121 protein-coding genes and 1 riboswitch (2 of these 122 cut by a window edge) are annotated in these 115343 nt (G+C 35.8%); of the genes, 95 read left to right on the forward strand and 26 right to left on the reverse strand.

Annotated features, from left to right (window positions below; genetic code table 11):
• From BCR21_RS00560 to BCR21_RS00590, 7 genes are all read left to right on the forward strand, one after another.
• On the forward strand, window positions 1-292 hold the 3' portion of the coding sequence (locus BCR21_RS00560; protein ID WP_069644583.1) for a PTS galactitol transporter subunit IIC. Its footprint begins 1052 nt before the window's first position; only the last 292 of its 1344 coding nucleotides appear in the window; its start codon lies beyond the left edge, outside the window; its stop codon occupies window positions 290-292.
• Window positions 293-311: 19 nt separating this feature from the next.
• Window positions 312-596: a PTS sugar transporter subunit IIB gene (locus BCR21_RS00565; RefSeq protein ID WP_069644584.1), complete on the forward strand. Its 285-nt coding sequence runs from the start codon at window positions 312-314 to the stop codon at window positions 594-596.
• Between the two features lie 11 nt (window positions 597-607).
• A complete protein-coding gene (locus tag BCR21_RS00570) occupies window positions 608-1435 on the forward strand; it encodes a class II fructose-bisphosphate aldolase (RefSeq protein ID WP_069644585.1) in 828 nt (275 codons plus the stop codon).
• Between the two features lie 14 nt (window positions 1436-1449).
• Window positions 1450-2148 (forward strand): triose-phosphate isomerase, encoded by a 699-nt coding sequence (locus tag BCR21_RS00575; protein ID WP_069644586.1) that lies wholly within the window; start codon window positions 1450-1452, stop codon window positions 2146-2148.
• 6 nt (window positions 2149-2154) lie between these two features.
• Entirely contained in the window at window positions 2155-2670 is a 516-nt protein-coding gene (locus BCR21_RS00580; RefSeq protein WP_069644587.1) for a YjbQ family protein, read from the forward strand.
• 179 nt (window positions 2671-2849) lie between these two features.
• Complete coding sequence (locus BCR21_RS00585; RefSeq protein ID WP_069644588.1) at window positions 2850-3833, forward strand: aldo/keto reductase; 984 nt, start codon at window positions 2850-2852, stop codon at window positions 3831-3833.
• Window positions 3834-4163: 330 nt separating this feature from the next.
• Window positions 4164-6407, forward strand: a complete 2244-nt coding sequence (locus BCR21_RS00590; RefSeq protein ID WP_069644589.1) for an ATP-binding cassette domain-containing protein — start codon at window positions 4164-4166, stop codon at window positions 6405-6407.
• Window positions 6408-6578: 171 nt separating this feature from the next.
• Here the strand turns inward: BCR21_RS00590 and BCR21_RS00595 are convergent, their stop codons facing one another.
• Entirely contained in the window at window positions 6579-7217 is a 639-nt protein-coding gene (locus tag BCR21_RS00595) for a DUF998 domain-containing protein (protein ID WP_069644590.1), read from the reverse strand.
• A gap of 268 nt (window positions 7218-7485) precedes the next feature.
• On the opposite strand from BCR21_RS00595, the gene BCR21_RS00600 reads away from it, so the two are divergent.
• The gene (locus BCR21_RS00600; RefSeq protein WP_069644591.1) at window positions 7486-8934 is read left to right on the forward strand and encodes a DEAD/DEAH box helicase; all 1449 of its coding nucleotides are present in this window, start codon (window positions 7486-7488) and stop codon (window positions 8932-8934) included.
• Between the two features lie 69 nt (window positions 8935-9003).
• Here the strand turns inward: BCR21_RS00600 and BCR21_RS00605 are convergent, their stop codons facing one another.
• Window positions 9004-9840: an oxidoreductase gene (locus BCR21_RS00605; RefSeq protein WP_069644592.1), complete on the reverse strand. Its 837-nt coding sequence runs from the start codon at window positions 9838-9840 to the stop codon at window positions 9004-9006.
• Window positions 9841-9958: 118 nt separating this feature from the next.
• Here BCR21_RS00605 and BCR21_RS00610 point away from each other — a divergent pair, with 118 nt between their 5' ends.
• Together BCR21_RS00610 and BCR21_RS00615 are read left to right on the forward strand one after the other, a co-directional pair.
• A complete protein-coding gene (locus BCR21_RS00610) occupies window positions 9959-10354 on the forward strand; it encodes a MerR family transcriptional regulator (protein WP_069644593.1) in 396 nt (131 codons plus the stop codon).
• A gap of 167 nt (window positions 10355-10521) precedes the next feature.
• Complete coding sequence (locus BCR21_RS00615; RefSeq protein ID WP_069644594.1) at window positions 10522-12336, forward strand: penicillin-binding transpeptidase domain-containing protein; 1815 nt, start codon at window positions 10522-10524, stop codon at window positions 12334-12336.
• Window positions 12337-12353: 17 nt separating this feature from the next.
• On the opposite strand, the gene efbA is transcribed toward BCR21_RS00615, so the two are convergent.
• The gene (gene efbA / locus BCR21_RS00620; RefSeq protein ID WP_069644595.1) at window positions 12354-14060 is read right to left on the reverse strand and encodes a fibronectin-binding protein EfbA; all 1707 of its coding nucleotides are present in this window, start codon (window positions 14058-14060) and stop codon (window positions 12354-12356) included.
• A gap of 180 nt (window positions 14061-14240) precedes the next feature.
• On the opposite strand from efbA, the gene BCR21_RS00625 reads away from it, so the two are divergent.
• Window positions 14241-15185: a DUF7916 family protein gene (locus BCR21_RS00625; protein ID WP_069644596.1), complete on the forward strand. Its 945-nt coding sequence runs from the start codon at window positions 14241-14243 to the stop codon at window positions 15183-15185.
• 44 nt (window positions 15186-15229) lie between these two features.
• Here BCR21_RS00625 and BCR21_RS00630 read toward each other — a convergent pair whose 3' ends face one another.
• Together BCR21_RS00630 and BCR21_RS00635 are read right to left on the reverse strand one after the other, a co-directional pair.
• Complete coding sequence (locus BCR21_RS00630; RefSeq protein ID WP_069644597.1) at window positions 15230-16351, reverse strand: 5-methyltetrahydropteroyltriglutamate--homocysteine S-methyltransferase; 1122 nt, start codon at window positions 16349-16351, stop codon at window positions 15230-15232.
• 20 nt (window positions 16352-16371) lie between these two features.
• Window positions 16372-17490, reverse strand: coding sequence for a 5-methyltetrahydropteroyltriglutamate--homocysteine S-methyltransferase (locus BCR21_RS00635; protein ID WP_069644598.1), 1119 nt, complete (start codon window positions 17488-17490; stop codon window positions 16372-16374).
• Between the two features lie 506 nt (window positions 17491-17996).
• Here BCR21_RS00635 and BCR21_RS00640 point away from each other — a divergent pair.
• From BCR21_RS00640 to BCR21_RS00660, 5 genes are all read left to right on the forward strand, one after another.
• Window positions 17997-18680 (forward strand): hypothetical protein, encoded by a 684-nt coding sequence (locus BCR21_RS00640; protein ID WP_069644599.1) that lies wholly within the window; start codon window positions 17997-17999, stop codon window positions 18678-18680.
• 113 nt (window positions 18681-18793) lie between these two features.
• Window positions 18794-19369, forward strand: coding sequence for a GNAT family N-acetyltransferase (locus BCR21_RS00645; protein ID WP_069644600.1), 576 nt, complete (start codon window positions 18794-18796; stop codon window positions 19367-19369).
• Window positions 19370-19737: 368 nt separating this feature from the next.
• A complete protein-coding gene (gene trpX, locus BCR21_RS00650; RefSeq protein ID WP_069644601.1) occupies window positions 19738-20727 on the forward strand; it encodes a tryptophan ABC transporter substrate-binding protein in 990 nt (329 codons plus the stop codon).
• A gap of 18 nt (window positions 20728-20745) precedes the next feature.
• Window positions 20746-21633, forward strand: coding sequence for an ABC transporter permease (locus tag BCR21_RS00655; protein ID WP_069644602.1), 888 nt, complete (start codon window positions 20746-20748; stop codon window positions 21631-21633).
• A complete protein-coding gene (locus tag BCR21_RS00660; protein ID WP_069644603.1) occupies window positions 21630-22415 on the forward strand; it encodes an ABC transporter ATP-binding protein in 786 nt (261 codons plus the stop codon). The genes BCR21_RS00655 and BCR21_RS00660 overlap by 4 nt, the downstream gene beginning before the upstream one ends.
• Window positions 22416-22458: 43 nt before the next feature.
• On the opposite strand, the gene BCR21_RS00665 is transcribed toward BCR21_RS00660, so the two are convergent.
• Together BCR21_RS00665 and BCR21_RS00670 are read right to left on the reverse strand one after the other, a co-directional pair.
• Window positions 22459-22920: a threonine/serine exporter family protein gene (locus tag BCR21_RS00665; protein ID WP_139125564.1), complete on the reverse strand. Its 462-nt coding sequence runs from the start codon at window positions 22918-22920 to the stop codon at window positions 22459-22461.
• 12 nt (window positions 22921-22932) lie between these two features.
• Window positions 22933-23694 (reverse strand): threonine/serine exporter family protein, encoded by a 762-nt coding sequence (locus BCR21_RS00670; RefSeq protein ID WP_069644605.1) that lies wholly within the window; start codon window positions 23692-23694, stop codon window positions 22933-22935.
• Window positions 23695-23936: 242 nt separating this feature from the next.
• Here BCR21_RS00670 and BCR21_RS00675 point away from each other — a divergent pair, with 242 nt between their 5' ends.
• Window positions 23937-24125 (forward strand): hypothetical protein, encoded by a 189-nt coding sequence (locus BCR21_RS00675; RefSeq protein ID WP_025869055.1) that lies wholly within the window; start codon window positions 23937-23939, stop codon window positions 24123-24125.
• A gap of 39 nt (window positions 24126-24164) precedes the next feature.
• Here the strand turns inward: BCR21_RS00675 and BCR21_RS00680 are convergent, their stop codons facing one another.
• Window positions 24165-24938, reverse strand: a complete 774-nt coding sequence (locus BCR21_RS00680; RefSeq protein WP_069644606.1) for a Cof-type HAD-IIB family hydrolase — start codon at window positions 24936-24938, stop codon at window positions 24165-24167.
• A 150-nt stretch (window positions 24939-25088) separates the two neighbouring features.
• Here BCR21_RS00680 and BCR21_RS00685 point away from each other — a divergent pair, with 150 nt between their 5' ends.
• The gene (locus tag BCR21_RS00685; protein ID WP_069644607.1) at window positions 25089-25808 is read left to right on the forward strand and encodes a response regulator transcription factor; all 720 of its coding nucleotides are present in this window, start codon (window positions 25089-25091) and stop codon (window positions 25806-25808) included.
• On the forward strand, window positions 25809-27278 hold the full coding sequence (locus BCR21_RS00690) for a sensor histidine kinase (RefSeq protein ID WP_069644608.1): 1470 nt from the start codon (window positions 25809-25811) through the stop codon (window positions 27276-27278).
• 40 nt (window positions 27279-27318) lie between these two features.
• On the opposite strand, the gene BCR21_RS00695 is transcribed toward BCR21_RS00690, so the two are convergent.
• The 3 genes from BCR21_RS00695 to BCR21_RS00705 all read right to left on the reverse strand — a co-directional run bounded on the left by BCR21_RS00695 (window position 27319) and on the right by BCR21_RS00705 (window position 30801).
• Window positions 27319-27870, reverse strand: a complete 552-nt coding sequence (locus tag BCR21_RS00695) for a hypothetical protein (RefSeq protein WP_069644609.1) — start codon at window positions 27868-27870, stop codon at window positions 27319-27321.
• A gap of 4 nt (window positions 27871-27874) precedes the next feature.
• Complete coding sequence (locus tag BCR21_RS00700; protein ID WP_069644610.1) at window positions 27875-28585, reverse strand: FtsX-like permease family protein; 711 nt, start codon at window positions 28583-28585, stop codon at window positions 27875-27877.
• Between the two features lie 107 nt (window positions 28586-28692).
• Window positions 28693-30801, reverse strand: coding sequence for an LTA synthase family protein (locus tag BCR21_RS00705; RefSeq protein WP_069645524.1), 2109 nt, complete (start codon window positions 30799-30801; stop codon window positions 28693-28695).
• A gap of 304 nt (window positions 30802-31105) precedes the next feature.
• Here BCR21_RS00705 and BCR21_RS00710 point away from each other — a divergent pair, with 304 nt between their 5' ends.
• Window positions 31106-32278, forward strand: a complete 1173-nt coding sequence (locus tag BCR21_RS00710; RefSeq protein ID WP_069644611.1) for a class I SAM-dependent rRNA methyltransferase — start codon at window positions 31106-31108, stop codon at window positions 32276-32278.
• Window positions 32279-32332: 54 nt separating this feature from the next.
• Here BCR21_RS00710 and BCR21_RS00715 read toward each other — a convergent pair whose 3' ends face one another.
• Window positions 32333-33229, reverse strand: a complete 897-nt coding sequence (locus BCR21_RS00715) for a LysR family transcriptional regulator (protein WP_069644612.1) — start codon at window positions 33227-33229, stop codon at window positions 32333-32335.
• 554 nt (window positions 33230-33783) lie between these two features.
• Between BCR21_RS00715 and BCR21_RS00720 the strand changes: the two genes are divergently transcribed.
• The 5 genes from BCR21_RS00720 (at window position 33784) to ybaK (ending at window position 39314) form a co-directional block, all read left to right on the forward strand.
• Complete coding sequence (locus BCR21_RS00720) at window positions 33784-35841, forward strand: oxidoreductase (RefSeq protein WP_069644613.1); 2058 nt, start codon at window positions 33784-33786, stop codon at window positions 35839-35841.
• Window positions 35842-35857: 16 nt separating this feature from the next.
• Window positions 35858-36736: a shikimate dehydrogenase gene (locus BCR21_RS00725; RefSeq protein ID WP_069644614.1), complete on the forward strand. Its 879-nt coding sequence runs from the start codon at window positions 35858-35860 to the stop codon at window positions 36734-36736.
• Between the two features lie 16 nt (window positions 36737-36752).
• Window positions 36753-37955: an MFS transporter gene (locus BCR21_RS00730; RefSeq protein WP_069644615.1), complete on the forward strand. Its 1203-nt coding sequence runs from the start codon at window positions 36753-36755 to the stop codon at window positions 37953-37955.
• A 15-nt stretch (window positions 37956-37970) separates the two neighbouring features.
• Entirely contained in the window at window positions 37971-38726 is a 756-nt protein-coding gene (gene aroD / locus BCR21_RS00735; RefSeq protein ID WP_069644616.1) for a type I 3-dehydroquinate dehydratase, read from the forward strand.
• Between the two features lie 135 nt (window positions 38727-38861).
• On the forward strand, window positions 38862-39314 hold the full coding sequence (ybaK, locus tag BCR21_RS00740) for a Cys-tRNA(Pro) deacylase (RefSeq protein ID WP_069645525.1): 453 nt from the start codon (window positions 38862-38864) through the stop codon (window positions 39312-39314).
• A 28-nt stretch (window positions 39315-39342) separates the two neighbouring features.
• On the opposite strand, the gene BCR21_RS00745 is transcribed toward ybaK, so the two are convergent.
• Complete coding sequence (locus BCR21_RS00745; protein WP_069644617.1) at window positions 39343-39738, reverse strand: ribonuclease HI family protein; 396 nt, start codon at window positions 39736-39738, stop codon at window positions 39343-39345.
• 84 nt (window positions 39739-39822) lie between these two features.
• Between BCR21_RS00745 and BCR21_RS00750 the strand changes: the two genes are divergently transcribed.
• A complete protein-coding gene (locus BCR21_RS00750; protein WP_069644618.1) occupies window positions 39823-40266 on the forward strand; it encodes an EbsA family protein in 444 nt (147 codons plus the stop codon).
• 35 nt (window positions 40267-40301) lie between these two features.
• On the opposite strand, the gene BCR21_RS00755 is transcribed toward BCR21_RS00750, so the two are convergent.
• The gene (locus BCR21_RS00755; protein ID WP_025869040.1) at window positions 40302-40502 is read right to left on the reverse strand and encodes a cold-shock protein; all 201 of its coding nucleotides are present in this window, start codon (window positions 40500-40502) and stop codon (window positions 40302-40304) included.
• Window positions 40503-40780: 278 nt separating this feature from the next.
• Between BCR21_RS00755 and BCR21_RS16935 the strand changes: the two genes are divergently transcribed.
• A complete protein-coding gene (locus BCR21_RS16935; protein ID WP_069644619.1) occupies window positions 40781-41020 on the forward strand; it encodes a hypothetical protein in 240 nt (79 codons plus the stop codon).
• A 90-nt stretch (window positions 41021-41110) separates the two neighbouring features.
• On the opposite strand, the gene BCR21_RS00765 is transcribed toward BCR21_RS16935, so the two are convergent.
• Entirely contained in the window at window positions 41111-41296 is a 186-nt protein-coding gene (locus tag BCR21_RS00765; protein ID WP_069644620.1) for a hypothetical protein, read from the reverse strand.
• 227 nt (window positions 41297-41523) lie between these two features.
• Here BCR21_RS00765 and BCR21_RS00770 point away from each other — a divergent pair, with 227 nt between their 5' ends.
• The 16 genes from BCR21_RS00770 (at window position 41524) to BCR21_RS00845 (ending at window position 57814) form a co-directional block, all read left to right on the forward strand.
• Entirely contained in the window at window positions 41524-41907 is a 384-nt protein-coding gene (locus tag BCR21_RS00770; RefSeq protein WP_069644621.1) for a hypothetical protein, read from the forward strand.
• The gene (locus tag BCR21_RS00775; protein ID WP_069644622.1) at window positions 41907-42608 is read left to right on the forward strand and encodes a CBS domain-containing protein; all 702 of its coding nucleotides are present in this window, start codon (window positions 41907-41909) and stop codon (window positions 42606-42608) included. Before BCR21_RS00770 ends, BCR21_RS00775 begins: the two co-directional genes overlap by 1 nt.
• A gap of 6 nt (window positions 42609-42614) precedes the next feature.
• The gene (gene lspA, locus BCR21_RS00780; protein WP_069644623.1) at window positions 42615-43091 is read left to right on the forward strand and encodes a signal peptidase II; all 477 of its coding nucleotides are present in this window, start codon (window positions 42615-42617) and stop codon (window positions 43089-43091) included.
• Window positions 43078-43983: an RluA family pseudouridine synthase gene (locus BCR21_RS00785; RefSeq protein ID WP_069644624.1), complete on the forward strand. Its 906-nt coding sequence runs from the start codon at window positions 43078-43080 to the stop codon at window positions 43981-43983. The genes lspA and BCR21_RS00785 overlap by 14 nt, the downstream gene beginning before the upstream one ends.
• A 377-nt stretch (window positions 43984-44360) precedes the next feature.
• Entirely contained in the window at window positions 44361-44918 is a 558-nt protein-coding gene (pyrR, locus tag BCR21_RS00790) for a bifunctional pyr operon transcriptional regulator/uracil phosphoribosyltransferase PyrR (RefSeq protein ID WP_069644625.1), read from the forward strand.
• 33 nt (window positions 44919-44951) lie between these two features.
• The gene (locus BCR21_RS00795; RefSeq protein ID WP_069644626.1) at window positions 44952-46238 is read left to right on the forward strand and encodes a solute carrier family 23 protein; all 1287 of its coding nucleotides are present in this window, start codon (window positions 44952-44954) and stop codon (window positions 46236-46238) included.
• A 163-nt stretch (window positions 46239-46401) separates the two neighbouring features.
• Entirely contained in the window at window positions 46402-47328 is a 927-nt protein-coding gene (locus tag BCR21_RS00800) for an aspartate carbamoyltransferase catalytic subunit (RefSeq protein ID WP_069644627.1), read from the forward strand.
• A 9-nt stretch (window positions 47329-47337) separates the two neighbouring features.
• Window positions 47338-48621: a dihydroorotase gene (locus tag BCR21_RS00805; protein WP_069645526.1), complete on the forward strand. Its 1284-nt coding sequence runs from the start codon at window positions 47338-47340 to the stop codon at window positions 48619-48621.
• Between the two features lie 2 nt (window positions 48622-48623).
• Window positions 48624-49703 carry a carbamoyl phosphate synthase small subunit gene (locus BCR21_RS00810; RefSeq protein WP_069644628.1) on the forward strand — a complete coding sequence of 360 codons (1080 nt, stop codon included), beginning with the start codon at window positions 48624-48626 and terminating at the stop codon, window positions 49701-49703.
• The gene (gene carB, locus BCR21_RS00815; RefSeq protein ID WP_069644629.1) at window positions 49703-52882 is read left to right on the forward strand and encodes a carbamoyl-phosphate synthase large subunit; all 3180 of its coding nucleotides are present in this window, start codon (window positions 49703-49705) and stop codon (window positions 52880-52882) included. The genes BCR21_RS00810 and carB overlap by 1 nt, the downstream gene beginning before the upstream one ends.
• Window positions 52883-52964: 82 nt before the next feature.
• Window positions 52965-53747: a dihydroorotate dehydrogenase electron transfer subunit gene (locus BCR21_RS00820; protein ID WP_069644630.1), complete on the forward strand. Its 783-nt coding sequence runs from the start codon at window positions 52965-52967 to the stop codon at window positions 53745-53747.
• On the forward strand, window positions 53744-54673 hold the full coding sequence (locus BCR21_RS00825; RefSeq protein WP_069644631.1) for a dihydroorotate dehydrogenase: 930 nt from the start codon (window positions 53744-53746) through the stop codon (window positions 54671-54673). Before BCR21_RS00820 ends, BCR21_RS00825 begins: the two co-directional genes overlap by 4 nt.
• Window positions 54670-55389, forward strand: coding sequence for an orotidine-5'-phosphate decarboxylase (gene pyrF, locus BCR21_RS00830; RefSeq protein ID WP_069644632.1), 720 nt, complete (start codon window positions 54670-54672; stop codon window positions 55387-55389). The genes BCR21_RS00825 and pyrF overlap by 4 nt, the downstream gene beginning before the upstream one ends.
• Window positions 55386-56021, forward strand: a complete 636-nt coding sequence (pyrE, locus tag BCR21_RS00835) for an orotate phosphoribosyltransferase (protein WP_069644633.1) — start codon at window positions 55386-55388, stop codon at window positions 56019-56021. The genes pyrF and pyrE overlap by 4 nt, the downstream gene beginning before the upstream one ends.
• Before the next feature lie 186 nt (window positions 56022-56207).
• Entirely contained in the window at window positions 56208-56909 is a 702-nt protein-coding gene (locus tag BCR21_RS00840) for a carbonic anhydrase family protein (protein WP_069644634.1), read from the forward strand.
• 14 nt (window positions 56910-56923) lie between these two features.
• Complete coding sequence (locus BCR21_RS00845; protein WP_069644635.1) at window positions 56924-57814, forward strand: LysR family transcriptional regulator; 891 nt, start codon at window positions 56924-56926, stop codon at window positions 57812-57814.
• A 113-nt stretch (window positions 57815-57927) separates the two neighbouring features.
• Here the strand turns inward: BCR21_RS00845 and hisC are convergent, their stop codons facing one another.
• Window positions 57928-58986, reverse strand: coding sequence for a histidinol-phosphate transaminase (hisC, locus tag BCR21_RS00850; RefSeq protein ID WP_069644636.1), 1059 nt, complete (start codon window positions 58984-58986; stop codon window positions 57928-57930).
• A 238-nt stretch (window positions 58987-59224) separates the two neighbouring features.
• Here hisC and BCR21_RS00855 point away from each other — a divergent pair, with 238 nt between their 5' ends.
• Window positions 59225-60394 (forward strand): pyridoxal phosphate-dependent aminotransferase, encoded by a 1170-nt coding sequence (locus BCR21_RS00855; RefSeq protein ID WP_069644637.1) that lies wholly within the window; start codon window positions 59225-59227, stop codon window positions 60392-60394.
• Between the two features lie 137 nt (window positions 60395-60531).
• On the forward strand, window positions 60532-61440 hold the full coding sequence (locus BCR21_RS00860) for a phosphate ABC transporter substrate-binding protein PstS family protein (RefSeq protein ID WP_069644638.1): 909 nt from the start codon (window positions 60532-60534) through the stop codon (window positions 61438-61440).
• A 66-nt stretch (window positions 61441-61506) separates the two neighbouring features.
• On the opposite strand, the gene BCR21_RS00865 is transcribed toward BCR21_RS00860, so the two are convergent.
• Window positions 61507-63264 (reverse strand): sensor histidine kinase, encoded by a 1758-nt coding sequence (locus BCR21_RS00865; protein ID WP_069644639.1) that lies wholly within the window; start codon window positions 63262-63264, stop codon window positions 61507-61509.
• Window positions 63261-63974, reverse strand: a complete 714-nt coding sequence (locus BCR21_RS00870) for a response regulator transcription factor (RefSeq protein WP_069644640.1) — start codon at window positions 63972-63974, stop codon at window positions 63261-63263. The genes BCR21_RS00865 and BCR21_RS00870 overlap by 4 nt, the downstream gene beginning before the upstream one ends.
• A 145-nt stretch (window positions 63975-64119) precedes the next feature.
• Between BCR21_RS00870 and BCR21_RS00875 the strand changes: the two genes are divergently transcribed.
• The 4 genes from BCR21_RS00875 to BCR21_RS00890 all read left to right on the forward strand — a co-directional run bounded on the left by BCR21_RS00875 (window position 64120) and on the right by BCR21_RS00890 (window position 67259).
• Complete coding sequence (locus tag BCR21_RS00875) at window positions 64120-64587, forward strand: 2-thiouracil desulfurase family protein (protein ID WP_069644641.1); 468 nt, start codon at window positions 64120-64122, stop codon at window positions 64585-64587.
• A 165-nt stretch (window positions 64588-64752) separates the two neighbouring features.
• Window positions 64753-65091: a putative DNA-binding protein gene (locus tag BCR21_RS00880; protein WP_069644642.1), complete on the forward strand. Its 339-nt coding sequence runs from the start codon at window positions 64753-64755 to the stop codon at window positions 65089-65091.
• Window positions 65092-65095: 4 nt separating this feature from the next.
• A complete protein-coding gene (gene ffh / locus BCR21_RS00885) occupies window positions 65096-66514 on the forward strand; it encodes a signal recognition particle protein (RefSeq protein ID WP_069644643.1) in 1419 nt (472 codons plus the stop codon).
• Window positions 66515-66695: 181 nt separating this feature from the next.
• Complete coding sequence (locus BCR21_RS00890; RefSeq protein ID WP_084013183.1) at window positions 66696-67259, forward strand: DNA-3-methyladenine glycosylase I; 564 nt, start codon at window positions 66696-66698, stop codon at window positions 67257-67259.
• A gap of 55 nt (window positions 67260-67314) precedes the next feature.
• Here BCR21_RS00890 and BCR21_RS00895 read toward each other — a convergent pair whose 3' ends face one another.
• Window positions 67315-67866 carry an NADPH-dependent FMN reductase gene (locus BCR21_RS00895; RefSeq protein WP_069644644.1) on the reverse strand — a complete coding sequence of 184 codons (552 nt, stop codon included), beginning with the start codon at window positions 67864-67866 and terminating at the stop codon, window positions 67315-67317.
• Window positions 67867-68050: 184 nt separating this feature from the next.
• Here BCR21_RS00895 and BCR21_RS00900 point away from each other — a divergent pair, with 184 nt between their 5' ends.
• From BCR21_RS00900 to BCR21_RS00910, 3 genes are all read left to right on the forward strand, one after another.
• Complete coding sequence (locus tag BCR21_RS00900; RefSeq protein WP_069644645.1) at window positions 68051-69865, forward strand: Ig-like domain-containing protein; 1815 nt, start codon at window positions 68051-68053, stop codon at window positions 69863-69865.
• Window positions 69866-70195: 330 nt separating this feature from the next.
• Entirely contained in the window at window positions 70196-70471 is a 276-nt protein-coding gene (rpsP, locus tag BCR21_RS00905) for a 30S ribosomal protein S16 (protein WP_010761445.1), read from the forward strand.
• An 11-nt stretch (window positions 70472-70482) separates the two neighbouring features.
• On the forward strand, window positions 70483-70728 hold the full coding sequence (locus BCR21_RS00910; protein WP_069644646.1) for a KH domain-containing protein: 246 nt from the start codon (window positions 70483-70485) through the stop codon (window positions 70726-70728).
• A gap of 135 nt (window positions 70729-70863) precedes the next feature.
• Here BCR21_RS00910 and BCR21_RS00915 read toward each other — a convergent pair whose 3' ends face one another.
• Together BCR21_RS00915 and BCR21_RS00920 are read right to left on the reverse strand one after the other, a co-directional pair.
• Entirely contained in the window at window positions 70864-71202 is a 339-nt protein-coding gene (locus BCR21_RS00915; RefSeq protein ID WP_069644647.1) for a hypothetical protein, read from the reverse strand.
• Window positions 71186-72508, reverse strand: coding sequence for a DUF1576 domain-containing protein (locus BCR21_RS00920; protein ID WP_069644648.1), 1323 nt, complete (start codon window positions 72506-72508; stop codon window positions 71186-71188). The genes BCR21_RS00915 and BCR21_RS00920 overlap by 17 nt, the downstream gene beginning before the upstream one ends.
• Before the next feature lie 405 nt (window positions 72509-72913).
• Here BCR21_RS00920 and BCR21_RS00925 point away from each other — a divergent pair, with 405 nt between their 5' ends.
• Window positions 72914-73462, forward strand: a complete 549-nt coding sequence (locus tag BCR21_RS00925; RefSeq protein WP_069644649.1) for a TetR/AcrR family transcriptional regulator — start codon at window positions 72914-72916, stop codon at window positions 73460-73462.
• A 186-nt stretch (window positions 73463-73648) separates the two neighbouring features.
• Window positions 73649-74023 carry a YxeA family protein gene (locus BCR21_RS00930; RefSeq protein ID WP_069644650.1) on the forward strand — a complete coding sequence of 125 codons (375 nt, stop codon included), beginning with the start codon at window positions 73649-73651 and terminating at the stop codon, window positions 74021-74023.
• Between the two features lie 124 nt (window positions 74024-74147).
• Here BCR21_RS00930 and BCR21_RS00935 read toward each other — a convergent pair whose 3' ends face one another.
• Window positions 74148-74363, reverse strand: a complete 216-nt coding sequence (locus tag BCR21_RS00935; protein WP_069644651.1) for a hypothetical protein — start codon at window positions 74361-74363, stop codon at window positions 74148-74150.
• A gap of 150 nt (window positions 74364-74513) precedes the next feature.
• On the reverse strand, window positions 74514-75272 hold the full coding sequence (locus BCR21_RS00940; protein ID WP_069644652.1) for a peptidylprolyl isomerase: 759 nt from the start codon (window positions 75270-75272) through the stop codon (window positions 74514-74516).
• 177 nt (window positions 75273-75449) lie between these two features.
• Between BCR21_RS00940 and BCR21_RS00945 the strand changes: the two genes are divergently transcribed.
• The 10 genes from BCR21_RS00945 (at window position 75450) to BCR21_RS00990 (ending at window position 84288) form a co-directional block, all read left to right on the forward strand.
• Window positions 75450-76544, forward strand: coding sequence for a DUF871 domain-containing protein (locus BCR21_RS00945; RefSeq protein WP_069644653.1), 1095 nt, complete (start codon window positions 75450-75452; stop codon window positions 76542-76544).
• 120 nt (window positions 76545-76664) lie between these two features.
• Window positions 76665-77294, forward strand: a complete 630-nt coding sequence (locus BCR21_RS00950; protein ID WP_069644654.1) for an NUDIX hydrolase N-terminal domain-containing protein — start codon at window positions 76665-76667, stop codon at window positions 77292-77294.
• Window positions 77295-77412: 118 nt separating this feature from the next.
• Window positions 77413-78345, forward strand: coding sequence for an alpha/beta hydrolase (locus BCR21_RS00955; RefSeq protein WP_069644655.1), 933 nt, complete (start codon window positions 77413-77415; stop codon window positions 78343-78345).
• Window positions 78346-78507: 162 nt separating this feature from the next.
• Window positions 78508-79398, forward strand: coding sequence for a site-specific tyrosine recombinase XerD (xerD, locus tag BCR21_RS00960; protein WP_069644656.1), 891 nt, complete (start codon window positions 78508-78510; stop codon window positions 79396-79398).
• A 27-nt stretch (window positions 79399-79425) separates the two neighbouring features.
• A complete protein-coding gene (locus tag BCR21_RS00965; protein ID WP_069644657.1) occupies window positions 79426-79788 on the forward strand; it encodes a GNAT family N-acetyltransferase in 363 nt (120 codons plus the stop codon).
• 44 nt (window positions 79789-79832) lie between these two features.
• Window positions 79833-80612, forward strand: a complete 780-nt coding sequence (locus tag BCR21_RS00970) for a segregation/condensation protein A (RefSeq protein WP_069645528.1) — start codon at window positions 79833-79835, stop codon at window positions 80610-80612.
• Complete coding sequence (scpB, locus tag BCR21_RS00975; RefSeq protein WP_069644658.1) at window positions 80609-81226, forward strand: SMC-Scp complex subunit ScpB; 618 nt, start codon at window positions 80609-80611, stop codon at window positions 81224-81226. Before BCR21_RS00970 ends, scpB begins: the two co-directional genes overlap by 4 nt.
• Complete coding sequence (locus BCR21_RS00980; RefSeq protein WP_069644659.1) at window positions 81227-81943, forward strand: pseudouridine synthase; 717 nt, start codon at window positions 81227-81229, stop codon at window positions 81941-81943.
• Window positions 81944-82082: 139 nt separating this feature from the next.
• Window positions 82083-82207, forward strand: a riboswitch (FMN riboswitch).
• A 611-nt stretch (window positions 82208-82818) separates the two neighbouring features.
• Window positions 82819-83427 (forward strand): ECF transporter S component, encoded by a 609-nt coding sequence (locus BCR21_RS00985; protein ID WP_069644660.1) that lies wholly within the window; start codon window positions 82819-82821, stop codon window positions 83425-83427.
• Between the two features lie 138 nt (window positions 83428-83565).
• A complete protein-coding gene (locus tag BCR21_RS00990; protein ID WP_069644661.1) occupies window positions 83566-84288 on the forward strand; it encodes an alpha/beta hydrolase in 723 nt (240 codons plus the stop codon).
• A gap of 76 nt (window positions 84289-84364) precedes the next feature.
• Here the strand turns inward: BCR21_RS00990 and BCR21_RS00995 are convergent, their stop codons facing one another.
• Window positions 84365-84580 carry a ferredoxin gene (locus BCR21_RS00995; protein WP_069644662.1) on the reverse strand — a complete coding sequence of 72 codons (216 nt, stop codon included), beginning with the start codon at window positions 84578-84580 and terminating at the stop codon, window positions 84365-84367.
• 39 nt (window positions 84581-84619) lie between these two features.
• On the opposite strand from BCR21_RS00995, the gene BCR21_RS01000 reads away from it, so the two are divergent.
• From BCR21_RS01000 to rpsA, 5 genes are all read left to right on the forward strand, one after another.
• On the forward strand, window positions 84620-85651 hold the full coding sequence (locus tag BCR21_RS01000; protein WP_069644663.1) for a YpbB family protein: 1032 nt from the start codon (window positions 84620-84622) through the stop codon (window positions 85649-85651).
• Window positions 85648-87090: a RecQ family ATP-dependent DNA helicase gene (locus tag BCR21_RS01005; protein ID WP_069644664.1), complete on the forward strand. Its 1443-nt coding sequence runs from the start codon at window positions 85648-85650 to the stop codon at window positions 87088-87090. The genes BCR21_RS01000 and BCR21_RS01005 overlap by 4 nt, the downstream gene beginning before the upstream one ends.
• A 79-nt stretch (window positions 87091-87169) precedes the next feature.
• On the forward strand, window positions 87170-87709 hold the full coding sequence (locus tag BCR21_RS01010; protein WP_069644665.1) for an SAG1386/EF1546 family surface-associated protein: 540 nt from the start codon (window positions 87170-87172) through the stop codon (window positions 87707-87709).
• Window positions 87710-87837: 128 nt separating this feature from the next.
• Window positions 87838-88506: a (d)CMP kinase gene (gene cmk, locus BCR21_RS01015; RefSeq protein ID WP_069644666.1), complete on the forward strand. Its 669-nt coding sequence runs from the start codon at window positions 87838-87840 to the stop codon at window positions 88504-88506.
• Window positions 88507-88718: 212 nt separating this feature from the next.
• Entirely contained in the window at window positions 88719-89930 is a 1212-nt protein-coding gene (gene rpsA, locus BCR21_RS01020; protein ID WP_069644667.1) for a 30S ribosomal protein S1, read from the forward strand.
• Between the two features lie 118 nt (window positions 89931-90048).
• On the opposite strand, the gene BCR21_RS01025 is transcribed toward rpsA, so the two are convergent.
• Entirely contained in the window at window positions 90049-90825 is a 777-nt protein-coding gene (locus BCR21_RS01025) for a response regulator transcription factor (protein WP_069644668.1), read from the reverse strand.
• 229 nt (window positions 90826-91054) lie between these two features.
• On the opposite strand from BCR21_RS01025, the gene BCR21_RS01030 reads away from it, so the two are divergent.
• From BCR21_RS01030 to BCR21_RS01060, 7 genes are all read left to right on the forward strand, one after another.
• Window positions 91055-92395: an acetaldehyde dehydrogenase (acetylating) gene (locus BCR21_RS01030; RefSeq protein WP_069644669.1), complete on the forward strand. Its 1341-nt coding sequence runs from the start codon at window positions 91055-91057 to the stop codon at window positions 92393-92395.
• 178 nt (window positions 92396-92573) lie between these two features.
• Window positions 92574-93884: a ribosome biogenesis GTPase Der gene (der, locus tag BCR21_RS01035; RefSeq protein WP_069644670.1), complete on the forward strand. Its 1311-nt coding sequence runs from the start codon at window positions 92574-92576 to the stop codon at window positions 93882-93884.
• 247 nt (window positions 93885-94131) lie between these two features.
• The gene (locus tag BCR21_RS01040) at window positions 94132-94407 is read left to right on the forward strand and encodes an HU family DNA-binding protein (RefSeq protein WP_010761417.1); all 276 of its coding nucleotides are present in this window, start codon (window positions 94132-94134) and stop codon (window positions 94405-94407) included.
• A gap of 132 nt (window positions 94408-94539) precedes the next feature.
• On the forward strand, window positions 94540-94836 hold the full coding sequence (locus tag BCR21_RS01045) for a hypothetical protein (RefSeq protein ID WP_084013184.1): 297 nt from the start codon (window positions 94540-94542) through the stop codon (window positions 94834-94836).
• Between the two features lie 454 nt (window positions 94837-95290).
• The gene (locus BCR21_RS01050; protein WP_069644671.1) at window positions 95291-96337 is read left to right on the forward strand and encodes a hypothetical protein; all 1047 of its coding nucleotides are present in this window, start codon (window positions 95291-95293) and stop codon (window positions 96335-96337) included.
• A gap of 3 nt (window positions 96338-96340) precedes the next feature.
• Window positions 96341-97600, forward strand: coding sequence for a tetratricopeptide repeat protein (locus tag BCR21_RS01055; RefSeq protein ID WP_069644672.1), 1260 nt, complete (start codon window positions 96341-96343; stop codon window positions 97598-97600).
• Window positions 97601-97608: 8 nt separating this feature from the next.
• The gene (locus tag BCR21_RS01060) at window positions 97609-98145 is read left to right on the forward strand and encodes a ReoY family proteolytic degradation factor (protein WP_069644673.1); all 537 of its coding nucleotides are present in this window, start codon (window positions 97609-97611) and stop codon (window positions 98143-98145) included.
• A 51-nt stretch (window positions 98146-98196) separates the two neighbouring features.
• Here BCR21_RS01060 and BCR21_RS01065 read toward each other — a convergent pair whose 3' ends face one another.
• Window positions 98197-99087: a YitT family protein gene (locus BCR21_RS01065; RefSeq protein ID WP_139125593.1), complete on the reverse strand. Its 891-nt coding sequence runs from the start codon at window positions 99085-99087 to the stop codon at window positions 98197-98199.
• 163 nt (window positions 99088-99250) lie between these two features.
• Here BCR21_RS01065 and BCR21_RS01070 point away from each other — a divergent pair, with 163 nt between their 5' ends.
• The 19 genes from BCR21_RS01070 to BCR21_RS01160 form a co-directional block, all read left to right on the forward strand.
• The gene (locus tag BCR21_RS01070) at window positions 99251-99598 is read left to right on the forward strand and encodes a nucleotide pyrophosphohydrolase (RefSeq protein ID WP_069644675.1); all 348 of its coding nucleotides are present in this window, start codon (window positions 99251-99253) and stop codon (window positions 99596-99598) included.
• Complete coding sequence (dapB, locus tag BCR21_RS01075) at window positions 99591-100379, forward strand: 4-hydroxy-tetrahydrodipicolinate reductase (RefSeq protein ID WP_069644676.1); 789 nt, start codon at window positions 99591-99593, stop codon at window positions 100377-100379. The genes BCR21_RS01070 and dapB overlap by 8 nt, the downstream gene beginning before the upstream one ends.
• Window positions 100376-101587 (forward strand): CCA tRNA nucleotidyltransferase, encoded by a 1212-nt coding sequence (locus tag BCR21_RS01080; protein WP_069644677.1) that lies wholly within the window; start codon window positions 100376-100378, stop codon window positions 101585-101587. The genes dapB and BCR21_RS01080 overlap by 4 nt, the downstream gene beginning before the upstream one ends.
• 5 nt (window positions 101588-101592) lie before the next feature.
• Complete coding sequence (locus BCR21_RS01085) at window positions 101593-101964, forward strand: thioesterase family protein (RefSeq protein WP_084013185.1); 372 nt, start codon at window positions 101593-101595, stop codon at window positions 101962-101964.
• 82 nt (window positions 101965-102046) lie between these two features.
• Complete coding sequence (locus BCR21_RS01090) at window positions 102047-102499, forward strand: hypothetical protein (RefSeq protein WP_010772458.1); 453 nt, start codon at window positions 102047-102049, stop codon at window positions 102497-102499.
• A gap of 76 nt (window positions 102500-102575) precedes the next feature.
• On the forward strand, window positions 102576-103556 hold the full coding sequence (locus BCR21_RS01095) for an NAD(P)H-quinone oxidoreductase (RefSeq protein WP_069644678.1): 981 nt from the start codon (window positions 102576-102578) through the stop codon (window positions 103554-103556).
• 18 nt (window positions 103557-103574) lie between these two features.
• Window positions 103575-103910, forward strand: a complete 336-nt coding sequence (locus BCR21_RS01100) for a nitrous oxide-stimulated promoter family protein (RefSeq protein WP_276204463.1) — start codon at window positions 103575-103577, stop codon at window positions 103908-103910.
• A 401-nt stretch (window positions 103911-104311) separates the two neighbouring features.
• A complete protein-coding gene (aroE, locus tag BCR21_RS01105; RefSeq protein WP_069644679.1) occupies window positions 104312-105181 on the forward strand; it encodes a shikimate dehydrogenase in 870 nt (289 codons plus the stop codon).
• 28 nt (window positions 105182-105209) lie between these two features.
• On the forward strand, window positions 105210-106232 hold the full coding sequence (gene aroF / locus BCR21_RS01110; protein WP_069644680.1) for a 3-deoxy-7-phosphoheptulonate synthase: 1023 nt from the start codon (window positions 105210-105212) through the stop codon (window positions 106230-106232).
• A 60-nt stretch (window positions 106233-106292) separates the two neighbouring features.
• The gene (gene aroB, locus BCR21_RS01115; protein WP_069644681.1) at window positions 106293-107354 is read left to right on the forward strand and encodes a 3-dehydroquinate synthase; all 1062 of its coding nucleotides are present in this window, start codon (window positions 106293-106295) and stop codon (window positions 107352-107354) included.
• A gap of 172 nt (window positions 107355-107526) precedes the next feature.
• Complete coding sequence (gene aroC, locus BCR21_RS01120; RefSeq protein ID WP_069644682.1) at window positions 107527-108693, forward strand: chorismate synthase; 1167 nt, start codon at window positions 107527-107529, stop codon at window positions 108691-108693.
• 29 nt (window positions 108694-108722) lie between these two features.
• A complete protein-coding gene (locus BCR21_RS01125) occupies window positions 108723-109820 on the forward strand; it encodes a prephenate dehydrogenase (RefSeq protein ID WP_069644683.1) in 1098 nt (365 codons plus the stop codon).
• Between the two features lie 90 nt (window positions 109821-109910).
• On the forward strand, window positions 109911-111158 hold the full coding sequence (aroA, locus tag BCR21_RS01130; protein WP_139125595.1) for a 3-phosphoshikimate 1-carboxyvinyltransferase: 1248 nt from the start codon (window positions 109911-109913) through the stop codon (window positions 111156-111158).
• A 14-nt stretch (window positions 111159-111172) separates the two neighbouring features.
• The gene (locus tag BCR21_RS01135) at window positions 111173-111673 is read left to right on the forward strand and encodes a shikimate kinase (RefSeq protein ID WP_069644685.1); all 501 of its coding nucleotides are present in this window, start codon (window positions 111173-111175) and stop codon (window positions 111671-111673) included.
• Between the two features lie 12 nt (window positions 111674-111685).
• A complete protein-coding gene (pheA, locus tag BCR21_RS01140) occupies window positions 111686-112534 on the forward strand; it encodes a prephenate dehydratase (protein WP_069644686.1) in 849 nt (282 codons plus the stop codon).
• A 110-nt stretch (window positions 112535-112644) separates the two neighbouring features.
• Complete coding sequence (locus BCR21_RS01145; RefSeq protein WP_069644687.1) at window positions 112645-113772, forward strand: LCP family protein; 1128 nt, start codon at window positions 112645-112647, stop codon at window positions 113770-113772.
• A 75-nt stretch (window positions 113773-113847) separates the two neighbouring features.
• A complete protein-coding gene (locus BCR21_RS01150) occupies window positions 113848-114696 on the forward strand; it encodes a DegV family protein (protein ID WP_069644688.1) in 849 nt (282 codons plus the stop codon).
• Between the two features lie 271 nt (window positions 114697-114967).
• Window positions 114968-115159, forward strand: coding sequence for a hypothetical protein (locus BCR21_RS01155; RefSeq protein ID WP_069644689.1), 192 nt, complete (start codon window positions 114968-114970; stop codon window positions 115157-115159).
• Between the two features lie 28 nt (window positions 115160-115187).
• Window positions 115188-115343, forward strand: the beginning of a protein-coding gene (locus BCR21_RS01160) for a hypothetical protein (protein ID WP_084013186.1). Its footprint extends 327 nt past the window's final position; only the first 156 of its 483 coding nucleotides appear in the window; its start codon is at window positions 115188-115190; the stop codon falls past the right edge of the window.

Raw genomic sequence — 115343 nt, forward strand, 5'->3', positions numbered from 1 at the left:
TATTGTTCGAACTGTTATAGCGGGCTCCATTTACATGGTAAGTATTTTGTATATCACATCATGGGTTGCGCCATTAGTAACAATGTCAGCAAAAGCTGCTAACTTTGATTTACAAGGTAACTCTAGTATTACAGCCCTCGCTGAAGGCGGATTATGGACTACTTGGATGTATGTAGGGCTTACAAAAATATTAAGTTGGGGTGGATTGGCAATTATCGGAATCGTAGTTTTAGTAGGAATGATTTATGTGAATAAGGTATTACCAAAAAAACAAGCAACGCAAAATAAATAAGTTGAAGGGAAGAAGAAAAATGAAAAAAATGTTGATTATGTGTGGTACAGGTGTTGCTACATCAACGATTGTAACGAATAAAGTCAAGGAATGGTTGAAGAACAAAGGCTATGAAAATGACGTCCGATTATACCAGTCAAAAGTTGCCGATGAAATGAATAGAATTGATGATTACGATATTATTGTTAGTACAACGGTGGTTCCAGATAAAATAAAAGACAAAATCATCATGGGCTTACCCTTGCTTACAGGAATCGGCATGGAAGAAATGTATCAAGAAATTGAAGCTAAAATCAATGAATAGGGGGAATCAAGTTGTTAGTTACATCAAAAGAATTATTTAAACAGACTCAAGCAGGGAAATTTGCGATTCCAGCTGCTAATTTCTTTGACTTAGATTCTGCAAGAGCCTATGTATCGGTTGCTGAACGGATGAACAAACCGTTGATTCTTGCTTTTGCTCAAGCGCATATGGACATGATGTCGTTAGAAGAAGCAGCTTTGATCGGAAACTTTCTAGCAAAGAAAGCAACAGTACCAGTGGTCTTACATTTAGATCACGGTCAAGATGAAAAGATTATAAAACAAGCGATAGATTTAGGATTTACCTCAGTTATGATCGATGCGTCACTTGATTCATTTAAAGAAAATGTACGTCGATCTAAAGCAATTGCTGATTATGCGCATGAACGAGGCGTAGTAGTTGAAGCAGAAATTGGTTTTGTAGGTTCAGGTGTTAATTATGAAAATCATGATCACAGTGATTCTATTTATACAGAAGTTGTGGATGCAGTGAATTTTGTTGAGCAGACAAATGTAGACTCTTTAGCCGTGTCGATTGGAACAGCACATGGTTTTTATAAAGGTGTACCTAAAATTAGTTTTGAACAGTTGTCAGAACTTCGAAAAACGTTGAAAACACCACTCGTATTGCATGGTGGGTCTTCTTCAGGTGATGATAACTTGCATCGATGTGCGACTGAAGGTATTAGTAAAATCAACATTTTTACTGATTTTATTACTGCAGCAATGAAAAGGATAGAGCAAAAAAATCCTACTGATTATTTTCAATTAAAGAAATATGCTAATCAGGCAATAGAAGAAACACTCGAACATTACTACAAAGTATTTTCTACTAAATAAAAGAGGTGACTAAATTGAAAAAAAGAGTGATTCGATCCCCATTTTTCTGTGTGAATCCAAAAGCATATTTATATGGAGAAAAAGCGCTGAAAATGGCAAAAAAGGCGGATGAACTTGCTGAAAAATACGATATCGATATTTTTTTCACGGTTCAGTATGTAGACGTTTATCGGATAGCCAAAGAAACAAGTCGTTTGATCATTACGGTTCAACATATGGACAGTTTAACAGTGGGACCAGGAATGGGTTACATTTTACCAGAAGGACTTGTTGAAGCTGGTGTTCAAGCAACATTTTTAAATCATGCTGAACATCCAGTTAGTATCAATCAACTTGTAACTATCATGAAACGAGCAGAAGAATTAGGGATTTCGGTGATCGCTTGCGCTGATTCAATAGCCGAAGCCCAAGCGATTGCCACACTGAAACCAGATGTAATGGTTTGTGAACCAACTGAATTGATCGGTACTGGAAAAGTCAGTGATCTTACCTATATGGAGGAAACGAATCAGGCGGTAAAATCTGTTTCACCAAATACATTCGTTTTACAAGCGGCAGGTATTAGCACTGTCAAAGATGTCCGCAAAGCAATTAAGTCTGGAGCTGATGGCACAGGGGGGACAAGCGGCATTGTGTGTGCAGCAGACCCGATACAAACCTTAGAAGAAATGGTGGAAGAAGTTGTCAAAGTCAGAGCAGAGCTAAAGGAGTAAAATTCTATGAAGACCTATACGATGGATTTAGCGTTACTATCTAATGGACAGCGCGTAAGCTATCACAATATTACAGAAGAAGTGAAGCAAGCTGTTAAAGAAAGTAAAATAACAAACGGGATATGCGTGGTTCAGTCGCCTCATACGACTTGTTCAGTGATATTTGAAGAATTTGTCCACGATTTGGATTTCAACGGAGATGAGTTTTTACAAGTAGATCTAAATCGAATACTAGATAAAATTATACCAAGAGAACTATCTGAAGAAACGAATTATCGTTATCCTGGTCCCAAACATCTTGAATTTTTAATGGGACTAAAAGATCCTAATTACCCAAGCGATCCCGGTACGATTTTAAATGGAGATGCTCATATTCGTGCTTCTTTATTTGGATCAAGTGAAACCTTTATCGTTAAAGATACAGCACTTCAAATCGGATCTGTTGGGTATGTTTATTTTATTGACTTCGATCAAAATCGTAAGCGAAATAGAAAATGTCAGTTGATAGTAATGGGTGACTAAATGTTTGTAGATAAATTAGTTCGATTAAGAGGCCAATAGAACATGTTGCCTAGTTTTTTCTCTGTATCATTTTTTAGAAAAGATAATACTTGACTTATAGTGGACTCTAATAAGTAAAATCAATCATATAGAATAAGAGTTTCTTTAATAATGAATGATTTGAAAGGATGGGACACAAGATGGAACAAAGAAAACTTGGTAAAAATGGTTTAGAAACGTCAGCTATTGGTTTTGGATGTATGGGATTAAATTATCACCGAGGGCCAGCACAAGATAAAAATAAAATGATTGAAGTTGTTCACGCAGCAGTAGATGCAGGAATCAAAATGTTTGATACGGCAGAGGTATATGGTCCATATACTAATGAAGAATTGGTTGGAGAAGCTTTAACTGGAAGAAGAAACCAGGTACAGATCGCTACAAAAGGTGGATTCAAAATAGATGGGTTAAACAATCGAGCAGATAGCAGTCCACAATCAATTATCTCCTCTGTAGAGGGCTCCTTAAAACGTTTAAAAACAGATTATATCGATTTTTATTATATTCATCGAATCGATCCAAACACGCCAATCGAAGAAGTGGCGTTAACGATCCAAACACTCAAACAGGAAGGGAAAATTCTACATTGGGGATTATCTGAAGCAGGAGCACAAACGATTCGTAAAGCGCATGCGGTAGAACCAATAGCAGCAGTTGAAAGTGAATATTCTATTTGGTGGCGAGAAGTTGAAGAAGAGATTTTTCCTATTTTGACAGAACTGGAAATCGGTTTTGTTTCATATAGCCCTCTGGGAAGAGGGTATCTCACTGGAAAGTTAGATAAAAATACCAATTTCAGTGAAAATGACAATCGAGGAGAATTACCGAGATTCACCCAAGCAGCGATGAAAGCCAATCAAGTATTGCTTGATTTTATGAAGGAAATCGCAGATGCAAAAAGTGTCACGACAGCACAACTTGCGATTGCCTGGATACTTGATCAAAAACCGCGGATCGTTCCAATTCCAGGAACAACAAAAAAAGAACGGATTTTGGAAAATATTGCAGCATCCGATATAGTATTTAGTCCGGATGAAAGAGCAATGATTACCCAAGCATTAGAGCAAATTCGAATTGTTGGTGATCGCTACCCAGAGTCTGAGAAAAAACGTACAGGGCGTTAAAAATCAAATATACTTGAATAAAAACTTTAAAAATAAGAAGATAAAAAATAACTTTGTAAAAGTTTTTTAAACAGATTTTATTGAATGCGGCGAAACAAGAAAAGTCTTTTCAGGCGAACCTTCTGATTCCATCGTTTATCTGGATTCCAAGTGACCGGGTTGTGACTCATAGAGTTATGTCCCGGTTCCTTTTTTGATTTCACAACAAATAAAAAAATTTATCAGTTTTTATTAGTCATACACCATACATAGTTCTATAATAAGTTATAAAAGCTACAATCAATATTCGAATAGTTGTATTCTATACATCACTCTAATAGGAGGAACGATATGGAAAAAGAATGGATCAACATAAAAAACGCTACACAAAATAACTTGAAAAACGTAACAACTCAAATACCTAAACATAAATTAACCGTGGTTACAGGAGTCTCTGGTTCTGGAAAGTCTTCTTTGATTTTTGATACATTGGCTGCAGAGTCTCGTAGAGAATTGAATGATACATTTCCAAGCTTTTTGCAAAAATATCTACCAAAATATGGCAGGCCAGTTGTTGAAAACATTGAAAATTTACCTGTTGCGATTGTGATCGAACAAAAGAAATTGTCTTCAAATTCTCGATCAACAGTAGGGACATACACCGATATATATACCTTTTTACGTCTGCTTTTTTCAAGAGTAGGGAAACCATTTGTTGGCTATTCAGATACTTTTTCCTTCAATCATCCTGACGGCAAATGTCCTGAGTGCGATGGTATTGGAACCGTGACAACTATTGATGTTCATAAATTAGTTGATTTCAATAAATCTTTAAACGAAGGTCCGATAGACTTCCCGACTTTTCATGCGGGATTTTGGCGTTGGAAGCGTTACGCAGATAGCGGCCTATTTGATTTGAATAAGAAAATAAAAGACTATTCGAAAGAGGAGTTAGAATTATTTTTATATGCACCACAACAAAAATTAAAAAGTCCACCAGAAAAATGGCCTCATACTGCACTATTTGAAGGAGTGATCCCTCGGATGAGAAGGAGTATCCTACAATCAGATGAAGGAAAAAGACATCAAAAGCAATTAGATCGATTTGTAACCGTTGAAACTTGTCCTGCATGTTTGGGAGCTCGGGTAAATGAGCGAGTACGAAGCTGTAAAATTTCAGGTAAAAGTATCGCGGATGTAGTGATGTTTTCACTGGATGAATTAACTTCTTTTATTGAAAAAATCAATGAGCCATTAGCTGTAGATGTCAAACCTGAAATTCAAAAACGTCTAAAGGCTTTAATTGATATTGGCTTAAGTTATTTGACTTTAGCTCGATCTACTGGCAGTCTCTCTGGTGGTGAAGCACAACGCATCAGAATCTCTAAGTATATCAATAGCGCACTCAATGACATGATGTATATTTTGGATGAGCCAAGCGCAGGCCTACATCCTAAAGATATCGATCGAATCAATAACGCTTTGCTTTCTTTGAAAAATAAAGGAAATACAGTGGTTTTGGTGGAACATAACCCTCAATTGATCCGATCAGCAGAATATATACTTGATATGGGGCCTGGGGCAGGTGAAGGCGGTGGTGAGCTTCAGTTTGCTGGAGATTATTCTGAATTTCTTCAAACCAAAACAATTACAAGTGAGGCTCTTCAGACTACTATTCAAATTAAAACGAAAACACGTAAACCAAAAAACTTTTTGGATATAAAAAATGCCAATCGCCATAATCTAAAAGATTTTTCCGCGAAGATACCATTGGATGTCATGACGGTTATTTGCGGTGTTGCAGGTTCAGGAAAATCTTCATTGGGTGAGGTCATCCGTCAAACAGCTATTGAAGACAATCAAGAGATCGTAGCCATTTCGCAAAAAAGTATTGGAATCAATTTACGTTCTACTCCTTTAACTTATTTAGATATTTTTGGGAAAATCCGTGAACTGTTTGCTAAAGAAAATAGCGTGAGTGCTGCTTTATTTAGTTATAATTCAAAAGGAGCTTGTCCAAGATGTCGCGGCAAAGGTGTAATTATTTCGGATATGGCTTTTATGGAAGACATCGTGACAACTTGTGAAGTTTGTCATGGTACACGTTATAATCCAGAGGTACTGAAGTACACATACAATGGCAAAACCATTGTCGATGTTTTAGAAATGACAGTTAACGAGAGTGGCCACTTCTTTTCTAAACTGCCTTTCAAAAATGAATTATTAACGTTAATGGAAGTTGGCTTAGGTTATTTAAGATTGAACCAGTCTTTGACCACACTTTCTGGTGGTGAATTGCAGCGTTTGAAATTAGCGAATCAGCTTCATAAGAAGGGAACGATTTATTTGTTAGATGAACCAACAGATGGGTTACATTTAGCGGATATCGATCAATTGTTGAGGCTGTTTAATCAAATGGTCGATGAAGGAAGTAGCTTGATTCTTTTAGAACATCATTTGAGTATCATCAAGCAAGCAGACTGGATCATCGAAATGGGACCAGAAGGCGGTGCAAAAGGTGGTCAATTAATGTTTAGCGGAACACCTAAAAAATTATCAGTTTCAGATGATTTGATTACTAAACCTTATTTGTAGATACTTTTTAAACTAAGAGTCAAGTAGAGAGTTACAGAGGAGTTAAAATAAAAATGAGGTTGGGACAGAAGGGTTTAACTCCGAGAAATAAGCTGCTTTTGCTCCCACCGTTTATCCGGATTCCTTGAGACTGAGAGGTGACTCGTAGAGTTATGTCTCAGCCTCATTTTTTCATTTTCTCCAATGCAGATTTTTTAAAGCTACAAGAAAGAAAGGTAAATAGAGAAACAATAGACTTAGTCGTTGCCAAAGCCCACGATATGGGATATTTACTTGATTGACTATAGGAATTTTAGGCGCAGCAAATAAAAATATAAAGCAAACGGACAGGATAAAAATAATGATAAGTGTTTGAACAAATAAAGGCTTTTTTTCTATTCTGTAGAGCTTGATCAAAAGATATATAGCAATAAGAAGCGATACAAACCCTGCTCCTGATAAATAGTCATGAATGATTGATTCAACATTTATTTTGCTTGCATTGGTTGAGCGATCAAAAATTCCAGTAATAAGACAATCACCAATAGCAAAACCAGCCATCACAATACTAAGCCATTTAGCAAGTGGTTTGGATGTATGCTTGAATCGTTCATAAAAACTAGGGATAGCCAAAAGAAATAAGCCTCCATCAATGATCTGCCAAATTTTAAAGGCGGATTTGACAGGGCTACCATCTTCGCCAAAATCACTGATTAACATCGTGATGTGATTATAATCAGGATAAAAATTTGCGAAAATCCAAGGTAAAGTCAATTCGCTGATAATAACCAAAATCATAATAAGAAATCCATAATTTTTTATAACTTTCATGAAAAAACCTTCTTTGCTCTCAATCGTTTGTGTTCACTATAGTAGTATACTATACAACTTGTTTTTTTTAGAAAAATAATGATTCACTAAATAAAGCCTGATTTATGAGAATGAACTAGCCTCTTGCAGTTCAATGAGTTTTCATGGATAATAAGGAATTGAGTCTAAAAAAGTTTTGATAACTAAGACTACAAATCAATTCACACAAAAAGATATCTTAACCGTGTGTAAAATGTTTTGATCGATAAAATAGAAGAATGGGGAAACAATGAATAAAACAAACTTCAATACCTATCCAATAAGTGATGTTATCCTAGATGCCATTTCAGATTTAGGCTATGAAACACCAACACCAGTCCAACAAGCTGTGATTCCAGCTGTTTTGGATGGAAAAGATGTCTTAGTTCAGTCACAGACGGGTAGTGGGAAAACAGCTAGTTTTGGTATCCCGCTTTGCGAAAAAGTTGACTGGGCAGAAAATAAACCACAAGTCCTTGTTTTAGAACCAACAAGAGAGTTAGCACAACAAGTGCAAGAAGATCTAATCAATATCGGCCGGTATAAACGGATAAAAGCAACGGCAGTTTATGGAAAAGCTTCGTACGTTAAACAAAAATCGGAATTAAAGCAAAAAAGTCATATCGTTGTGGGAACGCCTGGTCGAGTACTAGATCATATAATAAAAGGAACGCTCCCGCTTGAAAAAATCAACTGTTTAGTGATTGATGAAGCTGATGAAATGCTGAATATGGGGTTTATTGAGCAAGTAAAAGAGATTATCGCAGCATTGCCTGAAGCTAAAAACACAATGCTGTTTTCTGCGACGATGCCAAAAACAATTGAAAAAATGAGCAGCTCATATCTGCGTGAACCTGTTGTTGTAAAAATCGAAGCGACAGAAAAAACAACACCTAAAATCCAGCATGCTTTTTTAGATGTAACAGAAGAAAATAAATTTGCTGCGTTAGAGGCAGTAACGATCGTTGAAAACCCCGATACATGTATTATCTTCGGGAACACACAAGAAAAAGTCAATGACACATATGATTTCTTGGTAAAAGCTGGATATCCAGTTGGTAAATTACATGGTGGTATGATGCAAGAAGACCGTTTTGAAGTAATGGATGCTTTTAGAAAAGGTAAGTTTCGTTATCTCGTGGCAACAGATGTTGCAGCCCGTGGTATTGATATCGAAAATATCACGCATGTCATTAATTTAGATGTACCTTTTGAAAAAGAAAGCTATATTCACCGTGTAGGAAGAACAGGACGTGCTGGCAAAGAAGGGTTTGCGCTAACATTTGTAACGTCAAAAGAAGAGTCATTAAAAAAAGAAATCGAATCATTTGGTGAGTTGACAATGACACGGATCACTTTACCAAATGCTAAGCAAGTAGCAAGAAATAAATCTGAGTTTGAAAAGAAAATAACAACAAAGCAAAAACCAAAGCAGCAAAAGGCTAAGCGTGTAAATGAAGAAATCACAAAAGTTTATTTCAATGGCGGTAAGAAAAAGAAATTAAGAGCACTTGATTTTGTAGGAACTATTTCAAAAATTGAAGGCATCACATCAGAAGATATAGGGATTATTACCATTCAAGAAAATGTGACATACGTTGATATTTTAAATGGAAAAGGCCAACTGGTTATTCAAGCAATGAAAGAACGAACGATCAAAGGCAAGCAATTGAAAGTCCACGTGGCAAGAAAAAAATAAAATAATAAAGAACATAACTCAGGGGAAGGTTGAGTTATGTTCTTATTTTTTAGTTTAATAGTTAAATCATCAGTGATCCGTCGTCAGAGTCAATTGTTTCCAAGTTTCAATACTTGTTTTAGAGGCATCAATCTTTTGGGTTGCATGTTTATACGCATCACTTCCTAATAGTAATCTAAGAGGTGGCTCCATTGAACTTTCAGTCATTTTAATCATTGCTTCAGCAGCTAATTCTGGATTACCTGGCTGGTGTCCACTCAATTGCCTAAGCCCACGGATACTTTTTCCCGCAGATTGATTATAATCTGAAATCGTTGTTGTATTTTCTTTGGCAGAACGTCCAGCAAAATCAGTTGTAAAATCGCCAGGTTCAATTAACGTTACATGGACTCCAAGAGGCATTACTTCTTGATAAAGTGATTCTGAGTAGCCTTCAACAGCAAACTTACTGGCATGATAATAACCGAAACCAGGGAACGCAACAAGACCGCCAACCGAAGAGATATTTAAAATATGTCCAGTATTCGCTTTTCTCATTAAAGGTAAAACTTCACTTGTAACGCTAGCTAACCCAAAGAAATTAATATCAAAAAGATTCCTCGTTTCTTGTTCATCCGCTTCTTCAATTGAAGAAAAATAACCTATTCCAGCATTGTTTACTAGAACATCGATTTGACCGAAATATTCAATTGCGCGACTTACTGCTTGTTTGACTTGTTCTTTTTTCGTTACGTCCAAAGGGATTATCAACACATCCGTTTCATTTGTCAAATAACTTTCAACATCTTGAGGATTGCGTGCAGTAGCGACCACGCGATAATGGTGTTCTAGTAATTTTAACGTGAGTGCTTTTCCAAATCCTGTCGAGGCTCCAGTTACGAACCAGACTTTTTCATTGTTTGTCATATTTTTTCCTCCTAAAAATTTTGTTAAAGACACCTAATTTATAAGTGCCTTCTCATGGTACAATGAAACTATAAACCTTGAGAGTTACACTCAGTCAAATAGAAAGAAGAGGATTCTATTGTATACAGTTAAAGAAGTAGCACAAAAAATGGATATTTCTCCACACACTTTACGCTTTTATGAAAATCAAGGACTATTTCCTCATGTGATAAGAAATGAGTACAATGTACGTCAATTTTCAAATGAAGATTTGGATTGGGTAAGAATTGTACAAGCTTTAAGAACAACTGGAATGAGATTATCTGAAGTTAAACGTTATGTAGACCTTTGTGAAGTTGGGAATTCTACTATGGAAGAACGTTCAAAACTAATTACAAATCAACGAGAAAATGCAGAGATGGAACTCGCGAAAATGAAGAAAAAAATCCGAATTTTGAAAGAAAAAGAATATTATTATGAAGACTTATTTTTAAAAGAGGGGCTCGACTATAGAAACCCTAAATTGAAAGGTTAAATGTGTTATTTCAATACTCTAATTTTTTTTTAAGAAGCGAATCAGAAGCAGAAAGTCAGTGCACAAAAGAGGTAAAATAAAAGGAGATCATTCTCTAAAAGACTGTGCATCAATCCAGAATTTTAAACAGAGATGAATATAAAAACTCAATTTGGAGATAAGCTAGAATGAAAAAATTAAAAGATATAATTAGTAGTCGTAACCTATCAACAACTAAAAATCGGAAACGAGTTGGCGTCATTGTTTTATTTTTGGCTATTTTGATTTTTTTGCTGTTTACAATCCGATTTTCATATATTTTGCTTACAGGTAAAGTTGCCGGAACTTCTCTTGCTGAAAAGACAAAAGAGCTGTATGAAGTTCATGAGACTCTGGAAGCGAAACGAGGATCAATTTTTGATAAAGATGGCAATGTATTAGTCGAGGATTCGAGCGCATTTTCGCTATATGCTATTTTAGATGAAAACTATACTGATTTAGAAGGTAAAAAACTTTATGTACAGGAAAAAGATTGGGCGACAATTGCCGAAATCTTTGAAAAGCATGTAAAAATAGATAAAGAGATGACATTAAAGCAATTAAAACCTAGTGTAAATGAAGCAGGAGAGCCTGTTACAACAGTTGAATTTGGAACAAATGGAAAAAATTTGAGTTTTGAAACGAAACGAAATATACAAGAAGAACTAGATAAGAAAAAGATTTCAGGGATTTATTTTAGAGAAGAAAAAAAACGTGCCTATCAAGTTGGCAATTTTGCCTCTTACTTTATTGGTTATACTAATCAAGACGACAAAGGCAATGAACAGGGTGTAATGGGAATCGAAGAGGCTTATGATGATACATTATCTGGTAAAAATGGTTCTCGTAGTTATGAGAAAAACTCGGCATTTGGTGATGTAAAACCTGGAAGTGTGAAGGAAAAAAAACGTGTTGATGGAAGTGATGTCTATACAACATTAGATAGTAATCTACAATCATATCTAGAAGAACTATTAGACAATGCAACGCAAAAATATCAGCCAGAACATATCACTGCCACTTTGATGGAAGCAAAAACGGGGAATATCTTAGCAACTTCTCAACGTCCATCTTTTGCATTAGATACAAAAAAAGGGTTAGATGACCCTAACACTGCACGCTGGAGTAATATTCTTGTAGAAGATGTCTATGAACCAGGTTCAACAATGAAAAGTATGATGGTAGCAAGTGCGATCGAAGAAAATAAATTCAACGAAAGTGAACAGTTTGCCTCAGGGAGTATCAAGGTTGATGATACAAAGATCAATGATTGGAACAACGGCGTAGGTGACGGGAATATGACGTTTAGACAGGGTCTGGCATGGTCAAGTAATGTTGGAATGGTGACACTGCAAGAACGAATGCCTGATTTGTGGCAAGAATATCTTAAAAAATTTGGTTTTGGTCAAAGTACAAATTTTGGTTTAGCTGGTGAAGCTGCCGGAGAAATCCAGAATAAAACAACAGTCGACAGAGCAATGACGTCTTATGGTCAAGGGATCTCTGTGACTCACTTACAAATGTTACAAGCTTATACAGCTATTGCCAACGGTGGAAAGATGTTAAAACCTAATATCATCAGTAAAGTTGTTTCTTCAACTGGCGAAGAAACAATTACTGAACCAGAAATAGTAGGAACACCAATTTCAAGTGAAACAGCTAAGAAAGTCTTGGAATATATGAAAGATGTCACAGTAGATACTAGATATGGCATGGGGAAAGAATATGCAATTGAAGGATTGAATGTTTCTGCTAAAACGGGGACAGCAGAATTCTTTGAAAATGGTATTTATCAAACGCAAGAATATTTGCATTCGGTTGTTACAATCACACCAACGGAAGACCCTAAATATATTTTTTATATGACGCTTAAAAAACCTTTGTTGGAAGGTGTTTCAGCAAATGACATTATTTCTGATGTATCGAACAAATTAGTAAAACGAGCGATGGTTGCTCGTGATTAAAAAAACGAACATACCTCCTAATGAGGCGTGTTCGTTTTTAGCGTTTCAATTAATTGCTCATCTGGTGTAACATAAATCGTTTTTTGATTTTCATAAATGACATATCCTGGTTTAGCGCCATTGGGTTTATGAACGTGTTTTACTTGAACATAATCAACTGGAACTTGGGCAGATAAGCGATATTTAGAATAATAAGCGGCAAGATTAGCGGCTTCCAATAATGTTTCGTTAGACGGATCGGTATTTTTGATGATCACATGAGAGCCAGGGATATCTTTTGCATGAAGCCAAATATCTGTCTTTTTAGCTGTTTTAAGCGTCAGCTGATCATTTTGTAGATTATTACGGCCGACAAGGATCAGGCTACCGTCTGTTGAGTAGAATTCTTCTGGTTTGCTTTTTTTGGGTTGTTTCTGTTTTTTAGCACCGCGATTTTTGACATATCCTTGTTCGATCAATTCCTCACGAATCATCTGGATATCCATCGGACCTGCGATTTCTAATTGTGATAGAACAGATTCTAAATAGCTGATTTCCTGATTAGCTTGTTCAATTTGACCATGAACAACCTTGACCGCATTTTTTAGTTTTTGATATTTTTGAAAATATTTTTGCGCGTTTTGATTTGGTGTAAGAGCTGGATTTAATTTTATTTTTAATAACTGATCTTCTTCGTAATAATTTGGCAGTTCAACGAATTCAGCCCCTTTTGGAACTTGAGCCATAAATGTTGTTAAAAGTTCACCGTCGCGACGATAGTTTTCTGCATGTTCTGTGTCTGCTAATGTTTGTTGGAGTTTTACAACTTTACTTTGATTTCGTTTTAGTTCGTTTTCAATTTTATGGATTAGCTCGCCACCTTGTTGTTTAACGCGGTCTTTTTCAGCTTTTCCACCATAAAAGGCATCTAGTAATTCGCTAAGATTCACAAAGTTTTCTTGTTTTCCTTCAAGAGACGCAAAGGGAAGAGGGGTAAAGAATTCTTTCTTCTCTGTTAATGTTAAAGTTGGTGCAATTTCATGTTCAATAGAAGTCCAAAATGACTGCCAAACGAGCATTTTTTCGTTAGGACGTTCATTCAAACGAAAAGCTATCTCGTCAGCTGTATCTTTTCCTAAACCCTGAAATTGACTTTGTAAATACTTCCCGTTGATTTCATTTGTTTTTGAAAGGATTTCAAAGACTTTTTCTTTAGTGGATAAGAATGGATTTTGCTGATCTTGTTTTGGTGGATCGATATATTCAACACCAGGTAGTAAAGAGCGGTAACTGTTTTGAGAGCTACCGATATGTTTGATCGCATCTAAAATTTTCCCGTTTTCTTTATTTACCAAAACAATCGTACTGTGTCTGCCCATCAATTCAACGATAAGAACGATATTTTGTAGATCCCCAAGTTCATCTCTTTTAGTGAAAGTAAAGTGGATCACTCGATCATTATCAATTTGATGAATCTGTTCTAAAATGGCACCTTCTAAAAACTTTCGCAACATCATAACAAAATTTGGCGGTGTATCAGGATTAGCATAAGCGATTTCGGTCAGTTGAACCCGAGCGTAACTTGGGTGAGCCGATAAAAGTAATTTATGATTTTTCCCTTTAGTGCGGATAACTAAAATAATTTCATTTTCATAAGGCTGATGAATTTTTGAAATTCGGCCTGTGGCTAAAGTCTCGGACAATTCAGAGACCATTGCATGAGTAAATACGCCATCAAATGACATAAACATCCCTCAATTCTATATACATAATAATACTATTATAACGGAGTTCTTTTTATTTATAAAGGAAGTGGGAAATAAAAGCTTGAGAATGTGAAATTGATGAATCTATTTAGCAAATGACTGCGCTTTCCTATGTTTTTTAGTATAATAAGAGTAGCTTTTCAACAAGGGGGAACGGATATGGTAAAAAGATTAATCAGTGCGAGTTACAGTGAAGTAGCAAAAATGACAGCGGAGGAATTGAAACAGTCGATTAAGGCGAGTGAAGGTCGGACGATTTTGTCTGAAAATGTCGTTATAGCATCACCTCAAGCTGGCGATATCAGTAATGCAGAAGTGGCTGCGGCATTTGGAGCAGATTTGATTTTATTAAATGTTTTTGACTGTTTTAATCCAATCGTACAAGGGATTCCAGGTATGTCAATGGAAGAGGTTATGTCGTATTGGCAGAATCCAGAAAAAAATAAAATCAATCCAATCCCTATTTTAAAAGAGTTAGTTGGACGTCCGATTGGGGTAAATTTAGAACCAGTGGATGAATCATCGGCCATGTTTAGTGACAAGTTAGCCATAAGTCGTGGCCGTACAAGTTCTAAAGAAACGATTCAAAAAGCAGAAGAAATGGGCATCGATTTTATTTGTTTAACTGGAAATCCAGGGACAGGTGTAACCAATTTAGAAATTGCCAAAGCAGTTAAAATCGCAAAAGAAAATTTCTCTGGCCTGATTATTGCTGGAAAAATGCACAGTGCAGGATCAGATGAGCCGGTAGTGTCGAATGAAGCAGTCGAAGCGTATGCAAAAGCGGGTGCAGATATTCTATTATTGCCAGCAGTTGGAACGGTCCAAGGATTTGCAGAAGAAGATATGAAAGGAGCTGTGGCAATTGCAAAAAAATATAATTTATTAACAATGTCAGCAATTGGTACTAGTCAAGAAAGTGCAAACAAAGAAACGATTCGCCAAATTGCATTGATCAATAAAATTTGCGGAGTAGACATTCAACATATCGGTGATGCTGGTTATGGTGGACTTGCGCCAGTTGAGAATATTTATGAAATGTCCGTAGCGATTCGTGGAATGCGTCATACGATCAATCGAATGGCACGTTCAGTCAATCGATAAAATAAAAACAAGAAGCGAGAGTATACTCCGCTTCTTGTTTTTATTTAAGCATCTTTCCAGACTACTTTAGCTGTATCAACCACTAGTCTTACTTTGGCCCATTGTTCCTCTTCTGTTAAGTAATTGCCTTCTTCAGTAGAAGCGAATCCGCATTGAGGAGAAAGACATAGATTTTCTAAAGGGATGAAGGACGTAGCCTCAGTAATTCGTTTTATTAAACTATCTTCTGATTCCAATTTAGGAAACTTAGAAGTTACTAAACCAAGAACTACTTTTTTAGCAGGACCGTTTTTATAGATTTGTGCTAATGGCTCAAATCCACCCGAACGATCATCATCATATTCTAAGAAATAGCCATCAATGTTCAATTGCGCTAAATAAGCGGCAACATGATCGTAAGGACCAGCAATCGCCCAGTCAGATTTATAATTCCCTCGACAAACATGCATTGTGATAGTTAGATCCTCAGGTAAATCTTTAAGCAATTGATTTACTACAGTTACGCCAGCCTCGCATTGTTGTTGCCAATGTTTGATTTCTTCTTCGGTTTTAGCATTTTCGATAAAACCCGTATACATTCCCCAAGAAGTATCATCCAGTTGGAGATAGCGACAACCCAAATCGTAGAATTTTAGAATCGTTTGATGGTAGGCCTTAGCCAAATCATCGATAAAGACATTCTCATCTGTGTAACTTTCATAGGTAAAAGTATCACTTTTACGGTTAAAAAGTAGCGTGGGAGAAGGGATCGTTGTTTTAGCTAAAATTCCTTCTGGAGTATGCTCATTCAGAAAAGTAAAAGCCTCAAAAAATGGATGATTTGGATTGAACGTAACCTTATCTGAAATTTGATAAGAAGCAGCTCTTGTTTCCACTTCATTAAATTGATAGCCGTGCTCAGGAATTACTTGCTCAACACCGTTTAAGCCCCAGAGAAAATCTAAATGCCACCAACTGCGACGAAATTCACCATCCGTTACGGCTTTTAAGCCATTTTCCACTTGCTTATTGATTAATTCAATAATGGCTTGATCTTCAACATATTTTAATTTTTCTGCGGATATTGTGTTATTTCCAAATTGCTCTCTAGTTTTTTTTAATGCTTCAGGTCGTAGAAAACTACCTACCTGATCATAGCGAAATGGAATCTCTTTAATTTTTGTCATGTTGTTGCCTCCTTTTTATTTTATGCATCTTGCCAAATATTTTTAGCAATCGTTTTTACAAGATTAATTTTCTTCCATTGATCGTCCTCAGTCAAGTGATTTCCTTCATGTGTTGATGCAAAACCGCATTGAGGGGACAAACAAATCTGATCTAAAGGAACAAATTTGCACGCTTCTTTGATTCGTTTTTCAATGATTGATGACTCTTCAAGTAGCCCATTTTTAGTCGTAACCAATCCTAGGACGATACGTTGATCCTTCAAGTCTGCCAAGGGTTCAAAACCTCCAGATCGTTCATCATCGTATTCTAAAAAGAAACCATCAAATGCGTCAATAGAAAATAAATTTTTTGCAATTGTTTCATATGAGCCGTTATAAAGCCAATGTGATTGAAAATTACCTTTACAAAAATGGAAAGTAACTGCAAGGTCAGTAGGTTTGTTTGCTAAAGCTTTTTCGGTTACTTCTTGGAAATCATCTAGTAATTGATCAGCATCCAACCCATTATTCTTGATCATCTCACGGAATCGGTCATCAAACAATCCACCCCAGCTTGTGTCATCTAATTGTAAGTAACGACAACCGGCATCATAGAAGGCTTGAATTGCATCTTGATATGTCTTGACTAAATCTTCTTTGAATGCTTCTAAAGAAGTATAAACAGGATTCTCGTTGTATTCTTTTGATAAAATCAGTGAATCTAGAAAAATCATATTGGGTCCAGGAATTGTTTGTTTAGCTAAAATAGGTGCCGCGTGTTTTTGAGTAAAACGAAAATGTTCAAGAAAAGGATGTTCTTTTGAAAAAGATAAAGGTCCACTAACATTGGTCCCTTGAGCATCTGTAGTAAGACCAAAAGCAGTTGTTTGAAAATCATAAACAGTGATACCGTTTAACCCTGCAATAAAGTCTAAATGCCACCAGCGACGACGAAATTCACCATCAGTCACAGCATGAAGCCCAGCCTTTTTTTGTTTTTCGATCAACTCAATGATTGCTTGATCTTCAGCTGTTGTAAGTTCTTCCTTAGAAATATCCCCATTAGTGAAAGCAGCACGTGCTTTTTTCAAAGATTCCGGTCTTAAAAAACTACCTACGATATCATATCGGAAAGGGATCTTTTGCTTGTTGTTTGGCATATTCATTCCTCCATTTTTTAGTCAGATTTGTAAAAAAATACAAAAAAAGTCCAATACTTTTTTGCAAAAGTAAAGGACGACTGATCGCGTTACCACCTTTAATTCAAAAATCTCTCACAAGATTTTCCTCAATAGGTATAAATCATTTTGACTGATACCTAGACGCTATAATGGGCGCACCCTAACATTTACGAAAAGACCATCTTCCTGCTTTTTCAAATTATCTCTTTTCAGCTACCGAGACTCTCTCATCAATTTTCTAAAAACAGTACTCTTCTTTTCATCGTATTTTAATTTATTCATCATTAAAGAAAGTATAGGCTAGGGTCTTTATTTTGTCAACAGGATAAAAGATCGCTAGTTATTATTGTTTTTTAATATTTAAATATGTGCAAATGAAAAATATTCTATTTTTTATTAAAAATAAATGGGGCAATATTTGTTATACTAGGCAAAGGAATGAACTACTTGTATAATAGGATTATAAGTAGTAGAGGAGAAATGAAATGAAGAAAAATTTTATTGACGTTAAAGATGACTTTGTGGCATCTATAAATAGGCAGAAAAAGCTTTCTGCTATTATTTTAGTTGTAATTGTTCTATTTATTATAAGTCTATTCATAGTAGTACCCAAAGTACAGGCTAATATTCGGGCTTCCGAAATTAAATCTTTAGTAAACCAAGAAAAACTAGCAAATAAAGCAAATTATTTAGATGCGAAAACAGCAGACAACGAAATTAATGAAAAGACTGCAATGACTGTTTTATTTTCAGTACCAAGTGGAAAAACCTATGGAAATATCATTGATGTATTAAAAGATCCTAAGCAAATGAAAGATTTTAATCATAGCATTTATATCTACCCGATGGTTTATGATGTAGAGAAAATCGAAGAAAAATATAAAATCAAAAAGAATGAAGTAACGATTGTCTTTTTTGAGAATGGAAAAGAGAAAAATAGGATTTCTATTGATGAAAGTTTCGATACAAAAACGATGCTTATCCAAGCTTTAAATCAGTTGCCTTTGTCTAGTGTATCTGAGAGTATTCAGCCGCCAGCACCATCATCAGCACCAACACCTACATCTGATTCAGCTCAGTCAACAACAGAAACAACAGCTGAACAAGTGACTGATGAACAAGAACCAACGTTAGGACAATCAGCAGAAGCTGATTCAGTAGCGCAATAAATTACTTTTTTAGAAAGAAGGGCTTGATATGAGAGAATTTATTCTATTCAGTTTATTGGGACTTTTTATAACTAAACCTAGAGTGCAGCGTGTATACGTAAGAAGTGAACGACGTGACAAGTGCTAAATGGCGGACTTTGGCGACAGATTTAGTAAAAAAGAGGACTCGGACTAATACTGAGTCCTCTTTCAATCGTAATAGGTCAAAAAAAGTCCGAATAACTGAAAACGTTCGTTTGATTCCTTTTGATAAGATTCGTAAAGAGTCCTTAAAATGGTATCAGGATCCAGAAAGTATGCGCAGCATTGTAGGAACCAAGACCACTTACACAAAAGAACAGATTCAACAAATGTACGAGTGGCAAAATGAACATGGCTTACTTTATTACATTGAATATAACAGCGGCAAGCATCCTCAAATAATCGGCGATGTCTGGTTAGCAGAAGATGACTACGCAATCGTGATCGATCGAGCATTTCGTAACCGACATATTGGGCGAATGGTCACCAAATATTTTATTTATAAATCCCAAAAAATGGGTAGAGATTTTATTACAGTCAGTGAAATATTTAATTGGAATAAAGCGTCTCAAAAAATGTTTACCAATTTAGATTTTTATCCTTTTAAAGAAAATAAAGATAGTTGGAGTTACCGCAAACGTTTAAAAAAAGCCCAAAAGCAAAAGTAAAATTCAAAATAATCACTGTTTGGACCATTTTTAGACTTGACGAACAAATTCTTTTTAGTGTAAACTGATTTCAACAGAAAAACTATAGGAGTGATTACATGAACAGACTATCAAAACCAATCAAAGAATTGAATAATTCATGGCAAAACTGGCGTAGATAGTTGTATGTATGATACTCTCATAGATACAACTTTAGAAGACAAATTCTAAATTTTGTATCTATGTCGGCTTATTCAAGATGAATTTTCGACCGCATAGATGAGTATTCTATGTGGTTTTTGTTTATAAAACAACGACCGCTCCTTTTTAGGATTTGTCGTTGTTTTTTTGTTTAAAATTGTTAATTTGGTAAGAAGGAGAGAAAAAACATGAGAAAAAATCGTTTATCAGTCGTTGTAGCAATTATTGTTTTATTTTTGTTTGCATCATTTTTCATAGAAAAGAAAGAAACAGTAAAACAAAAACTACCAACAGTTGGTGTATTACAGTTTGTTAGTCATCCTGCTTTAGATCAAATATATAAAGGGATTCAAGCCGGTTTGAAAGAAAAAGGATATGAAGATGGGAAAAATATACGAATTGCTTTTCAAAACGGCCAAGCCGATCAAAGTAAGCTAGCCACTATGAGTCAACAATTAGTACAAGAAAAAAAATCTGATGTTTTGATCGGGATCGCTACACCAGCCGCTCAAGCACTTGCCAATACAACATCAGAAATACCGATTATCCTTGGTGCAATAACCGATCCAGTTAGTGCAGGCCTTGTAAAAGACAATCAAAAGCCAGGTGGTAACATTACTGGCGTAAGTGATAAATCGCCGGTAGCTGCTCAGTTTGATTTAGCGACGGAAATCTTGCCTAAAGGTAAGAAAGTCGGAATCTTGTATGCTTCATCAGAAGAAAATTCCAAATATCAAGTTGAAGAGGCAAAAAGAGTTGCTGAAAAGAAAGGGTTGACTGTAAAAACATTTGCAGTACCTTCCAGTAATGAAATCGCACAAACCGTTCAAGTGATGACTAGCGAAGTGGATTTTATTTATATTCCAACAGACAATACAATAGCTAACGCGATGCAAACCGTAGTCAGTGAAGCCAACAAAACAAAGACTCCAATCATTCCATCCGTTGATACAATGGTTGAACAAGGTGGACTTGCGACAGTGGGAATCAATCAATTTGAGTTAGGCGTTCAAACGGGTAAGATGGCCGCAGATATTTTATCAGGAGAAGCCAAGCCTGCAACAACACCCATTTATACGTTTAAAACAGGGGACATCATCATTAATCAAAAACAAGCAGAGAAATTGGGGATTTCAATTCCTGAAAATATCAAATCAAAAGCAAAAATTATAGACTAAACACAGGGAGAGGATCACATGATAGTTTCAGCAATTGGACAAGGAATGTTATGGGCAATATTAGGATTAGGAATTTTCATGACGTATCGTATTTTAAATTTTCCAGATATGACGACAGAAGGTTCGTTTCCACTCGGAGGAGCAGTTTGTGTTACGGCCATCACTTCAGGAATTCACCCGATTTTAGCAACTTTATTAGGCGTTTTGGCAGGTATGTGTGCAGGGCTTGTTACCGGATTACTCTTTACAAAAGGAAAAATTCCAGTAATATTAGCAGGAATTTTGGTCATGTCGGGTTTGAATTCCGTTATTCTTTATGTAATGCAGACACCAAATTTATCTTTGTTGAATAAACCTAAAATTCAAGATTTCTTTTTACAACTAAATTTACCTAACTATTATGATATTGTATTTTTAGGTGTGATTTTTTTAGCGATCATCATTAGTTTATTACTATTTTTCTTTAATACAAATTTAGGTCAAGCGTATATTGCAACTGGAGACAATGAGCATATGGCGCGATCGATCGGAATTAAAACAGATTCTATGAAGATATTAGGTCTGACATTATCAAATGGTGTGATTGCTTTGTCAGGTGCATTAATCGCTCAAAATGATGGGTATGCAGATGTCAACAAAGGAACCGGTGTGATCGTTATCGGATTGGCCTCAATCATCATTGGTGAAGTTTTGTTTGGAGAGTTGACTTTTGCAGAGCGCTTAGTAGCTATTGTTGTTGGGAGTATTATTTATCAATTACTTATTCTATTGGTTATCAAACTTGGATTCGACACAACCTATTTAAAAATCTTTTCAGCCGTGATCTTAGCTGCATGTTTAATGATTCCGCAACTGAAAAAGGCCTTGAATCTACACTTTTTACCACAAAAGGAGGGTGAGAAATGAGCACAGTTTTAGAGCTTAAAAATGCAACAAAACGTATCGATAATGGATTGAATGAAACAAAAATGATTTTAAATCATGTGAATTTGACAATTTCTCAAGGCGAATTTGTCACTGTTTTAGGTGGTAACGGTGCGGGTAAAAGCACCTTGTTTAACAGTATTGCCGGTACGGTAACATTGAGCGAAGGTGATTTGTTTATCAACGATCAGAATATTACGACATATTCCGAAGAAAAAAGAGCAAAATATTTATCTCGTGTTTTCCAAGATCCAAAAATGGGGACCGCACCAAGAATGACCGTTGCTGAGAATTTACTTTTAGCACTATATCGGGGGAAAAGACGTGGTTTACGCTTGCGTAAATTGAACGAAGAAAGAGCCTTTTTTACAAAAATTTGCAGTGAAGTCGGAAACGGCTTAGAAAATCATTTGGATACACCAACTGGAAACTTATCTGGTGGTCAACGACAGGCATTGAGTTTATTAATGGCGACATTATCTAAACCTGAATTACTGCTTTTAGATGAGCATACAGCCGCTTTAGATCCAAAAACGTCCAAACAATTGATGCAGCTGACAGACCAACGAATCAAAGAAGGTCAGTTGACTTGTTTAATGATCACTCACCGCATGGAGGATGCTTTAAATTATGGCGATCGTTTGATCGTTTTACAAAAAGGCCAAATTATCAAAGATTTAAATAAAGCCGAAAAAGAAAAATTGACTTTACAAGATTTATTGTTGTTTTTTGAAGAAGAAGTTGAAGAAATCTCAATTGATTAAATAAAAAAGATTGATCTAGTAAAAATTACTAGATCAATCTTTTTTATTTAGAATCTTTCAGTATAGTTTTATTTTTGTCCAATAAATTTTTCAACAGACGTTCAACAATTCCCGTCACCATAAAACCAGCTGCAATTGCGCCTGCTGTCATGATTACTTTAATGATAAAATGTATTCCACTGACATAATCACCTAAAACAATACTTCTAACCGCTTGATAAGCAGGTCCACCAGGGACTAAGGGAACGAGGCTAGGTATATTAAAAATCGTCATCGGCATTTTTTTTCTACGTGAAAAATAGATACTCAGTAAACCAATCCCGATCGCACCAAGAAAATTAGCAAAAATCGCACCAGCTTCTAGGTTTTTAGTAGACCAGTAGATCATCCAGCCAACAGCACCAGTGAGACCACAAGCATTCAAAACTTTTCTTGGAACATTAGTAACAATCCCAAAAGTGACCGTACTCAGATAGCTAAACAAACAATGAATAACAACTTCCACATTCATTTCTCCTTACATAAATAGTTTAAATACAATCGCAATGCCAATTCCGATGGATCCAGCAACAAATATCGCTTCGGTTGCACGTGCTGTTCCGCTTAATAAATGTCCGGCCAATATATCCCTAAACGAATTGGTGATAGCAACACCAGGGACAAGCGGCATAACAGCGCCGATAATAATATTATCGATATTTCCAGCTAGATGGAATCTCACTGCTAAATAGGCTAATAAACCAATTGTGAAAGCTGCTAAAAAATCATCTAAAAATTTGATATTGAGCCAATTCTTAGTGAAATAAGCTACACTAAAACCAATCATTCCAATGAAAAAGGTAGCTACAAAATCATGCCAATGTCCTCCAAAAATATACATCAACGTGCAACTGACAATTCCCGCTGCAACTATTTGCAAGGGAACAGAATAAGTTGGTGCTTCATGATTGATGTTGGCAAGCTTTAGATTTAATTCTTCTAAAGAAATTTCTTTCTCGGCAAATTTCCGCGAAAGGCTATTAACGATCGCTACTTTTTCTAAGTTGATACTTCGTTCAGTCACATTTTCTAATTGGGTATAATTACTAGATCGAAACCCCATAAAAAGACCAGTTGCAGTAACGTAACTAACGCTTTCTTTTTGACCAGCATTTTCAGCAATTCGATTCATTGTATCTTCAACGCGATAAACTTCAGAACCACTTTCAGTCATAATTTTCCCCGCCATTAAGCATGTATCTAAAATAAGTTGTATCGTTGATTGTTTCTTTTCATCCATGGACCAAAAACTCCTTACAATAAAGTTACAGTAAAATCAGTGTATCATTTTTTGAAGCTGTTTGAAATGATAGAGTAGCTTACCATTGAAAAAGTTTAGAGTCGTAATGTTTAGAATTTCCTTAGAATTATAAAGAAACACTAAAAAATTGTAGGAAACTTCACAGATACCTAAAAGTTCCTTGCATTTTCTAATTAAAAGTCCTATCCTTATAGATAACAAACCAAAGGGGTCTAGATATTATGGATAAACAATGGTCACTTTATTCAGTAAGCAGTCTGATTTTACTTGTATTGTTAAAAAGGACATTCGATCAGGGACATATAGGATTAAGTGCTATTTTACTTTTTCTCTTACTGATTCAAGTGACAGGAACCGTTATCTGTGTTCATCAAAAAAGACATAAAAAAGAAATCCCATCTTCTAAATAAGAAGTGGGATTTTTTATTTTACTTTTAAAAACGAAAATACTAAATCAAATCAAAGTGCTTTAAGGCATGAATGATTCCGCCATCACTATTTTTCTTGGTGATAAAACTTGCTCGTTCTTTTAGCTCAGTTCGTGCATTGCCCATCGCGATTTTATTATCGCAAGCTTCAAACAAAGCCAAATCGTTGATCCCATCACCAAAAGCAAAAGTAGGAACAGCTGGTAAATCTAAAGTCTTGAATAGATTTTTTACACCTGTACCTTTAGAAACACCTTTTCTAACAGTATCGATCGAATACGGTCCATTACGATAAAAGGTCATTTCTGGAAAATGTTTCAGATAATGCTCATCACCATCTTCAGACAAGACTAACATCATATTAACGGTCTTATCTTTTAGGCTGGATCGATCGATTACAGGAACATCCGAATGGATAAAGGCATATGCGTTAGCTAGGATCTCACTGTGTCCAGAACACCAAATTTGTTGGTCATTATAATAGGAAATTTCGTGACCTAAACTTTTGACGTGCTCATACATTTTTAGGCACTCTTCATAGGTAAACTCATCAGAATAAACTTTTTTTCCTTCAACTTGGATAAACTGTCCATTCATAACGATGGCCGAGTCGATACCGCTGTCTTTCATAATATGCTCAATTTCTACAATAGTTCGTCCAGTTGCGATCATCGGTAAGACATTGTTGGCTTTTAATGCGCTGATAGCCGCCGTTATCTCAGGGGTAATTTGTGACTTGTTGTTCAGTAATGTTCCATCTAAATCAAAAAAAGCAACTGCTTGAATATTTTTCATGAATTTTCAACGTCCTTTCACACCTAATATTATCAAAGATTGAACAAAAGACAAAGCTTTTTTGAAGAAAGATAGAAGTTATTGGAGCTGAGTCGTTTTTAGAGTATAATATAAATGACGTTAAAATTGAAGAAATGAGGCGAGTACATAATGAATGTATTAATGATAGAAGACAATGAGTCAGTGTCAGAAATGATGCAAATGTTTTTTTTAAACGAAGGATGGGAAGCTACATTTAAATATGATGGTAAAGAAGGGTTGGATGCTTTTTTAGAAGATCCTGAAAAGTGGGACATGATTACACTAGATTTGAATTTACCAACAATGGATGGAATGGCCGTTTGCCGTGAAGTTCGTAAAGTGTCAAGTACAGTTCCGATCATAATGTTGACTGCTAGAGATTCAGAGAGTGATCAAGTAATCGGTCTAGAGATGGGCGCAGATGATTATGTAACAAAACCGTTCAGTCCGCTAACGTTGATTGCGCGCATCAAAGCACTGCACCGTCGTTCAGAAATTGGCGAACATGCGCCAGATGGTACGGATCGTTCAGACGATAAGTTTGATGTAGAAACAGATCATTTTAAGATGAATACAAAAACAAGAGAAGCGTATCTTGACAATAAACTGATTGATGGCTTAACACCAAAAGAATTCGATTTGCTTTACACTTTAGCAAAAAAACCAAGACAGGTCTTTTCACGAGAACAGTTGCTTGAAATGGTTTGGGATTATCAATATTTTGGTGATGAGCGAACAGTAGATGCACATATCAAAAAATTGCGTCAAAAAATTGAAAAAGTAGGGCCACAAGTGATTCAAACCGTTTGGGGTGTTGGGTATAAATTTGACGATTCTGGAGTAGCTTAGATGAAATATTTATATCAACAATTACTAGCTTTTTGGGGTGTGATCATTTTAATTATTTTAATCGTAGGGACATCTTTTACTCAACTGACTAAAAAGACCCTACAGGATAATAATTATGAGCAGCTTCGAGGATATGCTATATCTGCTTGGAAAACAAAGGATTCGATCAATAAACTTCCTGGAATGACGGATCAGGATATATGGAATACATCGTTTAGTTTATTTGAAGGTTTTTTAAGTAATCAAGATGTTCAATTTGTTTTTTATGATAGAGATATGCAAGTACAATATCCTTTGAATACAGATAAAAAAATAGACGATTCTGTTATCAAAGAAAATTGGGCAGCACTTATGGAAGGCCAGCAAGAATACGCAACTGTCAACAAAGATATTTATGGGAACAAGAACATGTCATCTTATGTAATGATGCCGGTGAGTAAGACCAATGTTCAATCAAATGAAAATGTAATCATAGGTGCATTAGTCATTACACAACCAGCTAAGAACGTTTCTGACAGTGTAGATGCAATAACGGCTAATTTGTTCAAAGGTTTTATTATCTCTAGTATTGTAGGTTTGATTCTGAGTTATTTCTTTGCTAGTTTCCAAGTGAAACGAATCAATCGTATGAGAAAGGCTACAAAGGAGATAACTAGCGGTAATTTTGATGTCAAACTAGTTACACATGATAAAGATGAGTTTGATGATTTGGCGGAAGATTTCAATAAAATGGCTGAATCACTGAAGGAATCCAGAGAAGAGATCGATCGTCAAGAGGATCGTCGCCGCCAATTCATGGCTGACGCTTCTCATGAGATGAGAACACCTTTGACTACTATCAATGGTTTACTTGAAGGACTGCAATATAATGCGATTCCAGAAGGACAAAGAGAGAACGCCATTAAATTGATGCAAAATGAGACATCTCGTTTGATTCGACTAGTGAATGAAAACTTAGACTATGAAAAAATCAGAACGAATCAAATCAGTATCGTCGTTAAAAAATTCGACGCAACTGAGACATTAAAAGATATTCTTACTCAATTAAAAGGAAAGGCTGAATCAGCTAATGACAAGCTTATATTAGAAGCTGATGACGCAATCGATGTCTTTGCAGATTATGATCGCTTCGTTCAAATCATGGTGAATATTATTCAAAATGCGATTCAATTTACTCAAGATGGTGAGATTCGCGTCCATCTTCAAAAAGGCTATTTAGAAACGATCATAAAAATTTCTGATACAGGTATTGGTATGACAGAAGAACAAGTTCAAAATATTTGGGATCGCTATTATAAAGTTGATCCTTCTAGAAAAAATACAAAATATGGTGAATCTGGCTTAGGTTTATCTATTGTTCAGCAGTTGGTTCGTCTACACAAAGGAAAAATCAGTGTAGAAAGTCAGGAAGGTAAAGGCACTAGTTTTACTATTTCATTTCCTGATGTAGAGATAGAAGATGAAGCATAAAGAAAAAACCAGTTAAACAGAAAATGTTTAACTGGTTTTTTTAAGCTGTTTTAATGATTTTATCCATATAAGGACTTTCAGCGATTTGAATATCGTTGGTCAAAACAAGAATTGCTTTTTGCTTTTCTTTTGCAATTCTTTGTAGTAACGGTAACAGCTCTTGTCTTTGACCAATAGAAAGTTCTTGGAAGATATCATCGATAATAATGACATCTTTTTCTATTATTAGCAATTGAACTAGCTGAAGTTTGATTTGTTCAAAGATTGTCAATTGTTCTTCAGATTTATTTAAAACACTAGTAGTAAGTCCAACATAGTCGAACAAATCATTCAGTATTTTCTTTTTGTCTCTTTCTTTTACAGAAGAACCAACGAATAGGTTATCTTTAATAGAAAGGTAAGATAAAAAGGTATTCTCAGATAAAATAAAGCCAACGGCCATTGATTGTTTCATATCAAATGTTTTATCGATAAGAAAATAAAAATCTGCCTGAATGCTACTCTGATCCTCTAAAACAACCGTCATATGTTGCTGTTGGAATAATTCTTTAAAGCTTTCTTCAGTCCAATTTTTAACTAAAGGAAAATTCATTCACTCACATCCTATATGCTTTTTGCGATTTTCTTGAAATAAAATAAGTTGAAATTAATGTAATTGTAGTTGTAATGAATAATAATAGGAGACAATTTTTAAAAAAAGCGTTAAAAATGGTATTAGCAGGTAAGTTGCGTATATTTATTGCTAAAAAATGTGTATCTCCTGATGTATTGATTACTTGATTTGGTGTGCTCTCTACAAGTACGTGAGAAGAGAAAAAGGGAACTCGTTTAATGCCCATCCCATTAGAAAGCATAGGTCTAATGTATATTAAAATATATTCATATGTATGCTGGCAGACTATAAGAAACACAGCGACAGTAATGACTCCTGCTAAAATAGGAATAACACTTTCCAATATAGATTGCTTGATGACGAAACGATTTGAGAAACCCATAATACGCCATTTCAACATATCTTGTTTTTTTAATTTCAACGAGATGAATACTAATATTGTAATTAGTATTACCCAAACAAATAAGGTAACAAGATACAAAGAAGAGTATAGTTGCATGAGTTTTTGATAATTCATATGGTACTCGTTATTATATACTAAGCTACTGACTTGATTATAAAAGGACTTTTCGATATCTTGAAGATTCAAAAAACTGGTTAATAAAAATAGAAAAAAAGCAGAGCAGACACCGATGCCAAAAGAAAGTTTTTTATGGTAGGAAACGCTAGCGAGAGCGTAACGAATATTTTTCAAATAGAATCACCTCACTAAACTAAGTATAAAAGAAGAATATGAATTAATTATGAATAAGATATAAAAAAGCTTGAGCAATTTACTCAAGCTTTCATGAATATTTAGGACTATTTGCCAGATTTTAAATAATCTTGGTAAGATTCAGTATGGTATTTATCAACAGTCGAGGTATTATTGTTTTTACTATAAACACTCGTTGATTCTTCTCCTTTATCTTTTTCGATAGTTTCTAATTGTTTTAATTGATCTTTGTAATTGTAATCATCTGGATTTACTGGCGTTAATCCACTGTTTGTGTAAAAACGTAACAAATCACCATTTGTTGTTTGATCCGACATTTGAAGCTGTAGATTAGCTTTGTCTTTCAATTCTTTAGCTGCTTGTTTTTCTTGCTCAGTTGGTTCTGCTATTAAACGGCCAGTTGCTGTATCATAGATACTAGAGCCAAGCATCGTATATTTTGGTGAAACATAATTCCCGTTTCTAAAGGCAACCAGTTGTGAATTTTCTTTAGAGAACAAGTCTTGTCCCATTTGAATATAGTTTTTAGTATCAATACCCATTAAATGTAACAGGGTAGGTAAGGCATCAATTTGACCACCGTAAGTGTGGTTGATACCACCGTTTGTTTGACCTGGAACATGAATCATATAAGGAACACGTTGCATTGTTGAGTTATCAAAGTCATTCCAAGTTGATTTTGTTTTCCCAAGTAATTCAGCTAAGTTATCATTTCTAGAAGTAGAAATACCATAATGATCACCGTAAAGGACAATCACTGAGTTATCATACAAACCAGACGCTTTTAAATAGTTAAAGAATTCTTCGACTGCTTTATCAAGGTAGTTTGCTGTGGCGAAATAACCATTGATTGTTTCATCAGATGTTTGAGCAATCGGGAATCCAGCTTCGTTATTTGTAAATTGAGAATATGGATAGTGGTTAGAAACAGCAATAAATTTAGAATAAAATGGTTGTTGTAAATGTTCCAAGTATTGTGTGGATTGTTGGAAAAATGGTTTGTCATGCAATCCGTATTGGAATGAGTTATCTTCATTGACATCATAGTAATTAGCATCAAAGAAGTAATTATAACCCAAATGCTTGTAAGTTTCATTACGATTCCAGAAGTTACCAGCGTTTCCGTGGAAGACAGCACTTGTGTAACCTGCTTCTTGACCTAAAATAGCAGGAGCAGCTTCAAAAGTATTTTTACCACCAACTTGAGTGAATAATGAACCTTGGTCTAATCCGAATAATGAATTTTCGAACATTGTTTCAGCATCACTTGTTTTTCCTTGACCCACTTGATGGAAGAAATTATCAAAACTATAGGTGCTGTTGCTGTGATATAAGCTATTGATAAAAGGTGTAACGACATGTTCAACACCTTTGTCATCTTTTAATTTGTAGTCAATCAAAAATTGTTGGAAACTTTCTAAATGAATATAGATAACATTTTTTCCTTTAGCCATGCCAAATGTATCAGGGTTGGGTGCTGCGTAATGTCCTTTAACATAATCAGAAACAGCATCCATATCGTTCTCACTGGCTTCTGCTCGCACTTGGTTTGTTTGATATGTTGTCACGCCATCATAAACTGTGAAAGCATTTAAACCTAAAAATTTAACAATATAATCACGAGAAAATTGACGTCCTAATAATTGCGGGCGGGCAGTTTCAGCTAATGTTAAGTTCGCCACAAAAAATAAAGCAGATAACATACTGATTGAAACGGCAACACGGGCTCTAACTGGACGTTCATCCATCTTGATTTTTTTAGTAATCAGTAAAATACCGACAATAATAAAATCAATCCAGTAAATCACATCATAAGGTCTGAATAAACGCAGAGCACTTTCACCAAGACCACTAGCAACTTTTCCAGCACCAAGCATGGTATTGACAGTGATAAAGTCAGTAAATTCTCTGTAATAAACAACATTTGAGAATAACAATAGAGACATTAAGAAATAAATCACCATCATGGTAATATAAGAAGCTTTCTTTCTTCGTATATATAATGCGATTGCCAATAAGAAAAACGTGGAGGCAATTGGATTAATGAAGAGAATGAAATATTCGAAAGCATTTTCGATTCTTAAATTAAAATCAATTGTGTAAGCAAAAATGTTTTTTAGCCAAATCAACACTGCAACGAATCCAAAGAGTCCTAGCCGAGTGTTTAAAAATTTAGGCATATGTATTTTTTTTATAATATTCAAAGTAAACGTATCCTTTCTAAACTCAGATCTAAAAGAAAGCCAATGAACTATTTTCAAGAGCTTTTCATATACTCATACAATTCTACTCTCTCTGCAATTCTATGTCAATTTAAATCAAGATTGAATATAAAAAAGTTAATAAAATTTTACTTTTTTGTAAGATATCAAAAAGTTCATCAATTAACTTTTTGCTAACGACAGAAGAATCATTTTTTGATATACTAGCCAATGATGTGTACATAAGCAGCTGAGCTGTTGTGATTAAAATTAAATTAAGACAAAGGATGTACAGCAAATGAATATAATAGTAACAAAAAAATCAGAAAAAAAATTTAAAGGAAGATATCCCCTTATTCAAAAAGAAGATTTGCTTGATATGCCGAAGTCATTTTCAGCTGAGTGGGTCAATTTTGTTGATAGTAATGGTCAATTTATTGCAACCGGATACCTTGGCGAGCAAAACAAAGGCATCGGCTGGTTAGTTAATTGGCAGGGAAGTGTGGATTCACTTTTTTTAGAAAGCTTATTTTTAAAAGCTAAAAACCATAGAACTGCCTATGAGCAAGATGAATCAACCACAGCTTACCGCTTGTTTAACGGAGAAGGAGATGGACTTGGCGGCTTGATTATTGACCGTTACGATGATTTTGCCGTATTTTCTTGGTATAACGAAACGTTGTATCAGAAAAAAGAAGAAATCGTCCAAGCATTTAGAAAAAGCACACCAGAAATCAAAGGAGCATATGAAAAAATTCGTTTCTCTAATGATTCATTACCAGAATCTCAAAAATTGTTTGGTTTAGATGCACCTGAACCGCTTTTAGTGTCTGAAAATGGCGTAACATATGCTACCTATTTAAACGACGGCTTAATGACTGGGATATTTTTGGATCAAAAAGAAGTTCGAGGACGCTTGGCCGAAGGAATCGTCGCAGGGAAGACTGTCTTGAACATGTTTAGTTACACTGGTGCGTTTTCAGTTGCAAGTGCGATGGGTGGTTCAAACACGACCACAAGTGTTGATTTGGCTAAACGTAGTTTGCCAAAGACAAAAGAGCAATTTGAAGTGAATCATTTAGCCGTAGAGGATCAAAAAATCGTGGTGATGGATGTCTTTGACTATTTCAAATATGCTGCACGAAAGCAACTGAACTATGATGTGATCATTCTTGATCCACCAAGTTTTGCCCGAAACAAGAAAAAAGTTTTTTCAGTCGCTAAAAATTATGGGGACTTAGTAAAGGATTCTGTGGACATTCTAAAAAAAGAAGGCTTGTTGATTGCTTCAACTAATGCAGCCAATATTTCATTAGAGAAATATAAAAAAATGATTGTTCATGCTTTAGAAGAAAAACAGGTTCGCTATAAAATTAAAGAAACCTATCAATTACCTAGTGATTTTAAAACAAATAAACATTTTGAAGAGGGGAACTACTTAAAAGTATTTTTTATTGACATACAAAAATAATAAACAAGAGGCTGGGACGTGATTCGTAGAGTTATGCTGTCCCAGCCTCTTGTTTTATTGATAAAACATGTTTTGTGCAAAAGGAACAATAAATTCTTTAAACCGTAATGCGGCGGGTGAAAGAAAATGGTCTTTTTTTGTTGCTAGATAAATATAACGAGGGAAGAAGTTATCCTCAAGCGCAATCGTTTTAACTTTATAAGACGAAATTGATGGAATCTTCGGCATCAAAGCGATTCCATAATCATAGGCGACAAAGCCTAACATTGTATGATCTTCTTCTACCTCACATATAATAGTTGGTTTAATGGAAGCAGCCGTGAGCATTTTATCAATATAGGGACGCAAACCGCTTCTTTCGTTGAAATAAACAAAAGGATAGTCACGGGTTTCTTTCAATGAAATACTGTCATAAGCAGCCAATGGATGTTCAATCGGAACAACTAAAACAATTTCTTGTTCTGTCAAAATCTCGTAATTGAGCTGTTCATCTTCTTTTAGCTTTGAAGTTATGGCAATATCAACTTCTTCCTTTAAAAGTAAATCGGTCATATCTGAAGAGTTACCTTGACATAAATTAAAACGAATTTGTTCATTACCTGGATAAGTTGAAAATTCTTTCATTAACATAGGAGCCAAAAAAGAGCCTGCAGTATAAATAAAACCAAAATCGATCAATCCTTTCTCAGGACTAACTAATTCTTTTAACGCACGTTCACCTTTAGCTAATTCTTCTAATGCAGTCGAGACATAAGTATAGAAAAATTTCCCGTATTTTGTCAGCTGGATATTTCTACCTTTTTTTTCAAATAACTGAGCGTCTAGTTCTTTTTCTAATTCAGACATAGAGTGGCTTAAATTTGGTTGCGTTGTATTTAATAATTTAGCCGCATGGGTCATGTGCTGGGTGTCAGCTAACATTCTAAAAAATTCTAGTTGTCGCAAATTCATGTGTAATAACTCCTTATTGATCATTCATAAGTATAGTTTATCAATAAATACTGAAAGATGCATCAAAAAAACGATTCAGGCGTATCTATAAATATTATTTATCTAAAACATGAAAAACATTCATTGGAATTTATCGGTTGGTTAGAATAGAATAAAATCATAGGAATTGTGAAAAGAGTAACAATGGAAATTAACATTTAAGTGAGCTCGTCTTTTATAAAAATTAGAGCGGACAAAAAGCAACTTGTTATAATTTCCTGTTTTTTGTCAGAATTGGACGAGCCCGTTTCGCTTTTAATGTTATCTAGCTATACAAATCAATCCTTAGGCAAATAGATAAAATTTCAATGAAATAAAGACCATTTCAATGACATTTTACTAATTTTCTACAGGATTACCCGATTTGTTCCGCTTTTATGTTATCTAGCTACGTGGGCTAGCTCTTCGGAAAAAAGATAAATTATGAATGAGGTAAAGAGCACCTCAGTCACAATTTCCTATTTTTCTGTCAGAGCTGAACGAGCCCGCTTCGCTTTTAAATTTAGGAGGTAATCATGAATAATTATCAAGCAATCTTTGAACCTTTAACTGTAAAACGAATGACATTGAAAAATCGTGTTGTCATGCCACCAATGGGAACGAATTTCGCTAATATGGACGGCACATTCAGCATGCAACATGTTTCATATTATGAACAACGTGCTAAAGGTGGAACGGGTTTAATCACCTTAGAAAATGTGTGTATTGATTATCCGATGGGGACAAATGGTGCTCGTCAATTAAGGATGGATAATGATCAATATATTTCAGGATTATGGCATTTTAACGAGAAAATGCATGCTTATGGAGCTTGTACGTCAGTTCAAATCAATCATGCTGGTGCTTCAGCATATGGGCTACGTTTAGAGGGGGAACAACCAGTTTCAGCCTCAAATATTCCTTCAAAAAAAGGTAATCCGATTCCGCGTCCATTGACCGAAGAGGAAATTTATGGCATCGTAGATCGTTATGCAGATGGCGCGCTAAGAGCACAACGTGCTGGATTTGATTGTGTAGAAATTCACGCAGGACATTCGTATCTATTAAGCCAATTTTTATCTCCTTTATATAATAAACGGACAGATAAATTTGGCGGTAGTCCAGAAAACCGAGCTCGTTTTACAAAATTAGTTGTTGAAGCTGTTAGAAAAGCTGTAGGACCTTTTTTCCCGATTTCTCTACGTTTTAGTGCAGATGAACTGTTAGAAGGCGGTAATACATTAGAAGATACGATTGATATTTTAAACTATTTTGCAGATGAAGTGGATATTTTAAATGTGTCTGCAGCATTGAATGATAGCTTGCAGTATCAAATCGATAAAATGAATTTAGAAGATGGCTGGCGTGCTTATATGTCAAAAGCGGTCAAAGAACGTTTTCCTGACAAAATAACCGTTACATCTGGAAATATCCGCAGTCCTAAACGTGCAACAGAAATTCTAGAAGCTGGCGATGCTGACTTATTAGCTATGGGACGTGGCTTGATTGCCGAACCAAATTGGGTCAATAAAGTTGCCAATGGGCAAGAAGATTTACTTAGAAAGTGCATCTCTTGCAATATTGGCTGTGCAGACCATCGAATTGCTAAAGCACGACCAATGCGTTGTACAGTCAATCCCGATTTGCATTATGAAGATGACTATAAAATGAAACCTATTTTACATCCAACCAAAATGGTTGTGATTGGTGGAGGAACGACAGGACTTGAAGCCGCCGCTACAGCAGCTGAAGTTGGTGTTAGCGTAGAACTCTTTGAACAAAAAGGGTATTTAGGCGGATTAGGTCATGAAATCGCTCGTTTCCCAGATAAGAAAAGAATCGATGATTTTATCACCTACGAAATTAATCGTTGTAAAGAATTGGATAATTTAGCGATTCATTTAAATCATGCTGCATCGTTAGCTGATATTGAAGCAATCGGACCTGATATCATTGTCAACGCAACAGGTGCAAAACCTTTATTGCCACCAATCAATGGATTAAAAGAACAATTAGATAATCCAAATAGAAAAATTTTCTCTATTTTCGATATCTTGGATGATATGTCAAAATTCCAAGAATTTGAAGGAAAAGAAGTAGTTGTGATCGGCGGAGGTGCCGTTGGGTTAGACGTTGTGGAATATTACGCTGAACGTGGTGCTAAAAAAGTTAGTATAGTGGAAATGCAAGGTGAAATTGGGAAAGATCTAGATTTGATCACAAAACTTGCGATGATGGAAATCGTCGGAAAATTTGGTGTGGAAGTTCATGTAGAAACGAAACTGACAGAAGTTAGAGAAAATAGTTTCTTAGTTGAAAAAGATGGAGAAATGCTTGAATTACCATTTGATTTAGGTTTCGTATGTTTAGGAATGCGTGCAGAAGCTCCGATGATTCGTGAACTAGATCAGTATGCTAGAAGTAACGGTGCAGTTCTTTTAAATATGGGTGATAGCAAAGTGGCTAGACGGATCATGGAAGGAACAAGAGAAGCTCGCGACATTCTAAAAACAATAGAAGTTCTAGAAAACACACGAACACAAAAAGCGTTGTTTGAACAAACAAAAAGTCTACAAGCAACACAAACTATATAAAGTGAGGGAATTTAAGATGACAGAAAGAATTGACGGACACACATTATTGATTAGTTTGATTGCAACACCGATTCGCCATAGTTTATCGCCGACTATGCATAACGAGGCTTTTGCTAAATTAGGTTTAGATTATGCTTATATGGCGTTTGAAGTAGGAAATGAAGAATTGAAAGATGCGGTTCAAGGAATTCGTGCATTAGGGATTCGGGGTTCAAATGTTTCAATGCCAAATAAACAAGCAATTATTCCATATTTAGACGAACTTTCACCTGCTGCAAAATTAGTTGGTGCGGTTAATACAGTCACGAATAAAGATGGAAAAGGTCATTTAGTTGGGCATGTAACGGATGGCACTGGTGCGATGCGTGCGTTAGAAGAAGAGGGCGTAGAAGTCAAAAATCAAATCATCACAATGACTGGTGCTGGCGGTGCTGGTACTGCAATCGCGATTCAAGCAGCGTTGGATGGCGCTAAAGAATTACGGATTTTCAATATCAATGATCAACACTACAAAAATGCTGAAGAAACAGTGAAAAAAATCAACGAAAACACAGAATGTAAAGCAACACTAACTGATTTATCTAATCAAGCAGCGTTTAAACAGTCAATCAGTCAAAGTAGTATTTATATTGATGCAACTGGAGTGGGCATGAAACCATTACAAGAAGAAAGCTTGATCAATGATCCAGAAGTGATTCGTCCAGATTTAGTTGTCTTTGATGTTGTCTATATCCCGAAAGAAACAAAGTTGTTAAAATTTGCTCGCGAACATGGCGCAAAGAAAACAATCAATGGTCTTGGTATGATGCTTTATCAAGGGGCAGAAGCATTCAAGCATTTCACTGGGGAAGATATGCCTGTTGATTATATTAAAGAACTATTATTTAAGGACTAACAGTTAGGAGAAAATGATGAAAAACAAATACACACCGACCGCGATCGGTCTCTATATCAACTATATTGTCCATGGGATGGGCGTTATCATTATTTCACAAAACCAAAATTCATTGATGACACAATGGGATACAGATTTGATGGGAATTGCTAAGGTTATTTCAATGTTAGGGATTGGTCGTTTAATTGCAATCATGATATCAGGACGCTTATCCGATAAGTTTGGACGTAAGCCATTTATTTATTTAGGAATGATTACTTATGCAGCTTATTTCTTTGGAATATTATATAGTCCAAGTGTTGAGTTAGCGATGTTTTTTGCAGTAATTGCGGGGATTTCTAATTCATTCCTAGATTCTGGAACGTATCCAGCTTTGATGGAATCATTTCCGAAAACAGCAGGAACAGCAACAGTTTTGTTAAAAGCTTTTATACAAGGTGGTCAATTTGCATTGCCATTGATGATTAAATTCTTAGCTTCTAATCACTTGTGGTTTGGTTGGTCATTTATGATTGCGGCAATTTTACTTGGGGTGAATGCGATTTATTTGTGGAAACAACCTTTCCCGGATGCAGATGCCAAACTTGCTGAAGAAACAGAAGAAGTAGTAGAACAGGCACCAGTAGTTAAATTTAAATCAAAACCTAAGATGGCAATCGAAGGTGTTGCTTTTGTTATTTATGGTTTTATCGCGCAAGCAACTTTTTATCTAATCAGTCAATTTATTGGAACATACGGTGAACAAGTCGCTGGTATGGCTCAAACAGATGCAGGCGTGTTAGTTTCGTATTATTCTATTGGTTCATTATTATGTGTAGCATTTACAGCAATTATGGCTTCTAAAGTTCGTTCAGTGTATTTAGTTGTTATTTATACGTTCGTTTCGTTTTTAACAATTGCTATTATGTGGTTATTCCCAACTCCACTTGTTTGTATGATTGGAGCAGCCTTAGTCGGTTTCTTTGCAGCTGGTGGCGTGTTACAATTAGGCTTGACAGTGATGGGCGAAATGTTCCCAGCAGGTAAGGGTACGATTACCGGAATCTACTACACATTTGGGAGTATCGCTTCATTTGTTATTCCAGTTGCAGCAGCCCAAATTGCTAAAACGAATGTACGTGGTATCATGTTATTCGATACAATCATTGCAGGAATCGGTTTTGTGTTAGCGGTCATTATTTTTATTCGCTACCGCCAAACAATTGATACATCTAAATAGGGAGGATACAAAAAAATGAATACAGTCACCGTTAAAAACGTGACTCTCGGAAGTGGGAGTCCTAAAATCATTGTTCCTCTAGTAGGCAAAAATGAAGTAGAATTAATAGAAGAAGCCAAACATTTATTAACGATCGACTGTGATCTAGTTGAATGGCGTGTTGATTTTTTTGATCAAGTAGCTGATTTTCAAGCGGCTGCTGAAATGTCAAAAAAAATCGCAGAAATCTTAGCAGATAAACCAGTGCTCTTCACATTCCGTACAAAACAAGAAGGCGGCGAAATTCCGTTTTCAGATGAGCAATACTTTGGCTTGTACAAAACAGTTATAGAAAATGGTGCAATTGATTTGTTAGACGTTGAATTGTTTATGGATGATGCTCTTGTTCAACAAACAATCGAAGCAGCACATGAAAAAGGGATCAAAATCGTTATGTGTAATCATGATTTTGATAAAACACCTAACAAAGAAGAAATTGTTTCAAGATTATGCCGCATGCAAGAAAAAAATGCTGATATCTGTAAAATTGCTGTCATGCCGCAATGCGCAGACGATGTATTGACACTCTTAGCAGCCACAAATGAAATGAAGACGGCGCATGCAGATCGACCAATCGTTACGATGTCTATGGGGCAATTAGGCATGGTCAGCCGGATGAGTGGAGAAGTTTTTGGTTCAGCGATGACTTTCGGTGCCGCTAAAAAAGCTTCCGCACCAGGACAAGTCCCAGTAGAAGAGTTACGTGAAGTTCTTAAAACATTAGCACTATAATTAATAGACCAGTTAGAAAGAGGATAACTCATTCTAACTGGTCTATTTTTCTTGCATCCGTTGATTTCTTTGATAGACTTAAACATGAGGTGAATAAAATTGGCTAAGAAAAAGAAAACACAAAAAACAAACGCAATGCGAATTGTTGAACAACATAAAATAACCTATAAAGAATATGAATTTGAATGGAGTGAAGACCATTTAAGTGCAGATAGTGTTGCCGAAAAATTAAGGATCGAAGATGGAAAAATCTTTAAGACGCTAGTAACTGTAGGAAATAAAACAGGTCCAGTGGTTGCTGTTATTCCAGGTAATAAAGAATTAGATTTAAAAAAATTAGCACTTGCAAGCGGCAATAAAAAAGTTGATATGCTCCATCTGAAAGATTTAGAAGAAACAACAGGCTATATCAGAGGTGGGTGTTCCCCAATCGGAATGAAAAAACTGTTCCCAACCTATCTTGCTGAGGAAGCAAATAAATTTGATACAATCATTATTTCGGCTGGTAAAAGAGGGATGCAGATTGAATTGTCTCTATTGTCGATTCTCCAAGTAACAAATGGCGAAATGGCAGATTTAACAATGTGAAATAGAACGAATCGTATTTGAACAACTTCTATTGATATTTTTGTAATGCCTGTTTAGCTAAAGTGTCTGCGCCTTTATTTTGGCTTTCAGGAAGCCATTTTACCAACAATAGAGGAAAATGACTTTCTAATTGTTGAAAAGTTTGTAGGTAAGGTTGGAACATAGCATTTTTGGCATGTTGTTTTTCAATTGTTTGAACAACGATTTTACTATCAGAATGAATCAATACTGTTTGATCATTTAGCTCTTTTTCAATGACTAATTGGAGAGCTTTAATAAAAACTTTAAACTCAGCTTCATGATTGGAACACTCCCCAAGTGGTACATGGATTTGTTCGTGAAGTGCATCTCCTACAATAACGATACCGCCACCACTTGGTCCGGGATTTCCTTTTGTTGCAGCATCGACATATATTCGTAACATAAAAGTCTCCTTATTTTCTTTTCGTTAAAAGTTGAAGTGTGGTACTATTATAACATACTGAAATTTTTATTAAGGGGTCGCTACATGAAGAAAAAAGTCTATCATTGGCAACCAGAATTATCAACAGCGATAATTTATTGGTCTTGTACATTTGGCATTTTATTTTTAAGTTTGATTTTAACATTGGAACATACTCGTCCTTATTTGATTAGCAATATTGTGTTAGGCATTTTCATTTTCTTTGCTTTTCTGGGATGCAATCGTTATTTTATTATTGATGACGAGTATTTGATTATCCATGCGATATTACCGATAAGGCGTAAAAAAATAACATTATCTGCTATCGAAATGATTCGAGTTGGACCTAAATGTATTGAAGTAAACTCACCTGAGCTAAAAGAAGAAACACAAATGTTTATTATGACCAAAAAAAATAAAGCAGCATTTATAGAAAAACTTAAGCAACAAGAACTATTTACAGCAAAAATTATTGATGATCCTGAATTGACTATCAGTAAACATTATTAAAAAACAGCATTCTGCTAAGCAGAATGCTGTTTTTTCTATATTTTCTTCACATGAGCGGCTTGTAAACCACGTGTACCTTCCATTACTTCAAATTCAACAGCTTGATTTTCTTCTAAAGATTTAAAGCCATCTTCTTCTATTGCTGTGAAATGAACAAAGATTTCCTCGTCTTCATTGTAACCAATAAAGCCATAACCTTTTCTATTATCGAACCATTTGACGAACCCTTTTTCCATTCAAATCACGCTCCTTTATTTTCTAAAGTCTAGCATCATTATAAAGTGAAAAAAGAACCCCGTCAAACTTTTGTAAAAAAGCCTATTTTATAGTGGAAAAGGGCTGGAATGAACACTATAATAAGTTATACATTAACGAAAATATGATTTTTCATAATATTGTTCGGTAAATTTCTTTTTTCATGGGGAATACTATCGGAATTTTCCAGGATATTAACTTATTACTTATCAATAAAGTAGCAAAGTTGATTGGTTTAATCAAGAGGAGCTAAAATTATTTGCAAAATACAAAACGAAAATTTATTTCTCCACAATTAAAATATTTATCAGAAAATGAAGAAGGTAAATGGATTTTAGTTACTTCCCTCAATCCAACTCTAGTAAAGTCGCTGAAAATGATAATGCGATGGGATGATTTTAAATCTAAAAAGATGCTGGGACATAGCTCTAAGAGCCACATCCCAGCATTAAGGAATCCAAATAAACGTTGGGAGCAGAAGCAACTCCTTTGGAAATAAGCTGAAGTTCACAAAAATTTAAAAAGTAATTTTCGTGAATTCTGTCTTATTTCTCGGAGTTAAACATCTATGTTCCAACCTCCTTGCCATTTAAATCGAACTTAAAAAGCCATCAACTAAACCAAAGCAAAATGGAATAATAGCGCTGAATGACAAAAATATAAAAGCGGTTTTTTGTAAACTAGTAAGGGTATGGAAATCTTTTCTAAAAGAAAAAATCAACAAGATAAAACCAATTGCACCAACAAAACTCGCGATTTCGAATAATAAAGCCATCGTTCAACTCTCCTTTCAAGTACCTATTTTACAGTATAATACTTTTAAAAATGCTTGACAATTCATCCTTAAAGGATTGTTATTTGAAGTTGTAATGCCTTCAAAAAATCTGTAGTTGACACCCTTGTAAGGCATGTCCCTATTTAATTTTCATAAAAGCAACTTCTTTCTTCCAGTTAGCAGCTTTTTGTTATATACTTTAGACTAAAGCTCGAGGAGGAATCAACATGAATATTCGTTGTACTAGAAATACCGGATTTTATGGAATGGGTAGTCCAATCGAGGTCATGAAAAATGATGAAAAGTGGTTTTACTTAAGCCAAAATGAAACCAAACAAGTTAAAATAGAAGAAACGGAATGTACAATACAAGCTAAGTTTTTCTTTTTGAAGAGCGCACCTTTTTTAGTGGTCGATCAGGGGCAAACAGTTGATTTAGAGATAAGAATGAACCCAACTTTGCTTTTAATTTATGTTATACTTTTCATGGGCATGTTTTTGATTCCTGTGTTGCATTTGAACATAATAGGAATTTTACTATTACTTGTTATTTATTTTATTTTTGTATTTTCAATGTTAAATAAAGCTTATGTCATCAAGGAGAAAGTATAATGGGCGAGAGAGCGGAAGAATTTTTAAGTAGTTTTAATCGGATTGAAAAATGGTTTCGTGAACAATTAAATAATCCGTCGAATATGGGATTCAGCGAAATGGTCCGCAGACTATCTAGAAAAAAAGACGGTCGAATCCCACTTTTTCAAGATGATTTACTACAAATGGCTCAATTGAGGAATGCGATTGTTCACGAACAGATTTCAACTGACTTTGTGATAGCTGAACCTAATGAGTGGGCTGTCAATCGTATGCTGGAGATTGAACAAGCGTTGATCAGTCCTGAAAAAGTTTTCCCTCGTTTTTCAAAAAAGGTCACAGGGTTTGATGTAAACATTTCAATCAAAGAGATTTTATCGATTGTAGCTCGCAAGCAATATTCACAATTTCCAATCTATGATGATGGGATATTTAAAGGGTTGATCACAGTACGAGGTTTGGGAATTTGGCTAGCGGTCGAAAGTTCAAAAGGAGACATTCAATTAGAAGGAAGAAAAGCCTCTGAACTTTTAGTGAGCAATTATAAAGGCAGTAACTATCAATTTGTCAGCAAAGAGACGACTGTGTTTCAAGTTGAGGAGCTGTTTGTGACTCAAGTTAGATTAGAAGCGATCTTGATTACAAAAGACGGTAATCCAAATGGCAGTTTACTTGGCATTATCCGTCCAAGAGATTTATATAATAATGTAGAGAAGGAATGAAAGCCCTTGTTAGCAGTTTATTTAATTATCAGTGCAGTTTTGGTCGGTTTAGATCAGTGGGTCAAATATTTAACGGTAGCCAATATCCCTTTAGGTGAAACGAAAGAGTTTATTCCCGGAGTGTTATCATTTACGAACCTTCGTAATACAGGTGCCGCTTGGAGCCTTTTAGAAGGGAAAATGTGGTTCTTTTATATCGTCACGGTGATCGTGGTAGCCGTGGTTTTGTATATTTTAGTTAAAAATATTAATGGAAGCAAGTGGTTTACAGTCGGTTTGAGTTTAGTCTTAGCAGGAGCAGTCGGGAATTTTATCGATCGTATTCGTCTAGGTTTTGTTGTTGATATGTTCCAAACAGAATTTATTAGCTTTCCTATATTCAATGTTGCTGACTCTGCGCTTGTTATTGGCGTGATATGTATTTTTATTTATTTGATTTTAGACGAAAAAGCAGCGAAGGATGGGAAAAATGGACCAAATTAATGTAAAAATAAAGCAAGAAAAAGGACGGATCGATAAAGTTTTAAGTGAGCTATTGAAAAATCATTCTCGTTCGCAAATTCAACAATGGTTAAAAGACCAAAATATTATGGTCAATGGTGAAATTACCCGTTCAAATTATAAAGTAAAAGAAAACGACGAAATCAGTATCAATGTACCTGAACCAGAAGAACTTGATGTTTTGGCAGAAGATATTCCAATTGAAATCGTTTATGAGGATGATGATGTATTAGTTATTAATAAACCTCAAGGAATGGTCGTTCATCCATCAGCAGGACATCAGCATGGAACATTAGTAAATGCTCTGTTATACCACATAAAGGACTTGTCTTCGATAAACGGCATCATTCGCCCAGGCATCGTTCATCGTATCGATAAAGATACGTCAGGTTTGTTAATGGTCGCTAAAAATGATAAAGCTCATATTGCCTTAGCTGAACAATTAAAAGATAAAACTTCACTTAGAAAGTATGTTGCCTTAGTCCACGGCGAAATATCCCATGATAAAGGTGAAATCAATGCACCAATCGGTCGTTCAAAAAATGATAGAAAAATGCAAGCAGTGATCGAAGGCGGAAAACCTGCAGTGACGCATTTCGAAGTCTTGGAACGTTTTGAAGGCTTTACTTTAGTTCAACTTCAATTAGAAACAGGGCGCACGCATCAAATCCGTGTGCATATGAAATATATCGGCTATCCAGTTGCTGGCGATCCTTTATATGGACCAAGAAAAACATTAAAAGGCAAAGGACAATTTTTACATGCTGAAGTACTAGGTTTTAAACATCCAACAACGGGCCAAATGATGGTATTTGAAGCACCTTTACCCGATCTTTTTGAAAAAACTTTAGACCAATTAAGAAATAATGATTGATTTATTTCTAAAGAAAAGGTAAACTGTTTGAGAAAGAAAATTAAATAAGTAATCCTTTAAGAGTAGTCCCGTGAGGCTAAGAAGGAAACATGCAGAACAATATCTAGGTGCGCTTAGAAAAAATCTGTGTGAACTGAATGGTATCTTTGTATAGATAAATTCAATCCTCCTATCCGAACACGGGTGGGAGGATTTTTTGTTTGCTGTGAATCACGAAGAACAAAGTGAGCGAAGCTACCATACTAAAAGCCTAAACTACTTAAGATAAGGAATAACAATCTCTAACACACATGAAAAAGAGCAAGTGTAATGCTTTTACACTGAAACAAATTGCTCATAAGGCATCAGTAAAAATCAAATTTTTAGGAGGAGAAAAAATGCAAAAAAAAGAAGTCGTTGATGCAGTAACTATGAAACGAGCACTTACAAGAATCACTTATGAAATTATTGAAAGAAACAAAGGAATCCAAGATATCGTATTGGTAGGAATTAAAACTCGCGGAATCTACATTGCACAAAGAATAGCAGAACGTTTAAAACAATTAGAAAACATTGAAGTTCCTGTAGGTGAGTTGGATATTACCTTATATCGTGACGATATGGACGGACAATCAATGAAAGAACGTTCATTAGAAGAGCCGGAGCTTCACTCGTCTGATATTTCTGTTTCATTAGAAGGGAAAGAAGTGATTTTGATTGATGATGTACTCTTTACAGGTCGAACAATCCGAGCAGCAATGGATGCAGTGATGGACCTTGGCCGACCAAGAAAAATTTCATTAGCGGTCTTAGTAGATAGAGGACACAGAGAACTTCCCATTCGAGCAGATTATGTTGGAAAAAATATTCCGACTTCGATGGCTGAAGAAATTATTGTTGAAGTGGAAGAAAAAGATGGTGCAGATCGGATTTTGATCGCAAGTACTGAAGAGTAGACAAATACAATAGCAAAGATAGGGTAGGTTGAGATGACAGAAAAAGAATTTCGTAATGAAGAAGCGGTTTTAGATATTCATGATAAACCAAAGACAGCACATTGGGTTGCTTTAAGCTTACAGCATTTATTCACAATGTTTGGAGCAACAGTTATAGTCCCAATTTTAGTAGGAATCGATCCAGGAATCGCTTTAGTGAGTTCAGGACTTGGAACAATCGTCTATTTATTCGTAACGAAAGGAAAAATCCCAGCATATTTGGGAAGTAGTTTCGCATTTATCGCGGCGATGCAGATGCTGATGAAAAGTGATGGCTACCCAGCAATCGCTCAAGGTGCAATGACAACAGGTTTGGTTTACCTGATTGTGTCAATCATCATTAGTAAAATTGGTTCTGCTTGGTTAGATAAAATCTTACCACCAATTGTAGTGGGACCAGTCGTGATGGTCATTGGATTAGGGCTTGCCTCTAGTGCTGCTAATAATGCCATGTTTAACAACGGTGTATATGACTTTAAATTTATCTCAGTTGCTTTGATCACACTTGCTTTAACAATCTTCTATAATATGTTTTTCAAAGGATTTCTAGGCTTGATTCCAATTTTACTTGGAATCGTAAGTGGTTATCTCGTTGCGTTATTGTTCGGAATCGTAGACATCGAACCAATCAAAAATGCAGCTTGGTTCGCTATGCCGAACTTTGAAATTCCTTTTGTTCATTATCAACCAAGACTTTATTTAAATGCAATTACGACAATGGCTCCAATCGCATTTGTCACAATGACAGAGCATATCGGTCACTTGATGGTTTTAAATAAACTAACAAAACGAAACTTCTTCCAAAACCCAGGTTTATCAAAAACATTGATGGGAGATGGTGCTGCACAGATTGTAGCAGGTTTGGTCGGTGGACCTCCTGTCACAAGTTATGGAGAAAATATCGGAGTTCTAGCAATTACACGAGTACACAGTGTGTTTGTTATTGCAGGAGCAGCTGTCTTCGCCGTTGGACTTGGCTTTGTAGGGAAATTGAGCGCAATCATCCTAAGTATACCTGGACCAGTGATTTCAGGAATCAGTTTCGTATTATTCGGAGTAATTGCGGCTAGCGGTTTGAAAATCTTAATAGATAATCAAATCAACTTCGATAAGAAAAAGAATTTACTGATTGCATCAGTGATCTTAGTCATCGGTATCGGCGGTTTAGTTTTTAAACTAGATACCTTTGAGTTATCATCAATGGCATTAGCAACAGTCTTAGGAATTATTCTAAACTTGATTTTACCAGAAACAGCACGCAGTGAAGAAAAATCTAACTAGTAAGACGAAACGTTGTTACTATCGTTATCTAGCTTCAAGAGCTAGCCTCTCGGAAAAAAGACAAATTATAAACTAGATAAAGAGCACTTCAATCATAATTTTCTGTTTTTCTGTCAAGGTTGAACGAGCTCTTCCAGCTTTTAAAACAAGGAGGAATGAATGCATGATCATCACATCTGAACGTATCAGTTTAAAACATCTTTTAACCGTAGAAGCATTAAGTGACCAAGAAGTTATGGGCTTGATTCATCGTGCACAGGAATTTAAACAAGGGGCAACATGGCAGCCAGAGAAAAAACAATACTTTGCGACCAACTTATTCTTTGAAAATAGTACGCGAACCCATAAGAGCTTTGATGTTGCGGAGAAAAAGTTAGGGATCGAAGTAATCGAGTTTGAAGAAAGTATGAGCTCGGTAAAAAAAGGTGAGACGCTTTATGATACAGTGCTGACAATGTCGGCAATCGGAGTTGATGTGGCAGTCATTCGTCATGGAGAAGAAAATTATTATGATGAACTGATTCAAAGCAAAACAATCCAGTGTTCAATCATTAACGGTGGAGATGGCAGTGGTCAGCATCCTACACAATGTTTACTAGATTTGATGACAATATATGAAGAATTTAGACACTTTGAGGGATTAAAAATTGCGATTGTCGGCGATATCACACATTCTAGAGTCGCAAAATCAAATATGCAGATGTTAAAACGGCTTGGCGCAACCATCTATTTCTCAGGACCAGAGGAATGGTATGATAAGCAATTTGAAGCATATGGGCATTATGTGCCTTTAGATGAAGTGGTTGAAACAGTAGATGTGATGATGTTGCTTAGAGTACAACATGAACGTCACGATGGATCTGAAATATTTTCAAAAGCAGAGTATCATCAACAATACGGTTTAACTGTTGAACGAGCGAAACAATTACAAAAACACGCGGTCATTATGCATCCGGCTCCTGTCAATCGCGATGTTGAACTGGCAGATTCTTTAGTTGAAGGAATTCAATCTAGAATAATTCAACAGATGAGCAACGGCGTATATATGAGAATGGCAATTTTAGAAGCAGTATTACATGGGAAGGCATAGGTGAACAAAATGAAAACACTTATCAAAAATGGAAAGATCATAAAAAAAGATAATCAATTGATACCAGCAGAAATATGGATCGAAAATGGCAGAATCAAAGCAATTGGAGAATCTTTTGAAGAAGGTACTTTTGAAAAAGTTTACGATGCTAAAGGACAATTGATTACACCAGGACTAGTTGACGTACATGTTCATCTAAGAGAACCCGGATTTACTTATAAAGAAACAATTGAAACTGGGAGTAAGTCAGCAGCAAGAGGCGGGTATACAACTGTTTGCGCTATGCCAAACTTAAATCCTGTACCAGATACTGCAGAAAAATTAAAAGAAGTTTATGAAATCATTGAAAAAAATGCTGTTGTAAAAGTGCTACAATATGCACCAATCACAGAAGAATTGCGCAGTGAAACATTAACAGACCAAAAAGCGCTAAAAGAAGTCGGGGCTTTCGCGTTTACAAATGACGGGGTAGGTGTACAAACTGCAGGAACAATGTATCTTGCAATGAAAGAAGCTGCATCACTTGGCATGGCAATCGTGGCACATACAGAAGATGAGTCACTCCTTTTTGGCGGAGTTATGCATGAAGGGGAAATCTCGAAGAAATTGGGGTTACCAGGGATATTAAGTTCTACAGAAGCATCTCAAATTGCTCGAGACGTAGTCTTAGCCGGTGAAACAGGCGTTCACTATCATGTTTGTCACGTTTCAACAAAAGAAAGTGTCCGCGTGATACGTGATGCTAAACGAGCTGGGGTTCATGTAACTGCAGAAGTTGCTCCTCACCACTTGATTTTGATCGATGAAGATATTCCCGAAGATAATGGCTTTTGGAAAATGAATCCACCACTTAGAGCGACATCTGACCGTGATGCTTTGATTGAAGGGTTATTGGATGGCACGATCGATTGTATCGCAACAGATCATGCTCCCCATGGATTAGAAGAAAAAAATCAAACATTCCTAAAAGCACCATTTGGAATTGTAGGAAGCGAAACAGCATTCCAATTGATTTATACGCACTTTGTTGAAACTGGAAAATTCACCTTGGAACAGGTAATTAACTGGATGGCAACGAAACCTGCTGAGATTTTTGGTTTAGAAGCTGGGACACTTACAATAGGTGCTCAAGCAGATATCGCAGTTTTTGATTTAGAGTTGGAAGAGGCAATCGATGACAAAGAGTTTGAGTCAATGGGAATCAATACACCATTTGTTGGCTGGAAAGTAAAAGGGAATACATTAATGACCTTTGTTGATGGACAATCAGCATGGTCTAAGGGAGATGCATAGATTTGAAGCGACTATTGATACTAGAAGATGGAACTGTTTTTGAAGGAAAAGCGTTTGGTGCAGATGTTAATGTTGTTGGAGAAGTTGTATTTACAACAAGCATGACAGGCTATCAAGAAACAATCACTGATCAAAGTTTCAATGGTCAAATTATTACATTTACCTATCCAATGGTTGGTAATTATGGTGTCAATCGCGATGATTACGAATCAATCTCCCCAACTTGTAAAGGTGTCGTTGTTAAAGAACATGCCAGACTTGCATCAAACTGGCGTGCACAAATGACATTGGACGAATTTTTGAAAAGAAAAGGAATTCCTGGGATTTCAGGAATTGACACACGTGCGCTGACAAGAAAACTTCGCTCTGTTGGAACACTGAAAGCGGCCTTTGTTGATGCAGATGATGATTTGACTCATGAATTTGATCAGCTGAAAGCAACAGTTTTACCCAAGAATCAAGTAGCACAGGTTTCCACAACAAAACCATATCCAAGTCCAGGTATTGGCCGTAATGTAGTGGTAGTTGATTTTGGCTTGAAACATAGTATTTTACGCGAGCTATCGAAACGTCATTGTAATTTGACCGTTTTACCATACAACACAACTGCTGAAACAATTTTAGAACTTTCACCAGATGGTGTAATGCTGACAAATGGTCCAGGAGATCCCAAAGATGTGCCGGAAGCAATCGAAATGATTCAATCCATTCAAGGAAAGGTACCGATTTTCGGTATTTGTCTTGGTCATCAACTGTTTGCTTTAGCGAATGGAGCAGATACGTACAAAATGAAATTTGGTCATCGGGGATTGAATCATCCTGTAAGAGAAATCGCGACAGGAAGAATCGATTTTACTTCACAAAATCATGGCTATGCAGTAGATGAAACAACCGTCGATCTAGAAAAATTATTGGTTACCCATGTAGAAGTAAATGATGGCTCTGTTGAAGGCGTTAGGCATCGTCAATACCCAGCTTTTACAGTGCAATATCATCCAGATGCAGCACCAGGTCCACACGATAGTCTTCATTTATTTGACGAATTTATGGAACTAATTGATGCATGGAAGGAGCAAGACTAATGCCAAAAAGAACAGATATCAAAAAAATCATGGTTATTGGTTCAGGGCCAATTATTATTGGCCAAGCTGCAGAATTTGACTATGCCGGCACACAGGCATGTCTTGCTTTAAGAGAAGAAGGCTACGAAGTTGTTTTGGTCAATTCAAATCCAGCGACGATCATGACAGACAAAGAAATTGCGGATCAGGTTTATATTGAACCGATCACATTGGAATTTGTTTCTCGTATTTTACGAAAAGAACGTCCAGATGCACTATTGCCGACTTTAGGAGGTCAAACAGGACTAAATATGGCAATGGAATTAGCTGCTTCAGGGATCTTAGATGAACTAAATGTAGAATTACTAGGAACAAAATTAAATGCAATCGATCAAGCAGAAGATCGTGATTTATTTAAACAATTAATGGAAGATTTAGATCAACCGATTCCCGAAAGTGAAATCGTCAATACAGTCGAACAAGCGGTAGAATTTGCTAATACGATCGGTTACCCAATCATCGTTCGCCCTGCATTCACCTTAGGCGGTACAGGTGGTGGGATGTGTGACGATGAAGAAGAATTACGCACCATCGCTGAAAACGGATTGAAATTGTCACCTGTAACCCAATGTTTGATTGAAAAAAGTATCGCTGGGTTTAAAGAAATCGAATATGAAGTAATGCGTGATTCTGCTGATAATGCGATCGTTGTGTGCAACATGGAAAACTTTGATCCAGTTGGAATCCATACTGGAGATTCGATTGTTTTTGCACCAAGTCAAACCTTATCTGATCATGAATATCAAATGCTTCGTGATGCGTCCCTTAAAATCATCAGAGCTTTAAAAATAGAAGGCGGCTGTAATGTCCAATTAGCTTTAGATCCTCACAGTTTCAACTATTATGTGATCGAAGTGAATCCACGTGTTTCTCGCTCATCAGCATTAGCTAGTAAAGCAACAGGTTATCCAATCGCTAAATTAGCAGCAAAAATTGCTGTGGGTCTAACATTAGATGAAATGAAAAATCCAGTCACTGAAACAACTTATGCAGAATTTGAGCCCGCTTTAGATTATGTCGTAGCAAAAATTCCCCGCTGGCCTTTTGATAAGTTTGAAAAAGGGGAACGTCGTTTAGGCACTCAAATGAAAGCAACTGGCGAAGTCATGGCAATTGGACGTAATATCGAAGAGTCATTATTAAAAGCTGTTCGCTCACTTGAAATCGGTACTTATCATAATGAGATAAAAGAAATCCAAGAAGTTAGTGATGAGTTATTGACTGAAAAAATAGTGAAAGCGCAAGATGACCGACTATTTTATCTATCAGAAGCGATTCGTCGAGGCTTTACAATCGAAGATTTGGCCATGCTAACCAAAATCGATTTATTTTTCCTAGATAAACTACTTCATATTTTTGAGTTGGAAACAGCATTACAAGAAAATATCAAAGATGTTGAGATCTTAAAAGAAGCTAAACAAAATGGGTTTACCGATAGAAAAATTGCTGAACTATGGCAATTAACAGAGCAAGCTGTTGCAGATTATCGTCATGAACAAAAGATTCTTCCTGTCTATAAAATGGTCGATACTTGTGCAGCAGAATTTGAATCTCAGACACCTTATTTTTACAGCACTTATGAATTTGAAAACGAAAGTATCCGCTCTGAGAAACCATCCGTATTAGTACTAGGTTCAGGACCTATTAGAATCGGACAAGGTGTGGAGTTTGACTATGCAACGGTTCACTCTGTAAAAGCGATTCAAGCCGCAGGATTTGAAGCAATCATTATGAATAGTAATCCCGAAACTGTCTCAACAGACTTCTCAATTTCAGATAAACTTTATTTTGAACCACTGACACTAGAAGATGTAATGAATGTGATTGAATTAGAACAACCAACTGGCGTTATTGTGCAGTTTGGTGGTCAAACAGCGATAAACCTAGCGGAACCTTTAGTAAAACAAGGTGTTAAAATATTAGGAACCTCGATTGAAGATTTAGATAGAGCTGAAAATCGCGATTTATTTGAACAAGCATTACAAGAACTAGATATTCCTCAACCACCAGGAGATACTGCAACGAGCGCCGAAGAAGCGGTGGCTGTAGCCAATAAAATCGGGTATCCTGTCTTAGTTCGTCCTAGTTATGTATTAGGTGGACGAGCGATGGAAATTGTTGAGAATCAAAAAGATTTAGAAGATTACATGCGTAACGCAGTAAAAGCTTCACCTGAACATCCAGTCTTAGTAGATAGCTACTTACTTGGTAAAGAGTGTGAAGTTGATGCGATTTGTGATGGTCAAACTGTTCTGATTCCAGGTATTATGGAACACATCGAGCGTGCAGGAGTCCATTCCGGAGATTCAATGGCTGTTTATCCACCGCAAACCTTATCAAAAGAGCTTCAACAAACAATCACTAACTATACAAGAAAACTGGCAATCGGGCTGAATTGTGTTGGTATGATGAACATCCAATTTGTGATCCACGAGGAGAAAGTTTACGTGATAGAAGTTAATCCTCGAGCAAGTCGAACAGTACCGTTTTTAAGTAAAATCACAGGAATTCCAATGGCTCAGGTAGCGACTAAAGCAATTCTAGGTGAGAAACTAACTGATTTAGGGTACCAAGATGGTTTGTATCCTGAAAGTCAGCAAGTCCACATCAAGGCACCAGTATTCTCGTTCACTAAGCTTCAAAAAGTAGACACATACTTAGGTCCTGAAATGAAATCAACTGGTGAAGTAATGGGTACTGACTATAGTTTAGAAAAAGCATTATATAAGGCTTTCGAGGCTTCGGGACTACACTTGCCAAGTTTTGGCGCGGTCTTGTTTACCATAGCAGATGAAACGAAGGAAGAAGCTCTTGCCTTAGCAAAACGTTTCAATGAAATCGGTTATAGCTTAATTGCAACAAAAGGTACGGCAGATTTCTTAGCAGATAACGGATTATCAGTGAAAACGGTACTTAAAATAAATCAAGGCGGGGAAACGGTTCTAGACCTGATCCGCAGTGGTGAAGCTCAAGTTGTTGTGAATACAATGGATAAAAATCGTTCTGATCTAAATCAAGATGGATTTTTGATTCGTCGTGAGGCAGTAGAACATGGTGTTCCGTTATTTACTTCTTTAGATACAGCTGAAGCAATCCTGAAAGTACTAGAATCACGAGCATTTTCAACTGAGTCTATCTAAATTAAATAAAAGGTGAGAAAAAGCGGACCCACGAGTCTTAGGCGCTTTTTACTCAACCTGATGTTGTAAAGGAGCGGAATAAATGAAACAGGAAATAATGACGATCATCTCTCAACAACAATTAGCGCCTAGAATTTTCCAAATGACTTTGACAGGTGATTTAGTTAATGAAATGGAAAAACCTGGGCAGTTTATCCATATAAAAGTTCCTAGAGCAGATATGCTTTTAAGAAGACCGATCAGTATCAATCAAATAAACAAAGAAGCAAAAACCTGTACGATCATTTATCGAACAGAAGGTGATGGAACCAAAGCTTTTGCTGAACTCTCAGCTGGAAACACATTAGATGTTATGGGACCTTTAGGAAATGGTTTTGATGTCAATTGTTTGGCTGCTGGTCAAAAAGCATTTGTAATTGGCGGCGGGATTGGTATTCCACCTATGTATGAATTATCAAAACAATTGAAGAAAAAAGGAATTGAGGTCGTTCATTTTCTTGGTTATGCTTCTAAAGAAGTCGCCTATTTTCAAGATGAATTTATCGCATTAGGAGATACACGTTTTGCAACAGATGATGGTTCGTTTGGTGTTGAAGGGAATGTCGGTAATCTTTTATTGGATGTAATTCAAAAAGAGCAGCCAGATGCAGTTTATGCGTGTGGCGCAAATGGAATGCTAAAAATGGTTGCACAAGTTTTTTCTGATAATCCCAATGTTTTTCTATCGTTAGAACAGCGAATGGCTTGTGGCATGGGTGCGTGTTATGCTTGTGTTTGTCATGTGCCTGATGATGAAACTGGCACAAAAAGTGTTAAAGTTTGTGATGAAGGGCCGATTTTTAGAGCCAGTGAGGTGGTTTTATGATGAAAAATCCGTTAGCAATCAGTATTCCTGGTTTAGAATTAAAAAATCCTATTATTCCTGCTAGTGGTTGTTTTGGGTTTGGTGAAGAATATGCTAAATATTACGATCTAGGACAACTCGGTTCGATCATGATCAAAGCGACGACACCACAAGCGCGTTTTGGTAACGCAACGCCAAGAGTGGCAGAAACACCGAGTGGTATGCTAAATGCGATTGGCTTGCAAAATCCGGGGATGGATGTGGTCATGAATACAAAACTTCCTGCATTAGAAGCGTATGATGTACCGATTATTGCCAATGTTGCTGGAGCCTGTGAAGAGGATTATGTTGAAGTCTGCAGCAAAATCGGTGATGCACCCAATGTTAAAGCAATTGAATTAAATATTTCATGTCCAAATGTAAAACACGGTGGTATTGCCTTTGGCACGGATCCAGATGTTGCATTTCAATTAACGCAAGCAGTGAAAAAAGTGGCTAAAGTACCTATTTATGTAAAGCTTTCTCCGAATGTGACAGATATTGTACCAGTCGCACAAGCGATTGAAGCCGGAGGTGCAGATGGTTTTTCAATGATCAACACACTTTTAGGAATGCGGATTGATTTAAAAACTCGCCGTCCAATTTTAGCCAATCAAACAGGAGGATTATCAGGTCCAGCTATCAAACCTGTGGCAATTCGTTTGATCCATCAAGTTTCTCAAATTTCTAGCCTACCGATCATCGGTATGGGCGGTGTACAAACGGTGGATGATGTATTAGAAATGTTCATGGCTGGAGCAAGTGCAGTAGCTGTTGGAACTGCTAATTTTACAGATCCATATATATGTCCTAAACTGATAGATGCTTTGCCTAACAGAATGGCAGAACTTGGAATCGAATCATTGGAGCAACTAATCAAAGAAGTTAGAGAGGCAAAAAATCTATGAGTCAACGACCGATCATCGCATTAGATTTCCCATCAAAAATAGAAGTAGAAGCATTTTTAGACAAGTTCCCTAAAGAAGAATCACTATTCGTTAAAGTTGGAATGGAACTATTTTATCAAGAAGGACCTGAGATTGTCCGTTGGCTGAAAACAATAGGTCATTCCGTTTTTCTAGATCTAAAATTACATGATATTCCCAATACCGTTGAAAAATCAATGATCGGCTTAGCAAAACTTGGTGTGGATATAACAAATGTTCATGCTGCGGGCGGTGTTAAGATGATGGAAGCGGCTAAAAATGGATTAAAAAAAGGGACGAAAGATGGCGGAAAAGTGCCCATCTTGATTGCTGTAACACAGCTTACCTCAACAAGTGAGAAAGAGATGCACCAAGATCAATTGATTGAAGTTCCTTTAAAAGATAGCGTGCTCCATTATGCAAAATGTACTGAAAAGGCTGGATTGGATGGTGTTGTTTGTTCTGCATTAGAAGCTAAAGACATCCATCAGGCGACAAGCGATGCATTTGTTTGCTTAACACCTGGAATACGTCCAAGCGGCAGTGAAGTTGGTGACCAACAGCGCGTAGTGACACCAACGGATGCTAGGAAAATTGGTTCGACTTATATTGTAGTGGGACGACCGATCACACAAGCTGAAGAACCTTATGAAGCGTATCAATCAATAAAAAGTGAGTGGAATGGAGAAAAATCATGACAGAATTAGCCAAAAAAATTGCCAAAGATTTATTAGAAATTGAAGCAGTATTTTTAAGTCCCAATGAACCTTTTACATGGGCAAGTGGAATCAAGAGCCCGATTTATTGCGATAATCGGATTACGATGAGCTATCCAGTTGTTCGTAAGGATATTGCGAATGGATTAGCAGAAAAAATCAAACAAACTTATCCAGATGTAGAAGTCATTGCTGGAACGGCAACAGCAGGAATTCCTCATGCTGCTTGGGTGGCAGATATTTTAGATTTACCGATGGTTTATATCCGCAGTAAAGCGAAAGAACATGGAAAAGGCAATCAAATCGAAGGCCGAATTTTTAAAGGACAAAAAATGGTTGTAATCGAAGATTTGATCTCAACTGGTGGAAGTGTCCTAGAAGCGGCAGATGCAGCACAACGTGAAGGGGCAGATGTTTTAGGTGTAGCGGCTATCTTCACTTATGAACTACCTAAAGGCAAAGAAACATTTGCGGCACATAAAATGGAATTAATCACACTAACAAATTACTCAAAATTGATCGATGCGGCGTTAGAATCGAATTATATTGAAGAAAACGATGTTGCATTATTAAAAGAGTGGAAACAATACCCAGAAAATTGGTTAAATAAATAGTTTATATCATAAAAAGCATAATTTTTGATCGTGTGTTCAAAGGTTATGCTTTTTCTTGATCGATTTGATTCCTCAGATATACTATACTTTTATTACAAAAAAAGAATAAAATAGCCTTTGAAAATTGACTGTTATTAATAATTAGTATACGATTATTCAAATGATAAAATCAGAAGGTGGGGTTTGATGAAAAATATTCGAAATATGGACGTGGAATGGGGATACGAAGGAGAGCTTGGGCCAGAACATTGGCACACGCTTTGTGATTGGTTTTCAACTGGAGCTAAATATCCTTATCAATCGCCTGTTAATTTGTCAAAAAACTTAATCAATGGCCAATCTACAGATAGGGCAATCGATTTTTGTTATAAAACTGAAGAATTTACAGAAAAAGAATTTAAAAACACCTTTCATTTTGTTCCACCAAATACAGAGAGCTATGTGATTTTTGAAGATGAAAAATATTATTTAACAGATATTCATTTTCATACACCAAGTGAGCATACCTTTGATGGGGAACATGCGCCGCTGGAATTCCATCTGGTTCACATGAATAATTCTGGTGATAACTTGGTTGTCGGTTGTTTATTTACGATTACAAAAGATGAAAATAGATTTTCAAAAAGACAAACAACACTTGAATGGAACTCTGAAACCCATCAACAATGGTTTGATCCTTCAATTTTTTTACCAGAACAAAAATCACATTTTCATTATTTAGGTTCATTAACAACACCACCAACAAAAGGACCTGTTCATTGGTTTGTCTTCGATTCTATTCAAAAAATGGATCAAGATTTTTTTGAGCGAATCGATGAAGGCATGCTACCGTTTAACAATCGCCCAGTCCAAGCGTTGAATGGACGTAAAATCTATTTTTCTGAATAAGATGGAGGGCCTCTATGAATATTCAACAGATGAAATATGTTGTAGCTGTTGCAAATAATGGTAGTTTTAGAGAAGCTGCAAAAAAACTTTTTATCACACAACCAAGTCTTTCTAACGGTATTCGTGAATTAGAAGAAGAAATTGGGGTAACTTTATTTATTCGGACTAACAAAGGGGCTTCTTTGACTGAAGAGGGCTTGACCTTTTTAGAACATGCGGAAAAAATTTTGACTCAAATGGAAATAATTGAAAATCGCTATCAAGAAGTAACGAAGAGCGAACGTTTCTCGATTTCATCTCAACACTATGATTTTTTAGGCGAAGTGATGGGCAAAGTCATTCAGCAATTCAAAGACCAATACAAAAATTTTCGTGTATTTGAGACAACAACGTTAAAAGTAATCGAAGATGTGAAAAGTTATCATAGTGAACTTGGTATTATTTATTTAAATAGTCAAAATCAATCAGGTATCGAGCGATATCTAGAACAAGCAAATTTAACATATGATGTTGTTGGAAGCTTTAAAACGCATATTTTCCTTGGCAAAAATCATCCGTTAGCAAAACAAAAAGAAATCGATCTGGAACAATTATGCTGCTATCCTCAAGTTCGCTTTACGCAAGAAGGGAGTAATTTTGCATATTTTTCAGAAGATTTAATTGAGAATCAGGAACAAGAAACAGTAATTTATACAAATGATCGAGGAACCCTGATGAACTTACTAGTAGAAACAGATGCTTATGCCTCAGGATCTGGTGTGGTAACTGGCTTTACAAAAAAAGAGATTCGTTTAGTTCCATTGGCGGAAAGTACAAATAACAAAATCTGTGTTCTTTATCAAAAAAATAAATCAATCAGTACGATTGGGCAATTTTTTATAAAAGAATTGAAACAGCTATTTTGATATAAAGAAGAATAAGAGCGTCAAAAAATCATCCTTTAAAATAAGGATGATTTTTTAGTTTAAACGTTCGATTAAATTAATAGGAATCAAATAAATAGAAGTTTGTTTAAACATTATTTTCTGTTCTTTGTTACATAGATATTCATTAATTGATAAACCTTTTCCATTTCCTCCGGTGTCCCAATCGAAACACGCAAGTAATTGTTCAATCGTTCAATTTTTGGGAAATAACGAACAAATACATCGTGGGTTGTCAAATAATCATTAAGCTCTTCAATAATCAAATCAGGATGCGTTAGTAATACAAAATTTGTTTGGGAGTAAAGAGATTGAAAACCTAATTCTTCAATACTTTTTGCAAACCAATCTCTAGTTTTACAAATCTCCCTAGTTATTTTTATATAATATTCTTCATCGGAAACAGCAGCGACAGCTATTTTTTCAGCTAACATATCAACAGAATAGGGATTAAACGATGATTTGATGCTTTCCACAATTTGGATATACTTTGGATTACCAATGGCATAACCAACACGTAAGCCCGCTAGAGAACTTGATTTAGAGAAGGTTCTAACTATAATCAAATTCGAATAGTTAGTTAAAAGTGAAACAGCTGACTGGCCTGCAAAATCAATATATGCTTCATCGATGATCACAATGACCTCTGGATTTTTTTTCAATAAATCCTCGATTTCTGACAGAGGTTTGAATAAACCTGTAGGTGCATTCGGATTGGCAAAGATTATTCCGCCATTTAACTGCTCATAATCTTTCAAGTTTATTTCAAATTTACTATTTATTGGCAATTCCCTAAATGGAATCTCAAATAGCTCTGCCCAAACTTTGTAAAAACCATAAGTGATATCTGGAAATAGGATAGGATCTGAACTATTAAAACAAGCGAGAAAACAAAAGGCCAATACTTCATCAGAGCCGTTACCAATTATAAAATGATCAGGAGATAAGCCATGTTTGACACTTAATGCTTTTTTTAAAGAGAGATTATCGATAGAACTGTATCGTTTTAATTGTTCAGCCTCGAAATGTTTTAATACTTCAGTAACATTTGGTGACGGTGGATAGGGATTTTCGTTGGTGTTTAACTTAATCATATCAGGATAGTTGGGTTGTTCTCCTGGGACATAGGGGGTAATTTTTCTGATACCTTTCATTTTAAATCTCTCCCTTCATTTCTTTTAACTATAAAGAAGCGAAGTACATTTCGCAAGCTTAATATGTGAATTTGAAAAGAAAATACGCAATTTTGAAATACAAATTTCATTTTTCGTTAAATTATGCTATGATAATTCCATTAAGAAAATATGGATAGCACACTAGTGTTTCGATTGATGCAAATGTTACTATATTTGATTTGAAGGTCGAACCAGTAAGATACGAGGAGATGGTTTCATGGATTTAACGAACAGATTTAACAAGCAAGTATATAAAATCGCCGTTTCGACGATTCGTCAATTTGACGAACAAGTAAGTGACATTGAAGGCATCATAAAGCTAACTTTAGGAGAGCCCGATTTTAATACTCCTGAGCATGTAAAAACAGCGGCACATGATGCGATCGAAAATAATTTTTCCCATTATTCGGGCATGTCAGGGTTAACCGATGTTCGTGAAGCTGCCACTTTTTTTATGAAAGAAAAGTATGGAGTCAGTTATCAGCCAGCGTCTGAAGTTTTAGTAACAGTAGGAGCAACTGAAGCGATTTCAGCAAGTTTATTATCTATTTTAGAACCTGGCGATAAAGTCTTGATGCCGGCACCAATCTATCCAGGCTATGAACCAGTCATTACTTTGGCTCAAGCGGAACCAATTTATATCGATACGACAGCGAATGATTTTGTCTTAACACCTGAAATGATAACTACTGCAATGTTAGAACATGGCGATCAAGTTAAAGCGATTATTTTAAATTATCCAAGCAATCCAACTGGTGTAACGTATAATCGTGAAGAAGTCAAAGCAATTGCAGATGTCTTGAAAAATTATCCGATTTTCGTGATCAGTGATGAAATATATAGTGAATTAACTTATGAAGATCAACATGTATCGATTGCGGAGTTTATTCCAGAACAAACTATTTTGATTAATGGACTATCAAAATCACACGCAATGACTGGTTGGCGGATTGGATTTATTTTTGGACCGGAGAATTTGATTGGAGAAATCATAAAAGTTCATCAATATTTAGTTACAGCGGCTTCAACTATATCTCAAAAAGCAGCCGTTAGAGCGCTTGTGGAAGGAATCAACGATGCTGCAGTGATGAAAGAAGAATACCGTGAACGACGTGATTTTGTTTACGAACAAATGACTTCTTTCGGATTCGAAGTCGCTAGACCGAATGGAGCATTCTATATTTTCGCAAAAATTCCAGCAGGATATGAACAAGATTCAATGAAATTCTGTGTAGATTTGGCGCAGCAACAAGCAATAGCGATCATTCCAGGAGTGGCTTTTGGTCAAGAGGCGCAAGGATATGTACGGATCAGCTATGCAGCGGATTTGGCGACATTAAAAGAAGCAATGAAACGAGTAGGTAATTATATCAAATCGAACAGTTAAACGAGCAATCGTTTAACTGTTTTTTTATCTCAACATAACCTTTACATTCCTTTACCGATTATTTACAGAACGTTGAAACAGAATTAACACACTGCTGTTAAACTAAGCTTGTAACTAATTGAAAAGGACGTGTAAAAATGAAGAAACGTTTAGTATCAGCAATTGTTTTAAGTGTAGGACTTTTAATCGCAGGGTGTGGCAATCAAGGGGCTGCAACTAGTGAGAATAGTAATAAATCTAAAGATAGCGGAAATAATAGTAATCAACCTGTGAAAATCGTAGCCGTTGGTTCAACCGCTTTACAACCATTAGTAGATGCGGCAAAAGATCAATTTGTTTCTGAGCATGCTAATTATACAATTTCAGTTCAGGGTGGAGGCAGCGGAACTGGACTTTCTCAAGTTGCCGATGGTGCTGTGACAATTGGAAATTCTGATGTTTTTGCCGAAGAAAAATCTGGTGTAGATGCATCAAAACTTGTTGACCATCGTGTAGCTGTTGTTGGAATGGGGCCTGTGGTCAATAAAGAAGTGGGCGTTAAAAACATTAGCAAACAAGAATTGATCGATATTTTTTCTGGAAAGACTAAAAATTGGAAAGATTTAGGCGGTAAAGATCAAGAAATCGCAGTAATCAATCGCCCAAGCGGTAGTGGAACACGAGCAACATTTGAAAAATGGGGATTGGATGGAGCAAAAGCGGTTCAATCTCAAGAACAAGACTCATCAGGAACCGTTCGTCAAATCGTTTCCCAAACACCTGGCGCAATCAGTTACTTGGCTTTCTCTTACATGGATGAATCGACAGATGCTTTGAGTATCGATGATGTAAAACCAACAGAAGAGAATGTTTCAGACAATTCTTGGAAAATTTGGTCTTACGAACACATGTATACAAAAGGCCAACCAGATGAAGATGTAAAAGCGTTTTTAGATTTCATGCTGACAGATGATGTTCAAGAAGGTGTAGTCAAAGAATTAGGTTACCTACCAATGACAGCGATGAAAGTTGAAAGAGACGTATCCGGAACAATCACTAAAAAATAAATTCTTTCCCCCTAAAGAATCAAAAAGAGGCAGAACGTGAAAAACGTTCGCCTCTTTTTGATTTAATTAGTTTTTGGGTAATCTTACTATAAAAGTTGAGCCTAGGCCCAAATGACTATCGATCGTAACGGTTCCTCCTAATAGTTCAGTGTAATTATGCACGATCGATAAACCTAAACCAGTACCGCCAGAATGCCGACTTCTTGCTTTGTCTACCCGGTAAAAGCGTTCAAAAATCCGTTCTTGGTCTTCTAAGCTAATCCCGATTCCTAAATCCTTCACTATGAAAAAGAATGTATCAGTCAAACCAAAATTAATTGTGATTGTTCCATCAGATTGAGAATATTGAATCGCATTTTCAATCAAATTTTTAACGATCGGATAGAAAAGCTCATACTTTGTTGTATAGGTTATTGTTTCATCACCGAGAATTTCGATGGTCAGATGCTTTTCTTTGATTACTTTACGATAAGAACGCAGGATTTCTTGTGTGAAAGGGAATAAAGCAACTTCTTGATCATCATAGGAAATATTTTTTCCATCACGAGAAAGCTGTAAAATTTCCTGAATCAATTGTTGTAATCGCAAAGCGTCTTTTTGCATGATCTCTAAAAATTGTGTTAACGTTTCAGGATCATCTTTGGCTCCGTCTAATAAGGTTTCAGTAAAACCTAGTAATGAGGTAACGGGTGTTTTTAACTCGTGTGAGACATTACTAACAAAGTCTTTTTGGATCTTTTCTAATTGTCTGACACGAGTCAAATCATAAGCAATACCTAGAACTTGGTAATCGTTTCCATCTTCTTCAATAAAACGTAAAGACATATCTAAAATCGTTTCATTCAATGAGTCAGTTAGTTTTATTTCTTGATGTACTGAACTTTTTTCTGTAATGACTTGATGAATCAAGTGGATCAGGGCAGGTTCTTTGATCACTTCAAAATAATCTTTGCCTGAATCATTTTCAGCGATCATTAAAATTTCAGTCATTTTAGGATTGATCAGTTGAAGCTTTCCATCAACATCAATAATGAAGACACCGATCATCAGTTCATCTAGCAAAGCGTGAAATTGTTCGTCAGTTGAGGTATAAGCTAAATAAGTTTGGCTCATTTGTTGGCTTAAAAGATTGACCGTCTGATACAATTCATTCCATTCTGGTGAATCTTGGATGATCGAACGAGCTTCATCTGGATATTTCACAATCTTTTTCAAAACGGGTAAAACCGTCACCAAAGGTTCATTTTTCTGGTGAATTAATAAAAATACGAAAGCCGTAATAATCAAAAATAAAATACCTAAAGTAAACAGAATATAGCGTCTAAATGATTGTATACTGTTGGAAAACTGTGTCGTTTCTTCAGACATACGAATAATCCCGATCAATTCACCATTTTTATCGACCGGTAATGCTAAATAGAGTAATTCTTCTTTTAGAGTCGTACTTTTTCTTAAGGCAGAGCCAAAATCAGCACCGGAAAGAATCGCTTTTACCTCAGGTCGATTACTTCTTGATTCATGTAATGCAGAATCAACACTGTCGTAAAAAATATCACCTTTAGCATTCATTAATGTCAATCGTTCATTTTTATCAGTTGTGTAATGCTCAATCAGCTTTTTTTCTTGACTCGAAAAATGTTGGGTTAAAAACAAATCAGGAGAGAGCTGGCCAAGAATCAACGTGCCTTTTTTTTGTAAATATTCTTCTTGTTGGGTTAATAATTCCTTTTTGAAAAAATAGTTTGTTAAAAGCACACTCCCCGCAAATAAGGCAAGCATCATAATTCCAACTAACCAATATTCAATGCGTTGGCGTTTTTTCATTTTTTCGGCTCCTGAAAACGGTAGCCAAATCCTCTAACTGTTACTAAGTAAGCAGGTCGTTTGGGATCGATTTCGATTTTATCTCTTAAATGGCTGACATGGACATCAACAATACGGCTTTGGCCCGCAAAGTCATAGTTCCAAATGCGGTCGAGTAAAGTATCACGATCGATCACGCGATCTTTACGCTTAATGAAGTAGATGAGCAATTCAAATTCTTTTGGTGTCAACTCGATTTTTTCACCACGGACACTCACTTCATAATTTTGCTCATCAACACTAATGTCACCTAATATTAATGGAGCTTTAGCGGTTTCGTTAAATTCTTCTTGTTTACCTGACGTCGGTTTTAGACGTCGGAAAATTGCTTTCATTCTCGCTAAAACTTCTCTAGGACTAAATGGTTTTGTTAAATAATCATCGGCGCCGATTTCTAACCCAATGATTTTATCGACTTGATCATCTTTAGCAGTCAATATCAAAATGGGAGTATCAATTTTTTCTCTACGTAGTGATTTTGTGATTTCTAAGCCATCCATATTTGGCAACATAACATCTAGGATGATAAAATCAAATTGATTGGACAAGGCTAACTCATAACCGACTGCACCATCTTCCGCTGATATTACTTCATAGCCGTCTTTTTCTAAGTTAAAGGTCAACAACGTTACGATCGACGGTTCGTCGTCAACAACTAGTACTTTCTTCATCTATTTGGCTCCTTTAAATACGAAATAAACACAAGGTTATTTTATCACAGATTCGAAGCGATCAAAAACTTTATGGAATGTTTCTAAAACTACTTTCAAAGCCAAAGAAATGGTATAATAAAAAAGATTGAAATGAGGGAAGCCAATGATTGGAATTAGCGCATGTCTTGGCGGTGTTTGTTGCCGCTATGATGGTCAAGCAAAAGAAATCACTGCCTTAAAAAAATTAGTTGAAAATGATCATGCAATACTTGTTTGTCCAGAAATCTTGGGTGGTTTGCCGATTCCTCGAGAACCTGCTGAAATAAGAGGTGGAGATGGTTTTGACGTTTGGGATGGTGGCGCGAAAGTCCTCACGAAAACAGGGGAAGATATGACCGCTATGTTCAAACAAGGAGCAATCACAGCCTATCAAAAATTAGTCGAACAAAATATCACAATGATTGTTTTAAAAGAAAATAGCCCGTCTTGCGGAAGTAAAAGCATTTATGATGGTACATTTTCCGGTAATCATCAAAATGGTGTAGGTGTAGCAACGGCTTATTTTATTTCCAAAGGACTTAATGTCGTTTCAGAGAACGACTGGCAAACAGTGGTTGGTCGTGAAAAATAGAAATAATCAAAAATAGCTTTTTTAAAAGGATTTTTGTGCAAATACGCACAGTTAGTATGGTTGATAGAATCTTTTCAAAAAAATCCTCGAAAATCAATTAAGAACTATTGACTAATCACTTTGAAATCGGTAACCTAAAAGGGATTGAAGATAGGAGTCACAACTATGGAAATTGAAAAAACCAATCGAATGAATGCGTTGTTTGAATTTTACTCCACTTTGTTGACAGAAAAACAAATGAATTATATGGAGATGTACTATGCGGATGATTTCTCATTAGGCGAGATCGCTGAAGAATATGATATCAGCCGCCAAGCAGTTTATGACAATATCAAACGGACAGAAAAAATCTTGGAAGAATATGAAAAAAAACTTCATCTATTTTCTGATTATATCGTACGTGGAGAATTGCTAGAGAACCTTAAAAGCTACGTGAGCGAAACCTATCCGAAAGATACAACAATTATACAGTATATAGAACAAATACAAGAAGTAGAGGAATGAGATTATGGCTTTTGAAAGTTTAACAGACCGCCTACAGCAGGCAATGAGCAAATTACGTCGTAAAGGAAAAGTATCTGAAGCTGACGTAAAAGAAATGATGAGAGAGATTCGTCTGGCTTTATTGGAAGCCGACGTAAATTTACAAGTTGTCAAAGATTTTACCAAACGGGTTCGTGACCGTGCAGTGGGTGTAGAAGTTCTTGAAAGCTTATCACCCGCTCAGCAAATTGTTAAAATCGTTGATGAAGAATTAACAGCAACCCTCGGAACTGATACAGTTGGCTTGAATAAATCAGAGCGTATTCCAACCGTAATTATGATGGTTGGGTTACAAGGGGCTGGTAAAACGACCTTTGGTGGTAAATTAGCGAATCATTTGATTAAGACTGAAAATGCACGTCCACTGATGATAGCAGCCGATGTCTACCGTCCAGCTGCGATCGATCAATTGAAGGTTTTAGGCCAACAATTAGATGTACCTGTTTTCGATATGGGGACTGAGACAAGTCCTGTAGAAATCGTGCGTCAAGGGATGGAACTGGCTAAAGAAAAGAAAAATGATTACGTCTTGATTGATACGGCCGGGCGCCTGCACATTGATGAGACATTGATGGATGAATTAAAACAAATCAAAGAAATAGCTCAACCTGATGATATCTTACTTGTAGTTGATGCAATGACTGGGCAAGATGCAGTTAATGTTGCTGAAAGTTTCAACCAGCAATTAGGGATCACCGGTGTGGTCATCACTAAACTTGATGGGGACACTCGAGGCGGTGCAGCGTTATCTATTCGTTCCGTTACTGGGGCACCAATCAAATTTATCGGTTCAGGCGAAAAACTGACTGACTTAGAAATTTTCCATCCAGATCGTATGTCCAGCCGTATTTTAGGCATGGGTGATATGCTGACCTTGATTGAAAAAGCACAACAAGATTATGATGAGAAAAAAGCTGAAGAACTTGCAGTAAAAATGAAGGAAAACAGCTTTGACTTTAATGACTTTATCGAGCAATTAGACCAAGTAATGGGTATGGGACCAATCGAGGACTTGCTAAAAATGATTCCGGGAATGAGTAACATGCCTGGACTAGAAAATGTCAAAGTCGATCCAAAAGATGTAGCACGTAAAAAAGCGATGGTGCTCTCTATGACCCCTGCTGAACGAGAAAATCCTGATTTATTAAGTCCGAGCCGTCGCCGTAGAATTGCTGCCGGTTCAGGTAATAATGTAGTTGAAGTCAATCGGATGATCAAACAATTCAAAGAATCTAAAAAAATGATGCAGCAAATGTCTAAAGGAAATATGGATATTCCAGGTATGGATCAAATGCTTGGTGGAGGCATCAAAGGTAAACTAGGGAAAATGGCCATGAATCGCATGGTGAAGAAAAACAAGAAGAAGAAAAAGAAGAAAAAATAAAGTAAAAAAGAAAACAGACTAAAGTCTTTAGACTCTGGTCTGTTTTTATTATTGAGACAGATAAACTATGATTCGATCAGAGCACAATATTTTAATTTCGAATCGTAAACATTTTCGTAGAAATTTTGCTAAACTAAAGAAAAGCTTTAAAAAATAAGGTTTAATTATTGGAGGGAACAAGGTGAGACAAAGATGTTCTTGGGCAGAGGATAATGAAAAAATGAAACACTATCATGATACGATTTGGGGAGTTCCAGTATATGATGATCAGCGTTTGTTTAGAAAATTAATCTTGGATATCAATCAAGCTGGCTTGAGCTGGCAAACTATTTTGAATAAAGAAGACTATTTTGATACTGCCTTTGATAATTTTGATATAAAAAAAGTTGCGCATTATGACGAAAATAAGATCGAAGAACTTTTGAACGATCCTGGTATCATTCGTAATCGTAGAAAGATTGAGGCGGCAATCCATAATGCTCAAAAAGTTATTGAAATTCAAGAAGAATTTGGGACTTTTTCCAACTATTTATGGGGTTTTAATGCGCAAAATGTTTTGAAAAATTCTTATCAAAATCAACTGGAGATTCCTACAACAAACGAATTATCTGACCGGATAACCAAAGATTTGAAGAAAAGAGGATTTAAGTTTGTAGGCAGCACGATCATCTACGCTTTTCTAGAAGCAGTTGGAATGATCAATGATCATGTAACAACATGTTTTCGATATGAAGAATTAAAGTAAAAATAGTCTAAACCCAAACGATATTTCAGTTTGGGTTTAGACTATTTAAATTTAATCAATTATTTTTTTCTAAAAAAGCAAGATAAGAATCAACGATTGTTTTGAAAAAATTCATAGTGTTTTCGGCAATAGTCCCATCTTCATTGATTAGATTTACTACATTGCCGATGTATGCTTCTGGTTGCTGCAAGGTAGGAACATTAAGAAAAACCAGTGATTGGCGTAAATGATGGTTTGCACCAAAAGCACTTAAAGCACCAGGTGATACGCTGACAACTAAGCCAGGTTTACCATCCCATACATTTTGACCATAAGGACGTGAACCAACATCTAAAGCATTTTTCAAAACGCCAGGTACAGAGCGATTATATTCTGGTGTGACAAAAACAAGTCCTGTCAATGACTTTACTTCTTCTCTAAATTTCGTCCAAGCAGCTGTAGGCGTTCCTTCATCATCTAAATCTTGATTATACATTTCCAATTCACGTAAATCGATAAAAATAGGTTCATATTCTTCTGGGAATAAGCTGGAAATAGCAACGGCCACTTTTCTACTATAAGAATCTTTTCTCAAACTTCCGACAAAAAAACCGATTTTTTTCTTCATAAAATATTCCTCCATTCAATAAATAACTGTTATTATTTTATTCTAAATCTAAATCAACATTTATACAAGAAATCAATCTTTTTAATCGACATTCAGAAAATGACAAGCAAATCAATGTTCATGAATAAACATTCCTTATATAATGAAAAATAATAAAGTGTTCATAAAAAATGGGGGGAAAGTTATGCAGAGGATTAAACAAATTAGTAAAATCAGTATGTTTCTACTTATTTTCTGGTTATTCATTATGGGTATGGCCCAAAAAACAATGGCTGTAGAAACTATCTCTAGTACGGACGATTCAAGCATAACAAACAATGAAACCAAAACTGAAGTGAGCACTACAAAAAATAGTGACAGCACAGAACGCTCAACAGAAGAAAGCAGCGCAGAAAATCAAGAAACTCTTCAACCGACTGTAAGAGCACAAAATGTCTATGGCTCTGAGTTGTTGACAAACGTAACTTTGACGGATATTGTCAATAACCCGATTCATCGAGTGAAGAGCAGTGATAAAATTAAAGTAAATTATTCCTATTACTTACCAGATGATGCTAAAGCTGGCGATGAGTTGACATTTGAATTACCTTCTATTTTACAAATGGTGAACTACAGTGATTTTCCATTGCTCAATCAAGTTGGCAATGAGATTGGTACAGCTCATATAGATCGAGAAAAAAATACGGTTACCGTTACATTCAATCAATTTATAACAGACCATATTTCAATCAGTGGGCAATTTTATTTCTGGGTAAAGCTTGTCAATGATCGAACTGAAGAGGGGATCAATCGAATTCCATTGCCAGTCAATGGCACAACGAGCGATCTTGAACTTACAATAAACAAAGCTGTCGGTGTAAGTACGGGAACGACCAACCCAACAACAATTTTTAAAAGTGGCAAATTTGATTCAATAGATCCACAAAAAATCAACTGGACGATTACGATCAATAACTCTGGACAGAATCTGTTAATGCCAAGTATTAATGATAATTTAGGTACTGGACAACAATTACTCGGTGATACGTTCAGTATTAATTATCGTGATGGAAATAAAAAAAGTTTAAAAAAATATCCACTTCCAAGTAAAATTGAGGGAGACCAAACAAAAGTTGAAGTGGCAGCAGATGGTTTTATCCTATCCTTGGAAAATCTAGGTAGTTACAGTGCAGGCAAAGGGTATGTTTCTGCAGTTGTCAATTACAGTACAAAAGTCACAGATTCATCAGTAAAGTATGTTAACACTGCAAGTACTTTTGATGAAGACGGAATACCACAATCAAGAAATGCTAGTTTAACTAATTACGCAAATGGTGGCATTGGTAATGGAGATATAAACCAAGTCATTGATATTATTACGGACAAAATTGATGAAGTCGAAAGCGTAGATTTACAAGAACTAACTGATTCGTCTGCAAAAAAACTAACAGATGCTAAAGAGAATGCTCAAACAGCAGTAGATAACGAAAATGCAACACCTTCTGACATAGAAAATGCTGCTGAAACACTGGTCAATCAGTTAGTAACAACAGAAGAAATTGTTCAACCGATAGACATCGAAGCATTGGAAAAAGTTATTGAAGAAAATAATGGACTAAAAGAAGAAGCCTACACACCAGAAACTTGGAAACCATGGAGTGATAAAAAAACCGAAGCTATCAATCTCATAAAAATAGCTGAAGAAACGCCTAAAGAAGTTAGCCGTAACGAAATCAAACAAACAACAGAAGAATTGAAGACAGCTAGAACCAATCTTGTTGGAGCAGTAGAAACTTCTGAAACCAGTGAATCAGAGTCATCTAATGAGTCATCAACAAGTACTGAAACATCGACCTCTACTCAAAGCAGTACAACTAGTCCAACTGAGAAAAGTGATGGAAATCAACAGAGTCTCTTAAAAACTGGTGAGGAAGGTTCGCCTGTATTAATTTTTACGGGCACCTTATTACTAACAATTTCAGTAGGGATAATCTTCAACAGAAAGCAAATTGGTAGTTAATCGTTACTTTTCTATTATCAAACTCTGAAATCTATATATAATCAGTCAAAATTATTACAGAATTCCTTGACTATTATCTTTGTCAAGGAATCGTGAACACTCAAAAAATAAGCTGTGAACGAAAGAAGATAATCTTCATAGTTCACAGCTTATTTTTGTTAAGCAACGATTGATTGCCCCTGCCAAGGTAACTCAATTATAAAGCTAATAGACCAAGAAATCAACGATACAAAGCTTTTTTTAAGGTGTCAAGAAAAAACTCTTTACAGCTTGTTGAAAATCTGGTAAACTAACATTTGTGATTAAGTTAATGGAGGTGTAATATATAAAATGTCAGTTAAAATTCGCTTAAAACGCATGGGTTCTAAAAAGAGTCCTTTTTACCGTATTGTAGTTGCAGATTCTCGTTCTCCTCGTGATGGACGTTTCATCGAAACTGTTGGTACTTACAATCCTTTAAAAGATCCTGCAGAAGTAGTTTTAAAAGAAGATTTAGTTTTAGACTGGTTGTCTAAAGGCGCTCAGCCTTCAGATACAGTTCGTAACATCCTTTCAAAAGAAGGCGTTATGAAAAAACACCACGAAGCTAAACTTGAAAAGAAATAAGGTGACCGATGATGACAGATGTGAAAGAGTTAGTCTTAACTATCGTTCGCCCATTAGTCAGTCAACCTGAGCTAGTTAAATTAGAAATAGAAGAATCTGATGTTTTTCTAGAGTATAATTTAACTGTATCGCCTGAAGATATTGGCCGTATCATTGGCAAGCAAGGTCGTGTTGCTAAAGCAATTCGTACCATTGTTTACAGTGTACGTGTCGAGGGACCTAAAAAAGTTCGTTTGAATATTGTAGATGGCAAATAGCAAGAAGTGAAGCACCCAAGAAATTGGGTGCTTTTTTTACACGATCGCAGTAGTACAAAATCAATTTGTAAATAAAGAAGAGGAGGAATAACCAACACATTCTAAGGTTACTCCTCCTTTTTTTACAGAGAACAATTATTTTTTTCTAAATACTTTGATTTCAAAAACAGGTGCGTCGAAAGTGATTTCTGCCTCATCGATCATCAGGCCTAGGAGGTGATAATCTTCTTCTTCATGGTGAGTGATTCCAAGTAATTCATCATAATAACTCTCAATACTCAGATCTCTAGGTGTATTTAATAACTCTAATAAATGCAGGACATTTTTTGGTTCTTCTTCAGTTTTCCCTTTTATCTCAATAGAAAAACCTTCTGGCGTAAAGTCAACCCCAATACGAATCTCTTCAATGTCATTCGAAAAAAAGTAAGTCAGTAATTCATCTATGATTCTCTTAGATTTATCTCTTTCTTGCATGTTGTTTCACCTTTCTGATCTGTAAAATATTATCAAGTAATGGTACCATGACTGCCGCCACAAAACCAGTAGAAAATCCATTATTATAAAGATTTAACCCGCCGTGAAGGTAGCTGACATTTGTGACCAACGACATATGTAAAAACCCAGCGATCAAGCCAAAAGTAATGCCATAATATCCTGCAATCGGTGCTAAACCAGTACCGAAAATTCCCGCAAGTACCACAGTTGTTTGGTTTACTTCAAAAACCGAAGATAGCTGTGCTGTCAAAAAGACACTAACTAATAAAGGCAGACTATTAAAAATATGATTACCAAAAGCACTAAATCCGACAGCAGATAGAATGGCTCCAACGATTGGTCCATTAAGTGTAGAATGACTAATTTGAGTATAACCAACAAGTAATAAACCCATCAACGCCATATTCATCATTGTAGCGCCAACACCTGCGATAGAAATAAAATCAGTAATCAATTTCCCCGATGTTTTACTGATATCTTTTAAGCCCTTCAGTGAAAAATGATTGACTATAAACCCAACAAAGAACAGAATTAAAAATAAAAACAGTAGAAAAAAAAGAAGTTTGGTATGGTAAGCTGTTGAAACTAAATTCTTACCTTCAATTTTCCAGCCAAACATCCTTAAAATACCCGTAAACATCATAGCAATAAGTCCTGAGGTAAAACCGACATTATATAATGAAAATCCTTGATGGAAGGTGAGAATATGTGAGGCTAAAGGTGGCAAAATCAAGCCAATAAAAATCCCCACTGAACATCCTAAAGGAATTGAAAACACTAAAGGTAAAGAAAGGCCAAAGGTAAGGTAGCTGATAATTGGGGATAGCGCACTACCAAATAAGCTAACAACAATAAATTGTGAAAAAGGTTTCCTAACAATTTTCGCATAACAGAGTCCACCAATAATGATTGGAATCGAATTATACAAATTTTTTCCAAAAAAAGAGCAACCTGATACGGTAAATAAAGCTGCGATCATAGGACCGTTGATTGGAATCTTTTCCTTTTTTGCAAGCAGAACACTGATCAATGTCAGTAAACCGCTATTTACAAATGCACTACCGAATGTCCCTAGTTCAATATAATCGGTCAGTAGGTTGCTAGGTGAAGTTAAGATTCGAAGCATGCCAGCCCATAAAGAGGTTATCGGTTCATTGAATAAGCCAATCATAATCAAAATTAAACAATAACCAATCAGAAAATAATAGTTTCTATTCTGATTAATTAGTTCTAAACGTTTTTTGTCAGTATGTAAAAAAAGTGTCTGGCCGTTATTTTTAGCCATAAAAAAATACCTCCATTATCTATGAATAAGTTAACTATAGCCTGTAAAACATTCATCGGTCAATATCATTTCAGTAAAGTCCAGTAAATTATCATATTTTTCAGATATATCCACAATTATTGAGAAAATTAGTCACGAAAAGAGTGTAAAATAAAAGGATAATATTAAAAAAATAAATAATGATAAATTAAAAAATTATTATCTAGCTTTTCGGGCTAGCCACTACGCTATGTTTTTGATCTTAATGAATGAAGTGAGTGAATAGATGTAGAGTAGTATTTACTTGGTGAAGGCATCGAAAAAAATGAAAATAGAGTATAACAAAAATTGTCACAGTCTATTTTCCAGTTTTTCAGCCGATACTGAACGAACTTGTTGCGTTTTTTAATTAAGGAGGGATTGTTTTTGGTTAGAAAAAAAGTTTATAAAAAACAACATATTTTGGCAGCTGCAAAAGATTTATTGATAGAAAAAGGTTTTTCATTTATAACAGCGCGAAATGTAGCAGATCATATGGGGATTTCAACACAGCCTATTTATCTCGAATTCAAAAATATGGAAGAGCTGAAACTTACTTTACTAAATACAACATATGAGACTTTAGAGAAGGAATTTTTGCTGGAAACAAAAACGTCAAATAACTGTGCAAATTTTGGTTTAAATTATATTGATTTAGCAAAATCGAATAAGAAATTGTACATATCGTTGTATATAGATCGTCATTCATATGGTCAAGAATTACAGCAATTATTATTTGATTCGTTTCAAAAATCTATTCTTGATGATAAAAATTATGCTACTGTCTCAAAAGAAAAACTTGAAAAACTTCATATGAAATTATGGATTGTTGCGACTGGAATAGCATCCTTGAGTATTTCTGGAATGTTAAATCAAACAGAAGAGCAATTGATTACAATATTTGAGGCTGTCGAACAAAATAGCGGAATCAGATAAAAAGTTGTATTAAGTTGGCTACAAGGTTTAGAAAGCAGTAGATCCTTGGTATCACTAAATAACATTCACCGAGACTGAGGGCAACCTAAGCCAAAAGGACTAAACAGATTTCATATATTTGACTGATTTTTTTTAGTTGTTTTGCTGCTAAAATAAGTTTATCAAATGAAATTTGGAGGAATAAGCTTGAAGATTATCAAAACAATTGTTGTACTAGCTTTATTTGGAGGCGTTGCTCTTTTTGGAGCTAAGCTATATACGCAAAATCAATCAGATGAACTTTCTGGCACGATCGATCAGTTAAACCCGTTAGTTGGTAAAGGGGAAGTTTATGTCAAAACAAAAAAAGCCGACAGTATCAATAGTTACGGCATTACGACATATAAGCAGCAAACTTTTGATAAAAATGGTAAACAAAAAGAGCTTACTTTTACAGCAGCTCATGAACTGACCACAGATCGCTTTTTGAAAATATACAATAAAGGTGCCCACGTAGAAACTTACGAAGAAGTTTCGGTACAGGATGTTCCTGAAAAAGCACTGCAGCAACTAAATAAATAAAAAAACTGCAACAGCAATATAATCTGATTAAGTAAGTTGGCAAAGGTGAGAACTATTAATGATTCTACTTTTGTTCAACTATAATTTAGATTATATTCTGGCAGTTTTTTTTTGATCAATTTGTTCAAACAGCCTGAGGTATAAAGTCAATTGTACATAAATCATTATGATAGAAATGGATCGTTGCTTGAATTTTTCCATCCTCAATCAATTTTTGTGCAGTGTCTTTTACGTCTTCTTGGTCAAATTGCTGGAAATTGATCACGTTTGCTACAAAATGAGGAGATTTCCGGTTAGAAGCCTCAAGTATGAGCGTTTCGATTTGTGGATTAAAGGTCATTTACTTTCACCTCTTTGTTTAACAGTACCACTTTATTTCTAAATTTGATAGTAATTCATTGATAGATGAAGATATGGAAAGAGTTTTTTTCATACTTAGCCTTCTATTTGAAAAAAAAGAATGGCAATAAATCGCCATTCTTTTAAATGTTTATTTTTTTGCTTCTTGTAAAATGTTGATTTTCTCGATTCGGATATCTTTCTTCGGTTTATCTTGTTCGCCAGTTTCAGCAGACGCGATTTTATCTACAACATCCATACCTTTAGTTACTTGACCGAAAACAGTATGCTTGCCATCTAAGAAAGGAGTTCCACCTTTTTTATAAGCTTCAATGATTTTTTCAGGATAATCATCTTTTAATAGGCCGTCGGAAACATCTTGATCGTTTTGAACAATAAAGAATTGGCTGCCGTTTGTACCGTTACCTTTTTCATCTTTACCAGCATTGGCCATCGATAGAGCACCACGTATATTGTATAACTGGTTAGAGATTTCATCATCAAAAGAGTCATTCCAAATACTTTCACCACCGGTACCGTCACCTTTAGGGTCTCCACCTTGGATCATGAAATCTTTGATAACGCGATGGAAAGTAACATTATTATAATAACCATCTTTTGCGTGTGTCATAAAGTTTTCAACTGTTTTGGGTGCTTGTTTAGGAAATAATTTGATTTCAATTGTTCCTTCTGTTGTGACCATTTCAACTAAATCTTCATCTTCGCTTACTTTATCTGATAATTGAGGTAAATCTAGTGCATTTAAATCAACCGAGTCAGACGCTTTAGTTTCAGTTGAAGAGGTAGCAGAAGAATCTGCCGTTTTTTTCTCATTTTTAGGTCCACATGCTGCAAATAAAACAAGTGTAGTTAAAAGAGCTGTAGCAGCAATGAATTTTTTTGTTTTCATAAAGTTAAGTCTTCCTTTCAAAAATAGTTACATCTCATAATAACAAATCCTCTTTAGAACTGCTAGTCAAAATGGAAAATTTTTAAGATTTTCAAAAGGTGTAGACCACTTTTTCTTATTCTGCTATAATGAAAATGCATACATTATAATCAATACAAATCTTAGGAGGCAGTAATAATGGGAAAATTAGGTATTTCTATTTATCCAGAACGTTCAACTTTTGAAAAGGACAAAGCATATCTAGACTTAGCACATAAATATGGTTTCAAACGTGTTTTTACAAGTTTACTTCAAATTACAGAAGACAAAGAAAAGGTATTAGCAGAGTTTAAAAAAGTCGTTGATTATGCTAACAGTCTTGGAATGGAAGTTATGGTCGACATTAATCCTGCCTTATTTGAACAATTAGAAATTTCTTATGACGACTTATCGTTTTTTGATGAAATGGGTGCTTATGGCGTCCGTTTAGATGTTGGTTTTACTGGTGCTGAAGAAGCGAAAATGACACGTAATCCATATGGCATCAAAATCGAAATCAATATGAGTACAGGAACAAGCTATGTAGACAATATCATGAGCTATTCACCAAATACAGATAATTTATTAGGTTCACATAATTTCTATCCGCATCGTTATTCTGGTTTAGGGTATGATCATTTTGTTTTCTGTTCTGAAAAATTTAGAAAATATAACTTAAATACAATGGCCTTTGTGAATTCGCATGATGCAACATTTGGACCTTGGCCGACACAAGATGGTTTATGTTCATTAGAGGATCATCGCGATCTAGAAATCGCTACACAAGTGAAACACTTAGTATTAACGGGCTTGATCGATGATATCTTAGTTGGTAATGCTTATGCATCAGAAGCTGAATTAAAAGCAATGGCTGAAGCATTCAACGCAGAATATCCATCGGTCAAAGTGGATGTTGCACAAGATATTACAGACGATGAAAGAGAAGTCTTGTTCACAAGTCTACACAGCTATCGTGGAGACCGTTCAGAATATATTTTACGTTCAACGATGACACGTATTCACTTTAAAGACCGTGCGTTTCCAGCTCATAACACAAAAGATATGACCAAAGGAGATGTGTTGATCGATAATGTTGGTTACGGTCAGTATAAAGGAGAAACACAAATCGCCTTGAAAGAAATGAAGAATGATGGACGAGTGAATGTCGTTGGTCGCATTTCTGACGATGAGTTGTTCTTATTAGATTTCTTGAAGCCGTGGTCTAGTTTTAAATTAATTGAAAATAGTAAATAAAATAGAAATGAGGTCAAGCGAAAGGAAGGTAAAACTTTTGTTTGATTTCATTTTTCTTTTTTAAGATTCTGTCTAAATGAAGGTCCTTACAATAAAATAGAATCGAACGAGGTGAAATATATGGAAAAAGAACTAAGTATTTTATTGGCGAAACTTCAAGGGATTGCTCAAACGGGGAAAAAATATGGAAAAGATATTTTTGATCAGGAACGATATGAAGAACTGTCCAACGTAACAAAACAGCTAATGGGGACACTAATCCCAAGTTTATCTGATAAAGAGTTAACGATTCTCGTTGATAAAGATGAAGGCTATGCAACGCCAAAAGTCGATATTCGAGCTGTAGTCTTCAATCAAGAAGGAAAATTATTGCTAGTCAAAGAAAAAAGTGATGATTGCTGGTCTTTGCCTGGAGGTTGGGCAGATATTGGCTATTCTCCAAAGGAAATTGCTGAAAAAGAAACGATGGAAGAAGCAGGGATATCAGTTAGAGCCAAACGTTTGATTGCCGTGTTAGATATGTCGAAACATGATTTTCCGCCTTCATTGACCTATGTTTACAAGTTTTTTATTCGATGTGTTGCTAACAATGAAGAATTAAAAACAGGGATTGAAACGAATGATGCGGGTTATTTTTCACTACAAGAAATTTATCTGCTTCCACTTTCTGAACAACGAAATATTATCGATAATTTTGAAATGATTTTTACAGATTATCAAAATGAAAAAAATATCATGATTTGTGATTGATATTGCGAAAATTCCGATAAAACATTATACTATTTAAGGATTTGAAAAAATTAGTATCATTTTTTTATTTAAGAAAGTTCGTTTTTATGAATGATACGTTTAAATGGGGAGTAATCGGATGAATCGCATAGTAAAAATTTTGATAGCAGTAGTCGTTTTAATTGTAATCGTACTAACAGGAGCAGGGATGTATTTCTATAATTATGCCGTCGTACCTTCAAAAAAAGATTTCCTAGCTGGAGATACGCCAGGGACAGATGTTGAGGCGAAAACACCAGAAGAAAAATGGTTTAAAGAAAAAACTAATCGTTCATACTGGGATTTGACTTCCAAAGACGGGTTAAAATTAACAGCGATTTATCTACCTGCTGAAGAAAAAACAGATAAAAATGTCATTATGGCTCATGGCTATATGGGTAGCGCCGAGACAATGGCTAATTTCGCTAAAATGTACCATGACTGGGGCTATAATGTTTTAGTGCCGGATGCTCGCGGACATGGTGAAAGTGAAGGCGATTATATAGGTTTTGGCTGGCCCGAGAGAAAAGATTATCTTCAATGGATTGATAAAATGATTGCTGAAAATGGCAAAGATGCTCAAATCACTTTATACGGCATTAGTATGGGTGGTGCGACAGTCATGATGACCAGTGGGGAAAACTTACCGAAAAATGTCAAAGCAATTGTCGAAGATTGCGGTTATTCCACTGTAAATGAAGAATTAAAGTACCAATTGAAAGACATGTTTAATTTACCAGCATTTCCATTAGTTCCTGTTACAAGTTTGATTACTAAAATTAGGGCTGGTTATTTCTTCGGTGAAGCAAGTTCGATAGCACAATTGAAGAAAAATAAAGTACCGATGTTGTTTATCCACGGTGATGCAGATAAATTTGTACCCTTTGAGATGTTGGATGAAGTATACAATGCAACAGATGTACCAAAAGAAAAGTTTGTTGTAAAAGGTGCAGCGCATGCAAAATCTTATTCAGTTGACCCTAAAGCCTATAAAGCAAAAGTTGAAAGCTTTTTAACAAAATATGTAGATTAATGATTATCGTCATCCAGTTTGAACAGCTGGTGACGATTTTTTAAAACAGAAAAACGAATTTATTTTAGAATAAAGTTTCATTTAAATGCTATTCTTGTTAATTTTACTATGCATCAACTAGAATTCTTTGATATGATAATAAAAAGAAATGAGGTAAAATAGATGGAAGAACAGATTATTGACTATCTGCATTACTTACAAATAGAACGAGGCCTTTCTCTTAACACAAGAAAAAGCTATGAACGGGACTTACATAAATATTTCGCTTTTCTGAAAGAGCAAAAGATAGATACTTGGCAAGTGATTGATCGCTACATAATTATGGAATATTTACAAATCTTGCACAATGAAAGCAACTCGTCTGCTACAATTATACGAATGATTTCAAGTCTCAGGGGCTTTCATCAGTTTTTAAGACAAGAACGGTTTACAGATCACGATCCGATGCAGCACATTGATTCACCTAAAAAGGCGCAAAAACTTCCTAACACTTTGTCAGTTGAAGAAGTTACTTTATTGATTGAAACACCTGATACAACCAAACCTTTAGGCATTAGAAACCGAACAATCTTAGAGGTCATGTACGCAACAGGATTACGAGTGAGTGAGTTAGTAGAATTGAAATTAGGCGATTTACATTTGGCGATGGGCTTATTACAGACTATCGGTAAAGGAGACAAAGAACGGATCATTCCTTTAGGCGATTATGCGATTCAATGGATCGAAAAATACCTAGAAGAAGCCCGACCTATTCTGATCAAAAAAAATCAAAACGAAACCCATTTATTTGTCAACCATCATGGACATCCATTATCACGACAAGGAGTTTGGAAAAATCTCAAGCACATCGTTCAGGAAGCTGGAATCAATAAGAATATCACGCCACATACATTGCGTCATAGTTTTGCGACCCATTTATTAGAAAATGGCGCGGATTTAAGAATTGTTCAAGAACTCTTAGGACACGCAGACATTTCTACAACTCAAATCTATACCCATATTACAAAACAGCGAATGGCAGATGTTTACAAACAACATTTCCCGAGAGCCTAACCAATAAAAAGGAAAGAAGGTGAGATCATGTTAACTTATTATCGAAAAGAGCAACGAAAAATTGCGATGGGTTTATTAAGTTTCCATCAAAAATTAACTGAATACCACTCACTGCTAAAAGAAATAGACATGTATGAAACAGATGATGACTTGCATTTACTTTTTTGGATACCAGCTGGAGAACAAAACATTCAGGGAATTGTAGGAATTGAAGTAGAAACATCTGAAGCGATGGTTTTACATGATATATCGATCAATCCTTCTTTTAGAGGCGAAAAAATAGGGTTTGACTTATTAAATGAGGTGGCGGAGCTGTATCCTGAAACAAAAATATATGGCACATTAGCTACATCGACTTATTTATCTAAGTGGAAAGAACACAACGCTTGAATTTTATGGTAAACTAAAGAGCTGAAAAAGAAAGTTGGATGATCTTGCAGGAAATTAATGTAAAATTAGATGTATTTGAAGGTCCCCTCGATCTTCTGTTACATTTGATTCAAAAATTGGAAATCGATATCTATGACATTCCAATCGCTGCAGTAACAGAACAGTATATGAACTATATCCATACAATGAAAACATTGGAATTAGAGATTGCTGGAGAATACTTAGTGATGGCAGCGACATTGATGGCAATCAAAAGTAAGATGCTTTTGCCCAAACAAGAGTTGGAAATGACAGAAGACGATGAAATTCTTGATGGTGAAGACCCACGAGATGCTTTGGTTGCTCAATTATTAGAATATCGTAAATTTAAATATGCGGCAGGTCTTTTGCATGAAAAAGAATCCGAAAGAAGTCTTTATTATACAAAAGAACCGATGGATATCGATGAATACAAAGAAGATAATCCTTTGTTAGAACCTAATCAATTGAATACGATTGATCTTTTCCTCGCTTTTCATGCAATGTTAGAAAAGAAGAAAAGTCGTCAACCAATCGAAACAACCGTTACCGGAGATGATGTATCGATTGAAGAAAAGATTGCAACAATCACTCAAAAAATGTGTCAGATCGATCGGGAAACACCGATAAATTTTGAATCTTTTTTTACCTCATATTCTAAACAAGAAGTCGTTACGACCTTTATGGCGTTGTTGGAGTTGATGAAAAAAGGAGTCGTTCATGTAGAACAAGAGGATAATTATAGTACTATTTTACTCTATAATAGATCCGAAGAGATTGAATCAAGTACGGAGGAAACAGAGTGACAACAGTAAGTCAAATCGAAGCGATTCTATTTGTTGTTGGTGAAGAGGGAATTGGGTTAGAAGAATTATCTTACTTATTAGAATTATCCACCGCCAAAACATACGAAGCAGTGACGGCTTTAAAAGAACGCTATGAATCAGATAAACAAGCAGCATTAAATATTTTGGAAGTCGGCAATCACTTTATATTGTCTACTAAAAAAGCATTTGCACCATTATTAAAAAAATATGCACAATCACCAATCTCAAATTCTTTATCTCAAGCAGCACTCGAAACATTATCGATTGTTGCGTACAAACAACCAATTTCAAGAGTTGAAGTAGATGAAATTAGAGGTGTTCAATCGGCAGGTTCAATGCAAAAACTAGTTGCCCGCCAGTTGATTGAAGAAAAGGGGCGGGTAGACGGACCCGGTCGAGCTATTTTATATGGCACTACGGCTTATTTCATGGACTATTTTGGCCTAAGATCCTTAGAAGAACTGCCAGATATTCACCAAATGGAAGAAGAAATCGCTGAAGAATTGCCTTTAGACCTCTTTTTCGACCGTTACAAAGAGCTAAATGAAGAAGAACGAACAACGGATACAAACGAATCGGAGGAAGAAAACTAAATGGAAAGACTTCAAAAAGTAATTGCGCATGCAGGAATTGCATCACGTAGAAAAGCAGAAGAATATATCGTCAACGGACGTGTAAAAGTAAATGGAAAAATCGTTCGAGAATTGGGCACACAAGTAGGGAAAAACGACAAAGTTGAAGTAGATGATGTGCCAATTTACAAAGAAGAATATGGCTATTACCTTTTCTACAAACCAAAGGGCGTTATTTCAGCTGTTTCTGATGATAAAGGCAGAAAAGTTGTTACGGATTTTTTCTCTCATATTAAAGAACGAATTTATCCTGTCGGAAGACTGGATTTTGACACATCTGGCTTGCTGCTATTAACGAATGACGGTGAGTTTTCTCAAAAATTGACGCATCCAAGTCATGAAATTGATAAAGTTTATGTAGCAAAAGTAAAAGGATTAGCCAAAAAACATGATTTACTTCCACTAACTAAGGGAATGAAAATTGAAGGCTATAAAACTGCACCAGCTGCTTTTGAGATCATATCTGTTGATCTTAAAACAAACACGAGCATTGTTGAATTGACGATTCACGAAGGCCGTAACCACCAAGTGAAAAAAATGCTTCAAGCAGTAGGCTATCCTGTCCAAAAATTAAAAAGAGAAAAATACGGTGATTTGACCTTAAAAGGATTACGCCCCGGTGAATACCGTAACTTAAATAAAAAAGAAATCAGTGTTTTGATGAATCAATCAAAATAATTTTTTACGAGTATGAGTCGAAACTAATAATAGTTTTGGCTCATATTTTTCTATTGACAGCAAATGTGACTTGTTGAACATAAATATTGCATTTTTCTAAAAAGGTTGTATACTGAAATTGTACAAAAATTTAATAAAGGTTCGTCTTCAGGGGCAGGGTGAAATTCCCGACCGGTGGTTATAGTCCACGACCTATCTCATTTGAGGTGGCTGAATTGGTGAAATTCCAATACCGACAGTAAAGTCTGGATAAAGAAGATAGAGCTTATTTGAATTGGCATTTTTCAGATAAGATAACTCTACTCTATTTTCCCTGCTGGAAAATAGAGTTTTTGCTGTGAATTGCTGTGAATCACTACGATTGGCCAAAGGACAGAGTAGATGATGAACAGTACTTGGCGAACGAAGTGAGAGAAGTCACCTAACTAGTGAATCACACTATTGCGTTTATCCCATCAAACTCTAGGAGCTAAACCTCTAAGAAATGAGGGACAGAGTAGATGATGAACAGTACTTGGCGAACGAAGTGAGAGAAGTCACCTAACTAGTGAATCACACTATTGTGTTTATCCCATCAAACTCTAGGAGCTAAACCTCTAAGAATTGAGTGACAGAGTAGATGATGAACAATACTTAGTGAACAAAGAAGTTACCATCATACTAAGACACCATATTTAATCAAAACTAAATAGGAGTGAACTTCTTTCGCAACGAAATACGATAGCATGGCTCAATAGCTATCAAGCGATTACCGATAAAGCGCAGTATATTTATCGTTCGACCAAACAACAAACACAGCAAATCAAGAGCAATCAATGAAAAACCAATTTAGAAAAGTTCGTTTGAAGATGGGTCCTTAAACAGGAGGATTTCATATGCGAAACAACAAGGTACAAAAAATGGTAAGTGTAGCAATGTTAGCAGCAATTGGTGTGGTTTTACAGTTTGTGGCGTTTCCGATCATACCGTCATTAAGTTTCTTAAAAATCGATTTTAGTGACATACCCGTTATGATCAGTATGTTTTTATTCGGGCCGTTAGCTGGAATAAGTACGGCTTTCATAAGATCAGTATTGCATCTGTTTACGACAGGGGCATCGCCACAAAATTTAGTAGGAGATGTAGCTAGCTTTTTTGCAACAACTGTTTTCACTTTACCGATGTATTATTTTTTCAAGCGAGGAAGCGACAAGCGTTCAAACAAAATTTTAGGTGTAGCTACAGGAATAATTGCGCTCACTGTTTTTATGGGTGTAGCGAATTACTTTGTGATCACACCGATTTATTTAAAACTATTCGGTGTATCAGCTGGGCAATTCTTAGGAATGTCGCTGGCAAAATATGTTACGATCGGGATTATTCCATTCAACTTAATCAAAGGCTCAATTGTGAGTGCAGTTTTCTTAGTGCTTCACGCAAAATTATTGCCCTGGTTATCTAGAAAACAATATCAGTTGAGTGATAAAAAAACGATAACGAAATAAATTATTGATATAAATAGCTGAAACATAGAGTAGAACATTCCGTTTGGCTCTGTGTTTTTTTGATTGTGAATACAAAATGTTCTAGTTAAAAGCAGATTTCTGCTAAAATGGAAAAGACAGAATGAGAGGAGAACTAAAATGAAAAAATGGCAGAAACGATTACTTTGGTTTATCGGAGTACTAGTAGCTTTAGTTTTGGTAGGCTTATTTTATATAAAAACCATTACCTATACACCTACAACCATGGCTTTAGAAGCATCTCAAAAAGCAACAGATGAAAATGACGTACTATATTTTAAAGGTAAGGAGGAAAATCCAGCATTAATTTTTTATCAAGGAGCGTTGGTTGAAAGTGCTAGCTATAGTATTTGGGCTGAAAAAGTAGCAGAGGCTGGATTTTCAGTCTATCTTGTAAAACAACCCTTGAATTTGGCTGTTTTAGGCCAAAATAAAGCGGAGCAGGTCATTCGTTCTAATCATTTAACTAATTACGTGATTGGCGGGCATTCATTAGGAGGGGTTATGGCCAGTCGCTTTGCTGCTGAACAAGACAATGATGATTTAAAAGGAGTATTCTTCCTAGCAAGTTACCCTGACGAAAAAGGCAGTCTTTCAAAGTTTAAGGGACAAGTACTTTCATTGACTGGTTCTAAAGATGGTGTTTTGAATTGGCAAGCTTATGATCAAGCAAAAAAATACTTACCTGAACAAACTGTTTTCGAAGAAATCAAAGGTGGAAACCATGCTGGATTCGGCAGTTACGGTGAGCAAAAAGGCGATAAACCTGCTGGTATTAATAATGACGAGCAACAACAAGAAGTCGCCAATCTACTGATTAATTGGTTAAAAACGATCCATTAAATAGTAAAAGGAGAAAATACAGTCTTTCGACAAGTATTTTCTCCTTTTACTATTGGGCTAAGAAACGAACAGATTTTCAATATTTTTCTATGATCTCTATTGCACGAACAGGACATTTGCGGTACGCTGTTAACGCATTGTCCCTTTCATTTTCAGGAACAAATTCTTGATGGGCTTTGCTATCATTTTTTAAAATGACAATCCCATCATCATTATAATCAAAAATTTCTGGTGCATAGACTTGGCATAATCCACAAGCAATGCATTTTTCCGGAATTATTTTACATAACATAAGAGCACATCCTATTCTATCATTGAAAGAGGTGGAAATATGGAACCTTCCTTTATTTTAGCTTTATTTCAGCACGGATACAAGGTGCGAACTTCAACTTTGTATCATCTTTTAAAAGGCAAACGGACAAGTTCTGTCTTGCTGTATGGTTTTTTATATGAAAACTTACGATTCTTTCAGCTATTTCCATTATTGTCTGAAAAACAATTTAATAATATACTAGAAGAATTAGTTAAACAAGAGTCGTTGCGTCTAGTATCTGATGGCGAGGTCCAGATAACCGGAAAAGGTATGCAAGTAGTGCTTCAAGAGGACGATTATTTTTCTTCGATCGACAATTATCATTTTGGTAAAACAGACGAAATGATTTGGCGTTTATTACAATTTACAGTGCAAGTTGTTTCTAATTTATCTTATACGAATAAAAATTACGTTCCGTTAGAACAATCGCCATTGTATCAAAAACAGGTAAAAATGTATATAAAATCAATGCCTAAAGTACAATTGATCGAAACGGTTAAAAATGAATGGACTCAAATTTTTTCTCATTTAACGAAAGATGAAGCAAATTTTTTTGCTCAACAATTTTCTGGTTATCAACAGATCGGAAAAACCTCTTTTCAAGTAATGGACGAACAAGACAATGCTTTTAAGCAGATGCTGCAAAAGAAAGAAAAACTTCATCACTTACTAGAAACAATTTGTTTAATGCCAGATGCTAGTTTCTTGAAAAAGTTGGTTCTTCCTTTGGTGAAACAAAATGAAAATAAAAGTATGAGTGAAACAAGCTCATATTTGAAAACACAGCATTCAATAGAAGAATTAGCCCGGCAAAGAAGGGTCAAAATAAGCACAATCAAAGATCATCTTATGGAATTAGCCTTAACGAAGGATTTTCCGTTTGAGCGCTTTATATCCCAAAAAACAGAGGAATGCTTACTTGAATACCCAAAACCATATCAAGATTGGACGTACCGTTCAGTCAAACAAACTAATCCAGAACTTGATTACTTTGAGTTTCGTTTATATCAAATTCAAAAACTTAGAGAAGAAAGAGAATCGAACCAATGACAATCAATTTAGAGCAAGTGTTACAAGATAAATTTGGTTTCAGTACGTTTAAAACAGGACAAAAAGAAGTAATCGAACAGCTGCTAAAGAAACAAGACACGTTAGCTGTTTTGCCAACAGGTACAGGGAAATCCTTGTGTTACCAATTAGTTGGGCAATTAGTCGAAGGGACAGTGATCATTGTTTCACCACTACTATCCTTAATGGAAGATCAAGTGGTCCAGCTTCAAAAAAAGGGGGAAACCAGTGTTATCGCCTTAAATAGCAGTTTGTCTTTTTTTGAAAAGCAATATGTACTAAATCATCTAAGCGAGTATAAATTCATTTTGATTAGTCCTGAAACCCTAACCCAAAAAGAAGTTCGAAAAAGAATAGCTGAATTAAGTATTGCTTTATTTGTAATAGATGAAGCTCACTGCGTTTCTCAGTGGGGTGTTGATTTTAGACCAGAATATACCAAGTTAGCCAATATCCAAGCAGAATGCGGTTATCCATTGACTTTAGCATTAACAGCCACCGCCACCCCTGCTGTAAAAAAAGAGATTATTAAGCAAGTATTTTCACATCGTCAAACGATTTCAGAAGTTATATTTTCGGTGAATCGACCAAATATCGGTTTGATCGTTAATCAAACCACTGAAAAAAACGATACATTGATTTCTTATCTAACTCAACTAAAAAGTAGAGGTATCGTATACTGCGCAACTAGAAAGACGGCCGAGAAAATCAATCAAGTAATCAATGCACAGACAAATTTAAAATCAGCATTCTATCACAGCGGTCTAACTGCTAATGAGCGTAGCTTATTGCAACAGCAATTTGTTTCAAATCAATTAGATGTTTTATGTGCGACAAACGCTTTTGGTATGGGGATCGACAAACCCGATGTACGTTTTGTTATTCACTACGATTGTCCAGATAGTTTAGAAAATTATGTGCAAGAAATTGGCCGAGCTGGCCGTGATGGACAATCTAGTGTGGCAATTTTACTTTATCAAAAGGGAGACGAATCGATTCACTATTATTTTCAGTCAGAAAGTCGACTTGATCGAGAACGTTTAAATGAATTAGCTGAAATCAAATTAAAAGAACAAGAAAACAGTCTACCTGCACTAAATGAAATCCAGCAAAAATGGCTGCAAGGTTTCTTAGAAAAAGAATATACAATCGAAGAATTAGAACAAAGATTATTAAGAAAAGAGAAAGAACGTAAACAACAGTTAAATGTTATGTTAAACTATATCAATGAGGAAGAATGCCGTCGTGTGTTCATTCGGCAGTATTTTTCAGAAAAAATTACAGAAACAACACAAGAAAAATGTTGTGATCGATGCGGCTTATCCTTTGACAATTACAAAGGGCAAATAGTACAATCACCAGAAGAAATCGAAATCTCCGAACAGTGGGAGGACATTTTAATAAGATTATTTAAAGAATGAAAATAATCTTTTTTTAGACTGCAGTTGGCAAAAAGCTGTGGTATAATAGCAAACGAGAGAATTTTAGGAGGAACGATACGTGAGTAAAAAAGATAAGAAAAAACCATCAGGTGCACGTGAACCTTGGGAGCAGTCAATTTATGATACAGATAAGAATACTGGGGGCTCCCGCTCAGAAAAACGTCAACAAAAAAAAGGCAATACGGTCTTTCTAACAATTTTAGTTATTCTATTATTATTGATTATTGCTTTACCTGTAGGAACCTATCTTTACGTGATGAGAGATAAACCAAATGATAACAAACAGGCTAGTCAGCCTTCATCATCTGTGGTTGTTCAATCATCCACTAAAAATAGTTCAACACAATCATCATCTTCAAATGAGGCACAAGAACCAGCATCTTCTTCAGAAGCAGTAGCTGGCGAAAGTAGTGTGCCACAAGATACTACTCCAACAAGTGCAGGAGAAGAAGCCGCTGTTTACACTGAAGTGCTTAGTGGGGAAGGACCAAATCAAGTAGCATCAAGAAATGGTATAACAACAGATGAACTATTACAGTTAAACGGTTTAAATTTAAATTCAGTTTTACAACCTGGCCAATCATTACGAGTTAAATAAAGATGAGTAAACAAACGAGGAGATAGGTTGAATCTCTATCTCAATGTTTACTTTTTAAGGGTCTGAAACAAAACAACTTACGTTTTGTACCAGACTCTTTTACTATGTGATAAACAAAGGAGTTCATTATGAAAAAGATAAGCATTGCAATCGATGGTCCAGCATCTTCTGGTAAAAGTACAGTAGCTAAGATCTTAGCAAAAAAATTAAATTATATTTATTGTGATACAGGAGCAATGTACCGCGCATTGACCTATTTAGCAATTAAAAAAAATATTGATTTTGAGAATGAAAAAGGCTTAGTTGAATTATGTTTTAATCATACGATTTCATTCAAGCAAACTGAAAAAGAACAACTGGTTTTTATTGATGGAACCGAAGTAACAGAAGAGATCAGACAACCGAATGTGACGAATGCTGTTTCAATCGTTGCAAAACATGGTGCTGTTCGGGAAAAAATGGTAGAACTTCAGCAAAACATTGGACGCTTAGGCGGAGTTGTCATGGATGGACGAGATATTGGTACGGCTGTTTTACCTGATGCACAAGTTAAAATCTTTTTAGTTGCAAGTGTGGATGAACGCGCTGAAAGACGCTATAAAGAAAATCAGGAAAAAGGAATTACAACAGATTTTGATACATTAAAAAAAGAAATCGAGCATCGGGATTATATTGATTCAACTAGAGAAGTGTCTCCTTTAAAACAGGCAGCAGATGCAGTTAAAATCGATACAACTGGAATGAATATAGAAGAAGTTGTCAAAGCAATCGAAGAGGTCATCCTAACAAAAAGTTAAGGTTTCATATTTTGTACTAAAATAGCTAGAAAGGAAGTATGACTGCGTAAAAGTTATACTTTCTTTGGCTTAAAGCAAGAAAATCTCTTCTTATCTCAAAGAAAAAAAAGAAAATGAGAGAAATCGCTTTATTTTTCCAGCAAAATCCCGTACTATTAAAGGAGTAGGTCAGTTTTTACGAATTTTTTGGTGGCATAGGAGGATAAGTATTCATGACAGAAGAAAAAAAAGTGGAAATCAGCAATGAAACAATGGAAGACGCAATGAACAGTTTTCAAGAAGTGAGTGTTGGCGACATCGTTAAAGGTGAAGTGCTAGCAGTTGAGGACAAACAAGTAATTGTTGGTATCGAAGGTGCTGGCGTTGAAGGTGTGGTACCAGCAAAAGAATTATCTACAACACAAGTAGAAGATATCAACGAATTAGTGAGTGTTGGTGATATCTTAGATTTGGTTGTCATCACATCGATCGGCAAAGATAAAGAAAATGGTAGTTATTTACTTTCTAAACGTCGTTTGGATGCTAAAAAAGTTTGGGAAGAAATCGAAAAAGATTTCGAAGCAGGCAAAATCATCGAAGCCCCAGTTACAAATGTTGTAAAAGGTGGCTTAGTGGTCGACGTTGGTGTTCGTGGATTCGTTCCAGCATCAATGGTAGAAGACCATTTTGTTGCTGATTTTTCTGAATATAAAGGTCAAACATTGACATTCAAAATCATTGAGATCGAGCCTTCAGAAAATCGTTTGATTTTATCTCATAAAGCAGTTGTTGCAGCAGAGAAGAATTCTAAGAAAAAAGATATTTTAGCAACTCTTCATGATGGAGATATCGTTGAAGGAAAAGTTGCTCGTTTAACTGATTTTGGTGCGTTTATTGATTTAGGCGGTATCGATGGATTAGTTCACGTTTCTGAAATTGCGCACCAACACGTTGGGAAACCAAGTGATGTGTTAACAGTTGGCGATGATGTAAAAGTTAAGATCCTTTCAATCAATCCAGATGAAGAACGTGTTTCTCTATCAATCAAAGAAACATTAGCTGGACCTTGGGAAGATATTGAAAACAAAGCCGCCGTCGGTTCAGTTCTTGAAGGAACTGTAAAACGCTTGACTAGCTTTGGTGCTTTTGTTGAAGTATTTCCGGGTGTTGAAGGCTTAGTTCACATTTCTCAAATTTCACACAAACATATTGCAACGCCTCATGAAGTATTACAAGAAGGTGAAGCAGTTCAAGTGAAAGTATTGGAAGTTAATCCAGAAGAACATCGAATTGCCTTAAGTATCAAAGCATTAGAAGCAAAACCTGAATCTCAGGAAGAACCGAAAGATGTTCAAGAATATGAGTTACCAGAAGAAAATACTGGTTTCACAATGGGCGATATCTTAGGTGATGCTTTAAAAGCGCAAGATACTGATTCAGAATAATTTTATAATTCGAGCGGAGGGAAACCTTCGTTCTTTTTTTGTAATTAAATAATGAAACTAGGCTGCAACTAGGATATGACTCACAGAGTTATATCCTAGTTGCAGCCTAGTTCTATCGTTAATTATAAATCACTCGTAAATCAGCTGGTGTATGTTCGCCGCGATATTGTTTACGAAATTGGTGAGGGGATTGGCCTACTTTTTTCTTAAATAACTTACTAAAGTAAGTAGAGTCAATGTACCCGACAGTTCCAGAAATTTCAGTGATAGATTCTTCTGTTTTCATCAATAATTGCTTCGCTTTTTCCACACGATAAGCAGTTAGATAATCAATAAAATTCATGCCAACGGCTTCTTTAAAAAAACGACTAGTATAATGACGATTCAAATGCATGATATCTGCTAAAGTCGTCAAATTGATTTCTTCATTGTAGTGATCGTGGATGTAATCCAAAATAGTATTGATTTGTTCTTTCGCCAAAACAGTCGGTTTATTATTTATGATATCCATTAGAGATACTTGATTTAATGATTTCACACAACGATCAATGGCAAATTTTAATTCATTTAAATCGATAGGTGTCAATAAGTAATCGATCACGCCGCACCGTAAAGCTTGGTGAACGCTTTGGAAATTATCTCGTTTGGTCAGTATGATCACTTTAATATTAGGTAGTTGTTGAACTATTTTACGTTTAACGATAAAGCCGTCGATGTCTAGATGGTCGATAGCAATCAAAAGAATTTCTGGGAGTAGCTTTTCAGCAATTGTTAAAGCCTCTTGCTCTGTTTCAGCTGGAGGTAAAACTTTTATATTCATAAATGAATCGTTGATAGATCGTTGAAGTCTTTGCTGTTCTTTTGCATCATTGCTGACAATCAATAATCGGCACATAAGTAAACCCTCTTTTCTTTAATAAGATAATAGTCCTTTTCTTTGTGAAATATATTTTACTACTCTATAATACCTTGAATAAATTAACCTTTCAAGTACAATTCTTTGTGAAAAAAATACACCAACAGGTAAATTTTGTCCATAATCTCCTTAAAATATTCCCTAACAAATTGCAGTAAATAGATTAAAATCAATTTGTAAGCGTTTAAAAAAGAAGGAGTGTTCAAAAATGACTGAAGTAATCAAAGTAAAAGAAATTGAAATACTAGTCGAAACAGCAAAGAAAGCACAAGCGGAGTATGAAAATTATACGCAAGAGCAAGTAGATACGATCGTAAAAAATGTATATCAAAAAACACTTGATAACGCAGAAAAATTAGCTATTTCAGTAAACGAAGAAACTGGATTTGGAAAAGTTTCTGATAAAATAATCAAAAATACTTTTGCAAGTGAGCAAGTTTATGAAAGCATTAAGGATTTACCAACCGTTGGCGTGATCAATCGTCGTAAAGAAGATAAAATTATTGAAATCGGTATTCCTTTAGGGGTTGTGGCTGGCCTGATTCCTTCAACAAACCCTACGGCCACAGTGATATTTAAATCATTGATCGCATTAAAAACTAGAAATGCAATCGTCTTTTCGCCACATCCAAAGGCTTTAAAATCAATTTTAATGGCAGTTGAAATCATTGAGAAAGCAGCTGTTGAAGCAGGGGCGCCAGCTGGTTTAGTTCAAGTAATCCAAGTACCAACCTTGGATGCAACTAGTGCCTTGATGAAACATGCAGATGTTTCACTGATTCTTGCAACGGGTGGTAAAGCGATGGTTCAAGCAGCTTACAGTTCTGGAAACCCAGCAATTGGGGTAGGACCTGGAAATGTCCCTGTATTGATTGATGCAACAGCTGATATTGTACATGCAATCGAGTGTGTGATCAGTAGTAAAACCTTTGATAACGGAATTATCTGCGCATCAGAACAAGCTCTTGTTGTGGATAAGACGGTTAAAGAAGCAGTTATCGAGCAATTAAAAGCTAAAAAAGCTTATTTTATGAACGAAGAAGAATCAGCGAAAGTCAGTCAATTTATTTTGAGAGAAACGGGAACGTTGAATCCAGATATTGTTGGGAAAAGTGCTTCAGATGTTGCAAAATTAGTGGGTATCTCTGTTCCAGCAGAAACGTCTATCTTGATTTCAGAGCAAACGGAAATCGGTCATCACAATCCTTATTCAAGAGAGAAACTAACACCGATTTTAGGCTTATTTACAGTTGATTCCTTTGAAAATGGCGTAGAAACATGTAAAGCATTACTTGCTAATGAAGGAACAGGTCACACTGCAGTAATCCATACAACAATGGATGCAAACGCGGAAAGTTTTGGCTTAGAAATGAGAGCATCGCGTATTTTAGTGAATACTTTAGGAGCATTAGGAGCAATTGGCGCAACAACAAAACTAGCCCCTTCGATGACATTAGGTTGTGGTGCAATGGGTGGAAGCAGTACAACAGACAATGTAACGGCTCATCACTTGATGAATGTGAAACGAATCGCTTACGGTGTTGAATAGTAATAAACGAATGATTTAAAATAAAGTATCCTGTAATTGCGATTTAAGATATTCGCCAATTACAGGATTTTTTTATATTCAGCGGTTTAATTCACTTATTTCACTAGTTTTTCTTGCATCTTAGACAAGCTTTAGGTAAACTAGTAAAGATTGAAAACTTGTCAAGGAGGTAATTTGAATGGCAAATCCAACAATTGCAATTGTCGGGCGCCCGAATGTAGGGAAATCGACGATTTTTAACCGTATAGCTGGTGAAAGAATTTCTATTGTAGAAGATACACCAGGTGTAACAAGAGACCGTATTTATGCCACAGGAGAGTGGCTAGGACGTGAGTTTAGTATTATTGATACAGGTGGTATCGATCTAAGTGACGAACCATTTATGGATCAAATCAAGCATCAAGCTGAAATCGCGATTGAAGAAGCAGATGTCATTATTTTTGTCGCAAGTGGCAGAGAAGGTGTGACAGATGCAGATGAATTAGTAGCAAGAATTTTATATCGCAGCAATAAACCAGTAATTTTGGCTGTAAATAAAGTTGATAACCCTGAAATGAGAAATGATATTTATGAGTTTTATTCTTTAGGTTTAGGTGACCCATTCCCTATTTCCGGAAGCCATGGTTTAGGTATCGGAGATGTTTTGGATGAAGCGGTCAAACATTTTTCAACTGAAATCGAAGAAGAAGATGAAGCTACGATCAAATTCAGTTTGATTGGTCGTCCGAATGTTGGTAAATCATCATTGATCAATGCGATTCTTGGTGAAGACCGTGTGATTGTTTCAGAAATTGAAGGAACGACCCGTGATGCGATTGATACGCGTTTTGAGTCAGAAGATGGACAACAATTCTTGATGATCGACACAGCTGGTATGCGCAAACGAGGCAAAGTGTATGAATCAACTGAAAAATACAGTGTAATGCGTGCGATGCGTGCGATTGAACGTTCAGACATTGTTTTAATGGTTTTAAACGCCGAAGAAGGTATTCGTGAACAAGATAAGAAAGTTGCCGGATATGCTCATGAAGCTGGACGGGGCATTATTATCGTTGTGAACAAGTGGGATACGGTTGAAAAAGAAACAAATACGATGCGTGACTTTGAAGAAGAGATCCGTGAAGAATTTAGATACCTTGACTATGCACCGATTATCTTTGTTTCTGCTGTAACGAAACAACGCTTAAACAAATTACCAGAATTGATCGAACTTGTTAGCATGAATCAAAATCTGCGTATTCCATCTGCTTTATTGAATGATGTAGTGATGGATGCTATCGCCATCAATCCAACACCAACAGATAAAGGGAAACGCTTGAAAGTTTTTTATGGGACTCAAGTGGCGATTAAACCGCCAACATTTGTTATCTTTGTAAATGAAGAAGAATTAATGCATTTTTCTTATGCACGATTCTTAGAAAATCAAATTCGCAAAGCTTTTACTTTCGAAGGGACACCAATCAAAATCATCCCAAGAAGACGGAAGTAGCGCATTTTACCACACTTTTTTCAAATGTACAAACAAATTCATTGAGTTATAAAAAAAAATGATATTTTTAAAAAAAACTGGTTAAAACGCATCAAAAACCTTGCTATTACAAGCTTCCTATGATATCGTGATAACAGAATGTTGATCCAATTCAATATTTGTACGTCATTTTTGGACCACTCAAAAATAAACGTAAATTAGATATCTTTTAGATATCCTATCCCTTGTGGAGGAGGTGAAATAATCCATGGCAAATAAAGCAGAATTAATCGAAAACGTTGCATCTTCAACTGGTTTAACTAAAAAAGACGCAACTGCAGCAGTGGATGCTGTATTTTCAACAATCCAAGAATCTCTTGCTAAAGGTGAAAAAGTTCAATTAATCGGTTTTGGTAACTTTGAAGTACGCGAACGTGCGGCTCGTAAAGGACGTAACCCACAAACTGGTAAAGAAATTCAAATCGCTGCAAGTAAAGTACCTGCGTTCAAACCAGGTAAAGCGTTGAAAGATGCTGTTAAATAAGACAGTTCTTAGAACCCTTGATTATTCAAGGGTTCTTTCTTTATTTCATGTGATTTTAGATGTATCAGACTGATAAAAAGTGTTTAGATTTCTTGTCTGATCTTGCATCACTAGAAACAAGAGAGTGGACATATGAATTATTTCGTGTATGATAAAGTTATGAAAACTCATACAGGATTATTAACCCACATCAAGGTGTTTAAAGAAAAGCCTTATGCTATAACAGGAATGTTAATTTGGGAAAATGATGTCTGCATTAATTGTGTAATCAAAAATAGACCGTTTGCCAGGTACGTATTATCGCTACCCATGCATCAATATGAAATTGAGGTAATAGGAGACTATAATAGTAGAGGGCAATTTGATGTAAAACATATGCGCATCATTAACATAGATAGCTATATTGCTTTGATAGGAACACCCGAATGAAAGAGCCCATGACTTGTCATGGGCTCTTTCATTACGCTTTATAAAAAGGTTGAATAAAAAAGCCAATCTCGATTGATTGGCTTTACGGATAAAGAATAATCAGCTATGTCTAAAAACTAATTGTTTAACTATGAACGTTGCAAAGTGCTAATTATTCAAATCAGACTGAATCACTATGTTTCTTAAAAACAACAACAGTTTAAGAAGTGCGCTATTTTTCTTAAAGCTAGCCGTTTTTTGAAACAAGTTAAGTATAAACAATAATTAAGAATTTTTTGCATAGACAAATTAGAACATCTATAACAAAATAGTGAATCAATAATGCCTGTTCTTTAAGAAAATTAAAAGAACAATTGTCTTTGAACAAAGTTTATTGCATTTTTAAAAAATTAAAATCATCCCTCTTTCTGTTTTACGACAACTAATGGTAAAATGTAGAAGAGGGGTGTTATCAATGGAATTAGTTTATAAGAAAAATCAGTTGCAGACGACGATTATCTATGGTGAAACCTTTGCCTCACAGATCAAATCGGCTTCTTTTGAGCCAAAACATCTTTTTTTGATCACCAATCAGCGGTATTATGATTTGTTTTCAGAAAAACTAATTCAGCTTTTTGATGACAAACAGGAATTAGATTGGTATATTTGTAAGAATGACTCACACTGTAACAATATGAATGAGTTGGAAAGTTTATTAGCTTTTTTAGCAGATTTTGATCAGCAACAGGACTTTCTTTTCTTAGGTGTTGGTAATGAAGGGGTTATTCAGTTAACCAACTTTTTGCATGAAACATCTGTGCTGAATTCTAACTGTTGGCTTTTGCCGCTTTCGATCCAGTCGTTGAGTAAAAGCTTGATTACTGAAGTTCACATAGAATTGAAGAATCATCCAGTATTGCAGAGCTCAGTCTTAGCAGAAAAAATAATCTATGATCGCACTTTAACAAGCGACTATGGAGAGGGAAAATTAGTTGATTTTCTTGTTTTTATTCGCTGCAGTTTGATTTGCAGTCATGATTTTTTACGAATGCTTTTTAAAAATTATAGTGATGCAACTCGATTGAATCAGCAATCATTTAACGGTATGTTAGATGAGATGATTGGTTATTATGAAAAAGACGGTCAAATAATTGACCAGTTTGGTCATTTATTTGAACAAGGCTTCTTTGAAACAACAAATGGCCATTTATTATCTGGTCATATGAAACGATTTTTAGGCTGTTTATTACAGTTACTTTGGTCTCAGAAAGTCAATCAGTTTTCGTTTCACTATAAAAATTTTATAATCTGGTTGATTCGCTTAGGTTTTCCAGTTGATTTTCCGGAACAAATTTTAGTCAGTGATTATGTGGAAGGTGTTTTAAAATGTGTAGATCGAGGTGAGAAAGCTGCTCTTTTGAAGGGAATAGGAGAGCTTGATCGTATGCAAAAACCTAAAACAGAAGATTTATTAGCTACAGTAGAACAATATAAAACTATTTTAGAAGAAATTAGAGGTTAAGAGATGACAACATATAGTGAAAAAATGCTCCAAGCATTACATGAAGAAGAGTTAGCGCAAGCACAATTGATGCTGGCGGAAGCAATTAGAAAAGATGATGATGATACACTTGCTGATTTAGGGGAAGAATTATTATCGCTTGGTTTTTTAGAAGAAGCGAAATTAGTTTTTGAGCATTTATTGACAATTTTTCCTGATGCAGACGGTTTGAATATCCCATTAGCTGAGATTGCCATTGAAAATAATTTGATCGATGACGCATTTGTTTACTTGGAAAAAGTAGGAAAAGATAGCGATAGTTACGTTCAAAGCTTGCTTGTAACGGCAGATTTGTATCAAGTAATCGGAATTCCTGAAGTAAGCGAAGCGAAATTAAAAGAAGCACAACGTTTAATGCCGGATGAACCACTGATTCTATTTGCTTTAGGCGAATTGTATTTCTCAAATGGACAATTCCAGGAAGCCTCTGCTGCCTATCAAAAGCTGCTTGAAGAACAAGTTACAGAAATCTCCAATGTCTCGATCAATGAGCGCTTAGGAAGCAGTCACAGCATGTCAGGTGATTTTGAAGAAGCAATTCCATTTTTAGAAAAAGCGTTGGAAGAAGGTCAGACAGATGATCGTTTATTCCAATTAGCTTTCACGTATCTACAATTACATGAAAATCAAAAAGCGATCGCACTTTTGCAACAATTAAGAGCGTTGAATCCTCATTACCAATCGTTGTACTTATCTTTAGGTGAAGCGTTACAAGAAGAAGAGCAACTGGAAGAAGCGCAGACTGTTTTAGCAGAAGGCATCAAAGAAAATCCTTTCCAAGTAGATCTTTATCAGTTAGCTTCTGAAAATGCCTATCGACTGCATGATACTGAAAAAGCAGAATCTTTGTTAAAACAAGCGCTAGAACTTGGTGAAAAAACAGATGAAACAAGACTTACATTAAGCAATTTGTACTTGAATGAAAATCGTTTTGATGAAGTAATCGAAGTGGTACAACAAATGGAAGAGCAAGGCCATCCTTATGGCGAATGGAATTTAGCTCATGCTTATAACGAACTGGAAGAATTCGATTTAGCGAAAGTCCATTTCGAACAAGCTTATCAAGAACTTTCTCATGAACCTGAATTTTTAAAAGAATATGCCGTTTTTCTTCGAGAAGAAGGACAATTAGAAAAAGCAAAAGAGTTATTACAGCACTATCTTCAACACGAGCCAGGGGATAATGAAGCACAATCCCTGTTAGATGATATTGAAGAAAGATAGGTGATAGGATGTTTGTCAATGTCGCAGATAAAAAGGAATTTTTAGTTTGGTTAGTGAATAATGTTTCGTTTAGCCAAAGAGAAGTTTTATGGATTTTAAATTATTTGATTAACCATGAAGCTATTTTAAATAATGTACATTTTATTGAGCAAGCAGATAAAGCGGTTCGCGGATTAAAGGTTACTGCAAGAGAAATAGATGATGAACCGATCCGATTATTTTTATCAGGAAAAGAATTTACGGATACTGATCAGATTTTTCATGAAATTCGTATGAACTGGAAAGAAGCTCTTTATGTAGAATGTGTTTTTGATGGTTCTTGGCAAAATAGTCAGTATTTATCGATTTTAGAAGATAATCCCTATGCTCGCTGGAATGAGCAGGTGAGTGAAGAAGTAATTGAAAGCATTAATGATTTCTTTGCGCATGAAGAAAAACAAGCCAAACTTGATTTGTTGTATAGCCAAATTGATTTAGCGTTAGAAGATAACAATTATGAAGCTTTTTTAGAATTAACAGATGAATTAAATCGATTAAAAAAATAAAAAAAGAGGTAAATTAGATCAATATATACTGGTCTAATTTACCTCTTTTATTCAATTGAGCTGTTTTTTTCTTTTAAAAAGCATTCTTGTTGGTCTGGAATAGGTAAATCCTTCACCAATTGCTTCGTGAACGTTGATTACAGAAATAAAGGCTTTGTCATCTAATTCATGAACGATTCGTTTGATTTCTATAATTTCACTGGGGCTAACGACCACATAAAGAACTTTTTTGTCCACTTGAGAGTAACCGCCTTGACCATCTAGATAGGTTACACCACGCTCTAATAGCGCCATGATCACTTCTCCTATATCCTCAGAATGATCAGAAATAACCAAGATTCCCTTTGCCGCATAGGCACCATCTAAGACAGAATCAACAACTTTACTAAAAACAAATGAAACGATCAAGGTATACATCATTCGTTTGACATCGATATAACTTAAAGAAAGAATCAAAACCAAAATATCGAAGATCAGTAATGAACGCCCCATACTGATACCATAATTTTTTTCTAGAATTCGTGCAATCACGTCGGTTCCACCTGTTGTTCCCCCTACACGATAAACCAATCCGCTACCAATACCAGCAGCAAGACCAGCCAACAATGCAGCAATCAATAAATCATGATCTAAATTGACTTCGATAGGGAAACGTTGCCATAACCATAAGAAAACAGATAAAGAAACAGTTCCTAAAATCGTATAATAAAATGAATGCTTGCCTAAAACTTTTCCCCCAATCAGAATCAGCGGAATATTGATAATCAAGGTTGAATAAGCTGGATTGATATAAAAAAGTGCACGTAAAATCAACGTAATCCCAGTCACTCCACCTTCTGCTAAATCATTTGCGATATTAAACGTTACTAAACCAAACGCATAAAGACAGGTGCCTGCTAAAATCAACAAAACGTCTTTAACATAGAAATTTTTTTCCTCAATCATAATGATCACTCCTAACACATAATGGGCGATAATGCTTAGTATCATCCCCAAAAACCCTCGTTCAGTAATCACTTTATCATTCTCGTTATAAAACAACAAGTAGAACCTTTTCAGATGGCGTACTTTTTGATAAGATGAGTAGTAGAAAGGTTGGGGTAAAATGAAAGACGAAAATCAATCTCTGCATTCTATGCAAGAAGAAGTGGATACGTATATCCAACAATTTAAAACGGGTTATTTTTCTCCATTAAGCCAGATGGCACGATTAACTGAAGAAGTAGGTGAATTAGCAAGAGAAATCAATCATTATTATGGCGAAAAACCTAAAAAATCAGATGAAAAACCAAAAACTGTTTCTGAAGAGCTTGGGGATGTATTATTCGTTACGATGATCATGGCTAATTCGTTAGATATAGATTTAACTGAGGCATTTCAAAAAAATATGGAAAAATTCAATCAGCGGGATAAATATCGTTTTGAGCGAAAGGATGGGCAAACAAATGATTAAAATTTTAGTCGCAGGTTTTAAAGGGAAAATGGGTGCAACCGCTACAAAGATGGTTTTAAATCATGAAGGCTTTGAGCTAGTCGGTGTGCTAGACCCCTTTGAAGAAAAAAATAATCTTAAAGAATTAGCTGAGTATCCGGCAATTGATGTACCGATTTTTAAAACGAAAGAAGACGTTCTTTCTGTTCAGCCTGATGTATGGATCGATTTTACAATCCCAGCGGTAGCGTATGAAAATACTCATTTTGCTATTGAACATAAAATTTCACCAGTTGTTGGAACAACTGGTTTAACAGAAGAACAATTAGCTGAGCTAACTGATCTTTCAAAGACATTGAAAGTCGGTGGGTTGATTGCACCTAATTTTGCAGTTGGGGCAGTTTTAATGATGCAGTTTGCACAAAAAGCGGCTGAATATTTTCCAGATGTTGAAATTATCGAGTTGCATCACGATAATAAATTAGATGCTCCAAGTGGAACAGCTATCAAAACGGCTGAAATGATGAGTGAGGTTCGTGCGAAGAAAAACCAAGGGCATCCTGAGGAAAAAGAATTGATCGAAGGTGCTCGCGGCGCTGATTTTGAAGGGATGAAAATCCATAGTGTTCGCTTGCCAGGAATGATTGCGCATCAGCAAGTTCAATTCGGTGGTGTTGGAGAAGGTTTGACGATCAGACATGATTCTTATGACCGTAGTTCGTTTATGACAGGTGTTGCTTTAGGTTGTGAAAAAGTCGTTCACTTAAATAAATTAGTCTACGGGCTGGAAAATCTATTATGAAATTAGATATCATACCAGATGAATTCACGAAAGCAGCTAGTGTACTAAAGGAAATTCATGCTCATGGATTTGAAGCTTACTTTGTTGGTGGCAGCGTTCGTGATGCGTTACTAAAACAGCCTATTCATGATGTTGACATTGCAACTAGCGCATATCCAGAGGAAATCAAACAAATTTTTCACCGAACGATCGATGTAGGAATCGATCATGGCACGGTTCTTGTTTTAGATGGCGAAGAGCAGTATGAGATTACGACTTTTAGAACAGAATCAGCTTACCAAGATTTCAGGCGTCCAGATAAGGTGACTTTTGTTCGTTCTTTAAAAGAAGATTTAAAGCGTCGAGACTTTACGATCAATGCTTTGGCGATGGGTGTAGAGGGAGAAATCATTGATTTGTTTGATGGCATGACTGATTTAAAACGACAGATTATTCGTGCTGTTGGAAATCCTAAAGAACGATTTCACGAAGATGCCTTACGGATGATGAGAGGCTTGCGCTTTGCTAGTCAATTAAATTTTACGATAGAAGCAAACACACTATTCGCCATCGAGGAATTTCATCCACTATTAGCTAAAATATCTGTAGAACGGATTGCGGTAGAGTTCATCAAGCTTTTGCTAGGTAGAAATCGCAGGACAGCTTTACTGCCATTCATTGAGACCGAATGTTATCAGTACTGCCCAGGTTTAAAAAAATACGGTGAAGCACTATTCAATTTTTCAGATCTTCCCAATAAACAAATTGAATTAGAAAATCAAGCGTGGACTTTATTGATCAAGACCATGGGATTAAAAGAAAGCGAGATCCGCAGTTTTTTGAAATCGTGGAAACAATCGAACCAAATGATTCATGAAGTACAACAACTTATTTATGGGTTGAATAAACGTCTCTTAGGAGACTTACAGGTCATGGATTTGTTTGATTTAGGCTTGGATGCGGCATTGTCTATTGAAAAACTGTTGTTTTATTACGGGCAAAAGAGTAAACTTGAAGAAGTAGAAGAACGTTATTTATGTTTGCCGATTCATGATAGAAAGCAGCTTGCTGTTACAGGAAATGATTTGTTAGATTATTTCGATAAGAAACCAGGAAAATGGCTAGGGGACATGATCGAGATACTTGAGACCGCTGTTGTAAAAGGTCAAATAATAAATGACAAAGAAACACTGATAGCATATGCAAAAGATAAGATTGATGAGGAGTGATAGCCGTGGAAGAATTCTCAAAAATGTTTGTTGTTGGTGCCAAGGATACCGCAAAAGAAATTGGGTCTGGGGATTTAGATGTATTAGCTACACCGGCAATGCTTGCAATGGTGGAAAACACTGCAAAAGATTACTTGCATAAAGAATTAGCATCAGAAGAAACAAGCGTAGGTACACTGATCGAGGCTAGACATTTACGACCGTCTAAAGTTGGTGCGGAAATTATGGTTAAAGTGAAAGTCAAGTCACAGGAAAAAACAAAAATCAATTTTTCCTTCGAAGCTTTGGATAACGGACAAATTATTGCAACTGGTATCCATCAGAGGGCTGTTATCTTAACCGATGTTTTTTTAGACAAATTAGCTCATCCTAAGTGAAGATGCGAATAGTGTGACCTAACCTAAAAGTTATGCTAAACTTAACTTTGTAGAAATTATTTTAGATAAGGAGACTTATATTATGAGTAGAGAAATGACAGGATTAAAATTTTACTTTAGAAATGGTGAAACTTGGACGATTGGTCGCCGTTTTATCGGAGATTTATGGATCAAACAAATCACAACTAGCTTTGGTCGTATCCACGGAAGTGAATTTATGGAAATTCACCCATGTGAAGGCTTTAAAATCGAAATCTTCCAAGAAGGAGATCACGTTCAAACACATGATATCAACCTTGGTGGGCTTGAGCTCGGCATGTTCGCCCGTGCTTTAAAATATGAAGATATCGAACGTATGGAAATTTTATACAAAACTGGTACACCAGATTTAGTTTACTTCCCATACAAAGATAAAACTGACGAAGGTTTAGATAATGTTTATCAATCTACTAAAGTCAGCGAAAAAACAAAAAGCTTATATATCGTGATTGACCCAACGCAAACTGTTGATGATGTATATGGTGAAGAACTTTAATAACTAAATGAATGGACCGTAGATTTCTTTTGGGAGATTCTGCGGTTTTTTCGTTAAGATTGTGAGGTACAAAAATATGAAAGCCATCGAGTTATCATATCAAGATAGTCAAAGTGTTTTAGAATTAACAAAAGATGCACTGATGCCAAAAAGAAATGCTGATCAGCTATTAATCGAAGTTAAAGCGGCAGCGATCAATCGTACAGATTTAATGGCAATACAAACTGGAAAATTACCAAAAGGGAACACGATTTTAGGTGTTGAAGTTTCAGGGACAGTGATTGAGAGCGAATCAGATTTATTTCCTTGTGGCAGTCACGTGATGGGGCTTGTAAACGGCGGTGGATATGCTGAATACGCTGTGATGAATCTTGGAAATGCAATGCTTTTACCTGAACAATTAACATTTGAAGAAGGGGCAGCAATTCCAGAAGTCTTTCTCACAGCCTATCAAACGTTATTTTGGCTTGGTGAACTAAGTTCTCATGAGTCTGTTTTGATCCATGCTGGTGCCAGTGGTGTGGGAACTGCTGCAATTCAGTTAGTGAAACATTTAACCTCAGCTAAGATTTTTGTCACAGCAGGCACTACTCAGAAACTGGAATTATGCCGCTCATTAGGAGCAGATGTTTTGATTAACTATCATGATGAAAATTTTAGTGAGAGAATTCAGCAAGAAACTGCAGGGCAGGGTGTGGATGTTATTTTAGATTTTATCGGCGCCTCTTATTGGGAAAAAAATATTGCTAGTATTGCCAATGACGGTCGGTTGATTCTTATTGGTATTTTAGGTGGTGCCATGGTAAAAGAAGTTAATTTAATGGATCTACTAGAAAAAAGAATAACAATCAAAGGAACGTTACTTACACCAAGAAGTGACACTTATAAAGCAGAGCTGACCAAAGAATTTTCAGATAAAACGAAAATCCTATTTGAGAAAAGTGACCTAAAACCAGTTGTAGACACAATCTTTTCACTGGAAGAAGTAGAAAAAGCCCATCAATATATGAAGAATAACCAAAATAAAGGGAAAATTATTTTAAAAATCAATGATTGAATAGTGAGAGATAAAAATGTGAAAAAGAATAACGGACCAAAAATACAAGAAGAAAAAAGAACCATCCGTGCAATGATCGAGATCTATTATCGAAAGCATGAAGCACCTGTGATTGACAAAAAAACGTTACTATCTTACTCACAACTTCGATTGGATGTTTGTCGTTTTGGAGAGGAAAAACCTACTTGTAAGCAGTGTCCTGTACATTGTTATCGTCCGGATTACAAAGAGCAAATGAGGCAAGTAATGAGATACTCTGGACCAAAAATGTTACTTTATCATCCGATTCTAGCGATAAAACATCTTATAAAAGAAAATAAAAGTAAAAAAATAAACTATGATGAACGCATATAATTACTGGTTTTTATTTAAATTAACCGAAAAAAATGAAAGAATAGTAAATAAAATAGGTTGACACTTAGTTTGCCTAGGTATATACTAAAAACAATTCTTAAATAAATCAGTTACGGAGTGACTCATATGACAAGCATGAAGCATAACCAATTACAACTGAATAATTATTACTTTAGCTATTTTAGATGAGTTTGTATTCATAACATTATGGGTGCAGACTAGCAAGTTTGTATCTATGATGGCTAGGGAATTTTGAGATGACTTTCAGCCGCGTAGATGAGAAAATCTATAGTGGCTTTTATATTACCTATTTTTTGTGAGGTGTTCACTGTAGATTTTTCTAAAAATTTACGTGAATACCTTTTTTGTTTGAGAAAAATCGCTTTTGAGGAGGAAATTAGATGGAAAATACGATTACAGGACACACGAGATTAGCTGCATTATTTGCTACACCAATTCGTCACAGTGTTTCACCAATGATTCAAAATACTGCTTTTCAAGCATTAGGAATCGATGCAGTATATCTTGCATTTGAAGTAGGAACGGATGGGTTAGAACAAGCGATTGATTCAATCAAAAATCTAGAAATGATAGGTGCAAACTTATCGATGCCAAACAAAATTTTAGCTGTCGAATATATGGATGAATTAAGCGAAGCGGCTCGTTTGATTGGTGCTGTTAACACTATCACCAATGACCATGGTAAATTAACAGGACACAACACTGATGGCACTGGCTTTATGAGAAGTTTGAAAGATATCGATGTTGACATAATTGGTAAAAAAATAACGATCATCGGAGCAGGTGGGGCAGCTACAGCGATTATTGTTCAAGCGGCTTTAGACGGAGTCAAAGAAATCACAGTTTATAATCGAAAAGATGAGTTTTACGATAAAATCAAAGAAAAGCTAGCTTACATTTCAGAAAATACAAACTGTACCATTACCTTGCATGATTTAGCCGATGAAAATAGTTTAGCTAAAAATGTAGCAGAAAGCGCACTATTATTAAACGCAACTGGCGTTGGTATGAAACCATTAGAAGAACAAACGCCGATTCAAGACTTTTCCATCATACGTCCGGATCTCGCAGTTTGTGATGTTATCTATACACCTAGAGAAACAGAATTTTTGAAGCAAGCCCGTTTACGTGGCGCTAAAACTAATAATGGTTTAGGCATGTTACTTTATCAAGGTGCCGCAGCGTTTGAAAAATGGACAGGACAAGAAATGCCAATAGAAATCGTAAAACCAATTATTGAGAACAACTAAATTAAAATGGATTGAAGGAGAGAATAACATGATCGTAATTATGAAATCAGAAGCAACAAAAGCACAAATCAAATCAGTGATAGAACGAGTAAAAAAAGAGGGACTAGAAGTTCATCTAAGTGAAGGTAAGGAACAAACAATTATCGGCTTGGTTGGTGACACAAGAAAAATGCAGGATGTGGCATTTAATAGTTACGATGGTGTTGAAAATGCAGTTAGAATATCGTTGACATACAAACTAACCAGTCGTGAGTTTCATCCAGAAAATACAATTGTCGATGTTGATGGTGTGAAAATCGGCGATGGCAGTATGACGATGATGGCAGGTCCATGTTCAATCGAAAGTTTAGACCAAATTCGAGAATGTGCGAGAATTGCTAAAGCAGGCGGTGCAACTATTTTACGTGGTGGAGCGTTTAAACCAAGAACATCACCCTACGCTTTTCAAGGATTAGAAGAAGAAGGCCTAAAATACATTCGCCAAGCAGCAGATGAATTTGATATGAAAGTCATTACAGAAGTTATGGATGAAGCGCACATCGATATGATTGCCCAATACAGTGATATTTTACAAATTGGTGCTAGAAATATGCAAAACTTTAAATTATTACAAGCTGTCGGAAAAACGGGTAAACCAATTGGCTTAAAACGTGGAATTTCTGGTACAATTGATGAGTGGTTAAATGCGGCTGAATACATTGCTGCTCAAGGTAATTTCAATGTGATATTCATTGAACGTGGGATTCGCACCTACGAAACAGCAACGCGGAATACTCTTGATTTAAGCGCGGTTCCATTAATTAAAAAATTAAGCCATTTTCCAATCATCGTTGATCCAAGTCATGGTGTGGGAATTTGGGATCTTGTCCCTTCAATGGCACGAGCGGGTGTTGCAGCAGGTGCAGATGGGCTGATCGTTGAGATCCACCCAGATCCAATCAACGCTTGGTCTGATGGACCTCAGTCTTTAAATGAAAAAACATACATGCGCATGATGAAAGAAGTTCACATTATGGAAAAAGCGATGAAAGAAATTAATGAATTAGAATAAAAACTAGAGTGAACAGAAGGTTATTATTTTCTCTTTAATAAAAAATAGGAGTTGAAACAAATGAAACTCAGGGTAACTTTACCAAATCATTCTTATGATTTGACCATTGAAAAAGGAGTGTTGAATGGTATCGGTTCTTGGGTAAAAGAATTGTGGTCGCCGCAAAAAATTGTGATCATAACAGATACAAACGTTCAACCTTTGTATGGGGAGCTAGTTCAAAAAAGTTTGAAAGAGACAGGTTTTGAGACAGCAACTTTTGTGATCAATGCAGGAGAACAAAGTAAAAGTTTGTCTGTGGCTGCCGAAGTCTATGATTTTCTTGCAGATGAAGGAATGACTAGAAGCGATGGTATCATTGCTTTGGGTGGCGGAGTCGTTGGTGATTTAGCCGGTTTTGTCGCTTCAACTTATATGCGTGGTCTTCATTTTTTACAAGTTCCAACGACATTATTGGCTCAAGTGGATAGTAGTATCGGTGGGAAAACGGCCGTTAATACAAAAAAAGCGAAAAATCTAGTAGGTACATTTGCCCAACCTGATGGTGTTTTGATTGATCCTGAGACTTTGAATACGTTGGAAACAAGACGGATTCAAGAAGGAATCGCTGAAATCATCAAATCTGCTGCTATCGCAGACGAGGAGTTATGGCAAAAACTGGATGCACTAACTGATGAGCTTGATTTAAGAGCACATGCAACAGAAATCATTGCTGCTTGTTGTAAAATCAAACGGAAAGTCGTAGAAGAAGACGAACTGGATAACGGAGTTCGTTTACTTCTTAACTTTGGTCATACAATTGGTCATGCATTAGAAAATACTGCCGGTTACGGTAATTTAACTCATGGTGAGGGAGTTGCAATTGGTATGAGTCAAATTACAAGAGTGGCTGAAAGTAAAGGTTTGACTCCAATTGGTACAACAGAACAATTAAATAAAATGATTCAAAAATTCCACCTACCTATTCGGTCAAATCATTGGGATCAAGAGCAATTGTATATGGCATTAACTCATGACAAGAAGGCTCGTGGAGGGAAAATAAATATTATTTTACTAGAAAAGATTGGTAAAGCGAAAATTGTTCGGATTCCAATTGAAGAAATGAAGAGTTATTTAGACTAGCACTACGCTCTGCTTCGATCGCAGCAATTTTTATGAGCTAAAGCTCTAAGGCTTGAAGGCCTTCGGAAAAAAATAAGAATTGAATGTGACAAAAAGCGTCACAATCAATTTTTCCTACTTTTCTGTCAGAGCTGGACAAGCTCATTACACTTTTAAATTAGGAGGAAATCATATGCGTTTTATTACGGCGGGAGAATCACATGGACCAGAATTAACAGCGATTATAGAGGGTTTACCAGCAGGGATGCCATTATCACCAGAAGATATTAATTTTGAGTTAGCTAGAAGACAAGGCGGATATGGCCGGGGTGGTAGAATGTTGATTGAAAAAGATCAAGTAAGAATCACTTCCGGTATTCGTCACGGCAAAACATTAGGATCACCAGTGACACTTGTTGTTGAAAATAAAGATTGGAAAAACTGGACTTCTGTCATGTCAATCGATGAAGTTTCAGAAAAAGAGAAAAAAATTCGACGAGTAAATAAACCACGCCCAGGACATGCGGACCTTGTCGGCGGTATCAAATACCAGCATGATGATCTTAGAAATGTACTAGAACGCTCATCAGCGCGTGAAACAACGATGCGAGTTGCAATAGGAGCAGTCGCTAAAAAGTTATTGAAGGAACTGGATATTGAAGTAGCAGGACATGTTGCGATTTTAGGTGGTATCAAAGCTGAAATCCCGGATAATTTGACGGTCAAAGAAATCCAAGAACGCTCAGAAAATTCAGATGTGCGTGTTCTTGATCCATCAGTTGAACAAGAAATTCGTGACTTAATTGATAAGACAAAGAAAAATGGCGATACGATCGGTGGCGTAGTAGAAGTCGTTGTTGGTGGTGTACCAATTGGTTTAGGTAGTTATGTTCAGTGGGATCGTAAATTAGATGCCAAAATCGCCCAGGCGGTTACGAGTATCAATGCATTTAAGGGCGTTGAATTTGGGATTGGATTTGAAATGGGTTTTAAACCAGGCAGCCAAGTCATGGACGAAATTGTTTGGGATAAAGCAACTGGCTATACACGAACATCAAATAATCTAGGTGGTTTTGAAGGTGGTATGACAAATGGAATGCCAATCGTTGTTAGAGGTGTCATGAAGCCTATTCCAACATTGTATAAACCGTTGCAAAGTGTCAATATCGATACAAAGGAGCCTTATAAAGCAAGTGTAGAACGCTCTGATAGTACAGCAGTTCCGGCTGCAAGTGTGGTTTGTGAAGCTGTTGTTGCGACAGAAGTTGCCCAAGCGATGCTGGAAAAATTTGGCAGTGATGCTTTTGAACAGATGAAAGAAGAAGTTGACTCTTATCGCCGTTATACTCAAACGTTTTAACTAAAACTAAAAATGGAGAGTGAAGCGGAATGAATAAAAAGGTTTTGATTGTCGGTCTAGGATTGATTGGCAGTTCATTAGCATTATGTATAAAGAAAGAACATCCACTTGCAACGATTATCGGAATAGATAATCAAGAAGCTTCGGAAGAATTTGCCTTAAAACGAAAAATCATCGATCAAAGAGGAGGTTCTATTCAAGAAGCTGCTGTAGTAGCAGATATTATTTTTCTATGTACTCCAGTTAAAAGTATGCTGAATCAATTGAACATATTGGGGACATCACCGTTAAAACAAGAGGTCATAATTTCTGATGTTGGCAGCACAAAATTAGAAATTATTGAAGCAGCAAAACAAGCTGGACTAAAAACATTTATCGGCGGACACCCAATGGCAGGATCACATAAATCTGGTGTGACAGCAGCGGATGAAAATTTATTTGAGAATGCATATTATATTTTAACGTCGTCAGAGGTAGAAAAACAAAAACCAATCCATGAACTGCAAAAACTATTACAAGGGACACGAGCAAAATTTGTAGTGCTTTCAGCACAAGAGCATGATCAAATTACAGGAATGCTCAGCCACTTGCCACATATTATTGCTGCTGGTTTAGTAAATCAAAGTAAAGATTTTAACGAAGAACATCCACGTTCTAGACAATTAGCTGCTGGGGGATTTCGTGATATTACACGAATCGCTTCGTCAGATCCACAAATGTGGACGGATATTCTATTAAGTAATAAAGAAGCACTACTAGAGCTGATGAGATCATGGCAAGCTGAAATGGCGCAAGTTTCGACTTGGATCCAAAATGGAAATAAAGAAGCCATTTTTCAATTTTTCTATGAAGCAAAAGAAACTAGAAATCAAATGCCTGTTCATAAAGAAGGCGCAATTCCTGCATTCCATGATTTATTCGTGGACGTACCAGATATACCAGGGGTGATTGCCGAGATCACAGCTTTACTAAGCAAAGCTCAATTATCCCTAATTAATTTGAAAATTCTTGAAACACGTGAAGATATCTATGGTATTTTACAGTTAAGCTTTAAACGTCAAGATGATTTAGAGAAGGCTAAAGAGATTATTGAAAAAGAAACGGATTACTTGTGTTATGAAAAATGAGTTTTTAAGAGGTTAGACTTTGCACTTTGTTTTATCTAGATAAGGAGGGATATTTTGGATTTAGTCATCAATAAAATCGGTTTAAATGGAATGATTGATATTCCCAGCGATAAATCGATTTCTCATAGAAGTATCATGTTTGGTGCAATCGCACATGGAAAGACAACGATCAAAAACTTCTTACGAGGAGATGATTGTTTAAGTACTTTAAAAGCATTTCAGGATTTAGGCGTTAAAATTGAAGATGATGGTGAAACAATAACCGTTCATGGAACTGGTTTTTCAGGGTTAAAACCAGCAAAACAAGCAATTGACGTTGGAAATTCTGGAACAACGATTCGATTGATCATGGGAATTTTAGCTGGAACATCATTTACCACTGAATTATTTGGTGATCATTCGATTGCCAAAAGACCGATGAACAGAGTCATGTTACCGATCAATCAAATGGGTGCTGAATGTACAGGACATGATGGAACAGAATTTCCACCTTTAACTGTGAAAGGGACGGAAAATTTAAAGCCAATTCATTATCAAATGCCTGTTGCGAGCGCACAAGTAAAATCAGCGATTCTTTTTGCTGCTTTACAAGCACATGGAAAATCAGTTGTTGTAGAAAAAGAAAAAACACGGGATCATACAGAAGATATGATTCGTCAATTCGGTGGTGAAATTACTGTTTCTGGAAAAGAAATCAGCATCTGCGGACCACAAAAGTTGGTTGGGCAAGAAGTCATTGTGCCAGGCGATATTTCTTCAGCAGCCTTTTTCCTTACAGCAGGTTTGATCATTCCTGATAGCAAAATTACGCTGAACAATGTTGGCTTAAATCCGACACGCACAGGTATCATTGATGTGATTCAGCAAATGGGTGGCAAATTAACGATCCAAGAAACAGGAAGTAAGGCGAATAAAGCTGGAACTTTATCCGTTGAAACAAGCGACCTAAAAGGAATCGAAATCAGTGGAGAAATCATCCCAAGATTAATTGATGAACTACCGATCATTGCGTTACTAGCGACTCAAGCTGAAGGAACGACCATCATTCGTGACGCTGAAGAGTTAAAAGTGAAAGAAACAAATCGGATCGATGCAGTCGCAACTGAACTAACTAAAATGGGTGCCAATATCGAACCTACAGATGACGGTTTGATCATTCATGGTAAAACGCCGTTACATGCCGCACAAGTTACTAGTTATGGTGACCATCGTATTGGCATGATGCTGCAAATTGCTGCTCTTTTAGTAAAAGACGGAACCGTAGATTTAGAAAAAGCAGAAGCAATTTCTGTTTCTTATCCAAGATTTTTTGACGATTTAAATAAACTATATCAATAAACGGGGGAACAAAGATGAAGGGGATTATATTAATTGGTTTCATGGGAGCTGGAAAAACGACTGTCGGGAAACTTCTTTCAGAAAAGACAGGGATGGAACATATTGATTTTGATGATAAAATCGTTGAAGAAATTGGCATGACGATCCAAGAATATTTTGATTTACATGGTGAAGAAGCATTTAGAGAAAGAGAAACAAATGTCTTGAAACGCTATTTAGATCATAATCAAGTCGTATCAACTGGTGGCGGAATCGTCATGAGACCAGAGAATCGGGAACTTTTGAAACAAATGGCACCTGTTGTTTATTTACAAACCAAACCAGAAGTATTTATTCCAAGATTGAAACATGATCATACAACGGTCAGACCTTTAGTAGTATCAAAGTCTCCAGAAGAAATTAGACAAGTTTTTGAGCCAAGAATCCCTTTTTATGTGGAAAGTGCCAGCTTAGTCATTGATACAGATGAACGAACACCAGAAGAAATTGTTCATGAAATTTTAGAGAATATATAAGTAGGTGAGCCAATGAAAGTCGGTTTTTTAGGTCCAGAAGCTTCTTTTACTCATAATGCAGCGAAAACTGCTTTTCCTGATGAAGAATTGATTCCATATCATTCGATTCCGGCTTGTATTAAAGGTGTTGAGTTTGGTGAAGTCGATTTAGGTGTCGTGCCGATTGAAAATACGATCGAAGGTTCTGTCAACACGACTGTTGACTATCTTTTTCACCAAACAACGATTCCTGTAGGAGCGGAAATCGTTTTACCAATTTATCAACAGCTTATGGTAGCAAAAGAGAACAAAGAATCATGGCAAGAAACAACAAAAATTCTATCTCATCCTCAAGCTTTAGCACAATCGCAAGAATTTATTCGTACCTATTTCCCAATGGCTGAGCTTGAAGCGACACCATCGACCGCGTATGCCGCAAATTTTGTCGCTCTTCATCCAGATCAAAAAATCGCAGCTATTGCACCCAGACTTTCTGCTGAAAAATATGATCTTGAAATTGTGGGTAAAGATATTCAGGATGTAGCAATCAACCAGACTAGATTTTGGGTGATTGGGTCTGAAAAGGTCGAACTACCAATCAATGCTACTGATAAAAAATTAACCATTGCATTGACTATGCCGGATAACATGCCAGGAGCTTTGCATAAAGCATTATCTACCTTTAGCTGGAGAGAAATTGATTTAAGTAAAATCGAATCGCGTCCATTGAAGACAACCTTAGGAGAATATTTCTTTTTAATTGATATCAATGTTCAAAAACCGCAACAATTGTTAGATAATGCGTTAGAAGAAATACGTTTAATGGGCGGAACGGTGAAAATATTTGGGAATTATGCGATTCATCCCATCAACGGAGTTTAAAGATCTGAAAAGGTCTTTTTATTTTTTGTTAAATTTTACCTATCTAATAGGAATTTTTTGAAAAATAAGGTATGCTTATAACTGTTGTTAATTGAAGTGAGGTGGAAATGATGAGCCGTGTAGATCGCTATAAGCACATACATGATAAATCAAAACCAGTAGAAGAAAAGAATGGTTTTAACCCAAGAAAAGAAAAAAATTATACAGAAGAACCTAGAAATAGCTATTATCAAGAACAAGAACCGCTAAATGACCCAAATCAATATTTTGGACAAACAGAACCAACTGAAAAACAAAAAGGTTTTTCAAAAAAGGAAAAAAAACCGAAAAAACCAAGAAGAAAGAGACGCTTTAGCTGGCCTAAACGAATCGCTTTATTTTTTGTTTTGCTAATTGTATTGGCAGTTGGTTTCTTCTTCAAAGGAAAATCTTACGCTGAAAATGATACTTCTTTGCCAAAAGAGGCGATTGAGACGTTCAATGGAGTAAAAAGTGCTAACGGAGCTAATAATATCTTGATTTTAGGTAGTGATACAAGAGGAGAAGATGCTGGTCGAGCGGATACTATTATGGTTCTGCAACTAGATGGTCCTTCTAAAAAACCTAAATTGATTTCGTTTATGCGTGATACCTTCGTGGATATTCCAGGTTATGATGCCAACAAAATCAATGCCTCTTATGCATTAGGTGGAGCTGATTTAGTTCGTCAAACTTTAGCAGAAAATTTTAATATTCAGACTAGATACTATGCGAAAGTTGATTTTCAATCATTCGAAAAAATTATTGATTCAATGTTTCCGAGTGGTGTTAAAATCGACGCTGAAAAAGATTTGAATTTAGATGGCGTTGACATTTTCAAAGGTAGTCAGAAAATGGATGGCCATACGCTTTTACAGTATTCACGTTTTAGAAAAGATGACGAAGGCGATTTTGGTCGTGTTCGCCGTCAACAACAAGTGATGACAGCTGTTATGGGACAATTAAAAAATCCTTTAGCATTGCTTCGGACACCGGAATCTTTAGGTCGTTTAGTAGGGTATATGTCAACGGACGTTCCTACGTCATTTATGCTGAAAAATGGTCCATCGTTAATGTTAAAAGGCGGCGGGGGAATTGAGCGCTTAACTGTTCCAGTTGAGGGATCTTGGAGTAATCAAGATGTTGATTATGCTGGGAGTGTTCTTCAAATAGATTTGGATACGAATAAAGCCGCGGTTCAAAGTTTTCTTGACCAATAAGTATTTTATTTAATTATGAATGGATTTATGCTATATTTATAATACCGTGTAAATTTAGTGAAACGAGGTTACAAAATGAAAATCGCTATTGTGACAGATAGTACCGCTTATTTACCTGAGCGAATTAAGAACTCACCCAATCTATTTGTTATTCCCATCCCTGTTATTTTAGATGGTAAGATATATAACGAAGGAATAGATATCGAAGCTGATGAATATTATAGCTTGTTGAATAATAGTAATGAATTTCCAACGACTTCTCAGCCTGCATTAGGTGAAGTTATCGAACTGTACAAAGAAATTGCTGCCAAAGGCTATGATACGATCATTAGTATTCATCTTTCAGCGGGTATTTCAGGCTTTGTTAATACATTATTTTCATTAACAGATACGATTGAAGGAATCACGCTGTATCCCTATGATTCTAAAATCACAAGTGTGCCAATGGGACACATGGTAGAGGCAGCCTTAGATTTAGTGAAAGAAAATGCTAGCCTAGAAGAGATATTTACTAAACTAGATGTTATTAGAGACAATACGTATGCGTATTTGATTGTCGATGATTTGAACAACCTCGTTCGCGGTGGGCGCTTAACTAATGGTGCTGCATTGATTGCTGGATTATTGAAAATTAAGCCGATTTTAACATTTGAAGAGGGCAAGATCGTCTTGTTTGAGAAAATTCGTTCGACAAAAAAAGCTTTTGCTCGCGCAGAAAAAATTATCGGTAAACGAGACAAAGAAATCGACCGACCAGTGAAATTATATGTGATTCATGCAAACAATTTAGTGGTTGCTGAAGAAGAGAAGGCCAAACTTCAAAAGCAATATCCTAATGCAATTATTGAAATTGGTCATTTTGGTCCTGTTATTGGAACACATCTAGGTGAAAAGGCAATTGGGATTTGTATCTCAGCACAATAAATCAAAAGATGAGGCAAAGCTGTTTTCGGCTATTGTTTCATCTTTATTTTTTACTTGTATGCATCCTTTAGGTGGAGATTTTCCATCGATCATACTTATTAGCAGTAAGAAAAGTAGTAAACATGACCGTATAGTTCAATTAAGAAAAATAGTATGTTACAATAACAAATAAATCATACTTTTTTAATCGATTATCGATAAAAAATAACGATTCAATAGTCATTTTCCTTTAAAAGTAAGGTATACTTAAAGAAAAAAGGAGGGCGAGTGGATGAATCTAACTGAAGAACGTTTACAAAAAGAAAAAATGAAACAAGTTCAACTACTCGCTGCATATTACCAGGTAGTCAATCGTTTACCGCTTGGCGATAAGAGAGATCAGATGATTCGTGATATATTAGCTTGTAAGGATAAGATAAAAAAAATCAATCAGCAATTGACAGAATTAAATAAAAAAGAGTAACTATTTTCAGTTATAAAAGGAGCGTATTTTGGTTATAGATTTTTTTACAGTGCTACTTGCAGTTTTTGTTTTGATCATGTATGTTTATTTGATTTTAGTTAGAAAAAGCATCCTGATCAAAAGTCTTAAAAGAAAATTTATTTATGTTTTAGTGATTGGATTTAGTCTACTGATTCTGCTCCTT

Source organism: Enterococcus ureasiticus (genome assembly GCF_001730285.1).
In the GTDB taxonomy this organism is placed as follows: domain Bacteria; phylum Bacillota; class Bacilli; order Lactobacillales; family Enterococcaceae; genus Enterococcus_L; species Enterococcus_L ureasiticus.

Coding starts and splice junctions, on each gene's coding strand:
- BCR21_RS00565 (WP_069644584.1), top strand. CDS start 312: ATGAAAAAAATGTTGATTATGTGTGGTACAGGTGTTGCTACATCAACG.
- BCR21_RS00580 (WP_069644587.1), top strand. CDS start 2,155: ATGAAGACCTATACGATGGATTTAGCGTTACTATCTAATGGACAGCGC.
- BCR21_RS00585 (WP_069644588.1), top strand. CDS start 2,850: ATGGAACAAAGAAAACTTGGTAAAAATGGTTTAGAAACGTCAGCTATT.
- BCR21_RS00590 (WP_069644589.1), top strand. CDS start 4,164: ATGGAAAAAGAATGGATCAACATAAAAAACGCTACACAAAATAACTTG.
- BCR21_RS00595 (WP_069644590.1), bottom strand. CDS start 7,217: ATGAAAGTTATAAAAAATTATGGATTTCTTATTATGATTTTGGTTATT.
- BCR21_RS00600 (WP_069644591.1), top strand. CDS start 7,486: ATGAATAAAACAAACTTCAATACCTATCCAATAAGTGATGTTATCCTA.
- BCR21_RS00605 (WP_069644592.1), bottom strand. CDS start 9,840: ATGACAAACAATGAAAAAGTCTGGTTCGTAACTGGAGCCTCGACAGGA.
- BCR21_RS00615 (WP_069644594.1), top strand. CDS start 10,522: ATGAAAAAATTAAAAGATATAATTAGTAGTCGTAACCTATCAACAACT.
- efbA (WP_069644595.1), bottom strand. CDS start 14,060: ATGTCATTTGATGGCGTATTTACTCATGCAATGGTCTCTGAATTGTCC.
- BCR21_RS00625 (WP_069644596.1), top strand. CDS start 14,241: ATGGTAAAAAGATTAATCAGTGCGAGTTACAGTGAAGTAGCAAAAATG.
- BCR21_RS00630 (WP_069644597.1), bottom strand. CDS start 16,351: ATGACAAAAATTAAAGAGATTCCATTTCGCTATGATCAGGTAGGTAGT.
- BCR21_RS00635 (WP_069644598.1), bottom strand. CDS start 17,490: ATGCCAAACAACAAGCAAAAGATCCCTTTCCGATATGATATCGTAGGT.
- BCR21_RS00640 (WP_069644599.1), top strand. CDS start 17,997: ATGAAGAAAAATTTTATTGACGTTAAAGATGACTTTGTGGCATCTATA.
- trpX (WP_069644601.1), top strand. CDS start 19,738: ATGAGAAAAAATCGTTTATCAGTCGTTGTAGCAATTATTGTTTTATTT.
- BCR21_RS00655 (WP_069644602.1), top strand. CDS start 20,746: ATGATAGTTTCAGCAATTGGACAAGGAATGTTATGGGCAATATTAGGA.
- BCR21_RS00660 (WP_069644603.1), top strand. CDS start 21,630: ATGAGCACAGTTTTAGAGCTTAAAAATGCAACAAAACGTATCGATAAT.
- BCR21_RS00670 (WP_069644605.1), bottom strand. CDS start 23,694: ATGGATGAAAAGAAACAATCAACGATACAACTTATTTTAGATACATGC.
- BCR21_RS00675 (WP_025869055.1), top strand. CDS start 23,937: ATGGATAAACAATGGTCACTTTATTCAGTAAGCAGTCTGATTTTACTT.
- BCR21_RS00680 (WP_069644606.1), bottom strand. CDS start 24,938: ATGAAAAATATTCAAGCAGTTGCTTTTTTTGATTTAGATGGAACATTA.
- BCR21_RS00685 (WP_069644607.1), top strand. CDS start 25,089: ATGAATGTATTAATGATAGAAGACAATGAGTCAGTGTCAGAAATGATG.
- BCR21_RS00690 (WP_069644608.1), top strand. CDS start 25,809: ATGAAATATTTATATCAACAATTACTAGCTTTTTGGGGTGTGATCATT.
- BCR21_RS00695 (WP_069644609.1), bottom strand. CDS start 27,870: ATGAATTTTCCTTTAGTTAAAAATTGGACTGAAGAAAGCTTTAAAGAA.
- BCR21_RS00710 (WP_069644611.1), top strand. CDS start 31,106: ATGAATATAATAGTAACAAAAAAATCAGAAAAAAAATTTAAAGGAAGA.
- BCR21_RS00715 (WP_069644612.1), bottom strand. CDS start 33,229: ATGAATTTGCGACAACTAGAATTTTTTAGAATGTTAGCTGACACCCAG.
- BCR21_RS00720 (WP_069644613.1), top strand. CDS start 33,784: ATGAATAATTATCAAGCAATCTTTGAACCTTTAACTGTAAAACGAATG.
- BCR21_RS00725 (WP_069644614.1), top strand. CDS start 35,858: ATGACAGAAAGAATTGACGGACACACATTATTGATTAGTTTGATTGCA.
- BCR21_RS00730 (WP_069644615.1), top strand. CDS start 36,753: ATGAAAAACAAATACACACCGACCGCGATCGGTCTCTATATCAACTAT.
- aroD (WP_069644616.1), top strand. CDS start 37,971: ATGAATACAGTCACCGTTAAAAACGTGACTCTCGGAAGTGGGAGTCCT.
- ybaK (WP_069645525.1), top strand. CDS start 38,862: ATGCGAATTGTTGAACAACATAAAATAACCTATAAAGAATATGAATTT.
- BCR21_RS00745 (WP_069644617.1), bottom strand. CDS start 39,738: ATGTTACGAATATATGTCGATGCTGCAACAAAAGGAAATCCCGGACCA.
- BCR21_RS00750 (WP_069644618.1), top strand. CDS start 39,823: ATGAAGAAAAAAGTCTATCATTGGCAACCAGAATTATCAACAGCGATA.
- BCR21_RS00755 (WP_025869040.1), bottom strand. CDS start 40,502: ATGGAAAAAGGGTTCGTCAAATGGTTCGATAATAGAAAAGGTTATGGC.
- BCR21_RS00765 (WP_069644620.1), bottom strand. CDS start 41,296: ATGGCTTTATTATTCGAAATCGCGAGTTTTGTTGGTGCAATTGGTTTT.
- BCR21_RS00770 (WP_069644621.1), top strand. CDS start 41,524: ATGAATATTCGTTGTACTAGAAATACCGGATTTTATGGAATGGGTAGT.
- BCR21_RS00775 (WP_069644622.1), top strand. CDS start 41,907: ATGGGCGAGAGAGCGGAAGAATTTTTAAGTAGTTTTAATCGGATTGAA.
- BCR21_RS00785 (WP_069644624.1), top strand. CDS start 43,078: ATGGACCAAATTAATGTAAAAATAAAGCAAGAAAAAGGACGGATCGAT.
- pyrR (WP_069644625.1), top strand. CDS start 44,361: ATGCAAAAAAAAGAAGTCGTTGATGCAGTAACTATGAAACGAGCACTT.
- BCR21_RS00795 (WP_069644626.1), top strand. CDS start 44,952: ATGACAGAAAAAGAATTTCGTAATGAAGAAGCGGTTTTAGATATTCAT.
- BCR21_RS00800 (WP_069644627.1), top strand. CDS start 46,402: ATGATCATCACATCTGAACGTATCAGTTTAAAACATCTTTTAACCGTA.
- BCR21_RS00805 (WP_069645526.1), top strand. CDS start 47,338: ATGAAAACACTTATCAAAAATGGAAAGATCATAAAAAAAGATAATCAA.
- carB (WP_069644629.1), top strand. CDS start 49,703: ATGCCAAAAAGAACAGATATCAAAAAAATCATGGTTATTGGTTCAGGG.
- BCR21_RS00820 (WP_069644630.1), top strand. CDS start 52,965: ATGAAACAGGAAATAATGACGATCATCTCTCAACAACAATTAGCGCCT.
- BCR21_RS00825 (WP_069644631.1), top strand. CDS start 53,744: ATGATGAAAAATCCGTTAGCAATCAGTATTCCTGGTTTAGAATTAAAA.
- pyrF (WP_069644632.1), top strand. CDS start 54,670: ATGAGTCAACGACCGATCATCGCATTAGATTTCCCATCAAAAATAGAA.
- pyrE (WP_069644633.1), top strand. CDS start 55,386: ATGACAGAATTAGCCAAAAAAATTGCCAAAGATTTATTAGAAATTGAA.
- BCR21_RS00840 (WP_069644634.1), top strand. CDS start 56,208: ATGAAAAATATTCGAAATATGGACGTGGAATGGGGATACGAAGGAGAG.
- BCR21_RS00845 (WP_069644635.1), top strand. CDS start 56,924: ATGAATATTCAACAGATGAAATATGTTGTAGCTGTTGCAAATAATGGT.
- hisC (WP_069644636.1), bottom strand. CDS start 58,986: ATGAAAGGTATCAGAAAAATTACCCCCTATGTCCCAGGAGAACAACCC.
- BCR21_RS00855 (WP_069644637.1), top strand. CDS start 59,225: ATGGATTTAACGAACAGATTTAACAAGCAAGTATATAAAATCGCCGTT.
- BCR21_RS00860 (WP_069644638.1), top strand. CDS start 60,532: ATGAAGAAACGTTTAGTATCAGCAATTGTTTTAAGTGTAGGACTTTTA.
- BCR21_RS00865 (WP_069644639.1), bottom strand. CDS start 63,264: ATGAAAAAACGCCAACGCATTGAATATTGGTTAGTTGGAATTATGATG.
- BCR21_RS00870 (WP_069644640.1), bottom strand. CDS start 63,974: ATGAAGAAAGTACTAGTTGTTGACGACGAACCGTCGATCGTAACGTTG.
- BCR21_RS00875 (WP_069644641.1), top strand. CDS start 64,120: ATGATTGGAATTAGCGCATGTCTTGGCGGTGTTTGTTGCCGCTATGAT.
- BCR21_RS00880 (WP_069644642.1), top strand. CDS start 64,753: ATGGAAATTGAAAAAACCAATCGAATGAATGCGTTGTTTGAATTTTAC.
- ffh (WP_069644643.1), top strand. CDS start 65,096: ATGGCTTTTGAAAGTTTAACAGACCGCCTACAGCAGGCAATGAGCAAA.
- BCR21_RS00895 (WP_069644644.1), bottom strand. CDS start 67,866: ATGAAGAAAAAAATCGGTTTTTTTGTCGGAAGTTTGAGAAAAGATTCT.
- BCR21_RS00900 (WP_069644645.1), top strand. CDS start 68,051: ATGCAGAGGATTAAACAAATTAGTAAAATCAGTATGTTTCTACTTATT.
- rpsP (WP_010761445.1), top strand. CDS start 70,196: ATGTCAGTTAAAATTCGCTTAAAACGCATGGGTTCTAAAAAGAGTCCT.
- BCR21_RS00910 (WP_069644646.1), top strand. CDS start 70,483: ATGACAGATGTGAAAGAGTTAGTCTTAACTATCGTTCGCCCATTAGTC.
- BCR21_RS00915 (WP_069644647.1), bottom strand. CDS start 71,202: ATGCAAGAAAGAGATAAATCTAAGAGAATCATAGATGAATTACTGACT.
- BCR21_RS00920 (WP_069644648.1), bottom strand. CDS start 72,508: ATGGCTAAAAATAACGGCCAGACACTTTTTTTACATACTGACAAAAAA.
- BCR21_RS00935 (WP_069644651.1), bottom strand. CDS start 74,363: ATGACCTTTAATCCACAAATCGAAACGCTCATACTTGAGGCTTCTAAC.
- BCR21_RS00940 (WP_069644652.1), bottom strand. CDS start 75,272: ATGAAAACAAAAAAATTCATTGCTGCTACAGCTCTTTTAACTACACTT.
- BCR21_RS00945 (WP_069644653.1), top strand. CDS start 75,450: ATGGGAAAATTAGGTATTTCTATTTATCCAGAACGTTCAACTTTTGAA.
- BCR21_RS00950 (WP_069644654.1), top strand. CDS start 76,665: ATGGAAAAAGAACTAAGTATTTTATTGGCGAAACTTCAAGGGATTGCT.
- BCR21_RS00955 (WP_069644655.1), top strand. CDS start 77,413: ATGAATCGCATAGTAAAAATTTTGATAGCAGTAGTCGTTTTAATTGTA.
- xerD (WP_069644656.1), top strand. CDS start 78,508: ATGGAAGAACAGATTATTGACTATCTGCATTACTTACAAATAGAACGA.
- BCR21_RS00965 (WP_069644657.1), top strand. CDS start 79,426: ATGTTAACTTATTATCGAAAAGAGCAACGAAAAATTGCGATGGGTTTA.
- BCR21_RS00980 (WP_069644659.1), top strand. CDS start 81,227: ATGGAAAGACTTCAAAAAGTAATTGCGCATGCAGGAATTGCATCACGT.
- BCR21_RS00985 (WP_069644660.1), top strand. CDS start 82,819: ATGCGAAACAACAAGGTACAAAAAATGGTAAGTGTAGCAATGTTAGCA.
- BCR21_RS00990 (WP_069644661.1), top strand. CDS start 83,566: ATGAAAAAATGGCAGAAACGATTACTTTGGTTTATCGGAGTACTAGTA.
- BCR21_RS00995 (WP_069644662.1), bottom strand. CDS start 84,580: ATGTTATGTAAAATAATTCCGGAAAAATGCATTGCTTGTGGATTATGC.
- BCR21_RS01000 (WP_069644663.1), top strand. CDS start 84,620: ATGGAACCTTCCTTTATTTTAGCTTTATTTCAGCACGGATACAAGGTG.
- BCR21_RS01005 (WP_069644664.1), top strand. CDS start 85,648: ATGACAATCAATTTAGAGCAAGTGTTACAAGATAAATTTGGTTTCAGT.
- cmk (WP_069644666.1), top strand. CDS start 87,838: ATGAAAAAGATAAGCATTGCAATCGATGGTCCAGCATCTTCTGGTAAA.
- rpsA (WP_069644667.1), top strand. CDS start 88,719: ATGACAGAAGAAAAAAAAGTGGAAATCAGCAATGAAACAATGGAAGAC.
- BCR21_RS01025 (WP_069644668.1), bottom strand. CDS start 90,825: ATGTGCCGATTATTGATTGTCAGCAATGATGCAAAAGAACAGCAAAGA.
- BCR21_RS01030 (WP_069644669.1), top strand. CDS start 91,055: ATGACTGAAGTAATCAAAGTAAAAGAAATTGAAATACTAGTCGAAACA.
- der (WP_069644670.1), top strand. CDS start 92,574: ATGGCAAATCCAACAATTGCAATTGTCGGGCGCCCGAATGTAGGGAAA.
- BCR21_RS01040 (WP_010761417.1), top strand. CDS start 94,132: ATGGCAAATAAAGCAGAATTAATCGAAAACGTTGCATCTTCAACTGGT.
- BCR21_RS01045 (WP_084013184.1), top strand. CDS start 94,540: ATGAATTATTTCGTGTATGATAAAGTTATGAAAACTCATACAGGATTA.
- BCR21_RS01050 (WP_069644671.1), top strand. CDS start 95,291: ATGGAATTAGTTTATAAGAAAAATCAGTTGCAGACGACGATTATCTAT.
- BCR21_RS01055 (WP_069644672.1), top strand. CDS start 96,341: ATGACAACATATAGTGAAAAAATGCTCCAAGCATTACATGAAGAAGAG.
- BCR21_RS01060 (WP_069644673.1), top strand. CDS start 97,609: ATGTTTGTCAATGTCGCAGATAAAAAGGAATTTTTAGTTTGGTTAGTG.
- BCR21_RS01070 (WP_069644675.1), top strand. CDS start 99,251: ATGAAAGACGAAAATCAATCTCTGCATTCTATGCAAGAAGAAGTGGAT.
- dapB (WP_069644676.1), top strand. CDS start 99,591: ATGATTAAAATTTTAGTCGCAGGTTTTAAAGGGAAAATGGGTGCAACC.
- BCR21_RS01080 (WP_069644677.1), top strand. CDS start 100,376: ATGAAATTAGATATCATACCAGATGAATTCACGAAAGCAGCTAGTGTA.
- BCR21_RS01090 (WP_010772458.1), top strand. CDS start 102,047: ATGAGTAGAGAAATGACAGGATTAAAATTTTACTTTAGAAATGGTGAA.
- BCR21_RS01095 (WP_069644678.1), top strand. CDS start 102,576: ATGAAAGCCATCGAGTTATCATATCAAGATAGTCAAAGTGTTTTAGAA.
- aroE (WP_069644679.1), top strand. CDS start 104,312: ATGGAAAATACGATTACAGGACACACGAGATTAGCTGCATTATTTGCT.
- aroF (WP_069644680.1), top strand. CDS start 105,210: ATGATCGTAATTATGAAATCAGAAGCAACAAAAGCACAAATCAAATCA.
- aroB (WP_069644681.1), top strand. CDS start 106,293: ATGAAACTCAGGGTAACTTTACCAAATCATTCTTATGATTTGACCATT.
- aroC (WP_069644682.1), top strand. CDS start 107,527: ATGCGTTTTATTACGGCGGGAGAATCACATGGACCAGAATTAACAGCG.
- BCR21_RS01125 (WP_069644683.1), top strand. CDS start 108,723: ATGAATAAAAAGGTTTTGATTGTCGGTCTAGGATTGATTGGCAGTTCA.
- aroA (WP_139125595.1), top strand. CDS start 109,911: ATGATTGATATTCCCAGCGATAAATCGATTTCTCATAGAAGTATCATG.
- BCR21_RS01135 (WP_069644685.1), top strand. CDS start 111,173: ATGAAGGGGATTATATTAATTGGTTTCATGGGAGCTGGAAAAACGACT.
- pheA (WP_069644686.1), top strand. CDS start 111,686: ATGAAAGTCGGTTTTTTAGGTCCAGAAGCTTCTTTTACTCATAATGCA.
- BCR21_RS01145 (WP_069644687.1), top strand. CDS start 112,645: ATGAGCCGTGTAGATCGCTATAAGCACATACATGATAAATCAAAACCA.
- BCR21_RS01150 (WP_069644688.1), top strand. CDS start 113,848: ATGAAAATCGCTATTGTGACAGATAGTACCGCTTATTTACCTGAGCGA.
- BCR21_RS01155 (WP_069644689.1), top strand. CDS start 114,968: ATGAATCTAACTGAAGAACGTTTACAAAAAGAAAAAATGAAACAAGTT.